Annotated in this window: 79 protein-coding genes, 1 rRNA gene and 6 pseudogenes; 33 read left to right on the top strand and 53 right to left on the bottom strand. The window is 41.9% G+C overall.

Annotation, left to right across the window (positions count from 1 at the left end; translation table 11 throughout):
• Nucleotides 1-1,987 (bottom strand): NACHT domain-containing protein (locus V7L05_RS08915; protein WP_335163775.1); only part of this gene is annotated, 1,987 nt, incomplete at its 3' end.
• Nucleotides 1,988-2,141: 154 nt separating this feature from the next.
• Between V7L05_RS08915 and V7L05_RS08910 the strand changes: the two genes are divergently transcribed.
• The 6 genes and pseudogenes from V7L05_RS08910 (at nucleotide 2,142) to sppA (ending at nucleotide 7,309) form a co-directional block, all read left to right on the top strand.
• Entirely contained in the window at nucleotides 2,142-2,402 is a 261-nt protein-coding gene (locus V7L05_RS08910) for a hypothetical protein (protein ID WP_335163773.1), read from the top strand.
• A gap of 513 nt (nucleotides 2,403-2,915) precedes the next feature.
• A complete protein-coding gene (locus V7L05_RS08905) occupies nucleotides 2,916-3,308 on the top strand; it encodes a hypothetical protein (RefSeq protein ID WP_335163771.1) in 393 nt (130 codons plus the stop codon).
• A 162-nt stretch (nucleotides 3,309-3,470) separates the two neighbouring features.
• Nucleotides 3,471-3,743, top strand: a pseudogene (locus V7L05_RS08900) (hypothetical protein).
• 32 nt (nucleotides 3,744-3,775) lie between these two features.
• Entirely contained in the window at nucleotides 3,776-4,108 is a 333-nt protein-coding gene (locus tag V7L05_RS08895) for a clan AA aspartic protease (protein ID WP_335163769.1), read from the top strand.
• Nucleotides 4,109-4,145: 37 nt separating this feature from the next.
• Complete coding sequence (fni, locus tag V7L05_RS08890) at nucleotides 4,146-5,195, top strand: type 2 isopentenyl-diphosphate Delta-isomerase (protein WP_335163767.1); 1,050 nt, start codon at nucleotides 4,146-4,148, stop codon at nucleotides 5,193-5,195.
• A 278-nt stretch (nucleotides 5,196-5,473) separates the two neighbouring features.
• Nucleotides 5,474-7,309 carry a signal peptide peptidase SppA gene (sppA, locus tag V7L05_RS08885; protein WP_335163765.1) on the top strand — a complete coding sequence of 612 codons (1,836 nt, stop codon included), beginning with the start codon at nucleotides 5,474-5,476 and terminating at the stop codon, nucleotides 7,307-7,309.
• Between the two features lie 234 nt (nucleotides 7,310-7,543).
• Here sppA and V7L05_RS08880 read toward each other — a convergent pair whose 3' ends face one another.
• The 4 genes from V7L05_RS08880 to sufB all read right to left on the bottom strand — a co-directional run bounded on the left by V7L05_RS08880 (nucleotide 7,544) and on the right by sufB (nucleotide 12,549).
• The gene (locus tag V7L05_RS08880; protein ID WP_335163763.1) at nucleotides 7,544-8,806 is read right to left on the bottom strand and encodes a cysteine desulfurase; all 1,263 of its coding nucleotides are present in this window, start codon (nucleotides 8,804-8,806) and stop codon (nucleotides 7,544-7,546) included.
• Between the two features lie 42 nt (nucleotides 8,807-8,848).
• Nucleotides 8,849-10,219, bottom strand: a complete 1,371-nt coding sequence (gene sufD / locus V7L05_RS08875) for a Fe-S cluster assembly protein SufD (protein WP_335163761.1) — start codon at nucleotides 10,217-10,219, stop codon at nucleotides 8,849-8,851.
• The gene (gene sufC, locus V7L05_RS08870) at nucleotides 10,219-11,010 is read right to left on the bottom strand and encodes a Fe-S cluster assembly ATPase SufC (RefSeq protein WP_335163759.1); all 792 of its coding nucleotides are present in this window, start codon (nucleotides 11,008-11,010) and stop codon (nucleotides 10,219-10,221) included. Before sufC ends, sufD begins: the two co-directional genes overlap by 1 nt.
• A gap of 99 nt (nucleotides 11,011-11,109) precedes the next feature.
• The gene (sufB, locus tag V7L05_RS08865; protein WP_335163757.1) at nucleotides 11,110-12,549 is read right to left on the bottom strand and encodes a Fe-S cluster assembly protein SufB; all 1,440 of its coding nucleotides are present in this window, start codon (nucleotides 12,547-12,549) and stop codon (nucleotides 11,110-11,112) included.
• 239 nt (nucleotides 12,550-12,788) lie between these two features.
• On the opposite strand from sufB, the gene sufR reads away from it, so the two are divergent.
• Nucleotides 12,789-13,484, top strand: a complete 696-nt coding sequence (gene sufR / locus V7L05_RS08860; protein WP_335163755.1) for an iron-sulfur cluster biosynthesis transcriptional regulator SufR — start codon at nucleotides 12,789-12,791, stop codon at nucleotides 13,482-13,484.
• Nucleotides 13,485-13,573: 89 nt separating this feature from the next.
• A complete protein-coding gene (locus V7L05_RS08855) occupies nucleotides 13,574-13,834 on the top strand; it encodes a hypothetical protein (RefSeq protein WP_335163753.1) in 261 nt (86 codons plus the stop codon).
• Between the two features lie 573 nt (nucleotides 13,835-14,407).
• On the opposite strand, the gene V7L05_RS08850 is transcribed toward V7L05_RS08855, so the two are convergent.
• The gene (locus tag V7L05_RS08850; RefSeq protein WP_335163751.1) at nucleotides 14,408-15,040 is read right to left on the bottom strand and encodes a hypothetical protein; all 633 of its coding nucleotides are present in this window, start codon (nucleotides 15,038-15,040) and stop codon (nucleotides 14,408-14,410) included.
• Nucleotides 15,041-15,395: 355 nt separating this feature from the next.
• Entirely contained in the window at nucleotides 15,396-15,722 is a 327-nt protein-coding gene (locus V7L05_RS08845) for a YbjQ family protein (protein WP_323201827.1), read from the bottom strand.
• A gap of 475 nt (nucleotides 15,723-16,197) precedes the next feature.
• On the opposite strand from V7L05_RS08845, the gene V7L05_RS08840 reads away from it, so the two are divergent.
• Entirely contained in the window at nucleotides 16,198-16,878 is a 681-nt protein-coding gene (locus V7L05_RS08840; protein WP_335163750.1) for a tetratricopeptide repeat protein, read from the top strand.
• 142 nt (nucleotides 16,879-17,020) lie between these two features.
• Here the strand turns inward: V7L05_RS08840 and V7L05_RS08835 are convergent.
• From V7L05_RS08835 to V7L05_RS08815, 5 genes and pseudogenes are all read right to left on the bottom strand, one after another.
• A pseudogene (locus V7L05_RS08835) lies at nucleotides 17,021-17,951 on the bottom strand (ABC transporter ATP-binding protein).
• Nucleotides 17,952-18,012: 61 nt separating this feature from the next.
• Nucleotides 18,013-18,264 carry a hypothetical protein gene (locus V7L05_RS08830; protein ID WP_335163749.1) on the bottom strand — a complete coding sequence of 84 codons (252 nt, stop codon included), beginning with the start codon at nucleotides 18,262-18,264 and terminating at the stop codon, nucleotides 18,013-18,015.
• A gap of 2 nt (nucleotides 18,265-18,266) precedes the next feature.
• Entirely contained in the window at nucleotides 18,267-19,127 is an 861-nt protein-coding gene (locus V7L05_RS08825; RefSeq protein ID WP_335163748.1) for a hypothetical protein, read from the bottom strand.
• A 176-nt stretch (nucleotides 19,128-19,303) separates the two neighbouring features.
• Nucleotides 19,304-20,080 carry an RNA polymerase sigma factor SigF gene (locus V7L05_RS08820; RefSeq protein WP_335163746.1) on the bottom strand — a complete coding sequence of 259 codons (777 nt, stop codon included), beginning with the start codon at nucleotides 20,078-20,080 and terminating at the stop codon, nucleotides 19,304-19,306.
• Between the two features lie 615 nt (nucleotides 20,081-20,695).
• A complete protein-coding gene (locus V7L05_RS08815) occupies nucleotides 20,696-21,529 on the bottom strand; it encodes a photosystem II manganese-stabilizing polypeptide (RefSeq protein WP_335163742.1) in 834 nt (277 codons plus the stop codon).
• A 156-nt stretch (nucleotides 21,530-21,685) separates the two neighbouring features.
• Between V7L05_RS08815 and V7L05_RS08810 the strand changes: the two genes are divergently transcribed.
• The 3 genes from V7L05_RS08810 to V7L05_RS08800 all read left to right on the top strand — a co-directional run bounded on the left by V7L05_RS08810 (nucleotide 21,686) and on the right by V7L05_RS08800 (nucleotide 22,607).
• Entirely contained in the window at nucleotides 21,686-21,973 is a 288-nt protein-coding gene (locus V7L05_RS08810; RefSeq protein ID WP_335163739.1) for a hypothetical protein, read from the top strand.
• 26 nt (nucleotides 21,974-21,999) lie between these two features.
• Complete coding sequence (locus V7L05_RS08805; protein WP_335163737.1) at nucleotides 22,000-22,179, top strand: hypothetical protein; 180 nt, start codon at nucleotides 22,000-22,002, stop codon at nucleotides 22,177-22,179.
• 80 nt (nucleotides 22,180-22,259) lie between these two features.
• Nucleotides 22,260-22,607, top strand: a complete 348-nt coding sequence (locus V7L05_RS08800) for a hypothetical protein (protein WP_335163735.1) — start codon at nucleotides 22,260-22,262, stop codon at nucleotides 22,605-22,607.
• A 110-nt stretch (nucleotides 22,608-22,717) separates the two neighbouring features.
• Here V7L05_RS08800 and V7L05_RS08795 read toward each other — a convergent pair whose 3' ends face one another.
• Both V7L05_RS08795 and V7L05_RS08790 read right to left on the bottom strand, forming a co-directional pair.
• Nucleotides 22,718-27,778 carry an nSTAND1 domain-containing NTPase gene (locus tag V7L05_RS08795; protein WP_335163733.1) on the bottom strand — a complete coding sequence of 1,687 codons (5,061 nt, stop codon included), beginning with the start codon at nucleotides 27,776-27,778 and terminating at the stop codon, nucleotides 22,718-22,720.
• Nucleotides 27,779-27,866: 88 nt separating this feature from the next.
• Nucleotides 27,867-29,198, bottom strand: coding sequence for a P-loop NTPase fold protein (locus tag V7L05_RS08790; RefSeq protein ID WP_335163731.1), 1,332 nt, complete (start codon nucleotides 29,196-29,198; stop codon nucleotides 27,867-27,869).
• Between the two features lie 690 nt (nucleotides 29,199-29,888).
• On the opposite strand from V7L05_RS08790, the gene V7L05_RS08785 reads away from it, so the two are divergent.
• The 3 genes from V7L05_RS08785 (at nucleotide 29,889) to ftsZ (ending at nucleotide 33,063) form a co-directional block, all read left to right on the top strand.
• Nucleotides 29,889-30,722 carry a cell division protein FtsQ/DivIB gene (locus V7L05_RS08785; protein WP_335163729.1) on the top strand — a complete coding sequence of 278 codons (834 nt, stop codon included), beginning with the start codon at nucleotides 29,889-29,891 and terminating at the stop codon, nucleotides 30,720-30,722.
• 742 nt (nucleotides 30,723-31,464) lie between these two features.
• A complete protein-coding gene (locus V7L05_RS08780) occupies nucleotides 31,465-31,698 on the top strand; it encodes a hypothetical protein (RefSeq protein ID WP_335163727.1) in 234 nt (77 codons plus the stop codon).
• Nucleotides 31,699-31,758: 60 nt separating this feature from the next.
• Nucleotides 31,759-33,063 (top strand): cell division protein FtsZ, encoded by a 1,305-nt coding sequence (ftsZ, locus tag V7L05_RS08775; protein WP_335163725.1) that lies wholly within the window; start codon nucleotides 31,759-31,761, stop codon nucleotides 33,061-33,063.
• 377 nt (nucleotides 33,064-33,440) lie between these two features.
• Here the strand turns inward: ftsZ and V7L05_RS08770 are convergent, their stop codons facing one another.
• Nucleotides 33,441-33,677: a hypothetical protein gene (locus V7L05_RS08770; RefSeq protein WP_335163724.1), complete on the bottom strand. Its 237-nt coding sequence runs from the start codon at nucleotides 33,675-33,677 to the stop codon at nucleotides 33,441-33,443.
• A gap of 527 nt (nucleotides 33,678-34,204) precedes the next feature.
• Here V7L05_RS08770 and V7L05_RS08765 point away from each other — a divergent pair.
• Both V7L05_RS08765 and V7L05_RS08760 read left to right on the top strand, forming a co-directional pair.
• Complete coding sequence (locus V7L05_RS08765) at nucleotides 34,205-34,921, top strand: pirin family protein (protein ID WP_335163722.1); 717 nt, start codon at nucleotides 34,205-34,207, stop codon at nucleotides 34,919-34,921.
• Nucleotides 34,922-35,077: 156 nt separating this feature from the next.
• Nucleotides 35,078-35,707, top strand: a complete 630-nt coding sequence (locus V7L05_RS08760; RefSeq protein ID WP_335163719.1) for a Uma2 family endonuclease — start codon at nucleotides 35,078-35,080, stop codon at nucleotides 35,705-35,707.
• A 58-nt stretch (nucleotides 35,708-35,765) separates the two neighbouring features.
• Here V7L05_RS08760 and V7L05_RS08755 read toward each other — a convergent pair whose 3' ends face one another.
• The 5 genes and pseudogenes from V7L05_RS08755 to V7L05_RS08735 form a co-directional block, all read right to left on the bottom strand.
• A complete protein-coding gene (locus tag V7L05_RS08755) occupies nucleotides 35,766-36,668 on the bottom strand; it encodes a glycine betaine ABC transporter substrate-binding protein (RefSeq protein WP_335163717.1) in 903 nt (300 codons plus the stop codon).
• A complete protein-coding gene (locus V7L05_RS08750; RefSeq protein WP_335000929.1) occupies nucleotides 36,668-37,300 on the bottom strand; it encodes an ABC transporter permease in 633 nt (210 codons plus the stop codon). Before V7L05_RS08750 ends, V7L05_RS08755 begins: the two co-directional genes overlap by 1 nt.
• Nucleotides 37,297-37,404, bottom strand: a pseudogene (locus tag V7L05_RS08745) (ATP-binding cassette domain-containing protein); the annotation flags it as partial. The gene V7L05_RS08750 and the pseudogene V7L05_RS08745, both read right to left, overlap by 4 nt.
• A gap of 193 nt (nucleotides 37,405-37,597) precedes the next feature.
• Nucleotides 37,598-37,993 carry a hypothetical protein gene (locus V7L05_RS08740; protein ID WP_335163715.1) on the bottom strand — a complete coding sequence of 132 codons (396 nt, stop codon included), beginning with the start codon at nucleotides 37,991-37,993 and terminating at the stop codon, nucleotides 37,598-37,600.
• A gap of 101 nt (nucleotides 37,994-38,094) precedes the next feature.
• Nucleotides 38,095-38,424 (bottom strand): hypothetical protein, encoded by a 330-nt coding sequence (locus V7L05_RS08735; RefSeq protein ID WP_335163713.1) that lies wholly within the window; start codon nucleotides 38,422-38,424, stop codon nucleotides 38,095-38,097.
• A 211-nt stretch (nucleotides 38,425-38,635) separates the two neighbouring features.
• On the opposite strand from V7L05_RS08735, the gene V7L05_RS08730 reads away from it, so the two are divergent.
• Nucleotides 38,636-38,881 carry a hypothetical protein gene (locus V7L05_RS08730; RefSeq protein ID WP_335163711.1) on the top strand — a complete coding sequence of 82 codons (246 nt, stop codon included), beginning with the start codon at nucleotides 38,636-38,638 and terminating at the stop codon, nucleotides 38,879-38,881.
• Between the two features lie 383 nt (nucleotides 38,882-39,264).
• Here the strand turns inward: V7L05_RS08730 and V7L05_RS08725 are convergent, their stop codons facing one another.
• The 3 genes from V7L05_RS08725 to V7L05_RS08715 form a co-directional block, all read right to left on the bottom strand.
• Nucleotides 39,265-40,023, bottom strand: coding sequence for an ATP-binding cassette domain-containing protein (locus V7L05_RS08725; protein WP_335163709.1), 759 nt, complete (start codon nucleotides 40,021-40,023; stop codon nucleotides 39,265-39,267).
• Nucleotides 40,024-40,438: 415 nt separating this feature from the next.
• Nucleotides 40,439-41,011, bottom strand: a complete 573-nt coding sequence (dps, locus tag V7L05_RS08720) for a DNA starvation/stationary phase protection protein Dps (RefSeq protein WP_335163707.1) — start codon at nucleotides 41,009-41,011, stop codon at nucleotides 40,439-40,441.
• A 115-nt stretch (nucleotides 41,012-41,126) separates the two neighbouring features.
• Complete coding sequence (locus V7L05_RS08715) at nucleotides 41,127-42,179, bottom strand: aldo/keto reductase (RefSeq protein ID WP_335163705.1); 1,053 nt, start codon at nucleotides 42,177-42,179, stop codon at nucleotides 41,127-41,129.
• A 1,013-nt stretch (nucleotides 42,180-43,192) separates the two neighbouring features.
• On the opposite strand from V7L05_RS08715, the gene V7L05_RS08710 reads away from it, so the two are divergent.
• Entirely contained in the window at nucleotides 43,193-44,902 is a 1,710-nt protein-coding gene (locus V7L05_RS08710) for a fasciclin domain-containing protein (protein WP_335163703.1), read from the top strand.
• Nucleotides 44,903-45,047: 145 nt separating this feature from the next.
• Here V7L05_RS08710 and V7L05_RS08705 read toward each other — a convergent pair whose 3' ends face one another.
• From V7L05_RS08705 to V7L05_RS08690, 4 genes are all read right to left on the bottom strand, one after another.
• On the bottom strand, nucleotides 45,048-45,713 hold the full coding sequence (locus tag V7L05_RS08705) for a class I SAM-dependent methyltransferase (RefSeq protein ID WP_335163701.1): 666 nt from the start codon (nucleotides 45,711-45,713) through the stop codon (nucleotides 45,048-45,050).
• 817 nt (nucleotides 45,714-46,530) lie between these two features.
• Nucleotides 46,531-47,463, bottom strand: a complete 933-nt coding sequence (locus tag V7L05_RS08700) for an alpha/beta fold hydrolase (RefSeq protein ID WP_335163699.1) — start codon at nucleotides 47,461-47,463, stop codon at nucleotides 46,531-46,533.
• Nucleotides 47,464-47,482: 19 nt separating this feature from the next.
• On the bottom strand, nucleotides 47,483-47,989 hold the full coding sequence (locus tag V7L05_RS08695; protein WP_335163697.1) for a DUF4112 domain-containing protein: 507 nt from the start codon (nucleotides 47,987-47,989) through the stop codon (nucleotides 47,483-47,485).
• A 91-nt stretch (nucleotides 47,990-48,080) separates the two neighbouring features.
• Nucleotides 48,081-48,980, bottom strand: a complete 900-nt coding sequence (locus V7L05_RS08690) for a YihY/virulence factor BrkB family protein (RefSeq protein ID WP_335163695.1) — start codon at nucleotides 48,978-48,980, stop codon at nucleotides 48,081-48,083.
• A 149-nt stretch (nucleotides 48,981-49,129) separates the two neighbouring features.
• Here V7L05_RS08690 and V7L05_RS08685 point away from each other — a divergent pair, with 149 nt between their 5' ends.
• The gene (locus tag V7L05_RS08685) at nucleotides 49,130-49,588 is read left to right on the top strand and encodes a hypothetical protein (RefSeq protein WP_335163777.1); all 459 of its coding nucleotides are present in this window, start codon (nucleotides 49,130-49,132) and stop codon (nucleotides 49,586-49,588) included.
• Nucleotides 49,589-49,699: 111 nt separating this feature from the next.
• Here the strand turns inward: V7L05_RS08685 and V7L05_RS08680 are convergent, their stop codons facing one another.
• Together V7L05_RS08680 and V7L05_RS08675 are read right to left on the bottom strand one after the other, a co-directional pair.
• Nucleotides 49,700-52,159, bottom strand: a complete 2,460-nt coding sequence (locus V7L05_RS08680; protein ID WP_335163693.1) for an EAL domain-containing protein — start codon at nucleotides 52,157-52,159, stop codon at nucleotides 49,700-49,702.
• Between the two features lie 21 nt (nucleotides 52,160-52,180).
• Nucleotides 52,181-52,981, bottom strand: a complete 801-nt coding sequence (locus tag V7L05_RS08675; protein ID WP_335163691.1) for a sensor histidine kinase — start codon at nucleotides 52,979-52,981, stop codon at nucleotides 52,181-52,183.
• Between the two features lie 496 nt (nucleotides 52,982-53,477).
• On the opposite strand from V7L05_RS08675, the gene V7L05_RS08670 reads away from it, so the two are divergent.
• A complete protein-coding gene (locus V7L05_RS08670) occupies nucleotides 53,478-54,707 on the top strand; it encodes a tetratricopeptide repeat protein (protein ID WP_335163689.1) in 1,230 nt (409 codons plus the stop codon).
• A 60-nt stretch (nucleotides 54,708-54,767) separates the two neighbouring features.
• Nucleotides 54,768-55,315: pseudogene (locus V7L05_RS08665) on the top strand (Uma2 family endonuclease); the annotation flags it as partial.
• Here V7L05_RS08665 and V7L05_RS08660 read toward each other — a convergent pair.
• The 3 genes from V7L05_RS08660 to V7L05_RS08650 form a co-directional block, all read right to left on the bottom strand.
• Nucleotides 55,312-55,878 (bottom strand): Uma2 family endonuclease, encoded by a 567-nt coding sequence (locus V7L05_RS08660; protein ID WP_335163687.1) that lies wholly within the window; start codon nucleotides 55,876-55,878, stop codon nucleotides 55,312-55,314. The pseudogene V7L05_RS08665 and the gene V7L05_RS08660 overlap by 4 nt on opposite strands.
• A 48-nt stretch (nucleotides 55,879-55,926) precedes the next feature.
• Nucleotides 55,927-57,507, bottom strand: a complete 1,581-nt coding sequence (locus tag V7L05_RS08655) for a DHA2 family efflux MFS transporter permease subunit (protein ID WP_335163685.1) — start codon at nucleotides 57,505-57,507, stop codon at nucleotides 55,927-55,929.
• 292 nt (nucleotides 57,508-57,799) lie between these two features.
• Nucleotides 57,800-59,059 (bottom strand): MFS transporter, encoded by a 1,260-nt coding sequence (locus tag V7L05_RS08650; protein WP_335163683.1) that lies wholly within the window; start codon nucleotides 59,057-59,059, stop codon nucleotides 57,800-57,802.
• Between the two features lie 766 nt (nucleotides 59,060-59,825).
• Here V7L05_RS08650 and V7L05_RS08645 point away from each other — a divergent pair.
• Nucleotides 59,826-60,264: pseudogene (locus V7L05_RS08645) on the top strand (IS1 family transposase); the annotation flags it as partial.
• A 137-nt stretch (nucleotides 60,265-60,401) separates the two neighbouring features.
• On the opposite strand, the gene V7L05_RS08640 reads toward V7L05_RS08645, so the two are convergent.
• From V7L05_RS08640 to V7L05_RS08620, 5 genes are all read right to left on the bottom strand, one after another.
• Complete coding sequence (locus V7L05_RS08640) at nucleotides 60,402-61,100, bottom strand: hypothetical protein (RefSeq protein ID WP_335163681.1); 699 nt, start codon at nucleotides 61,098-61,100, stop codon at nucleotides 60,402-60,404.
• 326 nt (nucleotides 61,101-61,426) lie between these two features.
• Nucleotides 61,427-62,410 carry an RNA polymerase sigma factor, RpoD/SigA family gene (locus tag V7L05_RS08635; protein WP_335163679.1) on the bottom strand — a complete coding sequence of 328 codons (984 nt, stop codon included), beginning with the start codon at nucleotides 62,408-62,410 and terminating at the stop codon, nucleotides 61,427-61,429.
• A 395-nt stretch (nucleotides 62,411-62,805) separates the two neighbouring features.
• The gene (locus V7L05_RS08630; RefSeq protein ID WP_335163677.1) at nucleotides 62,806-62,931 is read right to left on the bottom strand and encodes a hypothetical protein; all 126 of its coding nucleotides are present in this window, start codon (nucleotides 62,929-62,931) and stop codon (nucleotides 62,806-62,808) included.
• Nucleotides 62,932-62,977: 46 nt separating this feature from the next.
• Nucleotides 62,978-64,708 carry an ATP-binding protein gene (locus tag V7L05_RS08625; RefSeq protein ID WP_335163675.1) on the bottom strand — a complete coding sequence of 577 codons (1,731 nt, stop codon included), beginning with the start codon at nucleotides 64,706-64,708 and terminating at the stop codon, nucleotides 62,978-62,980.
• A gap of 212 nt (nucleotides 64,709-64,920) precedes the next feature.
• Nucleotides 64,921-65,715, bottom strand: a complete 795-nt coding sequence (locus tag V7L05_RS08620) for a glutathione S-transferase family protein (RefSeq protein WP_335163673.1) — start codon at nucleotides 65,713-65,715, stop codon at nucleotides 64,921-64,923.
• A gap of 996 nt (nucleotides 65,716-66,711) precedes the next feature.
• On the opposite strand from V7L05_RS08620, the gene V7L05_RS08615 reads away from it, so the two are divergent.
• Nucleotides 66,712-67,569 carry a fasciclin domain-containing protein gene (locus V7L05_RS08615; RefSeq protein WP_335163671.1) on the top strand — a complete coding sequence of 286 codons (858 nt, stop codon included), beginning with the start codon at nucleotides 66,712-66,714 and terminating at the stop codon, nucleotides 67,567-67,569.
• A 313-nt stretch (nucleotides 67,570-67,882) separates the two neighbouring features.
• Here the strand turns inward: V7L05_RS08615 and V7L05_RS08610 are convergent, their stop codons facing one another.
• Nucleotides 67,883-68,185, bottom strand: a complete 303-nt coding sequence (locus V7L05_RS08610) for a hypothetical protein (protein WP_335163669.1) — start codon at nucleotides 68,183-68,185, stop codon at nucleotides 67,883-67,885.
• 134 nt (nucleotides 68,186-68,319) lie between these two features.
• Nucleotides 68,320-69,228, bottom strand: a complete 909-nt coding sequence (locus V7L05_RS08605) for a polysaccharide deacetylase family protein (RefSeq protein WP_335163667.1) — start codon at nucleotides 69,226-69,228, stop codon at nucleotides 68,320-68,322.
• A 761-nt stretch (nucleotides 69,229-69,989) separates the two neighbouring features.
• On the opposite strand from V7L05_RS08605, the gene V7L05_RS08600 reads away from it, so the two are divergent.
• Nucleotides 69,990-70,118: a metallothionein gene (locus V7L05_RS08600; protein ID WP_335163665.1), complete on the top strand. Its 129-nt coding sequence runs from the start codon at nucleotides 69,990-69,992 to the stop codon at nucleotides 70,116-70,118.
• A gap of 26 nt (nucleotides 70,119-70,144) precedes the next feature.
• A complete protein-coding gene (locus tag V7L05_RS08595) occupies nucleotides 70,145-70,279 on the top strand; it encodes a hypothetical protein (protein ID WP_335163663.1) in 135 nt (44 codons plus the stop codon).
• 57 nt (nucleotides 70,280-70,336) lie between these two features.
• On the opposite strand, the gene hemL is transcribed toward V7L05_RS08595, so the two are convergent.
• Nucleotides 70,337-71,635, bottom strand: coding sequence for a glutamate-1-semialdehyde 2,1-aminomutase (hemL, locus tag V7L05_RS08590; RefSeq protein ID WP_335163661.1), 1,299 nt, complete (start codon nucleotides 71,633-71,635; stop codon nucleotides 70,337-70,339).
• Nucleotides 71,636-71,741: 106 nt separating this feature from the next.
• Here hemL and V7L05_RS08585 point away from each other — a divergent pair, with 106 nt between their 5' ends.
• Together V7L05_RS08585 and hisIE are read left to right on the top strand one after the other, a co-directional pair.
• The gene (locus V7L05_RS08585) at nucleotides 71,742-71,936 is read left to right on the top strand and encodes a ChaB family protein (RefSeq protein ID WP_292761054.1); all 195 of its coding nucleotides are present in this window, start codon (nucleotides 71,742-71,744) and stop codon (nucleotides 71,934-71,936) included.
• A gap of 94 nt (nucleotides 71,937-72,030) precedes the next feature.
• On the top strand, nucleotides 72,031-72,681 hold the full coding sequence (hisIE, locus tag V7L05_RS08580) for a bifunctional phosphoribosyl-AMP cyclohydrolase/phosphoribosyl-ATP diphosphatase HisIE (RefSeq protein WP_335163658.1): 651 nt from the start codon (nucleotides 72,031-72,033) through the stop codon (nucleotides 72,679-72,681).
• A gap of 35 nt (nucleotides 72,682-72,716) precedes the next feature.
• Here the strand turns inward: hisIE and V7L05_RS08575 are convergent, their stop codons facing one another.
• Nucleotides 72,717-73,976: an MFS transporter gene (locus V7L05_RS08575; protein WP_335163656.1), complete on the bottom strand. Its 1,260-nt coding sequence runs from the start codon at nucleotides 73,974-73,976 to the stop codon at nucleotides 72,717-72,719.
• Nucleotides 73,977-74,464: 488 nt separating this feature from the next.
• Here V7L05_RS08575 and V7L05_RS08570 point away from each other — a divergent pair.
• A pseudogene (locus V7L05_RS08570) lies at nucleotides 74,465-74,656 on the top strand (DUF2811 domain-containing protein); the annotation flags it as partial.
• A 308-nt stretch (nucleotides 74,657-74,964) separates the two neighbouring features.
• Here the strand turns inward: V7L05_RS08570 and V7L05_RS08565 are convergent.
• Nucleotides 74,965-75,684 carry a response regulator transcription factor gene (locus V7L05_RS08565; RefSeq protein WP_334944767.1) on the bottom strand — a complete coding sequence of 240 codons (720 nt, stop codon included), beginning with the start codon at nucleotides 75,682-75,684 and terminating at the stop codon, nucleotides 74,965-74,967.
• A 657-nt stretch (nucleotides 75,685-76,341) separates the two neighbouring features.
• Between V7L05_RS08565 and V7L05_RS08560 the strand changes: the two genes are divergently transcribed.
• Nucleotides 76,342-76,968 (top strand): CPP1-like family protein, encoded by a 627-nt coding sequence (locus tag V7L05_RS08560; RefSeq protein ID WP_335163654.1) that lies wholly within the window; start codon nucleotides 76,342-76,344, stop codon nucleotides 76,966-76,968.
• A 135-nt stretch (nucleotides 76,969-77,103) separates the two neighbouring features.
• Here the strand turns inward: V7L05_RS08560 and V7L05_RS08555 are convergent, their stop codons facing one another.
• The 6 genes from V7L05_RS08555 to V7L05_RS08530 all read right to left on the bottom strand — a co-directional run bounded on the left by V7L05_RS08555 (nucleotide 77,104) and on the right by V7L05_RS08530 (nucleotide 83,757).
• The gene (locus tag V7L05_RS08555) at nucleotides 77,104-77,796 is read right to left on the bottom strand and encodes an HAD family hydrolase (protein ID WP_335163652.1); all 693 of its coding nucleotides are present in this window, start codon (nucleotides 77,794-77,796) and stop codon (nucleotides 77,104-77,106) included.
• 141 nt (nucleotides 77,797-77,937) lie between these two features.
• Nucleotides 77,938-79,833 (bottom strand): CheR family methyltransferase, encoded by a 1,896-nt coding sequence (locus V7L05_RS08550; RefSeq protein ID WP_335163650.1) that lies wholly within the window; start codon nucleotides 79,831-79,833, stop codon nucleotides 77,938-77,940.
• A 133-nt stretch (nucleotides 79,834-79,966) separates the two neighbouring features.
• On the bottom strand, nucleotides 79,967-80,599 hold the full coding sequence (locus V7L05_RS08545) for a chemotaxis protein CheB (RefSeq protein WP_335163648.1): 633 nt from the start codon (nucleotides 80,597-80,599) through the stop codon (nucleotides 79,967-79,969).
• Between the two features lie 122 nt (nucleotides 80,600-80,721).
• Nucleotides 80,722-81,591 (bottom strand): polyphosphate kinase 2 family protein, encoded by an 870-nt coding sequence (locus tag V7L05_RS08540; protein ID WP_335163646.1) that lies wholly within the window; start codon nucleotides 81,589-81,591, stop codon nucleotides 80,722-80,724.
• A 98-nt stretch (nucleotides 81,592-81,689) separates the two neighbouring features.
• Complete coding sequence (locus tag V7L05_RS08535; RefSeq protein WP_335163644.1) at nucleotides 81,690-82,166, bottom strand: hypothetical protein; 477 nt, start codon at nucleotides 82,164-82,166, stop codon at nucleotides 81,690-81,692.
• 307 nt (nucleotides 82,167-82,473) lie between these two features.
• Nucleotides 82,474-83,757 carry a proton extrusion protein PcxA gene (locus tag V7L05_RS08530; RefSeq protein WP_335163642.1) on the bottom strand — a complete coding sequence of 428 codons (1,284 nt, stop codon included), beginning with the start codon at nucleotides 83,755-83,757 and terminating at the stop codon, nucleotides 82,474-82,476.
• A gap of 145 nt (nucleotides 83,758-83,902) precedes the next feature.
• On the opposite strand from V7L05_RS08530, the gene V7L05_RS08525 reads away from it, so the two are divergent.
• Nucleotides 83,903-85,090 (top strand): tetratricopeptide repeat protein, encoded by a 1,188-nt coding sequence (locus tag V7L05_RS08525; protein WP_335163640.1) that lies wholly within the window; start codon nucleotides 83,903-83,905, stop codon nucleotides 85,088-85,090.
• Between the two features lie 68 nt (nucleotides 85,091-85,158).
• Here the strand turns inward: V7L05_RS08525 and V7L05_RS08520 are convergent, their stop codons facing one another.
• Nucleotides 85,159-85,563: a hypothetical protein gene (locus V7L05_RS08520; RefSeq protein WP_335163638.1), complete on the bottom strand. Its 405-nt coding sequence runs from the start codon at nucleotides 85,561-85,563 to the stop codon at nucleotides 85,159-85,161.
• A gap of 192 nt (nucleotides 85,564-85,755) precedes the next feature.
• Nucleotides 85,756-86,922: a pyridoxal phosphate-dependent aminotransferase gene (locus V7L05_RS08515; RefSeq protein ID WP_335163636.1), complete on the bottom strand. Its 1,167-nt coding sequence runs from the start codon at nucleotides 86,920-86,922 to the stop codon at nucleotides 85,756-85,758.
• A 186-nt stretch (nucleotides 86,923-87,108) separates the two neighbouring features.
• Here V7L05_RS08515 and V7L05_RS08510 point away from each other — a divergent pair, with 186 nt between their 5' ends.
• Nucleotides 87,109-87,777, top strand: a complete 669-nt coding sequence (locus tag V7L05_RS08510) for a ribonuclease T2 family protein (RefSeq protein ID WP_335163633.1) — start codon at nucleotides 87,109-87,111, stop codon at nucleotides 87,775-87,777.
• 63 nt (nucleotides 87,778-87,840) lie between these two features.
• Here V7L05_RS08510 and V7L05_RS08505 read toward each other — a convergent pair whose 3' ends face one another.
• Entirely contained in the window at nucleotides 87,841-87,975 is a 135-nt protein-coding gene (locus tag V7L05_RS08505) for a hypothetical protein (RefSeq protein ID WP_335163631.1), read from the bottom strand.
• A 302-nt stretch (nucleotides 87,976-88,277) separates the two neighbouring features.
• Here V7L05_RS08505 and V7L05_RS08500 point away from each other — a divergent pair, with 302 nt between their 5' ends.
• Nucleotides 88,278-89,717: an inorganic phosphate transporter gene (locus V7L05_RS08500; protein ID WP_335163629.1), complete on the top strand. Its 1,440-nt coding sequence runs from the start codon at nucleotides 88,278-88,280 to the stop codon at nucleotides 89,715-89,717.
• An 86-nt stretch (nucleotides 89,718-89,803) separates the two neighbouring features.
• On the opposite strand, the gene V7L05_RS08495 is transcribed toward V7L05_RS08500, so the two are convergent.
• Nucleotides 89,804-90,886 (bottom strand): class I fructose-bisphosphate aldolase, encoded by a 1,083-nt coding sequence (locus tag V7L05_RS08495; protein ID WP_335163627.1) that lies wholly within the window; start codon nucleotides 90,884-90,886, stop codon nucleotides 89,804-89,806.
• Between the two features lie 511 nt (nucleotides 90,887-91,397).
• Nucleotides 91,398-91,503: ribosomal RNA gene (rrf, locus tag V7L05_RS34640) — 5S ribosomal RNA — on the bottom strand; the annotation flags it as partial.

Genomic DNA, 91,503 nt, shown 5'->3' with positions numbered 1-91,503 from the left:
TCTGGTTGCCAGAGCCAATTTTCTCTAAGCTTTCTGCCGCTTGCCTTCGGGTAAAATCATCCAGTTGTGGTTTGTCGATTAACTCCACCAAAGCATCAATTGCCTTCTGGTTGCCAGAGCCAATTTTCTCTAAGCTTTCTGCCGCTTGCCTTCGGGTAAAATCATCCAGTTGTGGTTTGTCGATTAACTCCACCAAAGCAGCGATCGCTAACGCTGCAAAATATTCCTCAAATGTGGGATGGTAGAAAGCGTAAACTTTCTCTTTCGTTGCTGATTCCGCAGCCAGTCCAACTTCATTTAGCCATCCCAACTTTAACGCTAACGAAAATAAAGAATTTTGCTGTTTTGGATCGCCTAATTCCTCACGCACCAACTTATGTCCTAGCCGAAACCGTGACGTTTCTTGATCAATTGCCCGTTTTGCTAAACGTCCCAACGCAGCGTTTAATTCCTCTTGCTGCTGTTCGGTGGTAGGGAAGCGGTTTTCTTTCCACTTGTAAACCTCTTCCACAAACTGCTGATAAAGTCCGGCTTTAGTTTCCGGTAAACCTTGATCGGAACCTTGCCAAGTGCTACACAACAGCGCTAACCGCAAAGGATTTTTAACTAAATCTTGGATGCGCTTACTTTCAGCTTTATCTAATTCCTGCCATAATTTTTCCCCTTTGTTACTCCCCCTCTCCTTAATAAGGAGAGGGGGCTGGGGGGTGAGGTTCCGAGGTTGAAACCAACGCTCAATAAACTCTTGCACTTGTTGCGGATATTCAAAATTGAGTAACCGATACGTCTCAAAATTTTCTAAAGCGCCCGCGTTTGCTTCCCAAACATTCACCCGACAAGTCAGCACAACCCGCGCATTTTTCACCCATCCCGTCAACTGCTGGGAAATCTCAGTTAATGGTTGGAGTGAAGACATTTCATCTGCTGCATCCAACAACAACCACACACGATTATTCTTGAATAAATCTGCAAAAGCGTTTTTATCTTCTTTTGTTACATCTTCTACCACTTCTAAAGCATTCTTCAGCCAATCTTGCAACAGATAATTTTCTACGCTCTTTCCTTGCAAGTCTGCCAAAGAAATCCAAATTGGTAAACCCAGATTGTTGTTTAATATCCAAAAAGCTATAGTTTGCAGCTGAGTAGTTTTTCCCGCACCCGGTTCCCCAATTAAAGCGATGCGGTGTCCTTGAGTTTTACCAACACCATCACGGATAATTTGCTCTAAAAAAGCCTGATGTTCAAATCGCTGCTTCTCTTCATAACTCGGTTCGTAAAGTTGCGAACCTTGTTCTGCGGAAATATCCTCGCTGCACTTCTTCGGTTTAGTACGCTCCACCAATGCTAAAGGGACATGAATTGCCTCTAGCTCAAATTTCATCTCATCATCAGCAAACAGCAACTCATTTGTGGTGAGACGCTTGTGCTTTTCCAGCATAGCGCGGCAGATTTCTTGCCAATCCAAGCTATTATCTGTTGTTTGTGTCTGGAATGTTTCTTTTAAATTCGTCTTTTGGTGTTCCTTCCACTTTTGCTTAACCACCTCCAGATTCTCTTTTATCGTCGCTGTCTGATGTTTTAGCGTCAGGATAAATTTCCAATAACCTTGACTCTTTGTAGATTTTTGGTCTTCTCGCACTCCCAACTCTTTCAACCAGTCAAGTGCAGTTTGAAGCTCGTCTAATTCTCTTTTGTCCTGAGAAAGGTTAAATTCTGCTTTTTGCGGGGGAAGTTTTAAAGTTTTGCCAGCATCTTTAATCTGTTTGAGTAAATATTCTTTTTTTGTACCAACTTCAGTTGTTTTGCTTCTGTTTCCTCTTGTCTGTTCGCTTTTATATCCGGTAATTCGCAATTTATCAGCATCCCAGACAGCGCAAAGTGGAAGTTTGGATTCACAATCTTGCTCTTCCGACAGTTGCAGCAATGCTTCTACCAGACTGAGTACATTCTCTAAAGCTGATTCATCTCCACGAATATTTCTTGACATCAGTCAAATAATTTTTAATTACCCAAACAAACAAGCTTACCCAAGCTGCAAAACCTGACGATACAAGCATTATAGACGCTGCGTGGGGGATTTGTCTGGGGAAATACCCAAAAAAATAATTGACCTTGTAAACCCAAAAACAAGGTGAATTCAGATGTCAGCTAAAAAACGTGGTCAAAATGCAAGACAAAGAGCGATGTCTACGACGGGCTACGCCTACGCATTCTTGCTAATTCTGCAAACAATATTAATTGGCGTAAATGCCGAAAACCGCCTTCAGCAAGGAGACTCTCCAATCGAGGTTTTAATATGGATGATTAACCAGTGTATCCCAGTCCTGAAACAAGCCAGCAATTTCCAAGAAAAACAGAAAAAGAGCCTGTTACCAAAACATCGCCGTTCCGAGGATCAATAATATCACAAAGACCCAAGAAATCGCCGTTTTTACAATAATCAGTCCCTTGTAGAGACGGCGATTTATCGCGTCTCTCTTTAACCGTCAAAATGAGTCTGACAAGCTACTAAGTATATTTCAAAATTCAAATATGAGTTTTATATGTTAGTTCAGAACACAAGTCCATTCATTCACAATACAAGTCCATTCGTTCACAAAACAAGCCTATTCGTTCACAACACAAGCCCATTCATTCACAAAACAAGCCTATTCGTTCACAAAACAAGCCTATTCGTTCACAAAACAAGCCTATTCGTTCACAACACAAGCTCATTCGTTCACAACACAAGCCTATTCGTTCACAACACAAGTCCATTCTCAACCATTTATTTGTTCTCTAGTGTCGTGTAATTACTGAGCTAGCAATCAAATGTTATTATAAAAAAATACCTTATTTCGTAAGTTTTACTGAGCCACTAGATTGTCCCATTGAGGCACTCTAGAAAGATAAAGTTTAGTAAAAAGTATCCATTGATGCCACGCCAAAAAAAAAGCTCTCCCGTGCTAGAAAAAACCGAACAGAAAGTAATCGGCTTTAAATCGATTAATTCCAACCTCGATTTTGGTGATTCCATCAGCTTAAACCATTTAACCCAGTTAACTGGGCAACTCCGCAACCATATTGACCAGTATAATATGATGCTAACTGCCCTTGACTCGGCAAAGGAAGAAATAGAAACCCTTGAAAAGGCCATTCGGGAAACTTCAGAACGCTTGGTTAGTGGTGTGGCGTTCAAGTATGGCAAAGACAGTCGGGAATACGAAATGACAGGCGGAGTACGCAAGAGCGATCGCATTCGTAAAGCTACCATTACGCGGTTAAAATCCACCGCAGACTTAAAAGCGGCTTTTACACAGACGGCTTAACCAGCAACAAGTAGGCATTATTCACCGTGAATGATGCCCATGTTTTGCGTAGGCGTAGCCCAACCCAGGCAGGCATCGCTGCTCGTCTTCTTGTCGCCTAACAATAAGTCGCACACTATAATGGATAGGCTGATCGAATGCTTTACTTGAAAGCTTACGTGTATGTCTTATCCAAAACTAAATGACGAAGGAATTATCCGGCGTGGTAAATAATTATACGACAAACATATCCGTCCCAAAGTTGAGACAGCAGAGAATATTGGCAAATTGATTTCCATCAATGTTGAAACAGGTGAATATGAAATTGGCGATGATTTGTTGGTAACAAGCCGTTGTTTGCAAGCCAAACAGCCTGATGCTGCAATTTGGGCAGAAAGAATTGGTTATGATGCCGTGTATGCTGTTGGTGGTTCATTAGTCAGGACGTTAAAGTGATACACGGGACGGTGGTTGGGCTTCAAGCACGAATGAGTGTTTTGGTTCCTTTGGAAGACAAGTCAGATGTAGAAATTGAGTTTGTTATTGATACAGGGTTTGAAGGTTTTCTTACCTTACCACCTGATCTGGTCGCAAAACTTAGCTTGCCGTATATAGCTAAAATTCAAGCAAATCTTGCCGACAACTCCAGGACTGCAACAAATGCTCATGCAATAAAGATTATGTGGAAGGGTGCGGAGCGAGAAGTTATTGTGTTGGCGATGGGTCGCCGTCCTCTCCTGAAAACTGCACTACTTGCAGATTCTCATCTCAGCATTGATTTTTATGAAGGTGGTACTGTCTTGGTTGATGAAATTTTGTAACAATAGCGATCGCAAATACTTTTAACTATACCCACCAGTGAACGCCCCCACCAATATCTCTGCACAAACTCAGAATCGCAAAGCCGATCACATTCGGATCTGCTTGGAGGAAGATGTTCAGTCTAATCAAATCACCAATGGACTGGAACGTTATCGTTTCACTCATTGTTGTTTACCCGAACTAAATCACAACGATATTGATATCAGCACAACTTTCCTGGGGAAACACCTTAGCGCACCCTTGTTAATTTCTTCCATGACTGGGGGAACAGAACAAGCCGGAATCATTAACCAACGTTTGGCCCAAGTCGCGCAACATTACAAAATTGCAATGGGTGTTGGTTCCCAACGAGTAGCGGTAGAAAAACCCCAAGTGGCTGATACTTTTGCCGTCCGCAAGTATGCGCCCGATGTTCTGCTATTTGCGAACTTGGGGGCTGTGCAACTTAACTATAAGTACGGCTTAGATGAATGTTTGCGGGTAGTTGATATCTTAGAAGCTGATGCTCTGATTTTACACATTAATCCTCTACAAGAGTGCATTCAATCTAAAGGTGATACTAATTTTCGGGGTTTGCTTGACAAGATATCTAAAATATGCTCTAAGCTTCCAGTGCCAGTGATTGCGAAGGAAGTTGGTAACGGCATTTCAGCAGCGATCGCCAACAAACTGATTGCCGCCGGGGTAGCAGCAATTGATGTCGCTGGTGCGGGGGGAACTTCTTGGGCAAAAGTAGAAAGTGAACGGGCAGAAAATCCCTTACAACGTCGCTTAGGGAAGACTTTTGCCGATTGGGGTTTACCGACGGCAGAGTGCATTACAACTATTAGAGCGATCGCACCAGATGTACCTTTAATTGCTTCGGGAGGTTTGCGTCATGGATTGGATGTTACAGCTGCGATCGCTTTGGGAGCAGATATAGCTGGTTTAGCAATGCCTTTCCTGCAAGCAGCAGCAACATCAGAGACAGCAGTTTCCGAACTGGCTGAAGTATTAATCGCTGAAATCACCACAGTTTTATTTTGCACTGGCAACGCCACCTTGTATCAGTTGAAGCACTCTAGCAGTTTACAACGCATAGAATAGGTAAATAGGGCATGGGGGATGGGGCATGGGGCATGGGGCATTAGTCTTTTGTTCTTTGTCATTAGCCCATAGTCCAATCTATGTGGTTATAACCAGTGACCAATCCCCAATGATGCCAGTCGCCTAAAATTGGGAAACCCCCAAGACTAGACTGCTCGACATTCCTATGTCACTACCTCTGATGTTCCTTAGCCTTTGGTGTCAATGACTAGCTAACGCTAACACCACAGCCCTACCTCCGCGATGCCCAATTCCCAATGCCCAATAACTAATAACTAATGCGTAATTTTATCAAACAAACTTTTGCTAGTTTAGTTGGCACCTTACTAGGACTAATTATTTTCGGTGGTCTGGGAACCACTGGACTGTTTTTGCTGATATTGGCTGCTACCTCTTCTAAAGATATTGGGCCAAATGTGAAAGATAAGTCAGTGCTGGTTTTTGACTTGTCAATGAAAATTACTGATAGCGAACCTAGTTCCGGCGAAGTCTTTCAAAGCACAATATCAGGTGTGGATGACGAGAGAATAGCACTCCGCAAAGTTGTGGAAACTTTGGAAAAGGCGCGACGCGATCCGCGAATTGTCGGGATTTATCTGGATGCAAGTAGCACAAGCCAAGTTAGTAGCGTTGGCTATGCCTCTCTGAAAGAAATTCGGAAAGCGCTAGAGGAGTTTCGCGCTGCTGGGAAAAAGATTGTGGCCTATGGCAGTGATTGGAGTAAAAAGGAATATTACCTTTGTTCAGTGGCAGATTCCATTATAGTTAATCCTCTGGGAATGATGGAAGTCAATGGTTTGAGTTCACAACCGATGTTCTACGCGGGTGCATTACAGAAATATGGGATTGGTGTTCAAGTCGTGCGAGTGGGGAAATTCAAAGGAGCAGTTGAACCGTTTATCCTCACAAAGTTGAGTCCAGAAAACCGCGAACAAACTCAGAAATTGTTGGATGATGTTTGGGGAGAATGGCGCACTACTGTGGGCGCAAGTCGGAAAATTGAACCACAACAGTTGCAGGCGATCGCAGATAATCAGGCGCTACTGGAAGCCACACAAGCCAAAACCAACGGTTTAGTTGATCGAATAGCATACCCCGATGAAGTGGTAACTGACCTGAAAAAGTTAACAGATAGCGATAAAGATGACAAAACATTCCGACAAATTAGCCTGAATAGTTACGCCCAAGTTTCCGGCAAATCTTTGGGTGTAGAACGTAACTCAAAAAATCAAATTGCCGTTGTTTATGCTGAGGGCGAGATTGTCGATGGTAAAGGAGAAGATGGGCAAGTAGGAGGCGATCGCTTTGCCAAAATCTTCAACAAACTGCGACAAGATAAGGATGTGAAGGCTGTTGTATTACGAATTAATAGTCCTGGTGGTAGTGCTACCGCAGCCGAAGTCATGCAGCGAGAAGTGAAATTAACTCGTGAGGCGAAACCAGTTGTAGTGTCAATGGGTGATGTCGCCGCCTCTGGTGGTTATTGGATTGCTAGCGACTCTAATCGCATTTTTGCCGAACCAAATACCATTACAGGCTCTATAGGGGTGTTTGGGATGCTATTTAATGGGCAAAAGCTGGCCAATGATAATGGCATTACTTGGGATTCGGTGAAAACTGCACGCTATGCTGATAGTCAAACAGTTTCGCGTCCGAAATCGCCTCAAGAGTTGGTAATTTATCAGCGTAGTGTTAACCGCATTTATAATATGTTTCTGAATAAAGTTTCTCTAGGTCGGAAACTGCCAGGACAAAAAGTAGCAGAAATTGCTCAAGGAAGGGTTTGGTCGGGTGTGGCGGCCAAAGAAATTGGTTTGGTAGATGAAATTGGTGGTTTGAATAGTGCGATCGCTTATGCTGCTAACCAGGCGAAACTAGGAGAAGATTGGGAAGTTCAAGAATATCCTCGCACTAGCAACTTCGGAGAACGCTTTTTTGGGCGTGTAACAGAAGAGGCGCAGACTGCTTTCGGAATTGAGAAGGCGCAACTCAAATCAGCCAATCCCCTCACCGATGAATTCCAGAAATTCCAACAGGAAGTAGGGATTCTGCAAAAGATGAATGATCCACAGGGGGTTTACGCCCGCTTGCCTTTTAACTTGAAAATTGAGTAGATGCTTTTTCTTAACCGAGCAGTATTGGAACGATCGCTATTATCCATTGAGGATTAGAACTTGGAGTTAATTTTCTCGATCCTTGGTTTTTATATCATGTCTGGGCAATTATAGCGGTTCTCGGTTGAGTAGGTACTGAACCCCACCCCCAACCCCCTCCCCGCTCTTCGAGAGGGGGCTAAGATATACCTCATGTGATTAGGAAAGGCTATAGTGTCTGAAGATTTTGTAATTTTAAGCAAGGAAACCTGCAAAAAAGTCCAGAGTTTCTTTCAGTGCTTTGATGAAAATATCAATTTCCTCACGGGTGTTGTAGAAAGATAGACTCGCTCGTGCGGTTGCAGCAAGACCTAAATAACGGTGTAATGGTTGAGTGCAGTGGTGTCCAGAACGGATAGCAACGCCTTCTTGATCTAATAATGTAGATAAGTCGTTAGCGTGGACTTCCCCGGCGGTGAATGACGCAAGAGCGGCTCTACCTTCACCTTTAGCATTTGGTTTGGGGCCGTAAATTCTAATTTGGGGAATTTGCTCTAATTGTTGGAACAAATAAGCTGTTAATTCTGCTTCGTAGGCGTGGATTTTATCCATACCGATACTACTAAGATAATCGATCGCAGCACCAAGTGCGATCGCTTCCCCAATTGCAGGTGTACCAGCTTCAAATTTATGCGGTAATTCTGCATAGGTGGAATGGTCTAAATACACCTCTGCAATCATCTCACCACCACCAAAAAATGGTGACATTGATTTTAACAATTCCAGCTTGCCATACAAAAATCCTATCCCAGTTGGCGCACACATTTTATGACCGGAAGCTACCAACCAATCACAATCTATCTGCTGCACATCAATGGGGTAGTGAGGAACACTTTGACAAGCATCAACTAAGAATTTAGCACCATATTTGTGAGCGATCGCACTAATTTCTGCCACTGGATTAATACAACCCAAAGCATTAGAAATATGCACCACTGACACCAATTTTGTTTTGTCAGAAATCAGTTTTTTAAACTGTGACAAATCAAAACTTTCTTCTGGTGTCAGTTCCACAAATTTCAGTACTGCACCCGTTTTTTGCGCCACCAATTGCCAAGGTACAATATTACTGTGGTGTTCCATCACCGACAGAATAATCTCATCCCCCGGCTGCAAATTGTTCATACCCCAGCTGTAGGCTACTAGGTTAATCGCCTCAGTTGCGTTCCGAGTATAGACGATTTCCTGACGCGATGCAGCATTAATGAATTTGGCAACTTTATCTCTAGCACCTTCATAAGCATCGGTAGCTTTAGCACTTAGAGTATGGGCACCGCGATGCACGTTAGCATTATATTGCTCGTAATAATCCCGTAGGGTATTTAATACGAACAAAGGCTTTTGTGATGTCGCAGCATTATCGAGATAAACCAGGGGTTTATCATTGACTTCCTGATGCAAAATTGGGAAGTCAGCGCGAACTTTATCAGCAAGGGTTTTGGTAGAGGTGAAACTCATTGGTAGATTAGTTATTAGTCATTAGTCATTAGTCATTAGTCATTAGTCATTAGTCAGGGACTTAAGATTATTGACTGTGTTTAAAAGGATTTCTCGCAGAGAGGTAACTGGTATTTGGTTGATGATTTCAGCAGCGAAAGCGTTAATTAACAACTTCCGAGCATCATTTTCATCAATTCCCCGACTTTGGAGATAGAATATTTCATCATCTTCCAATTGGCTAACGGTAGCACCGTGAGCGCATTTGACATTATCGGCAGTAATTTCCAATTGGGGTTTAGTATCAACCCTGGCTTTAGATGATAACAGCAAATTCCGATTCATCTGGACTGCATTTGTCAACTGTGCCGGTTTGGGAACCAAAACTTTACCATTGAACACTGCATGAGCGCGATCGCCTACAATACACTTATGCAATTGCTTACTCGTACTGTGAGGATAGTTAAGTGCGATCGCGCTGTGAGTATCAGCCAACTGCTTACCAGAAATTATCGTCAAACCATTGAGATTAGTTTCCGTCTGCTCACCAGTTTGCAAAATTTCTAAATTGTGCCGTGACAGCTTCGCCCCTAAAGTTATGGCATGACAAGTATATCGACTATCACGAGCTTGTGCGATCGCAGTCTTCCCAACATGAAAAGCCTCTGCACCTTCACGCTCAACCCTAGTGTGACTCACGTCAGCATTGTCACCCACCCAAATTTCCGTAACTGCATTAGTAAAATATACTCCCTCTTTCTCTGCGCTCTCTGCGCCTCTGCGGTTCGTATACTCTTCAACCAACGTCACCTGCGAACCACTTTCCGCCACCACCAAACAACGCGGCTGCGAAATAGTCGCCGTCTCACCCGAAATAAACAGCAGATGAATTGGCGTTTCAACTACCACATTCTTCTTCACCCACACCACAGCTACATCAGTTATCCCAGCAGTATTGAGAGCCGTAAAAACTTCCTGCGCTCCCTCAGCTTGAGCTAAATACTGCTTTACACCCTCCTGCTCAACCACAGGTAAGCTAGCCAAATTACTCACCACAATACCAGATGGTAAATCTCTAACTGCGGATAACTCCGGTGCAAAAACGCCATTAACAAATACCAAACGACTATTAGCCGCTTCTGGCAAAATATCAAATTCTAAAGACGCAAAATTTCCCGTCTCTACATTAAATTGCACCTTTCGCAGAGACGACAAATCAGTAAACCGCCATTCTTCCTCGCGGGTGCTGGGGATAGTCGAGTGGCGTACCCAATTAGCAGCACTTTCACGTAATTCCTGCAACCAACCTTCTGTTTTCGTTGCAGTTGCTTGATTTAACAACCCAGCTAGATAATCATCTCTATCTAATAGAGTCGATGTCAAACTGACTACATTAGAGTTAGGAATTGGACTGGGAGACACTTGAATACTCATTACACACCCACCTCAGCAGCTGCAAACTCTTCCAGAACCCAGTCATAACCGCGAGATTCTAATTCTAGTGCCAGTTGCTTACCACCACTGGTAATAATCCGCCCGTTTGCCATCACATGCACGAAGTCAGGCACAATATAATCAAGTAACCGTTGGTAGTGGGTAATCAAAATTGTGGCATTTTCAGGACTTGCCAGTTGATTTACTCCATTCGCCACAATTCTGAGCGCATCAATATCCAAACCCGAATCTGTTTCATCCAAAATTCCCAACTTTGGTTCCAGCAGCGCCATTTGCAGAATTTCATTCCGCTTTTTCTCACCACCAGAAAACCCTTCATTCAAACTGCGACTGAGAAAACTGGGATTCATCTTCACCACATCCAGCTTTTCCTCAATCAAATCGTCAAAATCAAAGGCGTCTATTTCCTCCAAACCTTGCGCTTTCCGTCGGGAATTGTACGCCACCCGCAAGAAATCCAAATTGCTCACACCCGGAATTTCTAACGGATACTGAAACGCCAAAAACACACCACTTCTTGCGCGTTCTTCCGGTTCCAATTCCAGCAGATTTTGCCCCTGAAAAATCACCTCACCCCCAGTCACCTCATACGCCGGATGCCCAGCCAACACCTTAGAAAAAGTACTCTTACCAGAACCATTCGGCCCCATAATCGCATGAATTTCACCCGATCGCACCTCAAGATTTACACCCTTTAAAATCGGTGTCCCATCAACATTAGCCGTCAGATTCCTTACTGACAGCACAACTTCACTATTTTCAATAATCATCTTCTCTCCCTTCTCTTTCTCTGCGCTCTCTGCGCCTCAGCGGTTCGTTATTCTTCCAAAGATAAACACAGATGTATCTGTGTCTATCTGTGCTTCAACTTATCCAACACTACCTTCCAACTTCAAACTCAACAACTTATCAGCTTCCACAGCAAACTCCATCGGTAGCTGATTAAAAACATCTTTACAGAAGCCGCTAATCATCATCGAAATGGCATCTTCTGAAGAAATACCCCGTTGAGCAAAGTAAAATAGCTGATCTTCCCCAATCTTAGAAGTAGAAGCTTCATGCTCCACCTTCGCAGCGTTATTTTGCACCTGAATATAAGGGAAAGTATTCGCATGGGCATTATCCCCAATCAGCATTGAGTCGCACTGGGAATAATTTCTCGCGCCTTTAGCAGTCGGGTTGACTTTTACCAAACCCCGGTAGCTATTGCTGGATTTCCCTGCGGAGATTCCTTTAGAAATAATCGTACTGCGGGTATTCTTACCTACGTGAATCATCTTACTGCCGGTATCGGCTTGCTGTTGATGATTTGTCAGCGCCACCGAGTAGAACTCACCCACAGAATTATCACCCACCAACACACAGCTAGGATATTTCCAAGTAATCGCCGAACCTGTTTCTACTTGAGTCCAGGAAATCTTAGAATTTACGCCCTGACACAAACCGCGCTTGGTGACAAAGTTGTAAATACCGCCTTTACCGTTAGCATCTCCAGCGTACCAGTTTTGGACAGTGGAATATTTAATTTCGGCGTTGTCGAGGGCGACGAGTTCCACTACAGCAGCGTGCAGCTGGTTGCTGTCATACATCGGAGCGGTGCAACCTTCGAGGTAAGAAACATAACTACCTTCTTCGGCAACAATCAAAGTCCGCTCAAATTGTCCCGTGTCACCAGAGTTGATGCGGAAGTAGGTAGACAGTTCCATTGGGCATTTTACGCCTTTAGGAATATAGACAAAGGAACCATCGCTAAATACGGCGGCGTTCAAGGCGGCAAAGTAGTTGTCAGCGATGGGAACAACGCTACCCAGGTATTTTTTGATCAGTTCTGGGTGTTCTTGCAACGCTTCCGAAAACGAACAGAAAATAACGCCATCTTCCGCTAGCTTTTCTTTAAATGTAGTGGCAATAGAAACGCTATCGAAAATCGCATCAACGGCGACATTTGCCAGTCGCTTCTGTTCAGATAGAGAAATGCCTAACTTCTCGAAAGTTTCTAAAAGGGTTGGATCAACTTCCTCCAAGCTGTTTAGTTTTTCTTTCTTGCGTTTCGGCGCTGAGTAGTAAATGATATCCTGATAATTAATTGGCGGATACTTGACATTAGGCCAAGTTGGTTCTGTCATTTTTTGCCACTGGCGATAAGCCTTGAGGCGAAAGTCCAGCATGAACTGCGGCTCGTTCTTCTTAGAGGAGATCAAGCGAACAACGTCCTCGTCTAGTCCACGCGGAATAGTGTCGGCCTCAATATCGGTGATAAAGCCGTACTTGTAAGGTTGGTTGACTAAGGTCTTGACAGTGGCACTCATCGGTAATAATCTCTCGTGTTCAGAACTATTTAAGGATGGGAGACGGACTTTTCTTTAGCCGATTCCCATATCACGTTACGGAATGGTTACACGGCTGCTAGAATAGTGGTGGAGAGTAAAACAACAGCTATGTTGTTTAATCTATCTTCATTTTACGCTAAATTAACAACAACAATGTTGTCAAAGTCAAATTTTCAAAGAAATTTTTGTGACGTTCGCTGAACGTCTCGCACCAGAAGATGGCGACTATCCACCAGTCCTCAACCAAGCAAGATATCCTAGAGTATCTGCACAAACAGGAAAAAGCAACGGCTTTGGAGCTAGCTGAAGTTTTAGACGTTACCCCGCAAGCGATTCGTCGCCATCTCAAGGATTTGGAGACGGAGGAGCTAGTTTTGTATTCGTCAACAGTACAGGCGGGGATGGGGCGTCCGCAGCACATTTATCAACTGAGTCGTCAGGGACGCGATCGCTTGCATCGAACAATGAGCGATCGCTTTGGTGATGGCCACGGCAATTTTGCGGTTTCGCTGCTAGACACCTTAGCCGAAACGATGGGACACGAACAATTTAAATCGATTTTAGAGAAACAGTGGCAGCGCAAAGCTCAAGAATACCGCGATCGCGTCGGTAGCGGTTCACTGCGGGAACGTGTAGCCAACTTAGTAGAATTCAGAAAAGCGGAAGGCTTCATGGCGGAGTATCACCCTGTTGATGCGAATGACTGCTTTGAGAGCGATCGCTTTATCTTAATGGAGCATAACTGCGCCATTTCCAACGTTGCCGAGTCTTTCCCCAGCATTTGTGGTCACGAATTAGAAATGTTTGCAGCCGTCTTACCCGATTGTACCGTAGAACGCACCCACTGGATTATCAACGGCGAACATCGTTGTGGCTATTTGGTACAAGCTCACCAGCAAAATTCTCATAAATAAACTTGGTTTTACATCTAGCTTCGGTAATGGATAATAGTTGAATAGCAACTACCGATTATCAATAATCAACTAAGTTTGACATAGCGTTTATGGATGTACTACCACAGCAACCATCAGCACAATTTTTAACTCTGGAAGAGTCAGCAAAAGTAGATGCGGCCTTGTTGTCTTCCCCAGAAAAGTTTTTAACAAGATTGACAATCTCATCACTTAAGCTTTTGAAGCATATTGCCCAAGAGTACAGCGTTGCTATTGAAGATTTGACAGCGCAGCAAGTGATTGCTTGGTTTGAAAAAGATGGTAAAATTCGACGTGAGCAGGGAATTGAAGGTTCATATCTGAAGTGGTGAATCAGATGTTCTATATTCATGAACCTTTAGAAAGAAACATTCAACGCTGATATTCAACTTAGGATATACAACTAAAGTTACTAGTAAATAGTAACTTTACTATATAAAAAATGGTGGAATTCATGCATTTTATAGAAAAATATATGGGAGCATCTTAAATATAAGAATCATATTTTATTTCTGAAAAAATCTCGGTAGTCTTGTAGTAGACCCTCTAGCCTAAAATGTTGCAAAAAAATTGTAGGTTAGGTGGAGGCTTTGCGTAAACCAACATCCTGATAATCAGTTGGGTTGCGCTCCGCTCCACCCAACCTACCTCTATGTCTAATGCACTATTTTGCGTAGACAGTCCACTACGTGCATTTCAAAAATCAAATACTAGTCCTATATATGAATTAAAGCCCGTAATATTATAGATATCCGAAAAATTAGTAATATCTGGAAAATAGTGTCCTCTTTTGACTACGGCAGAATTAATTAGACACTACAAACGCCAACCTAAAATAATAAACAAAAAGCACCTGTAAAAAGGTGCTTTAAAAATTTATGACATTTCCTTTGACCGACAATTTTTTAAGGATTGTAATTATTAGTCCGAACATTGCGAGCTCCAGTTACAGCCCCAACCATTGAGGCTATTAAACCCAATAAAGAACCAAACACAAACCACCACAATCCCGAACGTACATTTGCTGCAATATCACGAGCTTCTTGGGCAGTTACATTTGTTCGCGGTACATTGATACCACCTTGCTGTTGTACCTGGTTTAAGACTTCCCCAGCGTTGGAAGCAGCAACACCAAAAGCACCAGATACTCCACTTGCAAATAGCCATGAACTAACTGCCAAAGTCGTAGCCCAAAGAATTGCGCCGTTAAGAAGAGCTGTATTGCGCTTCATCGGCCCACAAGCACGGGCTGTAATCCAACCACCAGTAAATAGGGAAATTAGTAAAGCGATAGTTGACCAAAGCCCCGCATTACCCGCAGCGTTAGGAGCAATTGATCTTGGTGCGCCTGAACTTTCAACTGCACCTGCTGCAAAAGCAGCAATTATAGCGCTCAAAATTAATTGAGTGGCTAAAGAAACCAACAAACCAGAAATAATCGGTCCCCAGCGAACAAGATCATGATATTCAGCCACTCGACCTACTACCGCAGGCTCAGTAGCACTAACATTATCACCTGCGCGATTTACGTATGACATAGCTTATGTTCTCCAGTGCTGTTTCAGCAAAGTTGCTGCTCAGGTATGTTCATGTTTATGCTTAAAATTAAATAACTAAATCATCTGCTTTTATCTCTATCGATAGAAATATTTAATGAATATATCTTTAGTGATAAAAAACAAACGCCTTTAACAATTTTTAATCAAATTCAGGATTTATTTATTCTTTAGTTAATGATTCTTTAGAGCTTTTTCAGATAAATTATGAAGTTAAAATAAAGTTATTAACTTCTATAGTAATCCATCTGGAATTTAGAAAAAATTAGACTTAATACAAAACTTTGTAACCCCGATCAGAAAATCCTCACAAAGTAATTAGACAGCCAATAAAAGATTAACGCATCTTTACAGCAGTGCCTGTGGCAGTAATCAGCAAAAGAACTCCTGACTGGTCAAGATTGATTGTACCAGTATCAATTTCAATCCCGATTACAGCATTTGCTCCTAAACGTTGTGCCCGTTGTTCTAATTCTTCTAATGCCTTGCGTTGACCCTGCTCAAATAGACGCTCATAGCTACCAGTGCGTCCACCGATAATATCTCGAATACCCGCCAAAAAATCCCGCAAGAAATTGCTGCCGTAGACTACTTCTGCTGTCACAATACCTAAATATGACTCAATAACGGCTCCTTGAATCACATCAGTGGTAGTTATAATCATAAATTAGCCTCCCAAATAGCATGTCGGTTGATATTTATTATTAAAATACTCTAAAAAATGTAAATTTATTTACACATATATAATTAGCCTGCGTTGAGATAGGTTTGATAAACATATTCTCACACAATTTTAGATTGCGATCGCTGACAGCGGATATGAAATACCATTGGCGGATCGCCTATTTAGAATTAAGTGAGATCCCTGTTGGTTTTTTGAGAATAATAAGTATAACTACTGTCAAAAATGAGTGCAATTTTCGTATTCTCCGAATTTATATGTAGAGTAAGCTGATTTCATCATTTATACATCGCACTTCATCTTTCAGTAAAAACTCTGTGATCTAGCACTGATTGTAAAGGAAAGACTAGATGAACAATAACATCTTAATGAATACGAGGAAATACAGTTTTCAAAAGTCCATATTTTTGTTTTAATGTACAAGAAAAAAGTCGTCTAAAATTTCAGGAAATTTACTGTGTACAAGCCAACATCATTTGTGTTTAGTGTGGTGTTATTAGGATGTTTTGCCTTTACCATACCTTCAGTGGCTCAGGCTCAGGTATTAGTGGCACAAGCCAAAAACCCACAGTTAAAGCAACTGCTAGAAGAAGGACGGAGATTAGTTGATACCGGTGATTATGGTGGTGCGATCGCAGTTTATCAGCAAGCAGCTAGCCTAGATCCCAAAAATGCTAAAATTCATTCAGGTATTGGCTACTTATACGCTCAACAGGGAAATTACCGAGCCGCATTAACTGCTTATCGTCGGGCGATCGCTATCAACCCTAACAATAGTGATTTTTACTACGCTGTGGGTTACATCAAAGCGAATTTGGGCGACACACCTGGGGCAAAGGAAGGCTACCGTCGTGCCATACAGCTGAACCGTAACAATGTTAATGCCTATTTAGGATTGGCTGTGACGCAATCGCGTATGGGAGACTATGGTGCAGCTACCTGGGCATACGAGCAAGCAATCAGCTTGGATAAGAACAATGCTCAAACTTATGAGTTGATGGGTTCCATGTATAAACAGCGACGACAAGCCAAACAAGCAAACAGCTTGCTTCAGAAAGCCCGTGACTTGTACAAGCGGCGCAATGACTCAAATGGCGTAGAAAGGGTAGAAGCTATCCTGCGACAGTTAGGAGGATGAGGTTAAATAATTCGTAATTCGTAATTCGTAATAGAGCCTCCGACACGCTACGCGAACGTAATTAAGTAATGCATAGGGGATTTAGATTTAGACATCAAAACCTGCTGCCTGTCTTGCTGGGGAATTAAACCCCTAAACTTTGTTAATCTAACTGGCGTCCCGTTAATTCCACAAAAATATCTTGCAAGTTAGAGGGACGCACCATCATTCCGGTTTTATCGGGCTGTTCATTCAAGTAGACATTTGCTGCTTCCAGGGATGGGAAAAACAAATATTCCCAGCCACGAGCGCCATCACTTCCCACTTCAGACACATCTAATTGCTTCATCACCAAACCTGCACCGTGAGCAGAACGTAGCTGTTGTAAAGTTCCCAAAGAAATCAGCTTACCGTTATCCATAATACCAATGCGTCCTGGCTTGGTAGAGCCAAAGGCATCGCACAAAAATTCGACCTCATCCATATAATGGGTCGTCAGTAGCATCGTCATCCCCTGCTTATTCAAATCCCGAATAATTTCCCAGAGGCGTCGCGTGGTTTGGGGGTCTAGTCCTACCGTTGGTTCATCCAAAAACAGAATTTGCGGTTGATGCAATAAAGCTCTGGCAATCTGCAACCGTCGTTTCATACCCCCAGACAGGGTTTTTACCAAATCATCACGTTTTTCTGCTAGCTCAACATACTCTAGCCATTGATTAATTAGTTTTTGTCGCTGCGGGTTGCTAATGTGATGTAGTCTCCCATGCAGTTCCATCTTTTCCCAAACGGTTAAATCGTTATCCACACTGATTTGCTGCAAGACTACGCCAATGCTCTGTTTTGCTAGCATTGCTTGGCTCATCACGTCATATCCACCTACTTCTATTTGTCCTTGGGACGGTTTCGTGAGTGTAGTCAGCATCCGAATTGTGGTTGATTTACCCGCACCGTTCGAGCCAAGTAGAGCAAATATCTCTCCCGCTTCAATTTTGAATGACAGGTTAGTAAAACTTGTAGACGTTTTCTAGAAAGACAGCAGCTTTTTGAGTACCCAAGTTTTCAGCTAAATTCAATAAACTGATATTAACATTCATGAACAACAAAATTCCCGACTTCTTTGGAAAATCGGCAATCTGAGGCTTCGATTTTCGCAAATCAAATAAGATTGATATAGCGATTTTGATAGTAAGCCAAAATTTGGTTAACTCGTTGCCGACTTTCTGAAACAGAGTTTGCTGTCCACGAGATGGACAAGCCACCAATTTGACTTTGATTGTAATCAAACTGTTGGGATGACTGGGGAATTAAATCCACTTCTACCCCTTCGACTTGACGTAAATGAGCTGCTATCTCTCTATAGACTGCTAAAGGCAAACCAGCGAATTCAATTTTTTCCTTAGTCTCCATATTTACGAAGCTCCAACATTAGAAGGATTTGAGGGGGGAGTTGTCACTGAAACAGGATTACCGCTAGCAGGTGCAGCTGACGGCGTTGAATTGACAGCCCCTTCCCCTACCATTCTCGCAACTTCAATACCATATTGTTCCAGAATCACGATGGGGTTGTAGCCCTGATTCATTTCAATACGTTTAACCAGTACGCCATCTGCTAATCGCTGTCCCGCCTGCACATACCGACTCGTCGGCTCATCGGGTACTTTGATAATTGCCTGTGGTTCCTTACTAATTAGAACTACACCAGTCACAAGGACTGCCCTTGCTAAGTTAGGTTGTGCTGGCAGTGGCAATACAGATACTAAAGTCGGGTTGGAGACAACTTGAGGTAAAACTTTAGGCAAGACTGAAGTCAAGGTAGGATTGACTTTTTTTGGTTTTGGTACAGAAGAAATGTTATTTTTCTTTGGATTTAAAGCTATGCTGGGTGTTGGAAGTTTTCGTCCTGGTAGTGATGCAGTAGGGAGCTTAGGCACTACGGGAACAGGTTTTCCAGATGTTTGAAGCATTCCGGGAACCATCTGCCCGAAAAGTTGTGCAAACGGGTCACTTCGATTTTTTGATGATAGCACAATTAGCGGTGCCCGCTCTGTAGCATTAGTGGATTGAATCAAGTTAACAGATGCAGGAGTAACTTGTGAAACCTGTTTGTCTGGTATGACTGGATTCTTAAAGGATTGAGCCGATGGTGGCAACTTGGCTGCTATTTTGGGAATTGGCGCAGGATTGATGGCTTGTTGTGTATCTTCAGAACCACATCCAGCGATCGCCAAAGTTAAAATAGCTACAATTGTAATTTTTAAATTTCTGCCCATGATCTGTTCTCAAAAGCCATTGGAAAATTGAAAAGTGGAAATCAACAAGCCTGAAATTTGTATCAAAGGCAAAGTCTGTTCCCTTTACAACCTCATTTTAACCTCATTTTTTAGATTTTAAAGGTTATTTTTAGCACTGCCTACCCAGCATAACTGCGGATGACGGTGATTTGCAGTTAATCTTCTGCCACACCCATTAGTTCTTTCATCAAATCCAGTCCTTTCTTGACTCTACGGGAAACTGTTACTACACTAATCCCTAGATGTTCTGCAACTTGTTTTTGTGTCAAATCTTGCAAAAACACACATTCCAACACATCGCGGGTGCGTTTTTCTAGCTGAACTAATGCTTGTTGTAAGCGAAATTGGTCTTCTTGTGCTAGTTGAAAGCTGCGATAGTGAGGATCTGGAACCAATTCTCCCAAACAGGTAGAGCCTTCTTCTCCGTCTTGGACTGGCACATCGAGACTCAAGGGAGCGCGATTGATCCATGCTAATTTAATTTCTTGCCATTCGTTTGGAGAAATTTCCAGTACTGCGGCTAATTCCGAGTCGGTTGGTTGGCGATTATGTTTTTCACGCCAAGAACGTGAAATTCCTATTGCTTGCTGTTGCAAGGCTAACCACCTGCGAGGAATTCGCACGGTGACACCTTTATCTCGGAGATAGTGTTGAATTTCACCCCGAATATAAGGAAGAGCATAGGAACTAAATGCATGTCCCTTGGAAAGTTCAAATTTTTCAATAGCTCTGATTAAACCCAAACATCCAACCTGGAGCAAATCATCATAGGTTTCATGACATTGATTCGTCCAGTAGTGAGCTTCTTTTCTCACAAGCCCAAAATTGAGTTCTACTAGTTGATTGCGGACATTTTCTGACGGAAATTGCTGATATTCTCGCAACAACTGCCAAATTTCTTGTTTGAGTTCGTTGGTGACTGTGGTAGGCATAGCACCGTGTTTATTGAGCAAAGGAAGAATTAATTGTTCGCTTTTAAATTCAGCTGCGATCGCACGATATTATCTTTAATATCGTGCTATATTTCCTAGCAAATACTATGTATATAACAAAGTTTTTCTATAAATATTCCATAGGTTGCTTGAAAATCGAAGCAAATTTAAATTGGCGAAATCGATATTTAGTTTGTTATTTATCTTTGGTATGACCTGTAGTTTTTTTATAACTACATACAAATAAAATATAAAATTAATCACTAAATATCAAACCGAGATTGTACTTAATTTGAATTAATTAATGATGAAGTTAATTTAGAGAAACAAAAAAATAGTGTTCAGTATTTTGTTGGAGCAGCAAAGGCTGGATTTACAGTAAAATTACGTGTCTATTCAACTGGGATTTATCCAATCTTTAAAAATTACTAATAAAAATTAAAAAATCCTATGTATATTTATGCAAGCCAATAAAAAAGGGCAAGATGCCCTTTGTTATACTTACAGCGCTTTTCAAGTAATTGAACTACACCACTCCTTATTCACCATTGCCCATCTCAGTCGTGGCCTAGATCCCTGAAAACTGCTGTAAGTACATGCGTTACTTTAGAGGATTTAGCTACGAGCCGGTTCAACCCGTGCATAAAATAGACCGCGAATTTTGACTTCTTTAGGTTCACCAGCACCTAAATCTGTATCAGATGGCTGTTCGCTCTCGAAAGTACCAGCAATTTCACCACTAGAGTTATCTACTTTAGCGATTTGCAGAGAAATCTTGCCATTGAGATTTTCTGCACGCTTGACGTTAGTGCGGGTAAGTTCTTCATCATCTGCTTGGGCGGGGAGAGCCACGGCATTATCGTAGCCACTGACAACACCACGACCTTTGGGATCTAGGAAGGCAGCACCACGATAGGAAGGAACTTTGAAGGTGCCTTTAAAGTCCGTGGAGGTGTTAATACTGGTCAAACTGGGTTGTGTTTGAGCAACCAAGTCTTTGATGGTGAAGAGGAAAGGTACTCGCTCACCACCAGGAAGTTGCACAGTGATGGCTTGGAAGTCAAGACCATCAGTTTCCGCAAAGGTCAAGCTATTATCTGAGTTGATTTTTAGTTTACCTTGCACCTGGTCAATGGTAGAAGTGTATCTGGTCAACAATTTGCCAGCAACAAATTCTGCTTCTTGCCGTTTATTAGCAGGTTCTTCTTTGATGAAGAAGCTGGTTGGTTCCAAGCAAAGTTCTTTGATGGCATAGGACTGGCTAGAATCAATGGGAATGGAGCCACGGCTTGTTTCTGCTAGTTGGGGGCATTTGTTAGCCAAGCCAGTCCCGCGAATTTGATCGTAAGTGAGTACATCTCTACTACTACTAGCAGGAGCATCACTACAAGCAGTTATTAGCCCCAGGCACAAAGCCAAGAATGCAACAATTAAAGCGCGATACCTCATGGTCAACCTCAATCTCAAAAATTAATAGATTTGTTGTAAAACTGCATCGAAGCTTTGATCTCTGATGAGAAGCCGCTACTCTGCGAAAAGCTATTTTTGCTCGGACACGGCTTTGCTCTGATTTCCAGAGTTGAACCAAGTGTTTGGGCGTCTAGATTGTCTGCTTTGCACTTTGCTCTTGCCTATGGCAAAAGCGGCGTCGCCCAAGTCTTTTTGTATCATGTATGTGACGCTACTACATACAGTCCATTGTTTTATAGGGAAATCAGCCAGATCATACGATTTTTTTTAACTCAAAATCAAAGTACTCTTAATCAAAAAAATCTTGTCCCGATCGCATCTAGCTGCTGTGGAGGCTATGGTAAGGGTTATTACGCTCTTTTAGGAGCGATCGCAATTGCTTTTGATAAAGATACAAATCTAGTTATATTTACCCCTGGCTAGGGCAAGTGGACAAGCGGACAGGGGTTGTGACAGCTAATAAAAAACTCCAACGACAAGGGGATGGAGTTTTTGGGCATGGGGAATGGGGCATGGGGCATAGCGAAGAAGTTGGCAATGCCCAATGCTCAATGCCCAATGCCCCAAGCGGCGGGGCGGCATCCCTCTCCACCCACTCTTGGGATGGAGTTTCCCGCCGATTTCAATGAATCTAGACTGACAAGCTAGGGAAAATTAAAAATCTCCGGTAAATTTGAGTTGATCTGATTATTTATACGGAAAGGGTGGCATGGCCAATAATCAAAATTTTGAATCAGGAGAGTTGTCTGGGAAACAGCAAGCGATCGCAACTGTGGTGTATGATGCTGTTCAAGGTTGTCAAGGCGATACTGAAGCTCTTTTGGCTTTGCTGCGGCAATTGGAGCAGTTACACCGAGAGATCCGGGATGGGGTTTTTCAAGAGAGTTTGCCTGTTAACCGTCGGCAACTCTACTCACTACTGAAAGATATTGAGTCTGAGGGAGGCTGGCCTTACATTGAGCGAATGAGACTACAAGCATTTTTAGCGAATTTGCCACAAGAGGCTCCCGAAGAAAATAGCCACGAGATTTTGGAGAGCGATCGCTCATACGGCTGATCATCTCGAAATAAGTTTCTAGCTCAGAATTAACAACTTTGATCGCCTCATCAACCGCTAAACCAAGAGCGGTTGCTGGTTGAGGCTTTAATCTAATTCGTAATTCGTAATTAAAAAGGGTTTTTACGAGTTATACCATCACAAAGAAGGCGATCGCGCTCCTCAAGATTGCGGTTGTGCTTGAGGTAATCGTCCATCCAGCTGCAACCACGAACAAGCAGATCATCAAGATTTAAATTCCACAGAATTATCGTCTTGTCATCACTAGCTGATGCTAGTGTTTGACCATCTGGGCTAAAACTGACACTTAATACCGAAGAGCGATGCCCATTGAGACTTTTAATTAATTTGCCGTCACTGCTCCAAAGTTTCACTGTACCGTCCCAATTGGCGGCGGCGAGCAATTCACCATTCGGGCTGAAAGTCACGGTATTGAAGCTATCGCTAGACCCCTTTAATAAGGTTTTTAACAACGTACCATCCCGTCGCCACAGTTTCACGGTGTTATTCCAGCTAGCAGAAGCCAATAACTCGTCAGTGGGACTAAAGCTGACACCCGTCACCCAGCTGTCATTGGGCGAGAAGGTTTTGAGTAAAGTACCATCCCGTTGCCAAAGTTTAACAGTTTGGTCATCACTGGCAGAGGCTAAAACCTGACTATCATGGCTGAAGCTGACGCTATTTACCCAACCCTGATGCCCCACTAAGGTTTTGAGCAACTTGCCCTGACGGTTCCAAAGTTTCACTGTTTTATCTTTGCTAGCTGATGCCAACAACTGACCATCAGGACTGAAATTCACGCTCATCACACTATCGCTATGCCCTTGGAGAGTCATGATTAAAGTACCATCAAGCCGCCAAAGTTTCACAGTTTTGTCATTACTTCCTGAGGCCAGCATTTCACCTTTGGGGTCAAAACTGACACTAGAAACTTGATTTGTGTGCCCCACTAAAGTTTTGTAAAGTCGGGTTTTGACCTCGCCATTACTGGTGTATCGTTGCCAAAGTTTGATGGTGCGATCTCTACTACCAGAAGCTAGCATCCGGCCATCGGGACTCCAAGCAACGCTCAGAACTCGATTATGATGCCCTTCAAGAATAGAGGGTGTTGGGGCATCTAAACTCCATAGTTTCACACTTTTGTCGAAACTTCCTGAAGCCAGCAATTTGTTATTGGGACTGAAAGCTACACTGACAACATAATCACTGTGTCCTTTGAAGGTTTTGAGTAAAGTACCAGTGATACTCCAGAGGTTTATGCTTTTGTCTTCACCTGCGGAAGCTAACTTTTTACTATCGGAACTAAAGCTCAAACTCCACACTGTCCTACTATGCTGCCGTAAAGTTTTGTAAGGACGAAAGTCAAAACCGTCTTTAGTACTGTTACTCTCCCTGAGCCAAAGTTTCACTGTCTTATCTCGACCTGCTGATGCCAAAAATTTACCGTCCGGGCTGAAAACAGCTACAATCACAGCTTTCTGATGTCCCTGCAAAGTTGTAACAAGGCTACCGTCCCGTCGCCAGATTTTCACTGTCTTGTCGTCGCTGGCCGAGGCAATGAATTGACCATCAGGACTGAAGTTTACCCAGTTAACTGACCCTTGATGTCCTCTCAGTATTTTTACTAAGCTACCGTCTTTGCGCCAGAGTTTTACGGTTTTATCCTTACTACCAGTAGCTAACAATTCGCCATCAGGACTGAAATTAACGCTATAAACCCAATCTCCCTGTCCTTTCAGGGTTTTATATGGCTTGGGGTCAAATTTACCTGTAACAGGGTTTTTGTGCCAGATTTGCACTGTTTTGTCGAGGCTGGCGGAGGCTAGGGTTTGACCATCAGGGCTGAAACTTACACAATTAACAGCATCAGTGTGACCTTTGAGGGTTTGGAGTAAGGTGCCGTCAGGACGCCAAAGTTTCACCGTCTTATCTAGGCTACCTGATGCTAGCAATTGACCATCGGGACTGAAAGTTACTCCCCAGACAACATCAGTGTGCCCTTCCAGGCGGTTAACCTCGGTTACGCCATAAACTGCCTGTTGCAGGGCTGTCACCACGCGCATTCGGGTATCAGGTTGCACGACCTCTGCCTGTTTAAGTCCTCTCCAAGCCCGCAAACCTTCTAATAGGGCATCAAACTCTTTATTAGACGCAAACAAAGCTTCACTAGCAGCAGCGATCGCACTAATTTTCAAGTTGGTTTCACTGCGTTCAGCTCGTAGAGTTTGGCTAATTGCTGCTCTTTTTTGCAAGTCGGCTTGCCACCATAATACTGCTATTGTTCCTCCCATGATTGCCAGGATTGCGCCTGCAATCCGTGCTTCCCGCAGTCGCCGTTGCAATACCAAATTGAGTTGCTTTTGACTAAATTTTTGGGCTACTTCAGCTTTAGTTTTTTCAAGTTTCACTTTTTCTAATTCGGCAACCATGCCATAGTTATTTTTTTGGCGAATTGGTTCAACTAAATAATCGTGAACTAGTTGGTAGCGATCGCCTAACTCTTCTCTGATTCGCAACACCAAGCCTGAACCCACCAATATTTCTAAAATCAGTTCCCCAACTGTGTCAAAGCTTGATATTGTCTCTATATCATGATTATTAACTAATGCCGCCGCTAAATCAGCTTTAGTTTTTAACGGTCGTGTCCCCTTTTCATCAGTTAACTCAAATAATAATTTCCAACTTAACTCTTCGTTTTCCTGACCGCAGTCTTTGATAACTTCCCCAAGCCAGCGTTCCACCAATTTTGTCGAGCCGCCCGAAAGCTTGTATTGTCCGAGTGTGGTAATGTTTTCTATTTGTAGTTGAGCGCCAACTATTTGCAATTCAATTGGATGTACTTCGTCTAGTTCTCCTGTTAAATCCTGCACTAATCGGTTAATTAATTCCTCACTCAGTTCATAATGTGAACGTTTCGTAAGACTATGAATTATGGCTTTGGCATCCTGGCTAGAGAATTTTCCTAAATAGTAGCGAATGTCCTTATCGAGAATATTTTTATTAATTACTCCTAAATCATATAATCCAGAACTATTTTTCTGGCTCAAACGTTCAAATTCTAATAAATGATGTAAATAATCTTCTCTTAATGAAAGAATAATTTTGACAAATGAAATATTTAAACATTCAGTAAAAAAGTTGTAAAATTCTATTCTTTGTGTGGGAGGATTACTAACAAAGAAAAATTCTTCAAACTGATCTAATATGATAATTATTGTATAATTCCGCTCAGATGCTAACCGAATTTTTTCAAGCAGTATAGTGGGTGTAGAGTCAAGATTAACTGATATTCCTGTGGATGCCAGCGCTTGGTTGATACTGCTGATCAAGATTGTAATCCAATCAGTATAAACAGACAAAACAATAGGTATAGGAATACGTTCTCCGATAGCTTTTCCCTTTAGTGCTGGGACTAAACCAGCTTTGAGAATTGAACTTTTACCTACGCCTGATGGTCCATAAATTACTGTGAGTTTGTAGTCAGCGCGGGTAATTCTTTCAATTAAGCGATTAACATCTTGCTGCCGTCCAGAAGCAGATATTTCTTGGGCAATTTCTTCAGGAATAAACGGTATTTTGTGAGTTTCTAATACTGGGTTAATTCTGGGGCGTTGCGGCTGCAATTGACTTGCACCGATGAAGGCACGAAAGCCATACTGATGTTCTATTTGAATTTTTTCTTGCTTCAGCTTAAAGGCTTCTGTATAGTCATGACGCTCAAAAAAGTAAAGGGATCGCAATTCCTCTAAAATCTCTAGGTAAAGTGATGGCTGATGTTGTAGCTCACAAACTATCCTCGCCCATTCCAAGTTATTGATAGCTTCCTCCGACTCACCCAGATGTCTCTGTGTACGTGCTAGCAAGAGAAGATACCAACTTTCTTGTCGTCGTCTTTGCAAAGCGTCTCGTAGAGAAACTTGTGTTACTTCTTCGGAGATAGAAAGTGCTGTATTCGCTAATTCATAAGCCAGTAACCAATTGGACTCAGAAAGCGCCACATTTGCTAAAAAGCCATAATTTTGAGCAACTTGTGCGGGAGTTCCATAAGTTTGATGTAGACGTAATGACTTTTGAGCTAATTCTTTTAAGTCATTCCAAGCCTGTAAGCGTTGCAGCATTTCACAAGCAGGCAAAATAAATTTAGCAACTAAGTCTTCTCTTTGCACCTGCTCCAATAGCTCTAAGCACTGTTTAAACCACAAGAGAGCATGTTCGCAATAATTACTATTAGTATTCTGGTATAAGTCTGCCATCCGGTGATAACACAGCCCCAGGTGGAATAGTACTATTGCTTGCTTGAGTAAAGACGAAGGGGGCACAAAATAAGGGGATGAATTTGATGAAAGGGGCAAAGAAGAATTACTCTCCGATTCTGCCACTCTGGTTGCTTCCTGCTGCCATAACGCTAGGCTTCTTTGATAATTGGCTAAAGCCCCATTAATTTGATCGTTGGCGTATTTATCTCGCCCCAACACAAATTCTAAACTAGCTTCTAATCCTGGTGTTAAGTGAACACCATACAGGCGCAGCAAATCATTACGGGCTGATTCTATTTCGTGGCGTTGTTGGGACTTGGGATCTAAATCGAGGAAGGCATTAGATAAAAATGTTTCGGCACCTGCTTCTAAAACTTTGTCAAATAGAGATTCTGCCTCTTGACGGATCAAAGCAATTAAATCTGCTTTGGCCATTTCAAATTTAATAGTCGTCGCAGCCCAGCTTTTGAAATCAGGCGCTAATCTTGAAAGCAATGATGCTACTTCATCTTGTAGCCACAACACCACGGGAAATGGAAAAGTCACGGCATAGATATCTCGTGCTTGGTTAATGCCTGTAAGTAAGTTTTCCAGGTCGATAGTTAACTCAATACCGAAAACCATCACAGCAGATGGCAAAGAGTCTGTAAGGACGGCAGGATTATCTAAAGATAGTTCTGAGACTATTGTGCTATGTAAGGAAGTAGTTGATGGATTGAGAACGATTTCTCTGATATTGATGTCTTTGCTGATGGAGCGAATATTCACTAACATTTGCTCACGTAATAGCCCATAGTTACATCGAACTAAAATCAGGGCAAATTGACCTTTGGAAAGCGCGATCGCTCTAATCAGTCTTTGCAAAGTTTGCTGGTTTTCTTTGCTGTAAATGTGTAGCTGCTTGTCATTAGTCATTGGTTATTGGGCATGGGGCATGGGGCATGGGGCATGGGGCATTAGTCCAACGACAAAGGACAAAGGACAAATGACTTACCCAGCACTGTTACTTGTTTTGTTGCCAAGCCAAAACTTTTTCTGTTTCTGCTAAGGCTGGACTGATGCCAAACCAGCGTCCTAGAGGATCGCGATATTCAAACAGATACATACTTCTTAGTAAGCTCTGGTAATCAGACTCACCTTTAACTCTCTGCTGCTGCACTACTTCAAACAATAATTCCCACTGGAATTCATCAATAGCTAATAGCAGATCGTCGCGGTAGTCCTTAATTACGGCTTCTAAGCAGTCTTTAGAAAAAGGTGGATCTTGTCGTTGTAGGCAGCTATAAAGTAAACCCAATAAGTTACGAATGTGACCACCACTAACCCGACATAGACGATCCAACGTTTGAGAGTGATCGAATAATTCTGTAATTAATAAAAGCCTGCCATTCAAAGGAACTTCTGGAAAAGCTCTTGCTAAAACTAACTGGCGCACTAGTGACATCCCTGGTTCGTAATCACTGCCATCTCTTTGCCGCACTAATACCATTGGCAGTACTTTTGGCGCAATCCCTCCCCCCAGGCGATTTTTTAGTGTCTCGTACTCATTGGAGAAAATTAACGTTAGGGGAATTGTGTAAACTAAGTGGCATTTGAGTCGGCGTAACTGTTCGCCTCGGTCGATGAAAAGATATTCTGGTTGCGATCGCCCGGATGCTAAGGGACGCATATCCACTCGATCCAAATTATCTACAATCACTACTAATCCTTTTTGACCCCGCAGTTTTAGCTGTTCAACAGCCTTTTCTAAAATTTCTTCGTTAATCGCCTGCAAAATACTATTGGTACGTGGTTCCAGATATTGCCTCAGTTGATTCCGCATCTGAGTGCTATCTTTGGTTTTGGCAGTAATTTTGGCAATACCCAAGGACAATTCTGCTTGTCCAGAAAGTTCTATGGGGCTTTGCAAAAAATCGCCTACTTCTTTAAGCAAATTGGTAAAGTAACCAGCTTTGAGTTTCATGCCAATGCCTTCTAAACTAGCACTGACTTGACGGGCTACACTCAGTAAAATATCGCTGACATCAATATCCGCCATGTCTAAGTCTTGACTCGACTCAAAATAAACCACATGAAATCCCGCCAATTCTAGTTCTGTCTTCAGGCGCTGCAATTCCGTTGACTTACCGCAGCCAATATGACCCGTAAATAACTGACAGGTTGGCTCATCAGGAGAAATCCGAACAATAGTCCGTTGCAATTCTTCGACAATCTTGCAACCACGTACATCAGCAAAATCTATGTAATACTGCCGATCTAGGACGTTACTTATATTTAGCGTGTAGCTGGGGTTACATGCTTTATAAAAACGTGATAAATTTAATGTCGTTTTCATGTATGTAGATGTGTATGTAGATGTGTATGTAGATGCAGTCTAATCCGTTTTTTTTTATATAAGTAATCTTGATCCGCGATGTAGGCATCCGATTAACTCGCAAGTTGCTAGTGTCTTATAAAATACACTATTTTAGGTAGCTTACTGTCAGTAGTATGGTAGAGATTTAATTGACCCTAATAACCTGAAGCATATCTGTCCTTAATTTTTACACCTAGTATTGAGGTTTTGACAATCTCTAGCTTTTATTTGACCTGCCAAAAATTTTTAGGCTTATTAAATCTGTAAAAAAAGCTACAAGCGAACATGGTTCTCAGTTTGTATGGCTGATGAGTAGAACTAGTATGAATTATAGCAAAGTACACAGAGATTTAGGAATACTTATATATCATTTAAGGTTAAATTTGTCAAGGAAACAAAATCCTCAACATCTAAATTAATATTTGGTAATCTTTAGGGAAAAATCTTCCAAAATAACTTGTCAAAAAGACTACAGTCAGTTAAAAATGGACACTGGAAACTTGAATCGGAGCGATCGCTAGCGCCATAATCTGTGTAGTTACTGTAAAGTGTTACTAAAAATAAAAAAGTATTGAGGAGATCGGCTAACAGATGCCAACACTGTTTACTGAAATTAAGAATGATCCGATCGCGTTAAGGAATTTAGATTGCAACCACAAAGGGGTTTGAATGGCTGGCATAATATCAGTTTCCCGCACGAATCTAGCCCAGCGTCGTCAGAAATTACGTCGGCACAGGCGGATGAAAATTATTCAGGCTATTTGGCGAACCTTTGCCATTATTGGTTTGACGGGTGGATTATTCTGGGTGGCAGTCCAACCAGTGTGGATGCTAAAAGCTCCCAAACAAATACTGATGAAATCAGGCGATAAATTACTGTCGGATGAAACAGCTCAGTCATTGTTGGTGCTATCTTACCCCCAGTCTTTATGGCGAATTGAACCTGCGGCGATCGCTAACTCTTTGAAGAAACAACCAACTATTGCCGAAGCGATCGTCAGACGCCGCCTGTTTCCTCCTGGGTTAATCATTGAAATTCAAGAACGAGTTCCTGTAGCGGTGACTCAAACATCTGGTAACAAAAAAGTAATAATCGGCTTATTAGATGCAAGTGGGGTCTGGATGCCTTTAGAAAAATACACATCACTGAATCCCACTAGCAAATTACCCAATCTCAGAGTAATTGGCTCACCAAAACAATACTGCCTTTACTGGACTCAACTTCATCAAGCTATCAGCCAAAGTCCCGTGAACGTAATGGAAATTGATTGTCGAAATCCCACGAATTTAATTTTGAAAACAGAACTAGGAAATGTGCATCTCGGCGCTCCAGGCCCCCAGTTGTCTGAACAAATTAAGGTACTCGCCCAAATGCGCCATTTAGGAGCAAAACTCAATTCCAGTCAAATAGAGTATATTGATCTGAAAAATCCCGAATTTCCCTTAGTACAAATGAACCAGAAAGACCAAAAATTAACTCCCAAAATCCCTAAAAACATCTAGCGTGTTTAATCTATTGATAGCTCCGAGTAAAATAAGAAGCTTTATGCTGATAAATATATTTATTATTTTCAGTTTTCTGGCAAACCGCACGAAAATCGGCATTAACTTCTAATTAAAATGAGAAGATCAATCATAAAATCTCCATTGCAAGTAAAACATTCTCAATTGTTACCCTAACATCTAATAGTAGGGAGTAGGGAGTGGGGAGTGGGGAGTAGGGAGTAGGGAGTAGAAGAGAAAACTAGCCCCGAAACAAGGTTTTAAGCATCGCCCCTTGCGATGCCCTGAGCAGTTCGACAGGCTCACTTTAACACTTGCCGTACCCTTCGGGAAGCAAGCTACGCGTAGCATCTCTAAGAGTTGGGTGGGCGAAAAAATCCCTATTTTCCAAGGGAGGTTGAAACCCCGATACCAGTTCTCTCAAGTCGGTAAACCCGCCCACGAGACTGGCTACCCGATGTTAAGCGGTTTAATTTCCCCACTCCCCACTCCCCACTCCCCACTCCCCATTCATCACACTAGTGAGAGTTCTCGTAGGATAGACTATTGCTGCAACAAAGTGTCCATTAAGACCACCCAAAGAACAAGTTAATCAGGTATAGTCTGACAAGTAAATTCTTGCTGACTTGAACCTTAAGGATAAGTAAGTATAACGTAAGTTTTGTGTCTAAAGTTGCAATCATCCCCAATGGTGAAACCTATTAACAATATTATTGTTGAGGCAGAGAAGAGGCGCTATAGTATGTCTTTACAAGTTATGCCCTACGCCCAGAAGAATGAAGAGATTAATGTCTGGTTGAAGTTATACAAGTCAATTTTAGATAAATGTCGGTATACTTCTCTAGAATTGGCTGTGCGATCGGCTGTCCTGAAAGCTTATCCCATAGCAAATTTTCGCCCTGCCAATTCTGTTAGGCTTGGCAGTAGTGAAAACAATAAGGAACAGTGCCATAGTATTGTGGCACTGTCAAACTAAAGTTGACTCTGAGGTGAATAACACCTGAAAAAGTCGTTTATCTACCCTTTCACAAATCCAATGACACTTGATAATAACCAAGGACTTACCTATAAAAATTCCCAATCTGCGGGACAGCCGGGATTCTCTCTGGCAGTTAACTCGACTAATCCTTTTAATAACTCTGGGCTGAACTTCGGACAAAGTCACGATAATAAGAAGATTTCTGCGGAAAATAGCCGAATTGGGGAGATTGTTCCTGGTCGGGTCGCCAACATCAAAGTGATTGGTGTCGGTGGTGGTGGTGGCAATGCTGTTAACCGGATGATCGAGTCTGATGTCTCTGGGGTAGAGTTTTGGTCAATTAATACTGATGCCCAAGCTCTTACCTTAGCTGGCGCTCCAAGTCGATTGCAAATTGGACAGAAGCTAACGCGGGGTTTGGGAGCAGGTGGTAATCCTGCTATTGGTCAAAAGGCAGCTGAGGAATCACGGGACGAAATTGCTACAGCTTTAGAGGGTGCAGACTTAGTATTTATCACTGCTGGTATGGGCGGTGGTACTGGGACGGGTGCAGCTCCAATCGTGGCAGAAATAGCCAAAGAAATGGGCGCTCTGACTGTTGGTGTAGTCACACGTCCATTTGTATTTGAGGGACGCCGCCGCACCAGCCAAGCGGAACAAGGTATTGATGGACTAAAAAGTAGAGTAGATACGCTGATCATTATCCCTAACAACAAACTGTTGGAAGTGATCCCCGAACAAACACCTGTGCAAGAAGCTTTTCGCTATGCAGATGATGTGCTGCGTCAAGGGGTGCAAGGTATTTCTGATATCATCACGATCCCCGGTTTAGTAAACGTTGACTTTGCTGATGTCCGAGCTGTGATGGCAGATGCGGGATCGGCATTGATGGGAATTGGAGTGAGTTCTGGAAAATCTAGAGCCAGAGAAGCTGCGATCGCAGCTATTTCTTCTCCGTTGCTAGAATGTTCTATTGAAGGCGCTAGAGGTGTTGTCTTTAATATTACTGGTGGTACTGACCTCACCCTGCATGAAGTGAATGCAGCCGCAGAAGCAATCTATGAAGTAGTTGATCCCAACGCCAATATTATTTTTGGGGCTGTAATTGATGACAGACTCCAAGGTGAGGTAAGAATTACTGTAATTGCCACCGGGTTTACAGGTGAAGTGCAAGCGGTAGTACAACAAAGCGTGGCTAACATTCGAGTAGCACCTAATACCTCGAAGCGACCAACAACACAGCAACCCGCAGTTAATCCCCCAACCTCAACTCCAACCCCAACTCCAACTCCAGAACCAAAAGAAAAACCTGGATTGGATATACCTGATTTTCTGAAAAACCGACGTACACCAAGGAGTTAAGAGATTTTGAATTTGAAATTTTAGATAAAATTAGCAGTCTCATGTCAGGCTGAGTGCTGTATAAAATCTGCTAGTTCCAGGGTTTTACCAAAGCCAGGGGTAAGCAATGCGTTGCCATCCCCGATTTTGCCAATTGGTAAAAAAACTCGTCAACGCTACTTTATAGAATGAACTTGGGCAGGAGTCTGCTGGCTCGCATGTCCAGCTATGCTTTTGTCAGAAAAAAAACAGGAAGACCTGCCCGACTAAAGATCAAAGATGCGATCGCTACATCTACCCCTTGCGATCCATTAAACTTATATTCAAGTGCTAATAAGAATGATAATCGCACTTTTGGGGAGAGAGAGCTAGCACGGTATCACCTCTCTCCCTAAAGGCTATTGTTGAGTTTGGACGATCGCAGTTGATGCCCAAACCTGGGTAGTAACTAGCACTCCTCCCACAGACAAGAAAAATAACAGAACTGCTAAGATTAGCGATCGCACTTGACTACTATCGAGTCTCTTGACGATGAAATCACTCTGTTTATAACGGCTAATTTGTGAGAAAAATCTTCCTTTGAGCGTAGGCGTAGCCCATCGTAGACATCGCCATCTCTGCTTTTTTTTAGGCATATCTTATTTATCCTGTCAAACAATTTTGGATTTTAGATTTTAGATTGACTCCATGCCTAAAGTCAGGGGCTTATCATTTAAGGGATTTCCAAGAAATAAATTATCCAAATAAACGAACCACTCCAGACACAGAGAAGCCAGTGCGTTGGGGAGCCAGTGCGTTGGACGGCTCCGCCGACTTGAAGCACCTGGCGTCGGGTTCCCCGACTTGTTCGCGCAGCGTCTCCCCTTGGGAGAAGCAACTGGCGCAACACAGAGAGAGGAGAAATAGAGAGGGTTTTTGCGTCAAGTTGCAATAGTTGCAAAGCTGACAGTCTTAGATTAATTAAAGCCTGAAACGATGAATCTTTATTGTTCAATGATTCAAATGAAAATTTCACAGTATATTTTTGGTAAGTACGCCACTTTTAAGTGCGTACTTTTCAATTTATATGTATATGTTTTATTATTTAAATAGTTCAAAAGTAATTCAGAATTAAATACTTAATTTTTTCACACTCAAAACTAATTAACAGCGAGGTTAACTTATGTCTCAAAATACAATTAGCCACCTAATTCACGATCGCAATGCACGCGGTCACGCTCAAACAGGCTGGCTCGATAGTTATCACACATTTTCATTCGGAAGTTTTTACGATCCTAACCGCATGGGATTTCGCTCTCTGCGAGTGATCAACGATGATCGCATCGCCCCTGGTGCTGGATTTCCTACGCACAGTCATCGTGACATGGAAATTCTCACTTATGTCTTAGAAGGTGCCGTAGAGCATAAAGACAGCTTAGGTACGGGGTCGGTGATTCGCCCTGGTGATGCCCAGATCATGAGTGCTGGAACTGGGATCAGCCACAGCGAATTTAACCCCTCACCAACTGAACCACTGCACTTGCTACAAATCTGGATTCTTCCTGACGAAAACGAGTTGACACCAAGGTATGAACAAAAAACTTTTCCTATCGAAGAAAAGCAAGGCAAACTCCGCTTAATTGCTGCTAAAGATGGGCGCGATGGTGCTGTAATAATTCACCAAGATGTTGATTTATACGTATCTGTTTTAGAGGATGGTGATGTTGTCAATTATCAAGTCAAACCTGATCGTTATGCCTGGTTACAAGTAGCGCGAGGTATAGTTAACTTGAATGGCGAGGAACTCAGAGCAGGTGATGGAGTGCAAATCAATGGCGAAGAACAGTTAGAAATTAGCACCAAGATCGGCACAGAAATCTTGCTTTTCGATTTAGGCTAATCTTAAGTCAACTTAGAGCCAGAGTGAATGAAATTCGCACGCCAGCTGCTCATGGGGAGTCACACCTAAGAGAAAATAAAGCTTTGTAGGGGCACACCAATGAGCATTGCTCTGCCCCTACAATAAACTATTCGACAATTAGTGAAGCAGCCGAATATGGATACCATAATTACACGACAAAGAATCCAGTTGCCACCTGGCGCGGTGTTGAAACTTTTAGGAGACTGGCAAGATTATCAGGTATTGAGTCAGCAACTAAGCGATCGCTCCTTGCCTCGCATTAAGTATCGAAGAGGAGAAATTTTACTGATGGCACCCCTACCAGAGCATGGAAGAGATGTGAGCTTGCTGGCAGATATTGCTAAGGTTTTGCTCGATCGTTTAGAGCAAAGATACGACTCATTTACGCCCATCACCATGAGCTTGCCAGAAATTAGTGGTATTGAACCAGACTATTGCTTTTACATTGAAAATTGGAGAGCAGTAGTAGGCAAAAAAAGAATTGATTGGGACTCAGAACCACCACCAGATTTAGTAATTGAAATAGATGTGACAAGCTACACCGACATTAATGATTACTTACCTTATCGAGTGCCAGAGGTCTGGATGCTAAAAAGTAATCGGTTATTAATTTATAGATTGCAGGCAGAAAGTTATGTGATTACAGAAAGCAACTACTTTCCTAATGTCAGAGAAATTGTGCAGCAATGTCTGCAAATTGCAAATGAGCAAACAACAAGTGAAGCGATTAGGTGGTTAAGGAGCTTTTTGCATGGACAACATTAGAGAAAATCCCCGTTACAAAACTGTACTTCTGACTTCCGACTTCCGACTTCCGACTTCATTATTTTAATCCCTTCGATTTCCGAAACTCCTGGACAACATCTTTAATATCACGTAATTCACCCTCAACTAAATAGTTTAGTTGGCGCATTTCATCTGCTGAAATCTTTCCGGTAAGTTGAGCGATCGCTTTCCTTAATTCGGGATATTTTTTTAAAGTTTCTTGTCGGACAATTGGCACTGGTTCGTAAGGAGGAAAATAGTGTTTATCATCTTTTAGTACAATTAAACCCAAGCGAGAAATCTGCCCGTCAGTGGAATTACCCGCTACCATATCCACCTGTTTTTGAATCAAAGCACGATATATTAAACCTAAGTCCATGATTTGCGGTGGTTTAGCAAAACGTAAATTGTAAGTTTTAGCTAATCCTGGAAAACCATCTTCCCGTTCTAAAAATTCGTAGCCAAAACCACCCCGCCATTGTGGTGTATATTGAGTAGCTTCGGAGATAGTTTGAATGTTGTAGCGTCTGGCATCTTCACCCCGGACAATCATCGCAAAAGTGTTTTCAAAACCCAAGCTTGGCATCACTTCCAGATTGAATTGCTGGGCATAAGCTTGTTTTAACTTCTGATAAACTTCTTTAGGATCATTAACTGCTTTTTGCTTTAAAATTCCAGTAAAAGCTGTGCCTGTATACTCAATATATGCGTCAATTTTGCCAGCAGTAATCGCGCTATGACAAACAAAAGAACCACCCAAACGCGGGCGACGATCCACTTTTAAATTAGTTGTCGTCTCGATTTGCTGTGCTAACAGTTCCCCTAAAATATCTTGTTCAGTAAAATCTTTGGAAGCAACAATAATATTGCCATTGCTGCTAGTATTTAAATTTGGCGTGCAACTAGTGATTAGCAGTAACAAGGCAAAAGATAAAAAGCAAAGTGTTAAAAATCTTTTCATTAATTTTTAATTTTTAATTTATTCTCTAACCAGCCAATTGCAAAGTCAGCCAGTAATGCAATTACCGCCGCCGGAACTGCACCAGCTAAAATTAATTGATCGTTCACTACTGATATCCCCCGAAAAATAAATACTCCTAAACCACCAGCACCAATGGCTGCTGCAATGGTTGCAATACCAATAGCAATTACTGTTGCGACTCGCACTCCTGCTAAAATTACTCCCATTGCTAAGGGAATCTCAACTTGTAATAATAATTGCCTATCTGTCATCCCCATGCCTCTCCCAGCTTCCCGAATCGCTGGATCTACGCCAGTAATACCTGTGTAAGTGTTACGAATTATCGGCAGTAAAGAATATACAATCAGGGCAACAATTGCTGGGACTGCACCAATTCCACCAATTATGGGAACAGGAATGAGTAGGCCAAACAGCGCCAAACTAGGAATAGTTTGGAGAATATTCGCTATGCCGAGAATTGGCTGGCGAAGATAAGTTTTCCGTGTAATTAAAATACCTAATGGAATGCCTATAAGTATGGCAATTCCAATTGCAATGCCTACCAAAAATAGATGTTCAAGAGTATGCTGAAGAATTTCTGGGGCATACTTAACGAGGAAGAAATTTTTCATAAAGTGTCGGGGAGGGAACGCAGACATTGAAGAAAGGCGAGGCTTTCTGGGTGTTGCGATCGCATAAATTCATCTGTTGTCCCTAATACTACCAATTCTCCGCCACATATTACAGCAGAAATCATGTATTTGAACCACATCTGTCGTAGGGGTACAGCATTGCTGTGCCCCTACCCGCGTGGTCTATTTACTACCGTGCTAACCCTCTAATTGCCGTAGCGTAACGTTAGGCTAACGCCATAACGCACCGCAATAAATTATAAAAATGGTGCGTTAGCCTTTAATATAACCACCCTACTATGCAGTTTTAGGATTCTCATCTAATGCTTGTTCTGCAACATTTTTCAAGCGGCTCGACCTGATTTTGCGGGCGCGATCGCTATTGCGAACACCACCCGCCATCTCATATTCGCGGCTGTCTTTGCCGTACTTGATAGCAACCACCATCAGCATCTTCTCAGAAAGCTGACTCAAGTTTTTTTCCATTTCTTCAATTTCAGTTTTAGAAGAGTCAACCACAGACAGAGCCGTATTATAAACATCAATTTTGATACGTAACTGATCGGTTGACTCAATCAGTTTTTCTAGATTATAATCTTGATCAAATTTGATGTTTGGAACAATCGATTTCAGTCCAGATGATCTTAACTGAGCTTTTTCTAAAACGCGGGATGTACGTTTTTGACGAGCCATAAATTTATTCCTTATAAGATGCTTCTGCTAGCTTGCCTCAGTTAAACTGCATTCCGGTTCAGCATAACTCACATTTTTTCTAATAAAATTTTCAGGTGATCCTAGTAATTTTTCGGTGTTTTATCACTAGATGTTGATTTCTGTAGAAATAATTGCCTAAGTTTCATAAAAGTTTTAAGGTAGACCGCCGCTCCCGGCACGAGAAATACCGCTCCCATCACGAGGTAGACCGCTCCCATCACGAGGTAGACCGCTCCCATCACGAGGTAGACCGCTCCCATCACGAGAAATACCGCTCCCATCACGAGAAATACCGCTCCCGTCACGAGAAATACCGCTCCCATCACGAGAAATACCGCTCCCATCACGAGAAATACCGCTCCCATCACGAGGTAGACCGCTCCCGGCACGAGAAATACCGCTCCCGGCACGAGAAATACCGCTTTAGTTTGTTGGGGAGTGCGTAGACAAAGCCAACTTAGGTGATCGCAGTTTATTAAAGGGCGATCACATTAATCGGGAGTTAGGCAAATCCAATTGCTGCGATCGCACTCCACAAGCGCGAGGGCTTGACAAAATATAACTGTTAAAATCAGCATAACGGTGTCAAAGTGCGAAAAAAACACACCCAATAGGAGAAAAATGCCAGCCATTGTTAAACTACAACTCTCCTTAGAAACTTTAGCAGAAGCAATATCTTCCCTTGATTTAACAGAAAAACGTCAACTTCAAGAGCTAATTGAGCAACAAATTTTTGAAGCCGAAGAAGCTTTGTATGAAGACGATGCAGAAACACAGGCAGAAATTCAAGCCGTTCGCACTGAATATAAAGATGGTGAGTCCGTCACTATAGATGAATATCTTGCTAACCGCTCAGAGCAGAGATAATGATAGGACTTACGCAAAGGGAACGGAAAACGAACCACAGAGGACGCAGAGGTCACGGAGGAATGAGAGTTTGAGAGGGTTTTTGCGTAAGTCCTAAATGAGTTATGCGATCGTTATTTCCAAGTCGGTACAAAGATAACCCCTGGCGATCGCTCATCGACAGTCTAGACAATTTCTCTGATGATTTTATGACTAATTGCGATCGGTCACTCATGCACACCAGAGAGAGTTTGTAAATGCGATACCTGGTATTCCTACGCTGTTGTTAGAGAACTGGGTTGAGTAGCTGTAAATAGGCGATGTTTAACGAACTGATAACTGTTAAAGTTTATGTCTAGAATCAAATAGCCTGAAAGTAGTGTATGCGATCGATGCCAAAACTTTCATAAAGTGCTTGGCACCGATCGCAGACATTGAAGAAAGGCGAGGCTTTCTGGGTGTTGCGATCGCATAAATTCATCTGTTGTCCCCAATACTACCAATTCTCCGCCATACATTAAACCAATTCTCGATGCCAAAATAAAGGCTTCTTGAATATCATGAGTAACAAAAACAACTGTTTTGCCTAATTCTTGCTGCAAATGCCGAAACTCTTGTTGCAATTCTAAGCGCGTAATCGGATCAAGTGCGCCAAAGGGTTCATCCATCAATAATACTGGCGGATCTGCTGCTAAAGCCCTGGCTACTCCGACTCTTTGCCTTTGTCCTCCCGAAAGTTCGTGCGGGTAACGTCCCGCAAATTGTGCTGGTTCTAAACCCACCAATTGCAACAATTCATAAACCCGCATTTTAATTTGTTTAGATTGCCAACCTTCCAAAGAAGGGACTAAACCGACATTGCGTTCTACAGTGAAATGGGGAAATAAACCAATTTCTTGAATTACGTAACCAATCTTTCGCCGCAGTTTAATTTCATCCCATTCAGTTGTGGGAATGCCATCAAATAAAACTTCGCCTTGTGTAGGTGTAAATAAGCGATTAATTAACTTCATTGTTGTAGTTTTGCCGCTACCACTGCGCCCAAGTAATACCAGTGCTTCTCCTTGGCGGATGGTGAAATTGAGATTTGACACCAATGGGCGATGATTGCGGCTAAAAGTCACATCGCGGAATTCGACGGCAGTTTGGTTATTTTGCAGCATGAGTGGCTTACTTGTTGTAAGTCAATTATCGAACAGAATTCAGGAGTCAGGAGTCAGAATTCATTCTGAATTCTGACCGAAAAAGCGGATAGCGTAGTGGTAGCTCATCCTGGAGCGTCTTGATTCTGAATTCACACGATGTGCAACTTATTCTTGTCACCCCTCTCCAAACCTCTCCCCGAAAGGTCGAGAGGCTTTGATTCTTGCTCCCCTTTCCCTTGTAGGGAAGGGGTTGGGGGTTAGGTTTGAGATAAAGTCACACACGGCGTGAATTCTGAATTCTGCATTCTTCTTCAACCAATTGTCACAAAAAATATGATCAAAGCGCCTAATGCACCCCTATATAAGATGGTGCGTTACGACTAAAGCCGTAACGCACCATCTTACTACTAAATCTAGTGTTTCTCAGAAGCGGCTATTTTACAGCAGCAGGTATCTTTTGAGTTTTAGTAGTACCCGTTTTACCATTCTCTGCCTTAATTTCTGCTACTTGCAGATGAGCTTCTAAGAACCAGAGTCGTTTGTCAATGGTGCGGGAAATTTCGGTGTAAAGATCGGCGGTATCGAGGTCGTCTAATTCATCAGTTTTAGCGATCGCTTCCCGAATATGTTTAGCATAAATTGCAAAGCGATCTGACAACGCTGTTACGTGGTCTTTACCATCTAAAATATCAAAGAGATATTCTGGCAAAATTGAATTACTAGCTGCGGCGCGGGCTGTTCCTAAAGCATATCCGCCTAAGGCTGTGACGCGTTCAGCTACCATATCGACGTATTCTTCCAATTCACCAGCAAGTTCATCAAATAATTGGTGTAGCTGGTAGAAGTCAGTTCCTTTAACATTCCAGTGCGCTTGCTTTGTCTGGGTTTTCAGATCCAAAGTGGCTGCTAAGGTTTGGTTGAGAAGTACCACGATTTGCACTCGCGCTTCGGCGGGAATGTCAATGCGGGTGGGAAACAGACGTGATGAAATGGTGTTGTCGCTCATAGTTCTACGTTAATGCCTTTTACATCTAACTGTACAGATTTTTTTTGGCTATGGGAAACTCTCTGACGATAGATTAAATTAATGGCTGAATGTGTTACTGTATATGACTATTGCGTTAACTGCGATGGTTTTCTATGGTATTAAATGTACCACCGAAAAGGCGATCGCGAATTACATCGTTCTGCAAGAAGTCATGGGGAAAACCCAATTCAATTTTACTTACTTCATTTAAACGTTGCAAATGTTCTGGGGAGAGGTTGACTTCTATTGAAGCTAAGTTGTCTTGAAATTGCGTTAATTTACGTGCCCCAATGATCGGAATAATTACGCCACTTTGCGCGCGTAACCAAGCTAATGCTACCTGTGAGGGTGTGTGTCCAATTTCTGCTGCAACTTGGCTAACAACTTCAGCGATGGCTAAACTCCGTTCTGAAATAGTTCCTAATGCTGCATTTGCTAATCGCGCCTGTTCGCTACCCTCTTGAGGAGGCTGATTATACTTACCTGTTAGCACACCACCACCCAACGGCGACCACGGTGTTACTGCTAAATCAAAAGCTTTAGCCATCGGTAGCAAATCCCGTTCTGGTGTTCGCTGAATTAAACTATACTCAACTTGCAGGGCGACAAACTGCGTCCATCCTTGGTATTGGGCGATGGTATTTGCTTGGGAAACAATCCAAGCAGGGGTATCTGAAATGCCGATATAAAGTACTTTACCTTGACGAACTAGATCATCTAGCGATCGCAAGACTTCTTCAATAGGTGTTGTGAAATCCCAAGCGTGCAACCAGAATAAATCAATGTAATCGGTATTCAGCCGTTTCAGGCTACCTTCTAAAGACTGGATTAAATTCTTGCGATGGTTTCCACTGGCGTTAGGGTAGCCTTTGTTGTCGTTCATCCGCAAGGGAAAGGAATATTTTGTCGCAACTACAAAGCGTTGCCGTTCTAAGCCAATCAACTCACCGACAATTTTTTCACTGCTACCATCGGTATAACCGTTGGCGGTGTCAATAAAATTACCGCCTGCTTCTACATAGCTATCAAAGATTTTACGACTTTCGTCAACAGATGCACCCCAACCCCAATCTTCACCAAAGGTCATGGTTCCCAAGGAGAGTTCAGAAACTCTTAACCCGCTTTTACCCAAGAGTTTGTATCTCATGAATATTTTCTCATTAATGAAAAAACTAAGCAAATACCATCCCAAAGGCATGATAACAATTCAAAATTCAAAATTTTTGCATTAAAGACATTTTCAGACGTTCGCGTAGCGGACGCACCAGAAGAGAAGTGTCTTACGGAGGTTCCTCACCTTGCAAAACTGTACCCTGAGCGAAGCCGAAGGACACCGCTTCCGACTTCTTTAAAACACTCTCTTAAGCCCATTGATAAACAAGATTCCTGCTGCCTCTTTGAACCCACAAAGAGCGTTGAGGTAAGGTTTTACAAAGCTTTTACACTCATTGAGATGCTCCCTTGTTAAGGTAGGCAAACTTCCGCCGTGTTGTAGTAGTTTATCTATGAGTTAATTTCCCGAAAATTCTCTTTTGCGAAGAAATAATTCTTAGCCAAAATTCTTTGGCGCAATCATCCCCGAAATTTTTGATTGCGATCGCTAACTCCAGTCTAGTATTTCAACATTTTCCATCACAGACAACTATCTAAAGGGTGAAACTTTTTCCTCGAAATCCAGCCATTAGTTAGTTGTATAATTTTTATCCAAGAGTAATAATGTATCGTATTGCCAAGACACATTTGATTTCTTAAACTTTGCTAAAGATTATGATACATTGATCTTGACAGCATTAACCCTGCTCGGCAATTAGAAAGAGATGGCTATTGAAAGCCAGTTTTCCTACTGCTTGACTGCGATTTTATAACTGAATAAAATCGCCTAGTTGCACTAATTATCTTTATTAGTGTCATCCGTGGTTCTTTAAAAATCAAATAGGAATTCTAGACTAACTATGTGTGGTGAACATTTGAATAAATGTTATGAGGTGTCAGAGCAGCTACTCATAATATCCAACATTTGACTTTTCCAGAGTTAATGATTGTATTTCTGGTTTCCATATCGGGGCAAACCAAACAATCATCTCGATATTTGTATTCACTTAACCTTGCATCCAGTATTTTCCAATAGTCAATCCAAGAATTTGAAAAGAGGATATTTCCATGTCTAGTTTCTTTCGTTGGTCATCAGGAAGGTTTGTTTTACTAGTTCTGGGAATGACAGCTGCGACAATAACTCCCATCTTAATTTCCGCCCCAGCTTCATCTCAAACTACTGTTCCATCTACGACACCATCGCCTGAGACACCATCGCCTGCGACACCATCGCCTGCGGCACCATCGCCGACTTCATCAGTTAACTTATCTGATGTTTCCTCAGATTATTGGGCGCATCCCTTCATTCAAGCCTTAGCAGACAATAATGTGATTGCTGGCTTTCCTGATGGCACCTTTAGACCCGATCAAGCTGTGACTCGTGCTGAATTTGCCGCCTTAATTCAAAAAGCTTTCGGCAACCAAAACCGAGTTCGGCAATTAACCGCAGGTGGATTTAGTGATGTTCCTTCTGGCTATTGGGCGGCTTCTGCAATTCAGAGCGCCTACGAAACTGGATTTTTGGCAGGCTATCCTGGGAACGTGTTTTTGCCAAATCAACAAATACCCAGAGTACAGGGGATTGTTGCTTTAGCAAGTGGTTTGGGTTTGACTACTAGCAGTACTGGAGCAAGTAGTGATCTGGGCACCTATTACAATGACGCCTCAAGTATCCCGAACTACGCTGTTAATGGTGTGACAGCAGCAACACAATCTAATATTGTTGTTAATTATCCAAATGTAAAACAACTCAATCCGCAACAGCCCCTGACTCGTGCGGAAGCTGCGGCACTTTTATATCAAGCTTTGGCTAAACAGGGACGGATACAACCGATTGCGAGCAATCTTCCAGCTAGTCAGTATATTGTCGGTGGAACTCAAACCGGTAGCGATATTGTTTCTCTTGCTGCATCCAGTAGTTCTCTTACAACTCTGACTTCTTTATTAAAGACAGCTGGTTTAGCAGACATTCTTCAACAGCCTGGCCCTTATACAGTTTTCGCTCCTACAGATGAAGCATTTGCTGCTTTGCCTGCTGCTACCCTACAGCAGTTACAGCAACCAGAAAACAGAGAAGCATTGATTAAGATTTTGAGATATCATGTGGTTCCTGGTGCAGTAACTGCTAGTCAACTCTCGGCTGGGGAACTGAAAACCTATGAAGATAGACCTGTAAATATTAAAATCGATCGCGCTAACAATCAAGTCGAGGTGAATAATGCCAGAGTTATCCAGGCAGACATCAAAGCTAGCAATGGTGTTATCCATGCAATTAACCAAGTCTTGATTCCGCCTGATATTAACATCAGTAAGTTAAATCAACCACCAACAGCAAACACGCCTAATGTTGAGCCAGGTAGGGCAACTCGTGGTGGCAGAAGCTACATCGGAGTTGCTGGTAACATTGGTTTGAGTGGCGGTGATACAGCCCTGAGTGACGGTAACTTTGCAGCGATTAGCAAAATTGGTCTGACACGTAACATATCAGTGCGACCATCGGTGATCTTTGGGGATGATACATTGTTTATGGTTCCTTTGACTTTGGATTTTTCTCCCAGCGTCGCAGGTTCGGTGGGCGAAAGAACCTATACTATATCTCCTTACATAGGTGCTGGCGTAGCGATTGAAGCTAATCTGGATACTGATTTTGGATTACTGCTAACTGGTGGTGTAGACATTCCTCTGGGTTCTAAATTTACGCTCAATGGTGCTGTAAATGCTGCTTTTATGGATGAAACTGATGTCGGTCTACTATTCGGACTTGGCTACAACTTCTAAGTAAATAGAAGTAGAACACGCGGTAGGGGCAATTCATTGAAAGTCGGCGGGAAACTCCAACCCCTTGTGGATGGAGAGGGATAGTCGCCCGCCGATTTCGGGCATTGGGCATTGGGCATGCCCCATGCCCCATTCCATAACTATACTAAGGTCGCTTGATTGCTAAAGTAAGTCCATCGGCGATGGGGACGAGTGAGAGTGTTATCCGTTCGTCATGATGTAACTTTTTGTTGAGCGCCCGGATTGCTTGGGTGCTTTGATCTTGATTTTGCTCTTGGGCAACTTGTCCAGACCATAAAACATTATCAATCGCAATTAATCCACCTGGACGCACCAATTGCAGCGATCGCTCATAATATCCGTCATAATTTTCTTTATCAGCATCAATAAAGGCAAAATCAAATGTCTCGGCTTGCCCAGTTGCCAACAGTTGATCTAAAGTTTCCAAACCTGGTGCTAATCGTAGATCGATTTTATCAGCAACTCCGGCTTCTTGCCAATATCGGCGGGCGATCGCAGTAAATTCTTCATTCACATCAGCAGCGATAATTTTCCCATCAGCCGGTAGTGCCAAAGCTACAGAAAGTGAGCTATAACCCGTAAACACTCCAACTTCCAGGGTTTTTTTCGCTCCAATCAACTGTACCAAAAGTCTCATAAACTGACCTTGTTCTGGTGAAATCTGCATTCCACTTCGGGGATGGCTGGCGGTTTCTTGGCGCAACTTCAAAAGAATCTCCGGTTCCCGCAGCGAAACGGATAAAAGGTAATTATAGAGTTGGTTATCAAGACCTATAGACTGTTTTGGCATGGTAGATCAGAGAATTGAAAGAATCTACAGTTATACTATCGCCTAAGAGTGGTTTATCAGTAGTGGACTCTCTAGGCTAAAACAGTGCATTAGACTTAGACGTAGGTTGGGGTTGGTGCAGTTAAAGCATTTGGAGAAGCTGCTATTGCCTATTTTGAAAATATGCATCCTGACAAAATTTACGGCTCGGACTGAGCAATGAGGAAATTTAAAAACCTGCCAAAATGGCAACCCGATTCTGATTAACCAAGTTAAATTGTACAAAGATAAACGACTTCAAGGGTTTTGTTATCAGGGACTACCAAGTAAGTAAATTCCTTTTGTAAAACACTATCTACTAAGTGATTTACAAAAACCAAAAACTATCTTTACCAATTATTTGCAGAGTATTTTTCTCAGCAGATAAATATCAATAATCAGGTTTGGCATTTGCTGCAACAGGAATATAAAATGCTTACGGGCGTTGTTGTCGAAGTATGGATTAGCCCCCAAATAACGGGCAACGTCTGTATACATTCCTGTTCACTTCAGTGGCAAATGGCAGAGTGGGAGTTTGAAAGCTGACTGATATGCTTCCTCCCACTCTCTTTTTATCCAAACAGAATTCAGGAGTCAGGAGCCAGAATTCAGAATTTAATTCTGTGTGACTGGTGAAGCAGCACTACAAGAAGGTTTCCTTGTGTAGGTGACTGGTGAACCCGAAGCGTGGATAAATAAACGGGTTTAAGACCCCCATTGATAGCGGAGCCTCTTCGAGTCCGCGTTCGCTTTTAGCGTCTCGTAGAGAACGTCTTGATTTTGACGAATGTATTCTTCTTCAAAAGTCAGTATCCTGTAAAAACTCAATAATCGCTGCATTCAACTCCTCAAAAGCACCAGTTGAGGCATCATGATAGCAGTTAGACAAAATTTGTAATTTAGAGTTGGGGATATGCTGATGCAATTTTTCAGCATGACTAACAGGAAACCAACTATCTTGATCGCCCCACAAAACTAGCGTAGGACACTTAATTGCACTCAGGTTATTTTGAATTTGGGTGAGCATATTTGGCTTATTTGCTTGCCAATTCTCAATTTCTCGTGCTGCTATTTGTAACTCTTCGGCGACTTTCGCAACCGTACCAGGCAATTCAATAAACGGGTAAGTTATCCAATAGACATCTTGCTGTGTCAAAATAGATGGATCAAATAATACCGCACGTCTTTCTATTGCCATAATTTCTCTAAATAGAGGTGCAAACAAATATGCCAGACGTAAGGAGTCAATTGTTTGCATTATTTGCAGGGGCATTTGGGCAAGTAACCACATCGCCCAATGGGGTAGATTTTCGGTAAAAACTGGTACGTTTACTACTACAAGCCGTCCGATTAATTGCGGATTTTCTTGAGCAAGGGCAAGGGCAACTAATCCCCCCAAAGATTCAGCCACAATCACTACGGGTTCATCACATAATGCCTGAATAATTCTTTGAAACTCAATAACTTGATGACCGTTGTCTTCTCTACGAGACAATGGTTTTTCGGAAAAACCAAAACCTTTGGCATCAAAACAAATTACCCGATAATATTTAGATAATGGTTCGATACTGTGCCGCCAATTATAGCTCCAACTACCCATGCCATGTAATAAAATTAGCGGTTTACCTTTACCTTTTTCGCCATAAGCAATTTGTACAGGATAGCCTTTAACATCAGTAATAACTAGACTTTGCCGCCCTTTGGGAAAAGTCGCTTGCCACCAATCTTTCATTCGGTTATCAATAAATAATTTAACCGCCAGTTAAGGCGTTCCACAATATTCTAATTAGGATGACGGGTAATGCTACTAAAACAATGGAGATTAGCAACAATCCAGCCAAAACTGCAAAGATAAACCACCTGTCTGCACTCCTTTGCTGGCCGGGAAACTTTAAGTACTCTTCCAATAACTTGATATTATAACTGTTAGCTGTCCAGGCAAAATCAAACAAGTCTCCCAAAACTGGGACAGCGCCTACCAAGCCATCAATGATCACATTCAAAACCATTTTGCCTAAAGTGGCTCTAGATACACCCAGCCGCGCCGCTTCTAGGATGATGTAGCTAGAAAACATGACTCCCAAAAAATCACCACCAATAGGTATGAGTCCGATAATTGGATCAAGACCAAAACCAATCTTCGTACCAGGAATGGTAATAACATTATCCAGCAGCCTACTTAATTGACGCAGGCGCTTCAAGGTGGGTGCTTTGGCATCAGGTTCAATGATCGAAGACCGAAAAGGAGAATCAGGCATAAAGGCGATCGCTCACTTAGTTTATATTGAATCGTTAGACATTCTACTCCCCTACTGAGATTTGTCAAAAGTTTTCTCAGGGATTTACTAATTAATCTTTTTCGTTAGATTCTGACTGTGCTTTTGGGCGCATATCTTCGCCGACAGTCACATTCAACTGATCGCCGATTAACAACACAGCAGCGCTCATCGACAGCCAGAGCATTAAAACTATCACAGCCCCTACAGCACCATAGACTTTATTATAGTTGCCAAAATTCGCCACATAAAGCCGAAATAGGGCAGACAATATTGCCCAGAAAACAGCTGCTAAAATTGCTCCAGGCATCATTGGCGTGCCTGAGTTCCACTGGCTAGGTCCATAGCGATAGACAAAGCCAAAGGCAACAGCAACAATAGTTAAAGCTAAAGGCCAGCGTAACAACTGCCAAAGATGCACCAAAAAGATCAAAGAACCATTTTCGCGCACTACCATTCCCAACAGTAGGTCGCTGGTAAACACTAACAAAGAAGCCAATACTAAAAGCAACATAGTACCGACTGTTAATCCCAGAGAGACAAGCTTGGCTTTCCAAAAAGGGCGCATCTTTTCTGGAGGAATTTTATGGATTTGGTCGAGGGCTGTCATAGCGGTATTCACCGCCCCAGAAGCAGCCCAAATTGCTAATATAAAGCTCAGAGAAAACAAACTACTGTTTTTGGAGTTGGTAATTTCTGTAGTGGCAAAATCACGAATCAGATCCAGGGCTTGTTCAGGTAGAACTTGACTGAGTTGAACCGCCAGTTTATTAAAGGTGGCTTGCAAAGATTCTGCTAATAAGCCAATGGCTGTAATGAAAGCAAGAATTGCTGGAAACAGCGATAACATGGCATTGAAGGCGATTTCCGAGGCGAGTCCCAAAAGTCGTCTTTCGATTGTCCTGGTAAAAGTTTTTTTCAGGGTGCGCCAATTGAGGTGGCGAAAAAAGCGGAAAAAACGAGGTTTTGGCATGATTTAGTAATGGGGAGTGGGGAATGGGGAGTGGGGAGTGGGGAGTTAGGAGTTAGGAGTTAGGAGTTAGGAGTTAGGAGTTATAAGAATTCTTTCCCCAATGCCCAATGACAAATGACCAATGACAAATGGCTAATAACTATTTATTTATGAATCAAGATTTAACACAACAGTGGTTGACAGAAATCCAGGTACTCAAAGAACAGATGGCGGGACTTCAACACGATCGCGATGCGGCTTGGGAAAGTGCCCAAAAATGGCGTCAGCTCTATAATACAGAAGCAGAACAACGCCGCACAGATGCCCAACTGTCTCAACAGGCGATCGCATCCCTGAAGGCAGACGTGCATAAACTTCAGGGTCTTGAGGTCGAAACACTGGCTGCTGAGACACCAGTAACGGCGATCGCACAAGAAATAGAACAACTAAAATCTGTGGAGGACTTGCAAGCTAAACTGATCTCCGTGATCAAAGAACGCGATCGCCTTTGGCAAGCTTTGAAAACTGAGCAGGATAACCACGCCGAAACCCGCAATAGCCTAACTACTGCCTTGGGTGATGCTATTGATAGCTTGACACGCGAACGAGCCGGACGAGAAAAAGAGTGACCCAAGAGGATAAGGGGACAAAGAAATAGGGGGATAAGGGGAAACCCCATAGATAATTTTTAATCTAAAATCTAAAATCTAAAATTGGCACGGCCGCTATCCTTGTCTCGGTTAAATACCAGATGCCATTAATCTCTCTATCGACTTGCTATTTAGGGGTTTGTAGAAAAAATATCCCTGTGCGTACTTGCATTTCATGGCTCTAAGTTGTGCTAGCTGTTCCACCGTTTCTACACCCTCGGCTATTACATCTTTATTTAGACTTTGGGCTAGACTGATGATCGCCTGAATAATCTTTAAGTTTTCTCCATCAGCACCAATCTTGGCAATAAAAGAACGATCAATCTTCAAGGTACTACTTGGAAAACGGTGCAGGTAACTCAAGGATGAATAGCCTGTGCCAAAATCATCTAAGTGTAATTGAATATTCATCTGTTGCAGTTGCAAAATCATAAAACTTGCTAATTGAATATTTCCCATAAGTACGCTTTCGGTAATCTCCAGTTTTAAATTGCTGGATTCCAGGTCAGTTTCTTGCACAATTTGGTTAATTTTTTCAATCAGGCCAGGTTCTGAAAACTGTTTAGTGGAAATATTTACACTGATTGTCAAGGGTGGGTCAACAGGAAATTGTCTTTGCCAAGCGTGCATCTGACGACAAGCCTCACGGAGTACCCAATAACCAATAGGGAGAATCAGCCCAGTTTCTTCTGCTAGTGGAATAAAGCTGTCTGGAAAAACTAATCCGTGTTGCGGGTGCTGCCAACGAACGAGAGCCTCGAAGCCAATAATCTTGTGATTTTCTAACAAAACAATTGGCTGGTAGTGAATCTGAAACTCCTGGCGTTCAATTGCCCGTCGTAGATCCATCTCTAACTCTAATAGCCTCCTGACTTCGGTGTGCATGGTTGAGTCAAATATCTTATGGCGTCCTTTACCCGATGTCTTAGCGTGATACATTGCAATGTCAGCATCGCGCAGGAGTTCCTCCGGTCGGTTGTAACTAGCATTGCTCAGGACGATGCCAATGCTGACGGTGGTAAATACGTCATTCCCGTTGAGTTTGAACGCAGATGTCAGAGCTTGGTGTATCCGCTCCACTACGTTTGTTACGTCATCGATGTTGGTGAGATTATCAAGCAAAATTGTAAACTCATCTCCCCCTAGACGGGCAACTGTGTCTCCAGCGCGTAGGCAATTTTCCAATGTGCGAGCCAGCGCAGTTAGTAGTTGATCACCAATCATATGACCGAGACTATCGTTGACTACTTTGAAGCGATCTAGGTCTAGAAAGAGAACAGCGAATATATAGTCCACACGTCGTTTTGCCGACATCAGCGCACGTTCTACCCGTTCCAGAAATAAGGCGCGGTTTGGCAGACCGGTTAGTAAATCGTGAAAGGCATCATGAATTAATTGCGCCTGGGCAAGTTTTAAAGCAGTAATATTCCGAGCGATACTCAAAACAGAATATACTGAACCATCGCTAGCCAATTCCGGGACAAGACGGGTATGGTAATGTTTTGTTTCCCAAGCGATCGCTAAACTGCATTCAAACTCAGTTTCTTGCTTAGTTTGGAGAACTTGCTGGAGCTTATGATCATATATCCCGCAAAATTCTGACGGCAGATTTAACTCTGCATTTGTTTTACCGATAAATGTTTCGGCTGATATTCCTGTAACCTTTTCAATAGCTGGATTAACGTAAACGTAGCGCAATTGAGTGTTAAATCTGGAAATAATATCAGGTGCATTTTCAACTAGTGCTTTGAATTCTTGCTGGCGATGCGCTAGTCTCTCCAATATCTGCTTACGCTCGGTGATATCCTGAAAGACCAAAACTCCACCCGTGATGTTACCATCGTCATCTTTAATCGGTGCGATACTATCATTAATTGGTATTTCTGCACCGTTTCTAGCAATAAGTATCGTCTGTTCTGGTAAATGGACAGTAACGCCAGACTCAAGGACTTCTCTTATCGGACTTTCAATTTTTACACGAGTCTTTTCATGAGCAATATTGAATATTTCTGTTGCTTCTTTACCAAAGGCATCTGCATATTTCCAACCCGTCATCATCTCCGCAACAGGATTCATAAAAGTCAGCGCTCCTAATGCGTCGCTAGTAATCACCCCATCCCCAATACTTTTAAGTATGGTATTCAGCCATTGTTCATTCTGCTTTAATTTTCTTTGAATCTCATGTTTGGATAGGCTAATTTCAATATTAAACATTAATTCTTTCTCTTTAAAAGGTTTGATAATGTAGCCAAATGGATCTGTTACTTTGGCTCGTCCTAATGTTTTTTCATCGTCATCAACAGTGAGATAAATTACTGGAATATTAAAAGTATTATGAATTATCTGGGCGGACTCTATACCGTCCATCTTTCCATTTAGGATAATATCCATTAAAACTAAATCTAGAGAATCATTTGCTGCTTTTTCAATTGCTTCTTCTCCAGAATCGACAACACCAAAAATACTGTATCCAAAGTTTTCTAGCCGCTTTTTGATATCCATTGCCACAATGAATTCATCTTCAACAATTAATATATTTACCTTGCTCATGATTTTGTGTTATTTATGGGATTATAAATTTTTAGTCGGAAATATAATTTTAAACTCTACTCCGTTATTACTGCTAAACTCAATATTACCTTTTAACTGATTTGTCAGACCCTTTACTAATATTAGACCTAATGATTCTGTAGTCTGAAAGTCAAAATCTTTGGCAAAACCAACGCCATTATCACTGATAGTAAGTGTAAATAAATTTGCTTCTAGGGAGCAAAAATCAATACAAATTTCTCCTGATTCTCTTAGGTGAAAGGCATGTTTTAGAGAATTTGAAATAAGTTCATTGATAATCAAGCCACAAGGAATAGCTACATTACTGACTAGGAAAACATCCTCAACGTTCATTTTCAAGGTAATAGCACTAGAATTAAGGTTGTATGAATAAAACAAATTAGTTACTAAGTCTTGGATATAGTCAGCAAAATTAATCCTTGACAGGTCTTTAGATTTATACAGTTTGTCGTGGATTAGAGCCATTGATTCAATCCGGCTCTGGCTATCTTTGAATATCTGAATAGCTTGATTGTCCTTGATATACTGTGCTTGCAGATTCAGCAGACTAGAAATAATCTGCAAATTATTTTTTATCCGGTGATGAATTTCTTTTAATAGCACTTCTTTTTCTTGAAGCAATGCTTGAATCTGCTCCTCTGATTGTTTACGCGCTGAACTGACGATAACAGAAGCTATCATGTTGCCAAAAATAGTCAGCAAACTTCTTTTATCATCGCTGGTGCCAGCCTCTGTGCCAGCCTCTATTGACAGCTGTTTCAAGAACTCATTTTCTTCGTTATCCTTAGCTGTAGTGAGCATTCGGATGTCCTCCATAATCTGCTGACCCTCAACTGTTTGAACTATTCTGAACTATACCCGTTCGCGTGGTAACAAAGCTTACCCTTCGGTAGGCTCAGGGTAACACTTGCCCTGAGCCTACCGAAGGGTCGAAGTGCAGCCTCTCTACGAGACGGCGAAGCATCTCAGTACATGGCTGAAACCTTGTTTTTTCGTTGCAGTTGACCTAAGTTAGAACGGCAAAATTATACCTTCCGGGGCTTTTAAAACAACACTTAGTAAAGGATATCTACATTAGTTAATTATTGGCAGCGTATATTTTCGGAGTCATGGGAAAGTAAATAATAAAACTTGTTGAATTATTCAGTATATTTACGCAGCCAGACTCCAGATATTTTCACTTGCATAAATTATGCTAATGTGGTATGCAATGTCAATAAATTGCACTTAAGAATATTCAATCATATTAGCTTGATATTAAATTGATTTCATCCAACTAACTTAAGGTAAAGTACCCATGCTCAGGCGCTTAATTGTGATTGTTACTGCCGCTATACTCTTTAGCAACTCCTTGACGCTGGCAGAGAGTAAAAAGCCCAAACCACCGGATGAATTTCCTCCTAGTCCCCTAGAAATTACCACAGCCGATCCACTGTTACCACGTTTGCCCAAAGATAAACAGCCCTTAACTCTCGAAGAACGGCAAAAGTTAGAACCAGCGCTGGATGCCTTAAACCAAGAAGCAGCAGCGAAACTGCAAGCAGGGGATCAGGTGGCGGCGTTTGAAATTTGGAACCGGGAACTGCGCTTGCGACGCTTTTTAGGTTCATTAGCAGAGGTGCAAGCATTATCACGAGTCGCGGCGATCGCCTGGAATCAAAACGACAGCCCAGAGGTAAAATATATTACACAGCGATTGCAAGCAATTCAAAAGCAGGCACAATCTCAGAAACCAACTGCCGAAATTGATTTAGAATTGTGGCGATCGCTAGGTCAAGCTTACCAAAATGTGCGATCGCCTAAACTAGCTGTGGAAGCTTACGACCAAGTTTTGTTAGTGGTGCGACAGCAAAAAAATCCCACAGCAGTAGTAGAAATCCTCAAGACAATTGGGGAAATACATTTGAGTTGGTTTGATTATCGCAAAGCCGCCCCAATCTACGAGGAATTATTGGGTTTAGCAACTTCCCAAGGCGAACGTGTAAACGAGGTAACATATCTGCAACGACTGGCTGACATTTACGAGCAGACAAACCAACCGCAGCAGTCATTGAATGTACTTAATAAACTAGCAGAAATTTATGTAAATGAAAATAATCTTACTGAAATACCAGAATTAAAGCTAGCGATCGCTTCAGATTATGAATCTCTAGCAAAAAAAGATCCTAATTTATTACTAGAAGCTTTTAAAAATTATCAAGAAGCTTATACTACTGCTTGGCAATTAAAAGAATACGTTCGTGCTGGTGATGCTTTGCAGAAGTTAATTGCGCTGTACCGTTCTCAAGGACAAACAGACGCGGCTTTGCAGGCTAGCCAAATTCTTGTGCAGATACAGGCGCAAGCCGCCAACTTTTACGGGATGATGCAAGCTTATGATCAAATTGGGCAATTGTATTTAGAACGCAAAGAGTTTCCTCAAGCACTAACAGCTTTTCAAAAAGGGTTAGAACTAGCGCAACAACTCAAACATGAAGAAGCATACTTTACTGGGCAAATTGAAAAACTGTCGAAAGCAAATTTGTAGCTAATATTAACGAAGTACTATAGCGCTTCTCGTTTGTATGCAATACACTTTGATCTCTCTCCAAACCTTGAAGGTAAAACACGGCGTTCTTATGTGTTGTGGAAGGAGTCTGTCGCACCCTTGATTGTGTTGGAATTTGTCTCTGGAGACGGTTCGGAAGAACGAGATCAAACGCCGCCATCTCAAGGGGAAGGTGGAAATGTTGGTAAATTTTGGGTTTACGAGCAGGCAATTCGAGTGCCTTATTATGGGATTTATGAAGTAGCAAAAGCGCAGGTGGAAGTTTATCACCTAATCGATAATACCTATCAACTGATGAAACCCAATGAACGAGGACATTACCCAATTGTTCCTATGGGGTAGAGTTGGGAATCTGGCAGGGATTTTATCAGAATGCTGAGTTACCTTGGTTACGCTGGTGGGATACACAAGGAAATTTACTGCTTACGGGTTATGAACGCACTGAAATTGAGCAACAAAGGGCGGAAGTTTAGCGACAAAAGCGCGAGAGAATTGTAGAGAAATTGCGTAGGCGTAGCCCGTCGCAGACATCGCTCTCTGCTGAAGAACTCAACGCTTTAGGAATTGACCCAGAAATGTTGGATTAGGATACTAATAATACATCTTCATATATAGCTGCGATCGCACAACGAAAATCAACGCTAGCCAAATGCACTTCTTCTTCTTCATAAAGGTAAAGTACCCAATTTCCTTCCTGATTGCGGCGGAAGCATTCTACACTCATTTGGTCTGGTGAAATTAGCACATATTCTTGTAATGATTCTAGGTGTCGGTAGCTGGCAAATTTCTTTCCTCTGTCATAGCCTTCTGTTGACTCAGAAAGCACTTCGATAATTAAGCAAGGATAGCACTTAAAATATTCAAATTCTCTATCTCTTGTATCACAAGTCACCATTACATCAGGATAAAAATAGCGGTTTATGACATCAATTTGTGCTTTCATGTCTAACATGTAGACACGGCAATCACTACCCCGGAGATGGTTTCGCAGCAGCATAGATACATTCATGCTAACTGTGACATGAGCATCACTTGCCCCTGCCATTGCGTAGACTTGCCCATCAATATACTCGTGTTTTATTTCACTTACTTTTTCGCCTTCTAGATATTCTTCGGGTGAGATATAGTACTGACTTTGACTAATGACCATTTTAGTAGGTTAGTAGTTTTATCAAACATTTTAACCCATAGAACAAATTTAATGAGCGACAGCGCCACCAGTTGGCTTCACCTTTTTCAAGAATAAAACGGCAATGCCACTGAGTAACAATGCAATGCCAATAAAGTAGAAACAATCGTTAAATGCCATCACAAATGCTTCCCGGCGGACTATATTAGATATGGATGCGATCGCTTGATTTTGTGCTGTACTCAAATCGGCTCCCCGACTGATAAAATACTGTGTCATTTGGTCAAGTCGCTGCTGAGTTTCTGGGTTATATAAAGATACTCCATCACCCAATCTATTCGAGTGAAATTGTTCTCTGTTAGTTAATAAAGTTGCTAAAGATGCAATTCCTATAGAACCGCCTAGATTCCGCATCATATTAAATAAACCACTTGCTGAACCTGCTTCTTTCTGACTCAATCCAGCAGTGGCGATAGAACTAAGCGGCACCATAATTAAGGGTTGTCCCATTGCACGCACAAATTGCGACCAACGTAACTGATCTAATCCTGTTTGATTAGTCATTCCAGAGTTCATAAACGCACTGATGGAAAACAAAATCACACCAACAGCTACCATTAACCGCACATCAATACGTTGCATCAATTTGGGGATGAGGGGAATAATAAACAGTTGGGGAATACCAGCCCAAATTAATACTTCACCAATTTGCAGCGCATTGTATTGTTGAATTTGGGCAAGATAAAGAGGTAAAATATAAATTGAACCATACAATCCTACTCCCAGCGACACATTGACAATACTCGCTAAACCAAAGTTCCGCCTAAGCACAAGCCGTAAATTAATAAATGGTTGTTTACGAGTTAATTCTATAAAGAAAAACACGGCTAAAAAAATTACCGCGATCGCACTTAAGCGCACAATCAGCGTTGAACTAAACCAATCTTTGCGACTACCTTCTTCTAAAACAACTTGCAGAGAACCTAATCCAATAGCCATTGCAATAATTCCCCACCAGTCACCTTGTTTCAGTAAATTAATTTGGGGTCGTTCTTGCTTAATTCCATACCAAACACCAGCCAGCATTAATACCCCTGGAATTACATTTATATAAAAGTTGTATTCCCAACCAAAATTTTCTGTTAACCAACCTCCCAATGTCGGGCCAATTGAGGGTGCAAAAACTGCACTAAACCCAAATGCTGCCAGCCCAATCGATTGTTTTGATTGAGGTAAAGTCGTTAAGACAACTGTCATAGCGGTGGGAATTAATACTCCTCCACTAAAACCTTGTAAGACCCGAAAGAAAATCATGGAATTGAGATCCCATGCCCAACCACAGCATATAGAAAAGAAAATAAACAATGCAGTATTGACTAACAGATAACGTCGCAGAGAAAACACCCGTGATAACCATCCTGTTAGAGGAATTACCACAATTTCTGCCACGAGATACGCTGTAGAAATCCAAGAACCTTCTTCTAGAGTTGCTCCTAAACTTGCTTGAATATCTTGCAGCGAAGCATTAGTTATTTGAATATCTAATACCGCCATAAATGCACCAAGCATACTGGCTAATACACCAATCCAAGTTCTTAGCGGTACACGTTCTGGTGGTGCTTGCTGACCAATTACACCTGTGTTAGCCATAGTCTTTTTCCTGTTTCAAAGTTAAGTAGTAAAAAATGTTATTAAATATTCTCTTTCTCTCTACACGGCAAAAGTAAAATATGAATACTATAGAAAACTTCATTATAGAATAGAGGTTTTCGCTTGGATGCAGTACAGCTTTGACCTCTCTCCAAACCTCTCTCCTTTTAGGAGAGAGGCTTTGAATCTTACTCCCCTTTCCTTGTAGGGAAGGGGTTGGGGGTTAGGTCTGTATTTGACTCAACTGCAAACTGGTATAACATAAATCTAAATCTAATTGCGGTTAACTATCTTATACTTCCTGAGTCGTGATAATGCCCTTTTGCTCATAAATTGGACGCATTATTAGCCTTAAAGCAGGCAACTGTCTGCTAAAAACGATCGATCCGATAATACAAGCTATACCATCAATAATTAAAGTGTTAGAAGCACCAATATAATTTGCTAATAAACCTCCTAATAAATTACCTACGGGAATCATCCCCAAAAATGACATTGTGTATAAGCTCATCAATCGCCCACGTTTGTCGTCCTCAACAATTGTTTGTAAAAATGTGTTGCTAGCAGCAATCTGGAGAATTGTTCCCAAGCCAACAAATAACATTGTAAATAAAGAAAGTGGTAAAAATCGAGAAAAAGAAAATGCAATTAGACCAATGCCTAAAATTGCTGGAGCTAAGGCAATCAATTTCCCAATTCCCAAGATTGTTTGGCGCGTAGCTAGATAAATACCACCAGTTAAGGCTCCAACTCCTGATGCCGCCATCAAAAATCCCAAAGTTTCCGCACCACCTTTGAGAACTTGTTCTGCAATAACTGGTACAAGAATAGTGTTTTGCAGTCCCATAAGACTAACTAACGCTGATAGCAATAAGACAGATCGAATGGGTGGGAAGCTAAAGGCATATACAAATCCTTCTTTGACTTTCTGCAAGGGATTACCGTCAAGTACCACATTTTTCCAAGGTTTAACTTGCATCGCCAATAAAGCGGCGATTACAGCAATGTAGCTCAAACCATCAATTAAAAAACAATAGCCAGTTCCAACGCGAGCAATTAATAAACCCCCGATCGCAGGGCCAATTAATCGCGCACCGTTGATCATCGTGGAGTTGATAGCGATCGCATTGGCTAAATCTTCTCTGTGTTCAACTAATTCTGGCACAAAAGCTTGGCGTGCTGGCGCATCTAAGGCGTTAATAAATCCTTGAAACAAACTCAAGGCGATGATGTGCCATACCTCAATCACACCAGTGAGCGCCAGCACTGCTAATGTTAACGATTGAATCATCGCCAAGACTTGCGTACTAATTAAGGTACGATACCGAGAAAAGCGATCTACAAACACTCCGCCAAAGGGAGCTAAAAAAAAGCTAGGAATTTGACTCGAAAATCCCACAACTCCTAGCATTAATGGGGAGTTTGTCAAGTCATAAACTAGCCAAATCGTCGCAAGTTGCGTCATCCATGTCCCAATTAGGGAAATACCTTGTCCAGCAAAAAACAACTGGTAATTTTTTGACTTTAATGCAGGTAGTAGCGGTTTTTTCATGTCAAGTTTGTTTTATACCAATCTGCTTTCATAAATATCATCTCACCTGATCTTTATATGCCTCTCCATAGATGTAGAAACATATCACAGTTAGAAAGAGGTTTTTCATCTGTTTGCAGGCAATTTAGTATTAATGATGTCCGGGCAATTAACCATAAAACCTCGAACCCCACCCCGCCAAAGCTGTGCTTTTAGCTCCCCTCCCGAAGAGCCTATGGTGTACACACAAGTCTGATAATCTTATCCCGTATCGTTCTGATCCCCCCTAACCCCCCTTAAAAAAGGGGGAACTAGAATCAAAGTCCCCCTTTTGAAGGGGGATTTAGGGGGATCAAACCACATTTTGCACTCAGCATAGAGATGTGTGTACACCGTAGCCCGAAGAGCGGGGAGGCAGGGTGGTTTCATACAAAGAAAGAAAAAACTTTGTGCAGTTGATTGGAGAGGGCGCGTTGTGCTTGAGGAATAGTTCGGAAACGAAGTTTGCGGGCGAACGCACAAGAAAAAGTTGTGTAAGATAGACCAATTCACAGGGGCATTCCCACCACTGCGTGGTGGAAAGTCTTCAATGAAATTCACATCTCTGACCCAATCCAGTCGATTTTCGATACCCCAAGACAAGTGAATGTCGGCAAGTAACTGTTGAGCTTCGAGATATTGACTACAGATATACAGATATAGAATTGACGCTCGTAGAATGGCTGACCATTGCGCTCACCCTGACCTTTTTTAAATTAAAAGTTAAAAATTAAAAATTAATTTAAAATTACCCGATGCGCCTGAACATTCAGAAATTCCTGAAGTAGCACAGGTCGATGAACTTGAGACATTTGTGGGTAAAAAAAAACAAAATTTGGGTATGGACGGCAGTAAATAATGGTCTTCCAGGTATTTTAGCTTGGACTCTAGGAGACCGTAGTGCCAAAACCTTTGCAAAACTGTGGCAGATTATTAAATGTTGGAGATATTATTTTTACGTAACAGATGGATACCCAGTTTATCCATGTTTTATAGATGATTGTGACTAGATAATCAAAAAAACTTACATGACACTCGTGATGTGAGAAAATACCAGATTAAGGCATTATCTAGCGCGCCTTCATCGAAAAACTCTTTGCTATTCTAAATCAGAAGAAATGCTTAAGCTATCAATTCGATTGTTACTGCACTACCTCCATTATGGATTTGTACCCTTAGTAGTCTAATTCATCCCGTAACTATGCAACGCCGATTAGCTAATGATAAATGACGATTTATGAAAGCATTCAAAAATTCATCATTCATCATCAAGATTTGGAATTTATTTATATTTGACTAGCTTTGTGTAGATAACTATTAGAGATTATTTGCACATTTGCAATGTGCGGCGATCGCTAGCAGTGATCGAATCTAAGCGATGAAAGTCTTGCAGAGCCACTGAGTAAGCATAACTGCTTGATTCATCTTCACCCACCTTAGGCAATCTGCTGCTTGTAGCTACCTGAGACTGATTAGAGCTGGCTTCATTTGGTGAACCATTAACCGTCATCGCCAACTCTCCTGATGGGTTGAGTGTACCCTGAAAACAATTAAACTCTGATTGGGGCATATACAATGCACCCGTTACCTTCGCCTGCTGCTTTTGAAATATGATGTAACCTTGACCAAGCTGGTTTGGTTTTGGGGATTGACCATAGAGATAAACCCCATCTTTTTCAGGAAAATTCGCTTTTGGTAAAACTCCTGCGCCTTTTGTAGTTCCCTGAGAATCTGGAACCAGCGCGGTGGTTGTAGGTACTGTTTTTCCGCTCTTATGGGCAAAAAGCCACCTATCTCCAGAAGCCGCATTAAGTTGACTTCTCTGCTCTCGAACTCTTCTTAGCTGCGACAGAAGAGAGGGTTCGGAGGTTTTCTGAATCTGAGCCGATGACAATGGAGAATTTATAACTGATACTACTTGAGTTTGCTTGGCTATAAAGCCCAAACCGAGAAGTAAGCCTAAGCCCGCGAGGGAAATTCCCCACTGGCGGGGAGATAATAACTGATGAAGGTTGTTAAGCACCCTACTTCTCCTGTTAAAAAATAAACTAAGTTCTTTAGAACTTACTTAAAGTATAACCAAGTCTTAATTGTCAAAGACTTTGTTAACGACTTAATATTACTATTTTCCAAAAAAGAAAACTGTCAAAAACTAAAGTTTTTATTTAATTTAGTTCAACAATCTTAGATTACCATCAGTGAGAGTATTTATTCTTCATCTAATAGATTCATTCCAAAAATCACGGTTTCGGCTATTGTTTGCGTAAGTCCTGAGCATAAAAAAAATCGCCCCCTGAATTCAGGAGGCGCGTCACTTTATGGAGATGTAGCAATGCTACGTCTCTAAATTTAGCTAGCAACGTATTCTTGGACATTGGCACGACGGCGACGCAGATGAGCCAAAGCTTGATGCTCTAACTGACGGACGCGTTCACGGCTGAGACTCAATCTCTCACCCACTTTCGCCAATGACATTTCGTTACCATCCTCTAAACCAAAGCGTAAGGCTACAACTTCTCGCTGTTGCGGGGTTAGTTCCGCTAGCAGGTTGTTCAAGTCTTGGCGTAAGAATTCCTGGTTGGTGTAATACTCTGGTGATGGACCATCATCTTCGAGCATTTCTTGCAACTCAGTATCCTGGTTTTCGCCAACTCGTACATCCAAAGAGACTGGTTGACGCGCCATATTCAGGTACTCGCGGATCTGAGCAGGTTCTAGTTCCAGTTCTTTGCCAATTTCAGCTGGAGTCGGCGATCGCCCCAAGCTTTGAGCCAACTCGCGCTGCACTTTTTTGATTTTATTCAGTTTCTCGGTAATGTGGATCGGTAAGCGAATGGTGCGACCTTGCTGGGCGATCGCGCGGGTAATTGCTTGGCGAATCCACCAGTAAGCGTAAGTCGAGAACTTATAACCCCTGGTTGGGTCAAATTTCTCTACACCCCGCTCTAATCCTAGTGTTCCTTCCTGGATTAAATCCAGAAACTCCATATTCCGCTTTTGGTACTTCTTGGCAATAGCAACGACCAAGCGCAAATTCGCTTCGATCATTTTTTGCTTTGCCCGCTTACCTTGCGCCACCGTTTGTTGTACCTCGGTTTCCGATTGTTTAACCTGGTCAGCCCACTCTGACATATTCGGTTCCCGATGCAGCTTCTTCGCCAAAGCTTCCTTGGCGTCGATGAGAGTCATCATTTGTTGCACCTGCTTCCCAAAGACAATTTCTTGTTCACGGGTTAGCAGTGGTACACGACCAATTTCGCGTAGATAGGTTCGCACCATATCAACCGTGAATTTGGTATTGAGGTTTTCCGTTTGGGTGTTGACAGTAGGCATTGGTGCGTTTTCCTCTACTCCGTAAACACAATGTATATTCTCTTACTAAAATCGATGGATAAAGCTAGTACATCTATCACTAAATATCGGCAGCTACCAAAAGTAATTATCAATTGATACAGCCGTTTTTAAGACGGTAAGCCCCGAATGATAGGTTCCCCTACCTTCCCTAAATTTTCAATCTCTTATAAGCACGCTGGTTATTTTTGAGAATTTTTCTTTTGAGCAGTTACTGACAGTATATCGAAAATCCGAAGTCGGTATGAGTTCTACTTAGCTTTATATTACGATAAATCAGGCAAATAGTAAAGTATCTTCAGATAAAGCATATAATTATAATTCAAAATTGCTCATTTGCAAAAAAAATTAACCCTCCTTGAAATTACTGACTATATCTATAGTGACGCGAAAAACCCCTCTTCTGTTGCTAAAACTAGCGGGATAACCGAACTTAATTTGCTGTGACGATGGAGGGATGTCACGAATTGGGCATGGGGCATTGGGCATTGGGCATGGGGCATTGGTTAGGACTCATCATTTAACCAATGACAAATGACAAATAACTATCTAAAAACCAAGGTCAGCTTTGGCTAGTTCAGCAGCAGCGAATACTTCTGCGTCAGGTTTTTCTTCCCAGGCTGGCTCACCAATTTCTTCGTAAAAAGTTGCGTCGTAAGGACGGGTACGTACTACTACTGGCATCGGAACGGCGTGACCCAATATTAAGGCTTGTTGCTTCGAGTCTAGCTTTGCCAACACCGATCGCAGTCCACTACCACCAGATACACCCGTGAAAATCGCGTCAATGTCTTTTTCATCATTAAGCAAAGCGGTAATCCGAGTCCCAATCTGCGACATAACTTCATTATCTATCCCTGATGGACGTTGATCAACTACCAAGAGTGTGACAAAATATTTACGCAGTTCACGGGCAATAGTCCCAAAGATAGTGCTTTGTACCACTCCTGGGTCAAGGAAACGGTGCGCCTCTTCAATGGTAATCATCAATGGCGTGGGGCGATCGCTAGGATTTTTGCTTTGCAGGAATTTATCGGCTTTTTTGACGTAATGCTCGTGAATACGGCGGGTGATCATATTCGTCACCAACATATAAGAGAGCATATTAGACTGGGAGCCAAATTCTATCACAACATTCTTCCCAGATTCCAGACATTGCACAATTTTACTAATATAATTCTGGGGACAAACCGCTCGCATATACTTCAAACTATCCATCCGCAATAGTTTGCGCTGCAATGCCATAATCGAGCCTTTGTGTCCCCGCTTCTCGTCGCAGAACATCTCAATTTCTTCGTTAGTCATATTCAGCAACTGGACAATCCAAGACTTGCCAAACTCACTATATAGAATATTGGCGTTATCCAAGGCTGCATCAGAGAGTCCTAAATCTCGGCTACATAACTTAATATCTTCAACTTCAATTTGCTCGTAACTCAAATAAAGTTCTTGAGCATCACGCACACCCCGGCGCTTTGTCGATTCCGGGTCAAGGGTGTAGACTTCAACTTTACTGGGAAAAAGTTGCTTTAAGCCCTTAACAGTACTGACGTTCTTACCTTCTGCGACTGCTTCCCAGCCATACTCGGAGTGCATATCAAAAATCAAGTTCACTGCCGCATTTTTACGGATAACGCCAGCTAAAATTAGCCGCGTTAGAAAGGATTTACCAGTACCAGATTTCCCAAAAATCCCATTACTCCGTTCCACGAAGCGGTTTAAATCGATACAAACGGGCACATCCATATCCAAAGGTTTCCCGATGGAAAAATTGCGCCTTTGGGGGTCATCTTCCCAGCCAAATACCCGGCGAAAATCGTCAACACTTGCATCGTAAACTTGACTAAAGTGGCTAGGAATAGTTTTAACAGGCAACAATTCCATCGTCGTGCTGGTTTGTGGCACAAATGAAGCCAAACCCGTCATTGATGGGACGAAGGGATTTGTCGATTTGCCATTTGTGGGAGAAAAAGATTCTTCCGATTCGGGAGTGAACATCAACATCGGTGCGAGGTTGATAGTACCAAAAGTACCACTTCCGGCTAAAACATCACGTAAAAAAGTATCTTCCCAATTGGGGGGATTAGCAGTAATTCGTGCATTAGCAGCTCCCAATGCTACATCTGTCAGCATACAAAAAAAACGCGATCGCATCCCTTGCACAACGAGAAACTTACCCACGCGCATATCTTCCACAGATATATCAGGATGCAATCGAACTTCTAAACCTTCAGTCAGAGAACCTTGAATGACCGAACCTAATGGCTGTCCCGAATTCATCTAATTAATTACATGATTGTTGATGCTATCTCTTATGTTGAATTTTAATTGCATAGGGCAAAAGGTGCGAATTAGTCATTAGTCATTTGTCATTAGTCATTAGTCATTTGTCATTTGTCATTTGTCTTGAGTTATTCTCTCCCAATGCCCCATGCCCCATGCCCCATGCCCCATGCCCAATGCCCAATGCCCAATGCCCAATGCCCCATTACCTAATCAATCTCAATAGAAGTTGGCGCACTTGGGGTTGTTGGAGTGGTAATAATTAATGGTTTGCGGAATTGGGCGTAAAGGCGATCGCGCCAGGTGAAGAATGGTGCATAATCTATATTCTCTGTAAAGATTGGCAATCCTTTACCTCTAATAGAAGCTGGTAAATCCAGATAGGGTCCATCGGGGAACTTCAGCAATATCGACAAACCAGCCACAGCTAAGTCAGCTAATGTCGGCTCATCTCCTGTTAAATAAGGACTATCTGCCAGTAATAATGTTAACGCTTCCAAGTCTTGTTTTAAGGATGCGATCGCAGACTGGATCACATCTGGACTATAACCTACCCCAAAACCCAACAGTGCCAGGAAGTCACTAGGTACTCCTCCAACCAGACTTTTAAATATATCTGGTGTTGAGGTGGGTAATAAAGACTTGCGGAAATTTTGATCTTGACTTACGGCAGCAAATAGTGCTTTGCGACCTTTGATGCCTATGGACTCATCCGCCCATTCTTCTATTAATAAAGTTAAACCCCGTTTTTTGGGATCTTGCGGTATTATTGGGCGATCGGGATACTCTAAGTCTAAATACTTAGCTATTTCCGTAGAATCCGCAATATATCTATTACGATCCTTTAATACTGGGACTTGTTTTTGACCAGTCAGCCGGAACAGTTCTACTTGTCCAATCCCAGGCGTAACCTCTATTTTGCGGTAATCTAGTCCTTTAAAATCTAGAATTAGGCGCACTTTCTCTGAGTATTGAGATAGTTCCCATTGGTATAATTCCAGCATAGTGTATACCTTGTAACTGGTCAACTTCTTAACTTTACAATTGTATCTTTAGTTAAAGTAATTTTTATTGAGATTAGTTGCTTGTTGTCTATTTAATTGACATTAGGGTTGAACTTATACCCGATTTTTGGCAAAATCGATTTAGAAAAATATTATTTCCTGATTGATTAAAATATCAAATAACTAAATTAATTTAATCTAATTCGGCATATATAGGACTCGTATTTGATTTTTGAAAAAAATCAGTACACTCCGAAAAGGCTTCTTCCCCACTCCCCACTCCCCACTCCCTGTCTACGCAAATAATTATGGCTACGCCACGCTGCGCGAACAAAAATCAAAGCAGACTGCTATATAAAGAAACCTAATGGCTCAGTCTTCATCTGTTACTTTAATTTCTGCGACCCTTAGCCTACTACATTGTCAACCTAGTTTTGAAGGTTTGTAGTCAGGACTTTAGTGCTGAGAAAATCAGTACTAAAGTCCTTACTCCCAAGTTGCTTACCGATCAATTTAAACTTGACAGACTAGTAGATTAAGATATCTAGGTACTTAATTTCTGTACATTTTGCTGAGTAATCAATGGTTAATTCAGAGATATAGCCTTTTCGCGTATGGGATTCAGGATTTTTGAATCTAACTATTAATTTAGGTACAAGTTTGTATATAAATTGGCTTTTAAGTAGAATCTTTATGACAGCTTATTGCAACTCATAACTTGTAGATGTGAGATTTTCATACTTTCTTAAAGTTGGTGCTACACCAAGTGAGGCTTTTTAAATCTTTTTCGTGTGATCAAGAAAATTTGCTCAATTTACATAAAATACGTGCTAGATATATTTCATACTTATCACCCTCGTCTGAGGTTGGATATCTTTTCTCACCAGCACAAATTATTCTGGGAAAAATCTTACTTCCCTCTTTCGTCAGATTTTGTGCATAGCAAAGTGTTATAAATCTTTATGTAGTGTGTGGACAAAAAGACAAACGAAATTTATGAAGACAAATTATAGCAAATTACTGACCACCTTGACAGGCATAGCAGGATTTATTAGTTTCAGCCTTCTCATTACTTTACCATCTGATGCGAAAGAGGCACTAAATCCTAACCCCAGTGTTTTCAACGAAGCCCCCCATAACCAAGGCCAACGCCTTCAAGCAAACGCTCAATACACACCTGCTGAGGCTGCTTCCGAAAAAGAAAAGGGCAATACCAAACGCCAACAAGTGGTGCAGAAAAGTGGTGGAACGCTAAATCCCAAACCAAGTATTTTCAATGAGCCTCCCTATAACCGTGGTAGTGGTACACCTAGTGAACCTGCACCTCTGACTCCAAGTACTACCCCAGGAACCCAACCTACCACACCACCAACACAAGTCCCATCCACTGGGACACCTACTACAACTCCATCAGGGCCAGGAGCAAGCGATAATCAAGGCAAAAACTTGTTAGCGTTGGCAGAGTCAAACGCTTCTTTTACAACCTTAACCAAGGCTTTGAAAGCAGCAGGATTGACCGGAGCTTTGCAAGGCAAGGATAACTTAACTATTTTTGCACCCACTGATGCAGCTTTTGCTAAGTTGCCAGCAGATGCTTTGCAAGAATTGTTAAAACCAGCCAACAAAGAAGTTTTGATCAAAATCTTAACTTACCATGTAGTACCTGGTAAGGTATTGTCGACTGATTTGAAGTCTGGCGAAGTTAAAAGCCTTGAAGGTGGCACAATCAACGTTAAAGTTGATCCTGCTAACGGTGTAACTGTCAATGATGCGAAAGTGACGCAGGTAGATATCACAGGCACTAATGGTGTAATCCACGCAATTGATCAGGTTATTTTACCTCCTGACTTGTAGTTTCTCGGTATCAGTACAATCGGAAACAGAACTAGGTTAGCATCAAGTATTAATACGTAAAAATCCCGTTCAGATGTTAATTTTGGACGGTTTTTTTATAACAACAGTGAGTTAAATTGGTAATCTCGCCTACCTGACTTTTCACCGGATATGGAAAACCTCACTTCCATTCCTCTTCCCTTTTAAGGTTTACAGTATCACACAAGTCCTAAAAACCTAGTTTCATCAGGCTTTCATAGTTCAGTTAGGTTCTTAGCCTATTAAAACCTTAAAAGAGCAAGTTAACTACAATTGGCTGAGTCCCTAATCTAAATCACTGAGGTATGGGCAGACTACCTTGTAGTATCATCTGACTTGCCCTAGCTTGACAGCTGGCGCAGGCACAGCCAAACATCTGCATGGCAAGTTGTTTAACTCTTTCGTTAGCGCGTATTGATGAGTATTGGGGATATTCTTGTGAAACAGGTGCAGCAACTGTCTGTATGTCAGTGGGTGTTAAGGTAGGGTTGGCTAAATCTTGGGGAGAAAGCTTGTTAGCAAAAGCTGGATTGACACTTAGGAGTGTCAAGGCAAAAAAGCTAGAGCAGCAAAGCAAAGCCATTACAATTTTATTCATGATTTTCCTGAGTGGTAGACCTTATTTTTAGTTGAGTCTAGCTAAAAAAACCTACAAATCGCCAGAAAAACTCAACTTGTTTTTAGTTGCCGAGTGGCGATTGATAGAGACGCTGATTTCCATCGAAATAACAATTATTTCTTCTTTGCAATCAGCTTTTGATCTTTATCTTGCATTTCTAAAAGTTCAGGGATAGTAACAAAGCTATAGCCCTGTTTCCGAAAGTTGGCAATAATTTCTGGTAAAGCCTGCACAGTTTTAGAGCGATTACCACCACCATCATGCATCAGCACAATCCCACCTGGTTTGGCCTTTCTGAACACATTATTAATTAATTTTGGTACAGCAGGACGCGAGTAGTCGGCAGAGTCAGATGACCAGAGAATGATGGCATATTTGCTATTTCTAGCGTAATCAGCCACCCCATTGTGCATGATTCCCCCTGGTGGTCGAAACAAATTTGTTTTAATCCCTGTCACTTGATAAATCAGGTCTGCTGTGTGGTCAATTTCATAGGCAGCCGCTTGTGGATTCAAGAATTGATACCAATGATGCCAAGTATGGTTGCCAATTACGTGACCTTCAGCAATCTCCCGCTTTACTAAGCCTGGATAATTTTTCACGTTTTGCCCAATCAGGAAAAATGTCCCTTTGATCTGATTTTGTTTAAGAATATCCAATACTTGCGCGGTACTCTCAGGCCATGGCCCATCATCAAAGGTGAGAGCAATTACTTTGTGTTCAGGTATAAGTTTTGCCGACTGAACTACTTCCCCTTGAAAGCGTAGTGGCACAGCATAGGAAAGACCCTTTGTTTGTGCTTGTTGCTGCCAACTTCTAAGCATTGTCGCTTTTAATTCTTCAATCTGCTGCTGAGTTCCAACCTTAGCTGGTAGATTGTTTACATTTATATTCTCTGTAGTTTGAGCCTCAGAGGAGCTTGACTTGATAAGCATCATCGTGCTTACACTCAAACTGGCACTCAAGACAAGCAACGTAATTAATATTTTTTGCAGACCAAAAAATGATTTATAGTCCTGCACTTCATAGCTCCTTCAAGGGTCGAACCATCTTTTTTTCACAATACTTCGGGCAGTTTTTTACACTTTTGTAAGCTTTGCCCTGTAAGCTACAGCATGATTGGTATATTTTTTCAAGTTAGCTCCAACCCTGACTCTGAAAAAATGCCTTACCTACGGATAATCTAATATCTATAAGCAAAACCCTCACCATGAAGGTGAGAGCCTTCTTGTGCGTTAATTTTTGGAGACTATGGAGTGGTAAGCTAATGTACTTTTAATTTGCATAACCAGGGCGGGCAAGATGCCATTAGTGTCAACTTAAGGTTAAAACCCATTTGTCAACGATAGGTTTTGTGAGAAACGAAGTATAAAGGTGAACTTTTTTCTGCCTTTTATACGCAAGCTGGGAGTGATGCTAATAAACAAAGCATTAATAGTCCCTGAAAAAGTTCGTTTTTTGTCCCTTTCAAACCGAATTTTTCAGCATAAATGCTTATTGACATAGTCAGTTTGAGCTTAACTTGACACCTATGGCAAGATGCCCACCCCACAGTAGTTTTACTTCCAGGTAATATGCAACTTTTATGTCCAACAGCTTATGAGGGGAATTTCAATAACTGTAAAAGGTAATTTATCCTGCCTGATTAACATGAATATACTTAATGTAGATTAAATATTGCATATCCTATTGACGAAACCATTGCAAAATTATGACGAAGATGTGACCGAAGGAGGAAAGGATACAGAGCAACTAAATTGATTTATGGACAACATAGAAACAGTTGAACCTGCTGTGTATCGTTTCAGTTGAGAATGCTATTAAAGAGGACGGCAAATACTATTGCTCTCAAGGCTGTGCTGAAGGTCACAAAACTATCAAAGGCTGTAGTCATACTGGCTGTGGCTGTTGAGTAGTGCTGAGTTACCGAAATTCAGATTGCGATGTGGCCTTGACTGCCTAACTGTTCTGGAAGAAGGGTTAGGCAGTGAGACTGAATATCAACACCCGAAATTCCGACGATCGCAAGCTGACACTCCGACTTCTGGCGATCGCACACAAGGAGTAATATAATTCCCAGTAAGCAACGCTGTAGGTGTTGTCTTTACTGAGTACTCAGCACTCTTTTGGTCAGAGGCTAGAGATTACATCCCGCGCTACTGCTAAAGTCTGCTCAATATCCTCTTCGGTGTGAGCAAAAGACGTAAATCCAGCTTCAAACTGAGAAGGTGCTAAGTAAACACCATGCTCTAACATCCCACGATGGAAGCGTCCGAATTTAGCTGTATCAGACTTTTTCGCATCTTCGTAGTTATGAACTGGGCCAGAGGTAAAGAATAAGCCGAACATCGCGCTGATTTGACCGCCGCAAACCGTATGACCATTTTCTTTGGCAATTTGCAGCAAACCATCTGCTAGCTTTTTAGTAATCCGCTCAAGATACTCGTAAGTACCTGGCTTTTGCAGCAATTCTAAAGTCTTAATCCCAGCAGTCATCGCCAAGGGATTACCAGAAAGAGTCCCAGCTTGATATACGGGGCCGGCAGGCGCAACCATTGACATAATATCCCGACGACCACCATAGGCTCCTACTGGCAAACCACCACCAATAACTTTGCCCAAGGTTGTTAAGTCGGGAGTGACGCCAAATTTTTCCTGAGCGCCACCATAAGCAATACGAAAGCCTGTCATCACTTCATCAAATACCAATAACGCTCCATACTCGTGAGTCAGTTCCCGTAATCCTTCTAAGAAGCCAGCATCAGGTGCAATAAATCCAGCATTGCCGACAACTGGCTCAAGAATAACGCCAGCAATCTCGTCGCGGTTTTCTTCAAACAAGGCTTTAACGGCTTCCAAGTCATTGAAAGGCGCGGTTAGAGTGGTGCTAGTTGCCGATTTAGGTACTCCCGGTGAATCTGGCAAACCAAGTGTAGCAACACCAGAACCTGCCTTTACTAGAAACGCATCGGCGTGTCCGTGGTAGCAGCCTTCAAACTTGATGATTTTCTCCCGGTTGGTGAAAGCCCGCATCAGGCGTAAAACTCCCATACAGGCTTCAGTTCCAGAGTTGACAAATCTCACCATTTCGATGCTAGGAACAGCATCGATGACCATTTCTGCCAAAACATTTTCTAGGACTGAAGGAGCGCCGAAACTAGTACCTTTTTCTAAAGCTTCATGCAAGGCTGCAATTACTTCTGGATGAGCATGACCGCAAATAGCTGGCCCCCAAGTGCCTACGTAGTCTATATATTGGTTGCCATCTACATCCCAAATATATGCGCCTTTAACACGATCAAAAACTATGGGTTGTCCGCCCACAGATTTAAAGGCACGAACTGGAGAACTGACTCCTCCTGGCATGAGGTTTTGAGCGGCGGCGAAGACTTCTTGTGATTTTGTTGTTTTAATTGTGGTGTTTACCAAAGTTCTCTCCTAACAGTGGGCAATAAAAAGCTCTATCTTAGGATAGGGTCAAAAGTTACTTAGAATTTCTATCCTATAGAAATAGCTGAACCAAAAAAATAACAATATGTTATACAAGTCGAATAATGACTTGCCTCTAGATATTCAAACTCGATTATCTGAAGCATACCAGGATCTTTACCGAGCAGCTTTTAACTCGGCAATTCATTGGTATGGTGAAGCCTCAAAAGCTCACCAAGTCGCGTTGAGTGCTGTGAAGATGCAGTCTGCTATGGAACGAAATGCTCTTGTTGAGAGCTAGATAAGATAATTCAATTTAAAAAACATCCCAGCTGCTCTATTCAGAATGGTATCGTGATTCCATGAATTATTCTTATTAGAGCAAACTAGCTGGTATGTCTTCTAACGATTCGCGCTCACTGCATTACACCATCCCTGTTGAGGAAATTCGCTACGATGAACGGGGTCTAGTACCTGCAATTGTCCAAGATTATTTGGATGGTACTGTCCTGATGATGGCGTGGATGAATCAGGAGTCGTTACAAAAGACTTTGGAAACTGAAGAAACTTGGTTTTGGAGCCGTTCCCGGCAAGAATTGTGGCACAAAGGGGCGACTTCTGGGCATATTCAAAAAGTGCAAAGTATCCGTTATGACTGTGATAGTGATGCGCTGCTCATCGGGGTAGAGCAATTAGGAGATGTTGCCTGCCATACTGGAGAGCGCAGTTGCTTTCACCAAATAGAAGGGAAAATTGCCCCACCACCAGGGGATACATTGTCACAATTGTTTGAAGTAATATGCGATCGCCGCGATAATCCTACTGAAGGTTCTTATACCTGTAAACTATTCGCAGGTGGCGATAACAAAATTTTGAAAAAGATCGGTGAGGAAACTGCTGAGGTGGTAATGGCCTTTAAGGATGATCAAGCAGATGCGATCGCAGGTGAAGTTGCTGATTTGCTATATCATACTTTGGTTGCCTTGGCTCACCATCAAGTTGATTTAAAATCGGTGTATCGCAAGTTGCAAGAACGTCGTCAATAGAGAGAATAACAAGTCATCTTACCGTGGGGAGTATGTTACTCAGCTAAAATTCGATTGAGGTATTGTAAAATTACCACAGCGATCGCCACACTCAAAGAAAAGCCTAGCCACAAACTATCAGTAATAACTCGTGGTTGATCTAATGCCCATCCACCCAAGGGATGACCAATAAAAGAGCCAACAGCCCAGCACACAGCGTTGATGGAGAAATAAACGCCGCGTTGATTTTCTGGGGCTAACTCAGTGACTAAAGAGGCAGCAGATGGGGTATAGGAAACAATCGCCACAGCAAATACTCCCAATGCCAATATTACCCAAACTAGATGATCAGATGGGGCAGTCCCGCTTACCCAAATCAGACCAAAACCAATTGCCCACAGAATAGCAGAAACAGTGAGTGCGAGTGTGTGAGAGCAGCGTTTTAAGATGCTAATGACAGGCAACTGACAAATGATGGCGAATACCAGATGCCAAGCAAATAGCCCGCTAATGGTAGTTTTGGCAAATCCTTCGCTGGTACTTTCTACAAAGACAAAGTTTTTGAAGTAAAGCGGCAGGGTGCTGTGGATTTGAGAAATATAGATTGTGAAGAATATATTAACTGCTATGTAGACTAAGAAACGGCGATCGCTTAATACTGCCATCCAAGAAGCAAAATGTTCTGTCTTTTCAGATTCCCCTATCTGCTGTTGTTCGGTTTCAATAATTCCCACATAAATAACCCCAAAAAATACCAGAAAAGAGATGGCATCAATAACAAATAGCCATCGATAACTCCCAATTATGGCGATTAAAAACCCAGCAAGGACAATTCCGATCGCTAACCCCAGATTATCTGCTAATCGGGCGATCGCAAAAGTTTCGCGGCGATTATCAATCTCACTGGCATCAGCAACAACAGCTTCAGCCGCCGGCCAATAGAAACCTATCCCTAAACCGCTAATCAAGCTACCAATTACCAAAATAGTAAAATTACTGGTTGCAGCTAAAACTAGAGAACCACTTGCTGAAATCGCCGTGGCTAGCAACAAAGTGCGGCGCCGTCCCCATTCTCCAGAATCAGCCAAAGAACCACCTACAATCCGCCCGACAATGCCGGAAATCGAGGCGCTACCCAAGGCTACCCCAACACTGGTTGCAGATAAACCAACTTGATTCACAAAAAAGATGGGAGCGTAAAACAGGGTAAAGCCGGTGCCAACTTCCGAGAAGAATCTACCAATTGCGAAAATCCAGACCTGGGGATGTATCGACGGCAGCCACGATGATAACTGAGATTGAGAAGCTAATTTCATCAGGTTAAATGTCATCGGTTCCTGACAATTTTGTAATTCTTATCATTGGCTACAATTTTCCTCACTGATTCCACAGGGTTTCCACAGGGATTTTAGCAGTTTTCCACAGCTACTCAACGAGCCAGTGGGCTTCTTAGAGTCTGACTGGGGATTATTAATTGACAGTCACAAGGAACTTCAAAGACTGAGTTTTTATAAAGTAAAGTAACGAAAACTCGGCTTAAAAGCTGATTCTTTGGTTCGTATTTATTTTTTATACAATCGTTTTTAACATTTCGCAGCATTGACAAACCCACCCCCTCTTGGCGCACAATGATTCGGCTTGCTTTTATAGTCCGTTCAATAGTTTGCATCAAATGTGTAAAATATATTACCACCAGATGTAGGCGCAGATTGTCGGGCTAGCGAAAGAGCGTGTGAGGTAGCTTAATTGCCGTTTCACCGCAAGCAACTTGTCCTCTTGATTATCCTCATAGGAGGAAAATCTCATGAAAGCAACGGTTAGCATCTTTACAGAAATTCCTGAAACACTCCACGAATCCTTAAAAAACTACTTAGAAAAGCATCCCGATTGGGATGAAAACAGAGTGTTGACGGCGGCGTTATCATTATTTTTACTCCAAAATGGAGATAGCGATCGCCGTGCTGCCCGAGTCTATCTGGAAACTTTGTTCCACCACTCCTCAGTAGAAATGCCCAGCATCGATTCACCCGCAACAGCTAATCTACTAGACACCCCATAGGTACTGGTATAAAGGGCATTATTCTGGCTCATGCCCTAATATGGGTACGGTTTACCGTGCCCATTAATCGGATTTTGAGCCGAAGCGATCGGCCATCTGGGGGCAATATTAAAACAAAAAAGATCAGTAAATTCTGATCCTTAAAAGGGTTCCAATAGTTTCTCCGGTTGTTAAAGCTAAAGAAATTCGCTGATTACTCCCCCAAGAGTTAACAGTCAAGAGTTAAAAAACTCTAGACTGTTAATTCAGGACTTAGCTTCTAACTGCTGGGGGTAGCTAGGAGATTCAAACTTATACCCTACGCCACGTACAGTTTGAATTAATGCCGGCTGACTAGAATCAATTTCAATCTTCTTGCGAATTTGGCCGATATGTACATCTACAACTCGCTGGTCGCCGACATATTCATAGTCCCAGACCTCTTGGATTAGTTCTGCACGCCGCCAAACTCGACCTGGATGACTGGCTAAAAAATGCAACAAGTCAAATTCCAGAGCAGTTAAGAGTACTGGTTGGTTATTAAGTGCCACCTCCCGTCGCACTGGATCAATCATAAGTTTTTCAAATACCAAGCGTTTCTGCTCGGCGCTAGTTATCACTCGCTGACGCCTCAAAATAGCTCCGACTCTGACTTCTAGCTCTCCCAACCCAAAAGGCTTGGTAAGATAATCATCAGCACCTTTAGAAAAACCGCGAATTTTGTCAGCTTCATCGGCACGGCTAGTCAACATCAGAACAAAAACACCATTACGACTTTGCATCTCTTGGCAGAGGTTAAACCCAGTTACATCTGGTAAATTCACATCTAGAATTACCAAATCAGGGTTAAATTGCTCAAATAGAGCTAAGGCTGTCTTTCCATCTTCGGCAGCCTCCACCTGATAGTTCTGCTTAATCAAAAAGCGTTGGATTAAATTCCGAACCGCAGGATCGTCGTCAACTACAAGAATCTTGGCAGGAGCCATGACCATTACTTTGCACAAAAATTCGTAAGATTAACAAGAGGGTTGGTAAAAACGCAGTTGCCACTTTGGGACTAACTAAGAACCTACATGGCTACAGTATAAGAATCCTGATCGTTCAAAGATAAATACTCTAATCAGGATTGTGGGCGATGAGAACCCTAAACTTCTGTTAGCCCTTCTGTTAGCCACAGTATATAGGCGCTCTGGCTTTAGCCGCAACAGTTCTTGAGACCAAAACACCTTCTTGATCCCAGTTAGGTGGTAACTTAAAACGTTTTAATTCTAAATCGAGATGTGGATATATACCACAAGCGATTATTCAGTATAATTAAAAAAACTCTGTTAGGGTACAGTAAGTCGCCAAATCTGAAACAGTAAAGTTGATTTTTTCATCAAAACTATGTGTTTTAGGTATTCTCCGTTCAAATTCTAGATTAGAGCCAGAACTGGACAACGACATGAGGGTATACACGGAGTTATGGCGATATGTTAAAGTGACTACAGTTGAAATTATAAAATCGATCAAACTAACCCGTGCTAATATCCTGGTAGGGCATAAGATAGATCGAGATTTTATTTTCGATCAAAACAAAACCTAAAGATGTTTTTTCTTCAACAAAAGACTGCCGCTGACTGAGGCTGAAGTAACAAACTCCCATGAGCGATCAAAATCCCTACGAAAAACTTGGGGTATCAGAAGAGGCTAGCTTCGATGAAATTCAGGATGCTCGTAATCGCCTATTCGAGCAATATAGTGGCGATGCCAAGCATTTACAAGTAATTGAAGCGGCTTACGATGCGATTTTAATGGATCGCTTACGGATGCGCCAGGAAGGTAAAATTAAAGTCCCTGAGCGTATTCGGTTTCCAGAGTTGCGAGTGCAATCGCCTCTTAAAGAAAGTCCAACCCCTAGCGAGCAGTCACCTGCATGGCTGCAACGGATGCTGGATCAGCCAACGCCTATGGATATTCTCTTACCAGGAGCTTGGTTTCTTGGTTTGAGTTCTATTAGCCTGTTTTATCCAGAGGGAGGCGATCAGGTTTTGCAGTTAGCATTGGTGGTTGGGGTAGGTACTAGTATTTATTTTCTCAATCGCAAAGAAGGCAAATTTGGCCGAGCAGTTTTGTTCACCCTGGTCAGTTTAATAATTGGCTTAATCGCTGGTGGACTAGTTGCTAGCTGGCTGTTACCACAAATATCATTCCTCAATCTGGGAACGAATCAGTTCTCTACGGTAGTAACGTTTATATTATTGTGGTTGGTTAGTAGCTTTCTACGCTAAATCACTACCCGTAAGGAAGTTTCATAAAGAAGACGTGGATAAGAGAGTCAGGAGTCAGAATGGATATGCTGACTCCTGCTTTTAATTGCAATCTGAATCCTGATTAATTCAATCTGTTGCAGCTACAGAGCCTTTCTAGACAAGGTGTTTAGGTTTTAGGACTAAATCTACAGCAGCGCTGAAATCCTTAACGATTAAGTCGGGGTGATAAAGTTCCAATTGGGTGCGATCGCGGATGCCAGATTCCACAGCCATCACCTTAATACCATAATTTTTAGCAGCAGTAATATCGGCTTCCGTATCTCCCACCATCCAGGTATCAGCAGCCGGGGGCAGTTCTTTTAATGCCCTAGCCATCAATAAGGGCTTATCTTCAATATCGCGGGTTTTAATGTAGTCGTTACTCAGGCAATAACAACGATTTTCCGGGAAAAACCTCCCCAAATCGTGTTTTTTAAAGGCACAATCTAGTTCTCGAACTCGGCGCATGGTCATAACTGCCAAATCAATTCCAGCTTGTTGAATTTTTAAGAGTGCATCCACAGCACCAGGCACGAGAGTGTCATAGTTGAAATAAGCTTCTGTATGCACAGTTTGCCGCCGCAACTGGGCAAATTCTTGGGCTTGGGCTTCGTCTAACCCGGAATTTAAGGCAATTTGTTTTTCAGGAATGCGCGATCGCTTTAACTGCCAAAATTCGGCTTTCGGAAGTTCTTTCACTACTTGGTTTGGGCGACGGGTTTTCTCCAAACAGAATTGATAAACACGGTAGTACCGTTCGGAAACATCAATAATTGGGCCGTCGAAGTCAGTAATCAGTCTTAGCATCGCCGGAAAATGTTAATTTTTATTAAAATTATCTCAGATATATGGCTATTTTTCGAGACTATCAAGCTAGGTAAGGGTTTTTTTGTAAACTCTTTTTAATTTATTTTAGATTTTAGATTGAAAAGAGCAATTCAGTCAGAGTCAATCCTGCTGCTGCCGTTCCTCCATCTCTTGAGTAGAAATCATACTATTGACTCCCTCAACATCTGCCATCATCAAAACTGCTCCCTGCATTTCAATGCCAATCAGGGGAGTGATTGCCAGATAACATTTTATTTGTCTACCTCGACGATTGGTAGCATCGAGGATCATTTCTTGAAACTGCTTTTTCCTGGATAGGGATTCGCGGATGGGCGATCGCAACTGCTCGACGGGTAGCCCAATGTCTAGGCTGAAAATAGATTGTCCTAAAACTTCATCAGTCCGTAAGCCCCATAAATCTTCTACCAGGTAATTCCAAATTAAAATTTTAAAGCTGCTGTCAATTACCACTATTCCCGTTTGGAGACTTCTGAGAATAGAAGTGAGGAAAATATTTGTGCGATTAAGTTCTGTGGTGCGCTCGCTCAGTTCCTGATTAATTGTTTGTAATTCTTCATTAGTAGATTGTAATTCTTCATTCATCGTCTCCAATTCTTCATTGGTAGATTGTAGTTCTTCGTTGGTGGTTTCTAATTCTTCATTAGTAGATTGTAGTTCTTCGTTGGTGGTTTCTAATTCTTCATTAGTAGATTGTAGTTCTTCATTGGTGGTTTCTAATTCCTGTTGGGAGCGTTGCAGCGCTTCTTGGAGTTTAATGTAACGAGTGACATCATGAAAGGCGATGCTGACTCCTAAAAAACTGGTGTCTGTTTCTTGCAAAGGCGTAATTTGCACATCCAGATATTGGATTTCTGTGTTTGACAAATAGCGCTCTACATTTGTTAGAGTCACAGGGCGGCGTTCAGTATAAGCCCGTTCAATTAGCGATCGCAACTCAACTGGTCGATAGGAAAGTTCTAAATCCTGGAAGGGACGAGCTATATCCTTGGGGGAAAGGGCGAACAAAGTCCGTGCCTGCTCGTTCATCATTATCAGAGTGCCATTGAGATCAATGACTATTTGGGCGATTGGTGCTGTGTCAAAACCCATATCTCGCAGCCGCAAGTTTCGAGATAAACGGCTGCTAGATTCTTCATCTCCTGAATTTGCCATAACTAAGAGGCGATCGCGGATATTCACCGACGAAACTTTAGTAAATATCCGGTTTTTTAAGTCCAGTGGTGTAAACAGATTAGAATGCATCAATAGCATCTCTGCTTTTCCCAAAAACAGATAGCCATTATCATTTAGTGCAAAATGAAACCGGGCCAGAATTCGCCCTTGAGTCTCAGAATTAAAATACATTAATGTATTGCGGCTGACCAGCAAATCTAAGCGCGAAATGGGCGCATCTTGAAGCAGATCGTGGCGACCAAAAATCACTGAGCGGCGCAAGTCTTGGCGGAATACATAACGGTTTCCGACAGTCTCAAAGTATTTCTGCCGCAGTTCATCTGGCACTGTTTGAACATCTTTTGCTGAATATGTAGCCAGACGTGCCTGGTTGAGAGCATCTTCATCTACATCTGTGGCGTAGATTTTCACTCGTTGGCGAAATTCCTCTACTCCCAATATTTGGACCATCAATATTGCCAGGGTATAAGCTTCTTCCCCAGAAGCACAGCCAGCGCTCCAGATGCGGATTTGGTCAGAAGTTTTTTTATTCCGAATCAGATTAGGCAGTATTTGCTCTGCTATATATTCCCAAGCTGATGAATCTCGAAAAAAAGCGGTGACGTTAATTAGGATAGTGTTGAAAAGATAATTGAATTCTTCTGGATGAACTTCTAGGTAGTCTAGATACTCTTCAAAGTTCTCTATGGTAAATGACTGCATCCGCTTGCTTACCCGACGCATCAAAGTCGAGCGCTTATAGCCTGTAAAATCAAATCCCCGGTTTTGTCTGAGATAAATCAGTAGATTTTCAAATTCGGGGTCTTTTTCTGCGGAAGTCATACCAATTTGGGATTTTAGATTTGGGATTTTAGATTAAAAGTCTTTTTATTCAGTCGTCTTTAGACGAATGAGTGCTATTAGCCTCAGAATGAATTCTGAGGCAGTTGTTGGGACTGATACAATATCTCATATCTCAGTTGATTTCAACATTACTCATAACCAAAGTCACCAGGGTGCTGGAGATTTCATCAAGAGGAAGAATAAAATCTACGTTGCCAGTTTGAATTGCGGCGGACGGCATCCCGGAAAATTCGGCGGTTTCTACGTCTTGGACAATGACAGTACCGCCCATTTTTTTTATCGCTTCTACTCCCATCGCGCCGTCGCTACCCGTTCCAGTTAGCACAACAGCGATCGCTCTATTTTTATAAGTGGCTGCAACCGATTCAAATAATAGGTCAGCCGAAGGACGTAAAAAATGTACTAATTCCGACTGTGATAAGGAAAGTGTGCCGTCACCGTTAACCAACAGGTGACGATTAGGTGGGGCAATGTAAGCCGTTCCTGGGGTAAGGCAATCTCCCTCTTCTGCCTGTTTGACGACAAGAGATGTGTGCCGAGTCAGAATTTCTGCCATGAACGAGCGGTATTGGGGGCCAAGGTGTTGCACAATGGCGATCGCGGCTGTAAATTCTGTGGGTAGAGTCGATAGCACTTTAGTTAAAGCAGTCAGACCGCCTGCTGAGGCTGCGATCGCCACAATATCAAAGGCAGCATTAGTAAACTTAGGTAGATGATTATTGCCATCTTCTGCCATTTGAATCATGATTTTGCAAGCTATGACTATACTAGGTAACTTTATTAGTTACAATTTTTCATCGTCATTTAAATAAATTATACAGGATATTTGAATTAAGAATTTTTTGGCTTACCTATCAAGTTCATGTCTTAATCTTCCTGCTCTAAAATGCGTTTCGCCTGCAACAGTTGCTGCCTATGTTCCTCACTAACTGTTGGGTATTGCAGATTTAGTTCTTGTAATTTTGTGCAGATGATATTGGCAACGGTCAGGCGTGTAAACCATTTGCGATCGGCAGGAATAATATACCACGGTGCCCATTTAGTACTAGTATAGTTAAAAACTTCTTCATAAGCATTCATATAATCATCCCAAAAAGCTCGTTCTCGGACATCACTATCTGAAAACTTCCAATTTTTTTCAGTAGATTCAATCCGTTCTAAAAAGCGTTTTTTCTGCTCTGATTTTGAGACATTTAGAAAAAACTTTAGGATGATCACACCATTATTTACCAAATATTTTTCAAAATTATTGATTTCCTCAAAGCGCTGTTTCCATATCTTCTTTCCTTCAGGTAAGTGGGGAAGTTGTTGTTTATTAAGCATTTCTGGATGGACACGAACCACAAGCACTTCTTCATAGTAGGAACGGTTAAATATCCCAATTCTACCTCTTTCTGGCAAAGCCTTCGTTGTTCGCCACAGGTAGTCATGGTCTAATTCTTCCGCACTAGGTTCTTTAAAACTAAACACCTGAAATCCTTGCGGGTTCACACCAGAGGTCACATGTTTAATTGTGCTATCTTTGCCAGCAGCATCCATTGCCTGAAAAATAATTAGTAAGGCATAGGTGTTTTGAGCATAGAGAATATTTTGATAATTTGCTAATCGTTCAATATCTGTCTGTAATTTGATTGCAGCATCAGTTTTTTCAGGAAAATCAGTCTTATAGGCTGGGTCATAGTTTTTTTTCAGAGAAATCTTTGAACCTGGTGGAACAATGAAAGCATCGTGATTCATGTATAAAATTTCCTAACAGCTGTTTATACCGAAGCACATTTTCAAGTGCTAATTTCTAAAAGTTATGATTTATTAATGAAAGAATTTTGATGCAAAATTCATTTTCGTCGCTTTGGCATAGGACGCATCGCTTCACGTCCCAAGATAAACATCCCGGTAACACCCAAGCTGACAAACCAAACATATTGATACCAATATTGCCCAATCTTTTCACTCGTACTGAGTTCTACATGAAACGTGTTTAAGTACAGCAGCAGCAATAATATCATCAGCGCCCCAAAACCAACAAAGCTGAAGCCAACACAAATTCGTACAGGTCGCAGTTCAAAATCACTAATAGTGTCTAGGTCAATTTCCGCCAGTTCCTTAAAGGAATCATCTGCCAAAGATGAGCTTGCTTGGAATTTATCGCTCAGTTTTGGTGGCAAAATCGGCGACAGTCTTGCTACAGTTGAGCGACGTAGCAAAGCCTCAGTATCTCGCAACAATTCCAGTGGTTTACGGGTAGTAGTTGGTTGAGCAAACTCTATGTCGTCTGTAGCAGTTGGGGCATTGGCTTTGCTTTCAAAATCCATAGCACGTCTCAGAAGAACCAGCATATATATAGCCTAGCGAATCAGGAGACAAATGCGCCAAAATAATTCGTAATTACCCTTATGATGCTCGATAGCGTCCCTTGCGCGTCTCGTAGAAAAGCAGTAGCGATAGCGAGGAACGAGCCGTCTGACTCGCTAACGTAATTCGTAGTAGAGCCTCCGGCACGCTACGCGAACGTAGTTCGTAATTAATCCATTGATATTTTAGAGTAACTAACTTTAATTAGGGGAAAAACGACATTCTTTGTTCAAAGTAAATAAATTGGATATATTAGGTAATTACGAATTATTCGTCCATCTCTTTTAATGTAGCCAATGCCGATGGAGATAAACGACTGAGATAGCGGAATATCCAGTATTTAAAGATAGTGTTTAAAATCACAGGAAATGTCGCAATAAAGAAAAACATGACATTTCTACTGGCTGGCAAACCTAAATGTTCTGCTAATCCTTCAAGAAGGACTTCCCACCCATCTGGTGAGTGAAATCCTACAAATATATCTGTAAACAGAATAATCAAAAAAGCCTTAGCACTATCGCTAAGACCATAGACAATGGTATCCATAAAAGACTTGAGAATCACAATTTCTCTTTTGTTCAGAGCGATGATTATACCAAAAGAAAATAGTGAGATTAAATCTGCAAAAACATTGCTAATATCGCTACTACTTTTAATATTAAATCCCTCAGCTATTTCCATTGCTTTGTCTTTAATCTTTCCTTTCATTACCTCTGAATCAAGTGGAGGTGCTTGCTTAAGTAAATATTCAAATTTTAATCCTTGCTCAAAATTATGTAATTCATGTAGAGCTTCTTTTTCCATATCAGAATTGATGAAGATATGAGTTGTATTATCTCCTCTAATCCTTTCTACTATGGGAATTACTAAAAAATATTTAGATAAGTTTTGAGCTAAAATAGGTACAATTATTAGAGTTATTAGAAATCTCAGAGCCATTCTTGTCCTATTTCGAGAAATTCGGTAATTTCTCATAAATTCTTCTTCTGCCTGCGGGGTAAAATCTGCTTTAATTCTATTAACTGTTTTGCTTATAGACCTCGGAAAAACTCCAGTATTTTCAGATGGAGAGGTTGCTTGAATATCATTAATATTAGATGAGTCTGGTTGTTTATTAATTTCGCTCCGGTTAATTTGTATGGCTTGAGAAGTTGATGCTAATGCACTGTTGTTAATTAGTTTATCTTTGATAGTGTACTTCTCTACAACTTCATCAATAACCTTCAACTTTTCTAATAAAACAGAATTAGAGATATTGACAATTCTCCGACTAAGTTGGAATTCTGCAAGTCTTATCTTGATAATAGTTAAATTTTTATCAAGGTATGCTTGCCAGTAAGACATGACATTTTCAGTATATTTTACTGATTCTAAAGATATTTTTTTGTTATCAAAATGTTCTCTCTCAATATTTTTAATTCTTTGAGCTGCTTGTTGAGCTTCTAAGAGTGCCCTTTCTGGTGTGTCTAAAAGCCAATGGTTAAGCGATCGCAAATATCCTTTGAGGTTTTGGCGAAGTAAATTTGCTGTTTTGGCGAATGAATCTTTCATCTATATATGACTCTTTATATAATGTGTATTATAGTTATACAAGCATGAAAAAAGTTGTATCTCAGGTTTTTGTAACAGAAAATTAACTGTGAGAAATTAATTTATTTCACTACTATAAATAATGTATGTAAATGATGTGTCAATTATGAAACTCAGTCTGTGCATGATTGTGAAAAACGAAGCAGCAACACTGCCTAAATGTCTGAACAGTGTCAGAAAAGTAGTGGATGAAATGGTAGTCTTGGATACAGGCTCAATCGATCGCACTCCCAATATTGCCCAACAACTCGGTGCAAAAGTCTATCATTTTAAATGGTGTAATGACTTCAGTGCTGCCCGCAATGCTGCTCTAAAATATGTCACTGGTGATTGGATTTTGGTCTTAGATGCTGATGAAACTCTGACACCAACAATTGTACCGCAGTTGCGAGAGGCGATCGCTAGAGATGAATACCTACTCATCAACCTCGTCCGCCAGGAAGTTGGTGCAGAACAATCTCCCTATTCTCTGGTTTCCAGGCTATTCCGCAATCATCCAGATATTCGTTTTGACCGTCCTTACCATGCCTTAGTTGATGATAGCGTCTCAGCAATTTTAACCAAAGAACCCCATTGGCAAGTAGGTTATTTACCAGGGGTGGCACTTTTACACACAGGATATCAAAAAAGTGCGATCGCTCAAAATAACAAATATGCCAAAGCAGCTACAGCGATGTCAGGGTTTCTCGCAACTCATCCTGATGACCCCTATGTTTGCAGTAAATTAGGGGCATTGTATGTGGAAACTGGCAAAATTTCCCAAGGTATGGAGTTGCTGAGACGAGGAATCAGCGTTGCTGAAGAAAACTACGATATTTTATATGAACTCCACTATCATTTAGGCATTGCCTACAGCCGGTTGCAAAAATCCCCACAGGCTATTTCTCACTATCAAGCTGCGATCAAATTGCCAATTTACCCTATGCTGAAATTAGGAGCATACAACAACTTGGGTAACTTACTTAAAGCAGCAGGAGATTTCAACGGTGCGAAAACTGCTTATGCCACAACTTTGAAAATTGACCCGACTTTTGTTTTTGGACATTATAATTTGGCGATGACTTTTAAAGCTTTGGGTTTATTTACAGATGCGATCGCATATTATCAAAATGCCATCGAGTTAAATCCCAACTATGCCGAAGCCTATCAAAATTTAGGGGTAGTGTTGCTGAAAGTTGGCAATCATCAAGATAGTTTAACAGCTTTTAGAAAAGCGATCGCTATTCATGAAAGGTATAATCCCGAAGAGGCCAAAAGACTACGCCAGGGCTTGCGGGAGATGGAGTTGATGTAAATGTGGGGGCATTGGGCATTGGGCATTGGGCATTGAACAACAGAACATAAAACTTCCGGCTTGGAACATCAAACTTGAGCATCATTACTTGGAACAGAAAACATAAAGCTGAGAACCCTGAACATCGGGTTAAAAGATTTGTAATTAAAAAAATGTCCAGTAGCGTACTCAATATTAACTATTGCTTTTGTGATGTGAGCTACTTCTAATAAGATGGGTGCGATTAGTACCTCCCTTCTAGCCGCTTCACTAGTTAGACTAACACGAGCGATCGCTTCTTCTAGGCGTTGGCATAAGTTTGGTAGTCGAGTCAGCAATTCTGAAGCAGCGACAGGTAAATTTATTGTTGCTTTAGTTAAAGTTACTCCTAATTCCCGCAGAATATCGGCGGGAGCGAATTTCATTTGGAAATAGCTGCGGAATGTGTAGAATTCATTTGGTTTAAGTATCGGGGGACGGTGACGTTCAGTCATGGTAAAACCCGCAGTTATGATAGTGAAATTATTTTTATTCGTTTTATTGGAACGTATCAAGAATACGATAACGTAACTTCAGGTTTGGAACTCGGAACTTCAAGTTTAAAAATCAACTCCACCCGTTCGAGTCGAAAAGGTGGAGTTAAGAAGTTGGAAAATTGGTAAATTCTCCTCACAAATGACAACTAACTAAATACGTGACTTGACAAATTTCTCTAATCTATCCATTCCCTTTTCAATCGTCGCCATATCTGTGGCGTAGGAAAGGCGAATGTTGTCATCAGCGCCAAAAGCAATTCCGGGAATGACTGCAACTTGGTGTTTTTCCAACAAAGCGTCACAAAACTCTAGAGATTTTAGACCAGTTTTGCTGATATCAGGGAACAGATAAAAAGCGCCATTTGGTTTTGCAGTACTCAATCCGGGAATGGCGTTGAGTCTGTCTAGCATTACCTGTCGGCGTTTGGCGAAGGCTTGGCGCATTTCTTCGACACAATCTTGAGAACTTTCCAAAGCCGCGATCGCACCATATTGAGCAAAGGTACACACATTAGATGTACTATGCCCTTGGATGGTACTCGCGGCTTTAATGATTTCCACTGGCCCTGCTAAATAACCAAGTCTCCACCCAGTCATCGAATAAGCCTTCGCAAACCCATTACTAATCAAAGTCCGGTCAAAAATTTCCTTCCCAAGAGAACCGATGCTGATATGTTCTGCACCGTCATAGAGAATCTTTTCGTAAATTTCATCAGAGACAACAAAGATATCTGCATCAACTACTACCTTCGCCAGTGCTTTGATTTCATCTGGCGTATAAACCATCCCTGTGGGATTAGATGGGGAGTTGAGGATAAATAACTTCGTCTTGGGCGTGATTGCTTTACGGAGTTGTTCGGGAGTAATTTTATAACCAGTCGTGGCATCTGTGGGTACAATCACTGAAACTCCACCGACCAAAGTCACCATTTCGGGATAACTTAGCCAGTAGGGTGCAGGGATAATTACCTCATCACCTGGATCGATCAACGCCACGATTAAGTTATACAGAGAATGCTTACCGCCGTTGCTGACGATGACATTCTCTGACTTATAATCAAGACCGTTATCAATTTTAAGCTTGTGGGCGATCGCTTCCCTTAACTTTGGTTCTCCAGCTGCTGCACCATACTTGGTTTTGCCTTCATCCAAAGCTTTGACTGCTGCGGCTTTAATATGCGCTGGGGTATCAAAATCTGGTTCTCCAGCGCTAAAACTACAAACATCTATTCCTTCTACCTTCAGTGCCTTAGCCTTGGCTGCGATCGCTAAGGTTAATGAAGGTGTTACCTGACTTACTCTTGCTGCCAGCTTCATTCTTACTATTTTTGGCAAATCTTTCACTGATCTAAGGATATCCCAGAATCATTGCCAAGATTTGCTTTTTCTGAATTCTTTGGGTATTGGGGAATTGGAAAGAATTCCTGACCCTTGATTCTTGATCCTTGACTCTTAACAATGTATTGTATATAACTCTAGTTTTAAGGCGAACTAACTGTTTATATGCAGATTAAGAAACTTTTCATCGCATCTTTTCTGTTAATTGCTGGTGTTTTTATACCTCATGCTGCCATTGCTCAAAATCGCGGTACTCCAGGTAAATTTGATTTTTATGTACTGACACTCTCTTGGTCGCCGGATTATTGTGTGACAAATGGCAATCGTGATCAGCAGCAGTGTGGTTCTGGAAGAAAACTTGGTTTTGTACTACATGGTTTGTGGCCGCAGTACCAAACTGGTTATCCAGCTAATTGTTCCACGGAAAAATTACCGTCGGAAGTAAAGCGGCGGTTTGCCAATTTGTATCCTAGCGATAAACTTCCCGATCATGAATGGGAAAAACATGGTACTTGTTCAGGGAAAACTCCTGCGGAATACCTGGGATTGAGTAAAAAGTTAAAAGATGCGATCGCTATTCCCGCAGCTTATAATCGTCCTGATAAACCCTTGCGTACCACAATTACAAATTTTAAAAATTCATTTTTGAGTGCTAATAATCAAATTACTGCTGATGGTTTAGCACCTTTTTGTTCTGGTTCGGGAAGATTTTTGCAAGAAGTCTTCTTTTGTTATTCCAAAAACGGTGAACCTGGTATTTGTAGCGCCGAGATTTTGAAGCGATCGCAAAAAAGTTGTGGTCAGCCAGATTTCTTACTGAGAAACGTTAGATGACAATGGGGCATTGGGCATTGGGCATTGGTCATTGGTCATTGGTCATTGGTCATTGGTCATTGGTCATTGGGCATGGGGCATGGTTATTCCCCTTGTCCCCTTATCTCTCACCCTGCGGGAAGCTAAAGCTACCTCTCCCCCAGTCTTTTCTTCAATTTTGAATTTTGAATTTTGAATTGATTTCTCCCCACTCCCCACAACTATGATTTGAAGTTACTTAATTTATGCTTTACCGTTAGTTATTTATTTCTTAACTTATCTATTTTAATCTTCAACTGTAATTAGAACCCATTTTTATTTCAAGATAGTAGACGCAATCAGAGAATCTGTTCAAGGAGAGGTTGTATTTATAACCATAATTTTTTGGGTAGCTCACTGAATTGCAATAACTCCAGGTTTATTTCCTGGTTTTAATAGTTTTTTTGTCACACAACTTGTTTTTGTCAGACTGCATTCTTGTCTTTTCTTAGGAGTGCTAAATGGAATATTTATTTCTGGCTTTGGCGCTGGGTCTTGCACTCAGCTTTGAATTTGTCAATGGTTTTCATGATACTGCAAATGCAGTTGCTACAGTCATTTACACTCATAGCCTAAAGCCAAACATCGCCGTCGTCTGGTCAGGCTGTTGGAACCTAATTGGTGTGCTGACATCAACTGGAGCCGTTGCTTTTGGCATTGTTGCTCTGCTTCCCGTTGAGTTGGTAATTAATGTTGGTTCAAGTGCAGGCTTCGCAATGGTGTTTGCACTTTTGATTTCGGCGATCATGTGGAACTTAGGAACTTGGTACTTGGGCTTACCTGCATCCAGTTCACATACGCTGATTGGCTCAATCATGGGTGTTGGTTTAGCAAATTCATTGTTGTCTAAGGGTCATGTCTTTGGCGAGGGCGTGAATTGGGCAAAGACGGAGGAAGTTTTCACATCTCTACTGGTTTCACCAATTGTTGGATTCACCTGCGCCGCACTGCTGTTACTCCTGGCGAAAAGACTGATCAGACGACCAGAGTTGTACCGTGCGCCAGAAGGGAATAAAACACCACCGCCTTGGATACGTGGTTTGTTAATCTTGACATGTACTGGTGTGAGCTTCGCCCACGGTTCAAATGATGGTCAAAAAGGTATGGGTCTGATCATGCTCATCTTAGTCGGCATTCTACCAGGTATGTTTGCACTGAATATGGATACCAATGCTGGAGCGATCGCTCAGTTGTCCGCTACATCCAACTCCGTGATTACAGTACTGCAACAACAAGGAAGAGGAACATTCTCAAACAGCCAAAACATTACAGATGAGCTTTCCAACTTCCTCAAACCAACTGGCGAAGCTAACGACAAAACATTTGCAGCCCTTGCTGCCGAGAGTCGTACAATTGGGGATAAGCTTGCTGGTAAGACTAGTTTCAAGCAGCTTTCAAGCGATGAGCTTGCCTCATTACGAACCGATATGTATCTAGTCGCTGGAACAATTGGCAAGCTGGACAACCAGAAAAAATTAACCGATGCCAAACAAGAAGAGGTGCTTATCAGCTATAAGAAGCAGTTAGATAAAGTAACTAAATTCATTCCCAATTGGGTGAAATTTGCCGTTGCCATTGCACTGGGTCTTGGCACAATGATTGGTTGGAAGCGTATCGTGGTAACAGTGGGTGAAAAGATCGGCAAAGACCACCTTACCTACGCTCAAGGCGCTTCCGCCGAGTTAGTGGCTATGACAACTATTGGTGCTGCGGATTACTTCGGTCTGCCAGTCAGCACCACTCACGTCCTGTCATCGGGTGTAGCGGGTACAATGGCGGCAAACCATTCAGGTTTGCAAACGGACACCTTGAGAAATATTCTGCTCGCCTGGGTGCTGACCCTGCCAGTTTGCGTACTGCTTGGTTCTGCTACATATGCGGGAAGCTTGTACATAGTCTTTAATATTCTAAGTTTGAAGTAGGAAAATAGGGCATTGGGCATGGGGCATGGGGCATTGGGGAAAGAATTCTTATAACTCCTAACTCCTAACTCCCCACTCCCCACTTCCTAAGCGATCGTCACATCCGGCGACAAATAAACATCTTGAATGGCGTGAAATAGCTTCACACCTTCCTCAAATGGGCGCTGAAAGGTCTTTCGCCCAGAGATTAATCCCGAACCACCAGCACGTTTGTTAATTACAGCCGTGCGAACTGCTTCGGCGAAGTCATTTTTACCAGTCGCGCCACCAGAATTAATCAGCCCCACACGCCCAGAGTAGCAATTCAGCACTTGGTAACGAGTTAAATCAATTGGGTGATCGGTTGTCAATTCTGTATAAACGCGCTCATCGGTTTTGCCGTAACTCTTACCAGTGGCTTTGGCAACTGCACCATAACCATTGTTATTTTCGGGTAACTTTTGTTTAATGATGTCGGCTTCAATGGTTACACCCAAATGATTCGCCTGTCCGGTGAGGTCAGCCGCAAGGTGGTAATCTTTATCTTGTTTAAAAGCGTTGTTTCGCAGATAGCACCAGAGAATAGTTACCAAACCGAGTTCATGGGCGTGTTTAAAAGCTTCGCTGATTTCCTGAATTTGTCTGGTAGACTGCTCTGAACCAAAGTAAATTGTTGCACCCACCGCCGCCGCACCCAAATTCCAAGCTTGTTCCACATCAGCAAACAATACTTGGTCAAATTGATTGGGGAAAGTCAGCAATTCGTTGTGATTGATTTTGACAATAAAGGGAATTTTGTGGGCATATTTCCGTGATACAATACCTAATCCTCCCAAAGTGGTAGCAACAGCATTGCAACCTGCGGCGATCGCTAGCTTGACAATATTTTCTGGGTCAAAGTAAATCGGATTGGGGGCAAAAGACGCACCTGCTGAGTGTTCAATCCCTTGGTCTACTGGTAAGATAGACAGATAACCTGTGTTTGCCAGACGACCAGTAGAATAAAGTAGCTGGAGATTACGCAATACTTGGGGATTGCGATCGCTGTTGAGCCAGATTCGATCTACAAAGTCTGGTCCCGGCAAATGTAGTAAATCACGAGAAACTTTTGCTTTGTAGGTAAGCAGGTCTTCAGCCTCTTTACCTAGTAATGACTCGATAGAATTAGCCTCTATGAGCGTTGTAGTCATAGCGTTTTCCTCAAAAATTAAGCAAATGACCTTGCCTTTAAGATAGCATTTTTAATATTGCTAACCTGGTTAAGGTCGCATTAACTATATGTATATTCTTTCTGAATTGAAAAATTGCTATTTTCGATTAGTCTCTGAAATGTAACCGTAATTTGAGCCAAAATGTACAAGGAAAGAATTGTTATTTTGATAATTTTGGTGAATTGCAGACTTATAATTTAGTATATTTTGGCTTTAATACTCATCACCTGTTGACATTCCCCAGACTGAACAAATATAATTCGTATTCGCTCAGTAAGTCGGAACCTAATAGAACAACTAAACTCAAAAGTTAAACAATAGGAACTATTATTCGGGAGAAATCTTCTTCTAATCCATTTGGTAGATCGTGGATGCCAGAATAATTCTCTACCCCGAAGCAACGGCATGCCTGTCGGGTCAAGAGTTGCCAACAAGTGAAAAACTCAAGCCTCCTCAAATTATCATGAGGAGGCTTGAGTTGAATTATAAAACCTGGCATCAAGCTATTTTTGCGTAGGGCTACCCCTAAACTATCGTGGCCGCAGCAGCGTTTCACCTCTGAGTTCGGGAAGGGTTCAGTGTGGTTCCACCGCGCA

The organism is Nostoc sp., assembly GCF_036917755.1.
Classification (GTDB): Bacteria; Cyanobacteriota; Cyanobacteriia; order Cyanobacteriales; family Nostocaceae; genus Nostoc.
This window is presented reverse-complemented; position numbering and strand designations above follow the sequence as displayed.

Coding starts and splice junctions, on each gene's coding strand:
- V7L05_RS08910 (WP_335163773.1), top strand. CDS start 2,142: ATGTCAGCTAAAAAACGTGGTCAAAATGCAAGACAAAGAGCGATGTCT.
- V7L05_RS08905 (WP_335163771.1), top strand. CDS start 2,916: ATGCCACGCCAAAAAAAAAGCTCTCCCGTGCTAGAAAAAACCGAACAG.
- V7L05_RS08895 (WP_335163769.1), top strand. CDS start 3,776: ATGAGTGTTTTGGTTCCTTTGGAAGACAAGTCAGATGTAGAAATTGAG.
- sppA (WP_335163765.1), top strand. CDS start 5,474: ATGCGTAATTTTATCAAACAAACTTTTGCTAGTTTAGTTGGCACCTTA.
- V7L05_RS08880 (WP_335163763.1), bottom strand. CDS start 8,806: ATGAGTTTCACCTCTACCAAAACCCTTGCTGATAAAGTTCGCGCTGAC.
- sufD (WP_335163761.1), bottom strand. CDS start 10,219: ATGAGTATTCAAGTGTCTCCCAGTCCAATTCCTAACTCTAATGTAGTC.
- sufC (WP_335163759.1), bottom strand. CDS start 11,010: ATGATTATTGAAAATAGTGAAGTTGTGCTGTCAGTAAGGAATCTGACG.
- sufB (WP_335163757.1), bottom strand. CDS start 12,549: ATGAGTGCCACTGTCAAGACCTTAGTCAACCAACCTTACAAGTACGGC.
- sufR (WP_335163755.1), top strand. CDS start 12,789: ATGGCGACTATCCACCAGTCCTCAACCAAGCAAGATATCCTAGAGTAT.
- V7L05_RS08855 (WP_335163753.1), top strand. CDS start 13,574: ATGGATGTACTACCACAGCAACCATCAGCACAATTTTTAACTCTGGAA.
- V7L05_RS08850 (WP_335163751.1), bottom strand. CDS start 15,040: ATGTCATACGTAAATCGCGCAGGTGATAATGTTAGTGCTACTGAGCCT.
- V7L05_RS08845 (WP_323201827.1), bottom strand. CDS start 15,722: ATGATTATAACTACCACTGATGTGATTCAAGGAGCCGTTATTGAGTCA.
- V7L05_RS08830 (WP_335163749.1), bottom strand. CDS start 18,264: ATGGAGACTAAGGAAAAAATTGAATTCGCTGGTTTGCCTTTAGCAGTC.
- V7L05_RS08825 (WP_335163748.1), bottom strand. CDS start 19,127: ATGGGCAGAAATTTAAAAATTACAATTGTAGCTATTTTAACTTTGGCG.
- V7L05_RS08820 (WP_335163746.1), bottom strand. CDS start 20,080: ATGCCTACCACAGTCACCAACGAACTCAAACAAGAAATTTGGCAGTTG.
- V7L05_RS08815 (WP_335163742.1), bottom strand. CDS start 21,529: ATGAGGTATCGCGCTTTAATTGTTGCATTCTTGGCTTTGTGCCTGGGG.
- V7L05_RS08800 (WP_335163735.1), top strand. CDS start 22,260: ATGGCCAATAATCAAAATTTTGAATCAGGAGAGTTGTCTGGGAAACAG.
- V7L05_RS08795 (WP_335163733.1), bottom strand. CDS start 27,778: ATGACTAATGACAAGCAGCTACACATTTACAGCAAAGAAAACCAGCAA.
- V7L05_RS08790 (WP_335163731.1), bottom strand. CDS start 29,198: ATGAAAACGACATTAAATTTATCACGTTTTTATAAAGCATGTAACCCC.
- V7L05_RS08785 (WP_335163729.1), top strand. CDS start 29,889: ATGGCTGGCATAATATCAGTTTCCCGCACGAATCTAGCCCAGCGTCGT.
- V7L05_RS08780 (WP_335163727.1), top strand. CDS start 31,465: ATGTCTTTACAAGTTATGCCCTACGCCCAGAAGAATGAAGAGATTAAT.
- ftsZ (WP_335163725.1), top strand. CDS start 31,759: ATGACACTTGATAATAACCAAGGACTTACCTATAAAAATTCCCAATCT.
- V7L05_RS08770 (WP_335163724.1), bottom strand. CDS start 33,677: ATGCCTAAAAAAAAGCAGAGATGGCGATGTCTACGATGGGCTACGCCT.
- V7L05_RS08765 (WP_335163722.1), top strand. CDS start 34,205: ATGTCTCAAAATACAATTAGCCACCTAATTCACGATCGCAATGCACGC.
- V7L05_RS08760 (WP_335163719.1), top strand. CDS start 35,078: ATGGATACCATAATTACACGACAAAGAATCCAGTTGCCACCTGGCGCG.
- V7L05_RS08755 (WP_335163717.1), bottom strand. CDS start 36,668: ATGAAAAGATTTTTAACACTTTGCTTTTTATCTTTTGCCTTGTTACTG.
- V7L05_RS08750 (WP_335000929.1), bottom strand. CDS start 37,300: ATGAAAAATTTCTTCCTCGTTAAGTATGCCCCAGAAATTCTTCAGCAT.
- V7L05_RS08740 (WP_335163715.1), bottom strand. CDS start 37,993: ATGGCTCGTCAAAAACGTACATCCCGCGTTTTAGAAAAAGCTCAGTTA.
- V7L05_RS08730 (WP_335163711.1), top strand. CDS start 38,636: ATGCCAGCCATTGTTAAACTACAACTCTCCTTAGAAACTTTAGCAGAA.
- V7L05_RS08725 (WP_335163709.1), bottom strand. CDS start 40,023: ATGCTGCAAAATAACCAAACTGCCGTCGAATTCCGCGATGTGACTTTT.
- dps (WP_335163707.1), bottom strand. CDS start 41,011: ATGAGCGACAACACCATTTCATCACGTCTGTTTCCCACCCGCATTGAC.
- V7L05_RS08715 (WP_335163705.1), bottom strand. CDS start 42,179: ATGAGATACAAACTCTTGGGTAAAAGCGGGTTAAGAGTTTCTGAACTC.
- V7L05_RS08710 (WP_335163703.1), top strand. CDS start 43,193: ATGTCTAGTTTCTTTCGTTGGTCATCAGGAAGGTTTGTTTTACTAGTT.
- V7L05_RS08705 (WP_335163701.1), bottom strand. CDS start 45,713: ATGCCAAAACAGTCTATAGGTCTTGATAACCAACTCTATAATTACCTT.
- V7L05_RS08700 (WP_335163699.1), bottom strand. CDS start 47,463: ATGAAAGATTGGTGGCAAGCGACTTTTCCCAAAGGGCGGCAAAGTCTA.
- V7L05_RS08695 (WP_335163697.1), bottom strand. CDS start 47,989: ATGCCTGATTCTCCTTTTCGGTCTTCGATCATTGAACCTGATGCCAAA.
- V7L05_RS08690 (WP_335163695.1), bottom strand. CDS start 48,980: ATGCCAAAACCTCGTTTTTTCCGCTTTTTTCGCCACCTCAATTGGCGC.
- V7L05_RS08685 (WP_335163777.1), top strand. CDS start 49,130: ATGAATCAAGATTTAACACAACAGTGGTTGACAGAAATCCAGGTACTC.
- V7L05_RS08680 (WP_335163693.1), bottom strand. CDS start 52,159: ATGAGCAAGGTAAATATATTAATTGTTGAAGATGAATTCATTGTGGCA.
- V7L05_RS08675 (WP_335163691.1), bottom strand. CDS start 52,981: ATGCTCACTACAGCTAAGGATAACGAAGAAAATGAGTTCTTGAAACAG.
- V7L05_RS08670 (WP_335163689.1), top strand. CDS start 53,478: ATGCTCAGGCGCTTAATTGTGATTGTTACTGCCGCTATACTCTTTAGC.
- V7L05_RS08660 (WP_335163687.1), bottom strand. CDS start 55,878: ATGGTCATTAGTCAAAGTCAGTACTATATCTCACCCGAAGAATATCTA.
- V7L05_RS08655 (WP_335163685.1), bottom strand. CDS start 57,507: ATGGCTAACACAGGTGTAATTGGTCAGCAAGCACCACCAGAACGTGTA.
- V7L05_RS08650 (WP_335163683.1), bottom strand. CDS start 59,059: ATGAAAAAACCGCTACTACCTGCATTAAAGTCAAAAAATTACCAGTTG.
- V7L05_RS08635 (WP_335163679.1), bottom strand. CDS start 62,410: ATGCCTACTGTCAACACCCAAACGGAAAACCTCAATACCAAATTCACG.
- V7L05_RS08630 (WP_335163677.1), bottom strand. CDS start 62,931: ATGCCCCATGCCCAATGCCCAATGCCCCATGCCCAATTCGTGACATCC.
- V7L05_RS08625 (WP_335163675.1), bottom strand. CDS start 64,708: ATGAATTCGGGACAGCCATTAGGTTCGGTCATTCAAGGTTCTCTGACT.
- V7L05_RS08620 (WP_335163673.1), bottom strand. CDS start 65,715: ATGCTGGAATTATACCAATGGGAACTATCTCAATACTCAGAGAAAGTG.
- V7L05_RS08615 (WP_335163671.1), top strand. CDS start 66,712: ATGAAGACAAATTATAGCAAATTACTGACCACCTTGACAGGCATAGCA.
- V7L05_RS08610 (WP_335163669.1), bottom strand. CDS start 68,185: ATGAATAAAATTGTAATGGCTTTGCTTTGCTGCTCTAGCTTTTTTGCC.
- V7L05_RS08585 (WP_292761054.1), top strand. CDS start 71,742: ATGTTATACAAGTCGAATAATGACTTGCCTCTAGATATTCAAACTCGA.
- hisIE (WP_335163658.1), top strand. CDS start 72,031: ATGTCTTCTAACGATTCGCGCTCACTGCATTACACCATCCCTGTTGAG.
- V7L05_RS08575 (WP_335163656.1), bottom strand. CDS start 73,976: ATGAAATTAGCTTCTCAATCTCAGTTATCATCGTGGCTGCCGTCGATA.
- V7L05_RS08565 (WP_334944767.1), bottom strand. CDS start 75,684: ATGGCTCCTGCCAAGATTCTTGTAGTTGACGACGATCCTGCGGTTCGG.
- V7L05_RS08560 (WP_335163654.1), top strand. CDS start 76,342: ATGAGCGATCAAAATCCCTACGAAAAACTTGGGGTATCAGAAGAGGCT.
- V7L05_RS08555 (WP_335163652.1), bottom strand. CDS start 77,796: ATGCTAAGACTGATTACTGACTTCGACGGCCCAATTATTGATGTTTCC.
- V7L05_RS08550 (WP_335163650.1), bottom strand. CDS start 79,833: ATGACTTCCGCAGAAAAAGACCCCGAATTTGAAAATCTACTGATTTAT.
- V7L05_RS08545 (WP_335163648.1), bottom strand. CDS start 80,599: ATGATTCAAATGGCAGAAGATGGCAATAATCATCTACCTAAGTTTACT.
- V7L05_RS08540 (WP_335163646.1), bottom strand. CDS start 81,591: ATGAATCACGATGCTTTCATTGTTCCACCAGGTTCAAAGATTTCTCTG.
- V7L05_RS08535 (WP_335163644.1), bottom strand. CDS start 82,166: ATGGATTTTGAAAGCAAAGCCAATGCCCCAACTGCTACAGACGACATA.
- V7L05_RS08530 (WP_335163642.1), bottom strand. CDS start 83,757: ATGAAAGATTCATTCGCCAAAACAGCAAATTTACTTCGCCAAAACCTC.
- V7L05_RS08525 (WP_335163640.1), top strand. CDS start 83,903: ATGAAACTCAGTCTGTGCATGATTGTGAAAAACGAAGCAGCAACACTG.
- V7L05_RS08520 (WP_335163638.1), bottom strand. CDS start 85,563: ATGACTGAACGTCACCGTCCCCCGATACTTAAACCAAATGAATTCTAC.
- V7L05_RS08515 (WP_335163636.1), bottom strand. CDS start 86,922: ATGAAGCTGGCAGCAAGAGTAAGTCAGGTAACACCTTCATTAACCTTA.
- V7L05_RS08510 (WP_335163633.1), top strand. CDS start 87,109: ATGCAGATTAAGAAACTTTTCATCGCATCTTTTCTGTTAATTGCTGGT.
- V7L05_RS08495 (WP_335163627.1), bottom strand. CDS start 90,886: ATGACTACAACGCTCATAGAGGCTAATTCTATCGAGTCATTACTAGGT.